Source organism: Streptantibioticus parmotrematis (assembly GCF_019890615.1).
Classification (GTDB): domain Bacteria; phylum Actinomycetota; class Actinomycetes; order Streptomycetales; family Streptomycetaceae; genus Streptantibioticus_D; species Streptantibioticus_D parmotrematis.
This window is the reverse complement of the sequence record NZ_JAINVZ010000019.1, coordinates 1-114,425: the sequence shown is the minus strand read 5'-3', so window position 1 is coordinate 114,425 and position 114,425 is coordinate 1. Positions and strand designations below refer to the sequence as shown.

Here is a 114,425-nt window from a genome sequence, read left to right as displayed (position 1 = left end):
GCCTGGTCTCCCGGTCAGGAGGCCGCCGTGACCTACCGGGTGATCAACGGGGTCGCGCTGGCCTCCGGCGACCCGGTGGGCGACCCGGCGGCCTGGCCCGCGGCGATCGGCGCCTGGCTGCACACCGCCCGCTCCCACGGCTGGGTGCCCGCGGTGACCGGGGCGAGCGAGCGGGCCGCCGGGCTGTTCGAACGCGCCGGGATGCGGGTGCTGGCGTTCGGCGACGAGGCGGTGACCGCCGTCGCGGACGCCGACCTGACCGCGCCCGAGGCCCGCCCGCTGCGCGAGGCCCGCGACGAACTGCTGGCGGCCGGCTACTCGGTGACGGTGCGGCGGCACCGGGAGGTGGCCCGGGAGGAGATGGACGGCCTGGTCCACCTGGCCGACGCCTGGCGCAACGGCGCGGTGGACCGCGGCTTCACCATGACGCTGGGCAGGATGGGCGACCCGGCCGACGGCGCCTGCGTGATCGTCGAGTGCCGCGACCCCAACGACCGCACCTGCGCCCTGCTGGACCTGGTGCCGTGGGACGGCGGCGCGGGGCTGTCGCTGGACCTGATGCGGCGTGAACGGGAGTCGCCGGACAGCGTCTTCGCGCTGATGCTGACCGAACTGCTGCTGCGGGCGCGGGCGGGCGCCGACCCGGTGGCGGACGTCGAGCGGATCGCGCTGAACTTCACCGTCTTCCACGCCCCCGTCACGTACGGCCAGGGCCTGGGCACCGGTTTCGTCTTCCGGGTCCACCGGCTCATCGTGCGGCTGCTGTCGCCGCGCCGCGGCCTCGAAGGGGTGCACCGGGACAACGCCGGGCTGCGCCCGCACTGGCAGCCGCGCTTCATGCTCTACGAGCGCCCCACCGAGCTGCCGCGCATCGCGGTCGCCAACGCGGGCGTGGAGGGCGTGCTGACGGCCCGCCGGATGCGCCGGTTCAGCCCCGCGCCCCCGGCCGGTCAGCGGGGGTAGGACGGCCGGGCGCGGCCTGCGGGGCGTCCGGCGCGGTGGCCGGGGCGTCCGGGGTCCCGGTGTCGTCGAGGTGCTCCGCGAGGCGGAAGAGGGCGGGCAGCGCGGAGCGGACGATCGCGCGGTCGTCGGTGTCCAGCGCGTCCAGGGCCGCGTCCAGGCGGCGTTCGTGGGCTTGCGCCCAGGCGGTGAGCTGGTCGCGGCCCGCGTCGGTCAGGGTGACGGCGGACGCCCTGCGGTCGGCGGGGTCGACGGCGCGGGCCACCAGGCCGGAGGTGATCATCTGGCCGATGAGCCCGCTGACGGTGCTGGTCGCCAGCCGCTGCCGGGCGGCCAGGTCGCCGATGCGGGCGGGCGAGTGCTCGGCGAGCACCTGGAGCAGCTCGACCTGGGCCATGGGCAGCGTCTCCCACGGGTAGTCGGTGCGGATCGAGGCGCGCAGCGCCCTGCGCAGCCGGGTGACGACCTCGGTCAGCAGCCGGGCGTCGGGCCCGCCGCGGCCGGGGGCCGCGGGGTTCGGGTCGTCGGGGTGGTGCGGGGTCGGCATGGCACGACCTTAGTCGGCGGGCCGCGCGGACCCGGTCGGCGTCCGGAAGGCGGACCGCGCGTGGCCGTTCAGTGTCCGGAACGCGGACCGAGCGCCGCGGCCGCCAGCGCCGCGCCGCCCGCCGCGAGCAGCACGACCAGCGCTCCGGTGGCGGAGGTCAGGTGCAGGGCCAGCGTCACCAGCGCGACGCCCAGCGCGGTGCCCAGGCCCCGGGCCATGTTGACCAGCCCGCCGCCGGTCCCGGAGGAGCCGGCCGGTATCGCGCTCATGATCAGGGTGTTGTTGGCCGGGGTGAACAGCCCGAGGCCGAGGCCCAGCACGGCCAGCGCCGGAGTCAGTGTGCCGAGGCCGGCCGGGCCCGCGGCGGCGAGCCGGCCGAGCGCGGCCACGCACACCCCCGCGCCCAGCAGGCAGCGGGTGCGGTCCGGCAGGCCGCGCGGCAGCACCCGGTCGGCGCCGGTGGCCGCGAGCGCGAACCCGGCGGGCAACGCGGTCAGCACCACTCCGGCGGTCAGTTCGCTGCGGCCCGCCGCGGTCAGCACGACCGGCACCAGCACCAGCGGCCCGAAGAGCACCAGGTAGCCGAAGAGCGCCCCCGCCAGCCCGGCGGAGACCGCCCGCAGCCGCAGCAGCGCGAGGTCGAGCAGGGGTGCGGCGGCCCGGCCCTGCCGTACGGCGAAGCCCCACCCGGCCGCCACCGCGACGGCGAACAGCGCGCCGACCGCCCAGCCCGGCACCCGCAGGCCCGAGGCGGCCGAGACGCCCAGCAGCCCGGCGGTGGTGGCCAGCGCCAGCAGGGCCAGGCCCGGCCAGTCGAAGCCGGGGACGCGGTTGCGGGTGCGGGTCCTGGGCAGCAGGTAGTGCCCGGCGACCAGGGCGACCACGCCGATCGGCACGTTGATGCCGAACACCCAGCGCCAGCCCAGGGTGGACACCAGCGCGCCGCCGACGGTCGGGCCGAGGGCGAGGCCGAGCGCCTGGGCGGCGGCCTGCACGCCGAGCGCGGTGCGCATCCGGTCCCTGGGGGCGCTGGTGGCGACCAGGGCGACGCTGTTGGCCTGCATCATCGCGGCACCGGCGGCCTGCACCACGCGGAAGACGACCAGTGCGGCCAGTGAGGGCGCGAGTCCGCAGGCCGCCGACGCGGCGGTGAAGACCACGAATCCGTACAGGTAGAACAGCTTGCGGCCGTGCGCGTCGGCCAGCCGCCCGACCGGGACCAGCAGCGCGACCAGGGTGATCAGGTAGGCCAGCGAGACCCATTCGACGGCGGCGGGCGAGGTGTGGAAGTCGCTGCCCAGGCTGCGGTAGGTCAGGGTGACGATGCTGGCGTCGAGCTGGCCCATGAAGGCGCCGAAGCAGACCGTGGCCACCGCCAGCCACCAGGCGCCGGGGCGCTCGCGTATGCGCGCGGGCCGGGGCCGTTCCCGGGAGAGCAGGGCGGTCAGCTGCCGTGCCGTGGCACTCGTCACCGGGTCACCCGTCTTCCTCGTCCCGCGGCGGCCCTGGGCGCGGCCGTCCGCTCGCCGAATGCTTCGGCTCCAGAATACATCGGTGCCCGAACTATTCGGTGTCCGATGCGAGAACCTCAGGGGTACGGACGCGGGGCCGGAGGCGTACAGCCGCCGGCCGTCAGGGGACCCGAGGCGCCGCGTGACGATCGTGCCGCGTGACGATCGTCACGGAACGCGACCAGGCACTTCGCTGTGGTGATCAGCCCGCCGATCTGCCGCGATACCGGCCAAATCCCGCACCCGACCGGGCAGTTGGCGATCACCCCCGGTCGCGTTCCGGTCGCCGGGCCCCGTAGGCTCCCGCCCGGACACGTGAACGAGCCACCGACCCGACGACCGACGCGCGTGGTACGCCACCGTCCCCGCACGCGTCCCGTCCCGAGGATCTGATGACACGAGACACACTCCAGGCGTGGCTGTGGTGCCTGGCGGCGGTCGCCCTGGTGGTGGTCGTCCTGCTGGTCCGCGAGCGGCTGGCGGTCGTACGACTGCGCCGCCGGATCACCGAGCTGGAGGGCCTGGCCCGCGACCGCGACGAGGCCCTGCGGGACCTGGCCGAGGTGCGGCTGCCCGCCCTGCTGGACGGCGGCCCCGCCGCCGCCGCGAACGTCCCGGTGCCGCCCTCGCTGGTCGGTTCCGGTTACGCGCTGAGCCTGGCCGCGGTGATCCGGTCGTTCACCACCTCCGTGGAGACCACCCGGGCCCGCGCCGACCGCACCGCGCGCAACGCGCTGAAGGCGTCGATGCGGGCACTGCAGGGCCTGGCCAACGAACAGCAGCTGTCGATCTCGGCGATGCAGGACCGGCACGACGACCCGGCCGTGCTCCAGGACCTGCTGGAGATCGACCACACCAACGCCCAGTTCGGCCGCCGCGCCCAGGCCATCGCCGTGCTGTGCGGATCGTGGCCGGGCCGCCAGCGGGCCGCCTCCACCCTGCTGGACGTGGTGCGCGGCGCCACCTCCCGCATCCGCGACTACCGCCGCGTCGAGGCACACTCGCAGGTCGGCTCCGGCGTGATCAGCCGCGCCGTGGAACCCGTGGTGCTCGCCGTCGCCGAGCTGCTGGACAACGCGGCACGGCACTCGCAGCCCAACACCACCGTGCAGGTCGGCATCCAGCCCGCGCACAACGGCGCCGCGATCGTCATCGACGACGCGGGCGTCGGACTGCTGGACCAGGAGGTGCGCCGGGCCGGGGAACTGCTGTCGGGACACCGGCAGGTGGAGATCGCCGACCTCGGCGACCCCCCGCAGTTCGGCTTCGCGGTCATCGGCGCGCTCGCGGCGCGGTACGGCTTCCGCGTCTCGGTCGACACCCAGTCGCCGTACGGCGGGGTGCGGGCGGTGCTGTTCCTGCCGGGTGAGCTGCTCACCCGGGTCGACGAGGAGCCCGCCCCCGCGCAGAGCGCCACCCCCGTGCGGTCCGCCGCCCGCCCGGCGCCCGCGGCCCCCGCGCCCGCCCCGGCCGCCGACGCCGCGCCGGCCGTGACCCCGCCGACCGCCCTGGCGACCACCGCCAACGGGCTGCCCCGGCGCCGCCGCAGGCAACTGGGCGCGCACGCCGCCCCGGTGGCCGCCGCGCCCGCCGCCCCGGCGCAGGAGTCCGCGGGCCGCTCGCCGGAGCAGGCCGCCGCGATGATCGGCGCGTTCGCCCGCGGCACCCGCTCGGGCCGCGCCGCGGGAGAACCGGCCCCCGCCGCCCGGCCGGAGCCCGCCGCGCCGCCCGCGCCCGCCGCTGAACCGCCCGCCGACGAGGAAACGCTGACCGTCCGCCGGCCCCCCGCCGCCGGGACGCCGTCCGCCGGCTCACGCCCGGACCACGAAGGGAACCCCGCGACATGACCGACGACCGCCTGGACTGGATGCTGGACGACGCGCTGGCCGTGCCCGGCGCCCGGCACGCGATCCTGCTGTCCGCCGACGGCATGCTGCGCGCCCACTCCCAGGGCATCGGCAGGGACGAGGCGGAGCGTCAGGCCGCCGCTCTGTCGGGTCTGCAGTCCATCAGCCGCAGCACGGCGGAGTTCTGCGACCGCCCGGACACCGTGTGGCGGCAGACCCTGATCGAGTTCGCCGACGGCTTCGTCTTCCTGGTCGCCGCGGGCCCCGGCGCCTACCTCGCGGTGTCCGCCGCCGCCGAGGTGGACATGGAAGCGGTGACGTTCCGCATGCACAAGCTGGTGGACCGCCTCGGCAAGGCGCTGACCAGCCCGCCGCGGCAGGGCGCGGGCACCGCCGGATGACCGCGCCGCGGCCCGGCAGGCGGGGGCTGGTGCGGCCGTACGTGATCACGGAAGGCCGCGCCCATCCGACCCGCGACACCTTCGACCTGGTGACGCTGGTGATCGCCACCGGCGCCGAACCGGGCGCCCTGAGCCCGGAGAAGGACCGCGTGCTGCGGCTGTGCCGGGGCGGCGCGCTGTCGGTCGCCGAGGTGGCCGGGCACCTGGGCATCCCGGTGAGCGTCACCAAGGTGCTGCTGGGGGATCTCGCCGACGACGGCCTGATCCTCACCCGTTCTCCTGTCCCGTCCGCCCGACCCACCGAACCCCGGATCCTCCAGGAGGTCCTTGATGGGCTCCGCGCTCGCCTGTGACGACGTCTACCTGCCCGCGACGGTCAGCACGGCCGTCAAGCTCCTGGTGGTGGGTCACTTCGCGGTGGGCAAGACCACGTTCGTCGGCACCCTCTCCGAGATCAGGCCGCTGCGCACCGAGGAGACGATGACGCAGGCGGGCGCGCTCACCGACGACCTGCGGGGGGTGCCGGACAAGACCACGACGACCGTCGCCCTGGACTTCGGCCGCCTCACCCTCAACGACCACCTGGTGCTCTACCTGTTCGGCGCCCCCGGCCAGCAGCGCTTCACCCGGCTGTGGGAGGACATGACCCGCGGCGCGCTCGGCGCGCTGGTCCTCGCCGACACCCGGCGCCTGGAGCACTCCTTCGACGTGATGGGCCTGCTGGAGGAGTACGGACTGCCGTACGCGGTGGCCGTCAACCGCTTCGACGACGCGCCGGAGTTCGCCGAGGAGGAGCTGCGCGAGGCGCTCGACCTGCTGCCCGAGACCCCGTTGGTGACCTGCGACGCCCGCGACCCGCGCTCGTCGACCGAAGCCCTCATCTCGCTCGTCCAGTACCTGTCCGCCCGCGAAGGCCAGGAGCCCGCGTGACCCACCCCGCATCCCCGGACGACCCGCGCCCCGGCACGCCCCCGCCCGGTTGCCCTGCGCACTCCCCCGCGAGCGCGACGCCCTTGTACGGGCCGGAGTTCGCCGCCGATCCCGGCGCGGTCTACGCGCGACTGCGCGCGTACGGGCCCGCCGCGCCGGTGCGTCTGGCGCCGGACGTCGACGCGATGCTCGTCACCTCCTACGCGGCGGCGCTGCAAGTGCTGCGCGGCACCGAGACGTTCGGCAAGGACGCCCGGCGCTGGCGCGCGCTGGCCGAGGGCACCGTGGCGCCCGACAACCCGGTCGTGCCGATGATGGCGTACCGGCCCAACGCGCTGTTCTCCGAGGGCGACGCGCACCGCAGGCTGCGCGGGGCGATCGACGACTGCCTGCGCGCGGTGGACCCCGACGCGCTGCGCGGCTACGTCGAGCACAGCGCCGACGCGCTGATCGACGCCTTCGGCCCGGTCGGCGAGGCGGACCTGCTGGACGACTACGCCAAGCACCTGCCGTTGCGGGTCCTGGGCCAGATGTTCGGCTGCCCCGCCGACCTCGGCGACCGGCTCTACACCGGTATGCGCGGGATCTTCGACGGCGTCGACGCGGAGAAGTGCGACGCGCTGATCACCGAGGCGCTGAGCGAGCTGATCGCGCTCAAGCGGCGGCGGCCGGGCGGCGACATGGTCTCGCGGCTGCTGGCGCACGAGGCGCGGCTGACCGACGAGGAGATGATCCACCAGCTGGTCGTGCTGATGGGCGCGAGCACCGAGCCGCAGCAGAACCTGATCGCCAACGGCCTGCGGCTGCTGCTGTCCGACGGCCGCTTCGCGGGCGACCTGGGCGTCGGCAGCCTGCCGGTCGAGGACGCGCTCGACGAGGTGCTGTGGACCGACCCGCCGATGGCCAACTACGGCGTCCACTACGCGTTCCACGACGTCGAGCTGGACGGTGTGCCGCTGCGCGAGGGTGTCCCGGTGGTGGTGAGCTTCGCGGCCGCCACCACCGACCCGGCGCTCGCCACCGACCGGCGCTCCGGCAACCGGGCCCACCTGGCGTGGAGCGCGGGACCGCACGGCTGCCCGGCGCAGCGCGAGGCGCGCATCATCGCCTCGGTGGCGCTGGAGCGGCTGCTGGACCGGCTGCCCGACCTCGAACTCGCCGTCCCGGCCGATGAGTTGACCTGGCGGCCGGGGCCCTTCCACCGGGCGCTGGCCGCGTTGCCGGTGCGCTTCCCGCCGGTGACCGGGCTGCGGGTGCCGCTGCCCGCGGAGGTCCCGGTGCCGGAGGCCGCCCCCCGTACCACCACCCCGCGTACCGCGCTGCCGAAGGAACCGCCCACCGCATCTCCCGCATCCCCCGAGACCCCCGGAGACGTCCCATGGACCAGCAGTCAGGCACGACCGAGCTCGCCCCTTACGTCATCGACCCCGCAGGCACCGACATCCCCGGCGAGGCCCGGCGGATCGCCGGGCGCGGGCCGGCGACGCGGGTGGAACTTCCTGGCCAGGTGGTGGCGTGGTCGGTAGGCGACGCCGAACTGCTCAAGCGGCTGCTGACCGATCCCCGGGTCTCCAAGGACCCCAAGCAGCACTGGCCGGCGTTCACAGCCGGTGAGATCCCGCAGGACTGGCAGCTGTTCACGTGGGTGGCGGTGACCAACATGTTCACCGCGTACGGCGACGACCACCGCAGACTGCGCAAGCTGGTGGCGCCCGCCTTCACCGCCCGTCGCACCGCCGCGCTGCGCCCGAGGATCGAGCGGATCGCCCAGGACCTGCTGGACGGACTCGCGCGGACCCCCGAGGGCACGGCCGTCGACCTGCGTGAGGGGTACGCGTACCCGATCCCGATCCAGGTCATCTGCGAGCTGTTCGGCGTGCCCGAAAGGCTGCGCGAGCCGCTGCGCACCGCCGTGGACGGCGTCTTCGCCACCTCCAGCACCCCGGAGGAGGCGCTCGCGACGTACCACGCGATCCACGCCCTGCTGACCGAACTGGTCGCCGTCAAGCGGCGCGAGCCCGCCGACGACATGACCAGCCTGCTGATCGCCACCCGCGAGGAGGACGGCGGCACGAAGCTGTCGGAGCAGGAACTGGTCGACACCCTGCTGCTGGTCATCAGCGCGGGCCACGAGACCACGGTCAACCTCATCGACAACGCCGTGCACGCCGTGCTGACCCACCCCGACCAGCGGGAACTGGTCCGCTCCGGCGCGGTGGGCTGGGACGACGTGATCGAGGAGTCGCTGCGCCACCGCGCCCCGGTCGCCCATCTGCCGTTGCGCTACGCGGTCGAGGACATCGAGCTGGACGGCGTGACCATCGGCAAGGGCGAGCCGATCCTCGCCGGCTACCAGGCCGCCGGGCACGACACCGCCCGGCACGGCGCCGACGCCGCCGACTTCGACGTGACCCGCGTCGACAAGGAGCACCTGGCCTTCGGTCACGGCGTGCACTTCTGCCTGGGCGCGCCGCTGGCCCGGCTGGAGGCGTCGATCGCGCTGCCCGCCCTCTTCGAGCGCTTCCCGCACGCCCGGCTGGCGGTCCCGGAGAGCGAGCTGCGCCCGGTCAGCTCGTTCATCTCCAACGGCCACCGCGAACTGCCGGTGCTGCTGGGCTGACGGCCGCCGGATCACGGGAGCCCGGCGCGGCCGTCCGCCGCGCCGGGCTCCGGCACGCGGCACACTGGAGGCATGTGCCGCAGCATCAAGACACTCAGGCCGCCGGTGACCGAGGCCGTGGGGGAGGCCGACATCCGGGCGGCGGCGCTCCAGTACGTGCGCAAGGTGTCCGGTTTCCGGGCGCCCGCCGCGCACAACCGGGAGGTGTTCGACCGGGCCGTCGAGGAGATCGCCGAGGCGACCGCGCGGCTGCTGGACGACCTGGTGGTACGGGGCGCGACACGCCCGTAGCGGGACCCCCTACGCTGTACCCCGCCGGTCATGGGGACCGAGGATTCCAGGGATTTCGAGGAACGGAGCGCGCGGGTGACCGAGGGGGACGGGTTCGGCGGCGAGCCGGCCGGCAGGGTGCTGGGCGGGCGCTACCGGGTGACGCGGACGCTGGGCCGCGGCGGCATGGGAGTCGTCGGCCGGGCGGTGGACGAGGTGCTGGGCCGCGAGGTGGCGGTCAAGATCCTGCGCGCGTACACCGACGCCTCCCCGCACGAACTGGCCGACCTGTGCGAGCGGATGCGGCGCGAGGCGCAGGCCGCCGCGCGCATCCGGCACGCGGGTGTCGTCACCGTGCACGACGTGATCGAGGACCAGGGCCTCCCGGTCATCGTGATGGAACTGGTCGACGGTCCCTCGCTCGACGACGTGCTGGCCGAACGCGGCACGCTGGACCCGCGGGAGGCGGCCGGGATCGGCGCCCGGTTGATGGACGCGCTCGCCGCGGCGCACCGCGCCGGTGTGCTGCACCGCGACGTCAAGCCGGGCAACGTGCTGCTGGAGCGCGGCGGCCGGGTCGTGCTCACCGACTTCGGCATCGCCAGCGTGGAGGCGGGCGGCGAGGAGGCGGTCTCCAAGCTGACCCGCAGCGGTGAACTCGTGGGCTCGCTCGACTACTTGCCCCCGGAGCGCGCCCAGGGCCACGAGCCGGGCCCCGCCTCCGACATCTGGTCGCTGGGCATGACGCTGTACGCGGCCGTGGAGGGCGCCTCGCCGTTCCGCCGTCCCTCGGTGCTCTCCACGCTCACCGCCATCGTGAGCGATCCGCTGCCGGAGCCCCGGCGGGCCGGGGCGCTGACACCGGTGCTGCGGGCGCTGATGGCGAAGGAGCCGCAGGACCGGCCGGACGCCGAGCGGGCACGTGAGCTGCTGGAGGCGGTGGCCGCAGGCGACACGATGGACCTGTCGCAGTACTCTTCCCCCGCCCCCGCCCCGGCGGGCGCCTTCGGGCCGCCTCCCGCGCGGACGCCACCGGCACCGCCCGCGCCGGGCGGGTACGCGGCACCCGCCGGGCTCCCCGCGCAGCCGTCCGGGCGGGCCGGGTACACCCCCGGCGGCCTGGAGACCACCGTCCCGCGTCCCGCCGCCGCCCGAGGTGGTGCGGACGCCGGGCGGAAGTCGTCGCCCGGCGCGGACCGGCGGGCCCGCAGGACCGTCGTCGCCGCCGCGGCGGCGGCCGTGGTGATCGCGGGCGGCGGCGTGGCGTACGCGCTCGTGGGCACGCACGGCTCGGCGGGCGACGGCACGGGTGGCTCGGGCCCGGCGGCGCTGCCCGCCATCAGCCTGCCCGTCGCCGACGGTTCGCCCAGCATGGGCAAGCCGGTCCACGGCATGACCTCGGCCGGCCCCTCGGCCTCGTCCGCGCCGTCCGGCGCCGGGGCCTCCGGTGCCGCCTCGCAGACGCCGGGCGGGCCCGGTGCCTCCGGCGGCCCCGCGCCCTCGTCCACCGCGGGCGGCGGCGCGCCCCCGGTGACCTCCGCGCCGTCCCCGAGCACCGCGTCCACGGGCTGCGGCGGCTGGACCCACCAGGACCCGAACCCCGGCACGTACGGCTACACCTCCGGCGGCAACTACAACCTGTTCTCCGGACCGTACGGGGACTGCTCGCACGTCACGCAGATCAAGACCGCCAAGACCAAGCTCTGGTACCACTGCTACGTCGACAACGCCTACGGCAACAAGTGGTACTACGTGCGGATCGCCGGGTCGGACACCGCGGGCTGGATCGTGTCGAACCACCTCACGGGACAGTCGGGCCCCGACACCCGCTGCTGAGCGGGCGCCCGGGTCACAGGGTGATGGCGCCCTTGGCCCAGCGCCGCACCCGGTAGGGCAGGAACCACGCCTGCCCGCCGACCGAGCCGACGAGGCGCTCCTGCTCCAGGTCGGCCAGGACGGCGGGCGGCACGGCCGAGCGCGGGGCGCCGCAGGACAGCAGGGCGATCGCCTCCTGGTACTCGGGCTCGTCGACGGTGAAGCGGTGCAGCGCGCCCCAGCGCCGGTCGCGGATCTGGACGAAGCCGGGGCCGCGCCGCCACAGGCACTTGCCCAGGTAGTAGCCGTGCCGCCACCGGCCGGGGACCTCGGTGTCGTCCGGGGTGCCGGTCGTGGCGCGCGGCGGCTGGAGGTGGGACAGGGTGCGCCAGTCGGTGCCCGGGGCGAGCCTCAGCCGCCAGTCCACGACGACGCCGAGCGCGGTCAGGTCGCGCACCAGGCACAGCGCCCACACGGTGGCGACCGGATCACGGGGGCCGGCCAGGTCCACCGTCCCGGGCAGCTCCACCCGGCGCGCGCCCGCGTCCCACAACCGCCGTGCGGCCTCGGCGGGTTCGCCGTCCACCTCGACGGTGCCCAGGCACATCCCGTCCAGCGTGCGGACGGCCGGGTCGTAGTCCCGCCAGGCGAGGACGCGCGCGCAGGAGGCGTCGGCATGGGCGGCGGTGGCGTGGGCGGCGGTGGTCACGGCGGAAGTCTCCTGTCGTCGGCGGCAGTTGGGGATGCGCGGGGGCGGGGCGAAGGGGTCAGACCGTCACCGGGGCGCGTTCCGCCGTCGCTTGCGGCTCGTCCCCGGTCGCGGCCACCGGCGCGCCGTCCGCGTCCAGGGCCCGCAGGAATCCCAGCCTGAGCAGGTCGTCGTTGACCGAGCGCGGGGCGAGGTGGATGTAGGAGCCCGCGTCGGTGAAGAGCAGGCCCAGGTCCAGCCAGCGGTCGAGGATTCCCAGCACCGCGGAGGCGTCGGGTGCCTCGCCGTCCACCCGGGCGGCGAGTTTGCGGGTGAGGGCGGCGAGGGTGTGCGGCTGGTCCAGCAGCCGGAACGCGGCGAGCTCGACCGGGTCGGTGATCTCGTGCGCGCGCCAGGCGAACGCGCGGCGCCTGCTGGCCAGCACGATGCGGTCGCCGAGGTCGACGTGGGTGAGCCTGCTGCCGGGGTGCCCCTCCTGCCAGACGCGCAGGGCCGCGTTGAGCCGGGCGGTGGTCGCCTCGCCGATGCCGCGCGGCGGGACGTCGAAGACGTAGGCCAGGTCAAGCAGTTCGGACTCCGGCAGGTCGTAGGTGACGCGGTACGGCAGGGCCGGGCGCAGCTCGGAGAAGCCGAGTTCGGGGCGGGTGAAGTAGGGGCTGAAGCGTTCGATGGCGATCCGCGCGGACTGGTCGACCGGGGGGTCGAGGTGTTCCAGCGCGGGGAGTTGGGCGATCACCGGGTCGTAGTCGGTGTCCTGTTCGCCGGGGAAGCCGTGCAGGTAGTTCCAGAAGACCGAGAGACCGGCGGCCTGGCCGTCGCGCAGCATGCGGATGTTCTGGCATCCGCTGACGCCCTTGTCCATCAGGTCGAGCACGCGGTCGCCCAGGCTCTCGATGCCCGGCTGGACGAAGACCAGGCCCGCGTCGGCGAGGGTGCGCAGCTGGGCGCTCTTGAGGTTGGCCTTGATCTCGACGTGCATGCGCAGGTCGTAGCCGCTGTCGATGATCCGGGGCAGCACGCTGGTGAGGTAGCCCATGTCGAGGATGTTGTCGACCAGGTACATGTCGAGGACCCGGTGTTCGCGGACCAGGTCGATGATCTCGTCGTGGAAGGTGTCCGGGCTCTTGCTGCGGAACTCCATGAACGAGCCGTTGAGCCCGCAGAAGGTGCAGTGGTGCTTCTCGCCCCACCAGCAGCCGCGGGCGCCCTCGACCACCAGCTTGGGTTCGACCCAGGAGCGCGCGGTGGACGCGGCGAGGCGCTCGAAGTAGCCGGAGTAGTCGGGCGGCAGGATCGCGGCGGGCGGCAGCGGCGCGGTGGCCATCGGGTTCGCCACCGACCGCTCGCCGTCGCGGCGGCACACCCCGGGGATGGCGTCGGTGCCGGTCCCGTCGCGCAACGCGGTCACCAGCGCGGGGAAGGACGCCTCGCCCTCGCCGCGCACCACGTAGTCCACGAACGGGAAGTTGCGGTGCGCGGCGGCGCCCTGTTCGCCGTCGCAGTTGGCGCCGCCCATCACCGTGACGATGTGCGGGGCGAGCCGTTTGAGGTGGCGGGCGGCGGCGAGGGCGGCGGTGTTCTGCTGGAACGTGGAGCTGAACCCGACGACGTCCGGCTGCCGTTGGATGATCTGGTCGACGACGCGGGCCACGAAGCGCGGCGCCTCGGCGTGCAGGCGCAGGGAGGTCTCCAGCCGCTCCTCGCCGATCTTCGCGCCCATGGCCGCGCTGAACTCGGCCACCCGCCACTCGGGGTCGTCGTAGAGGGCGGAGGAGAAGACCCAGTCGCCGCAGCCGAGGAAGTACGAGGACAGCGCGTAGTAGTCGTAGTCCGCGTACCCGAAGCCGGGGTCGGCGGCGGTGAGCCAGTCGACGTACTCCAGGTTGGCGTGCAGCACCTCCGCCTCGGCGCCGGGCACCCGCTCGTTGACGGCCCGTTTCAGGATGCCGAGCGCGAGCGACGGCAGGTCGACGGGCGACCACGGCATGTTGACCAGGAGTACGCGCACGGCTTGCCTCTGCTTCCTTCGCTGTCCTGTGCCTGTCCTGTTGCTTGTCCTGTGCTCGTGCTGTGCTCGTGCTGTGTGGGGCGGTCGGGGTCACCGGTGCCGCCGGACGCGCGCGGGAGCACGCGCGTCCGGCGGGACCATTGGTGACGATGCGTCAGATCTGCTCTTCGGTGGTCTCCGCCTCGCGGAACGGGATGCGGACGCCCACGATCACGCCGACGCTTCTCGACTCGTCGGCCTCGACGAGCGGGTCGTTGTCGATGATGTCCTTCTGCATGACGGTCAACTCCTTGTGGTCGCGGTTCGGTTGGGGTCGTTCCTTCCGGGCCCGGGACCGTTCAGGTGCCGGGACAGGAAGACCAGGGAGTGGCGCAGGACCTTCAGGTGGTCCCGGCCGTCCAGGCCGTCGTGGCCGGTGCCCAGCCACATCGACTCGTACGGGACGCCGTGGCCGCGCAGCGCGGCGAGGTACGACTCGACCTGCGCGGGCGGGCACTTGGCGTCCCGGCGCGCGGCGACCACCAGCAGCGGTGCGCGGACCCGCGCGGCGTAGGTCACCGGGGACGAACGCGCCCAGCGCTCCGGGGCCTGGAGCGGGGTGCCGCCGAACAGCCGCTCGTCGAGGGCGCGCAGCCGGGGGGTGCCGTCGCGGTGCGCCATCGGGTAGTCGGCCACCGGTTTGACGGCCACCCCCGCCTGCCACAGCTCCGGCCGGGTGCCGAGCGCCAGCAGCACGAGGTAGCCGCCCCAGGACGTGCCCCACAGGCCGGTGGCGCCGGGGTCGGCGAGGCCGTCGCGCACCAGGTGGTCGCGGGCCGCGGCGAGGTCGGCGACCTGGGTGAGGCCGACCCCTTCGCGCCAGGCGTCCCGCCACCGCGGCCCGTAGCCGGTGGAACCGCGGTAGTTGACGCGGGCGACGGCGAGCCCCGAGGCGACCAGCGAGTGCACGGCCGGGTCGTAGGCGTCGCGGTCGTGCTCGCCCGGGCCGCCGTGCACCAGGAAGACGGTGGGGTACGGCGCCCGCGCGCCTTCGGGAACGGTGAGCAGGGTGTGGGCGTCACCGTCGGGACCCGGCGTCCACACCTCCAGGGCGCGCCCGGGCACCCGGGGCGGGTCGGCCATCGGCTGCGGCAGCGGCGTGCCGCGCGACGACACCGCGACGGGCGGCGTGAGGGCGTCGGTCCACAGGTAGTGCACGTCGCCGTCCTCGCGCGGCACCGCGTCGAGCACCGCGCCCGGCGGTACGCGCAGCGGCTCCAGGACAGCCCGGTCGAGGTCGGCGCGGTACAGCTCGCTGCGTCCGCCGCGGTTGCGGCGTACGAGCGCCTGGCGGCGGCCCGGGTACCAGCGAGCGGTCATCTCGGTGTCGAACGCGCACCACGCGTGCCGGCGCAGTCCCCGCTCCGGGGTCCAGGTGGCCAGCCGGTAGCCGTCACCGGAGCGGACGACGAGGAGCAGTTCGGGGGCGGGGGCGGGGCCTGGAGTGCCTGGCGGGGCGCCGGCACCTGACGTGGTGCCTGGCGCGGTGCGGAAGCCCAGCGGCCACAGCGCCTCGTCGCACCCCGGCAGCGCGGCGACGACGTGCCCGTCGGGCCGCAGCAGCACGGCCGCGTGCGCGCTCCCGGACCCGCCGGTGACCGCCAGCAGGGCGCCGTTCGGGGCGATGTCGACGAGCGTGGCGGGATATCCGGTGCGGACCACGTGCTCCACGCGTCCGCCGGGCGGGCCGAGGTGGACGGCGAGGCCGGGCCCTTCTGCGGGAGCCCGGCCTTCGGCAGGACCCCCTTCTTCAGCAAGCCCCGGCCCCTCGGCCAGGCCGATCGCGGCGGTGCCGGAGTCGCTGATCGCGAGACCGCGCGGGTGTCCGGCGGGCAGGCCCGCCAGCGCCGGGGTGTCGGGGCCGCCGCCGAAGTCCTGGAGCATCCAGCGGCCCCGGCCGTCGCTGTCCTCGTCGAACCACCACACCGTGCCGTCGGCGCCGACCGCGCAGCGCAAGGTGCCGTGCGGACGGCTCGTCACCTGGCGTGCGGCGGCGGCGCGGCTGTCCCAGGTGAAGACCTCGCAACGGCCGTCCGCGTCGCCGGTGAAGACCATCCGGTGCGGTGCGCGGCGGGCGGCCTGCGGGAGGGCGGGGCGGAAGACCTGGAAGTCGCGGGCGGGGGCGGGGCGGGTCGCTTCCGTCGTGCGGACAGCGGGGCGGGCGGCGGTCATCCTCGCTCCAGGGCGCTCGGGTCGTCGGGGGCCGCCTCGACCGGGGTGGCCGGGGCGTCGAGGCGGGCGGCCGGGCCCGTCGCCGCGTACAGCGCCAGCAGGGCGAGACCGGCGGCGCAGGCGAGGTCGACGGTGGCCGGGCCCACGGTGTCCGTCAGCGCCCCGGCCAGCGCGGGCGCCGCCATGGCCACCGCCGCCGTCGCGGTCCCGGCCACCGTCGCGACCCGCGCCTGGAGGTGCTGCGGGACGACGCGTACCGCCCGGGCGTGCAACACCACGGCGACGGACGGGACCAGCAGCGCGACGAGGCCGAGCAGCGCGCCGCAGACCCAGGCGGGACCGGCGAGCGCGAGCCCGGCCGCGGCCGGCACGGTCAGCCAGGACAGCGCGACCACCAGCACGCCCCCGCGCACCCGGCGCACCGCCACCGGTGCGAGCAGCGAGCCGAGCAGCCCGGCCCCGGCCGCCGCGCCCAGCACGAGCCCGACCGACGCGCTGCCGTGCGCGGCGTGGACAACGAAGACGGTGGTGTAACTCAGCAGCGCCAGCAGGGCGTTGACGCCGCACGACCAGACCAGCAGGAAGCGCAGGAACGGGCTGGTGCGCACGAAGCCGACGCCCGCGACCGTCCGGCGCCCGAACCGCTGCCCCGGAACGGTCGCGGCGTCCGAGGCGGCGGGCGGCGCCAGATCGGTGCGGATCGCCCGTACGAGGAACGCGGCGGCCAGGTACGAGACCGTGTCGGCGAGGAACGGCAGGGCCCTGGCCTGCCGCAGCAGCAGCCCGGCCAGCGCCGGACCGGCGATCGCGCCGCCCTGCTCACCCCCCTGGAGGCGGGCCACCGCCCGCGGGTACCACTCGGGCGGTACGAGCCGCGCCACGCTGCCCGCGGCGGCCGCCTCGAAGCAGGACGCGGCGACCCGTTCCACCAGCAGGGCGCCGACCAGGCACGGCAGGCAGATCCGGTGGCCGAGCACGGTGAGGGTCGCCCACCCCATCGCGGTCGCGGCGGCCAGCGAGGACCACCGCATCATCGGCCCCCGCCACCGCCCGTCCGCCAGCGCCGCCGCGACCGGTCCGGCCGCCACGCCACCGGCCCCCGCGAGCGTGGCCATCAGCCCGGCCCGCGCCGCGGAGCCGCCCGCGTCCAGCAGGAGCAGCGGTAACGCGATCTGGGACATCTGCGTGCCGAGCCGGTCGACGGCGTCGGCACTCCAGTAGAGCCGGAAGTCCCGTGTTCCCGGAGCGCCGACCGTGACCGTTTCCGCCGCTCGCGCTGTCATAGGCGCGGGAATGTGCGACGTGCCGCGAAACCGCCATGACGCATGACGCGAACCCCCGGGACGGCCGATCAAGGTAATGCGTCACCAGAGGCACGCATTACCGAATGAACACGGAATATCCACGAAATCCCCGGAAGGCTAGCAGCGGCCCGAGGCATAGGACAAGGCCCGTCGGTACGTTTCCCGAACGACGCGAGAACAGCGCAGGTGGGCCCCGTATGCGCAGGTAGGAGCCGCCGGAATCGTCGGATCCACACCCCACGGGACGTACGCCCGCCCGGAATGCGTCATTTCCCGAACGGCCGGAAACCACGCCGCGAAGATCAGAAACCACCCGGCGAAGACCGTCCCACGAAGGTCACCGACAAGGCAGCCCGAAAAAGATCCAGGAATCCGGAACAGGGAATTCAGCCGACCGAATTCACTCGTCGCCGCCCCCGCCGCCCCCGCCGCGTACCCAGCGGCCGGAGACACGGTGGGGCTTGATGCGGAAGAACAGCCGGCGTTCACCGGGAGCCCACGGGCGCACGCCCGCCCCGGACAGCGCGTCGCGTTCCTGCTCGTCCACGACGTGGTAGGCGGGCCCGTGGACCAGCACGCTCCAGCCCTGCTCGGTGTCGGCGTCGAAGTCGTCCACCTGGAAGGCCACCTCGTACGCGGCGTCGGGGATGCCGCTGCGCAGGTCCTCGTCCATCGTGCTGCCCTCTTCGGTGCGGAACACGATGTCGCCTTCGTAGAGGCGGAAGTTGACCGGCAGGACGGTGAGGTCGTAGCGCCCGCTGTAGGCGACCCGCCCGATGCCGCCGGGCGCGATCAGCCGCAGGCACTCCTCCTCGCCCAGGGTCCGCGCGACGGGTCCGGATGCGCCGGGGGTCTGCTGCTCGCTCATGGACCGTCCCGTTCCACGTAGGCGGTCTCCCCGCAGGGAGTCGAATCAGGCCGCTGTTCCGCGCCCTCGCTTCCCATGATGCCGGGGGCGTTCCGGGCTCGCAGGTCGAAACACGTACATACCGACACGACTGGGACACCGGGCGACCGCAGCCACCGTGACCGCCCTCCGCCTCCCCATACGCCATCCGGGATCACGTCGCAACCAGTGGTGTCCTGGCGGTCTTCGGCTTCCTGGGTCTCTCGATCACCCGCGCAGCCGCCCTCCTCCGACAGCTCCCCGACTTGCTCTCGGCCTGGCGCGAAGCCCGTGCCGCTCTGCGACATCCCACGCGGGATGATGAAAACGACAACATTTCCTGGCCGTCCCAGCACTCCGGTCCGGTTCCGATCACGACACCGGACCGGGTTGTTCCGGCTCCGGAAACGAAGCGGGCCGCAAGCGCTCCATCCACAAGGAGCTCACGTACCGGCCGTTCTTCACCGCATACTCGTGGAAAGTCCCGATCCCGGCGAAGCCGAACTTGCGGTGCAATGCCACCGACGCGTCGTTCGGCAGGGCGATTCCGGCGAGGGCGACGTGAACCGGTTCGTCGGCCAGCAGGCCGAAGAGCGCGCGGTAAAGGGCGGTCCCGATCCCCTGTCCCCTACTGCCCTCGCGGAGCCCGATGCTCACCTCTACCGTTTCCCGGAAGGCTTCCTGATCGCGATAGCGCTGGCTGCACGCATAACCGAGGACCTGGTCACCACGGCGGGCGACGAGCATCCGATACGGACCTGTCTTCGCGAACTGCGCAAACCAGTCACGCTGCTGCTCCACACTGGACGGCTGGGTGGCGAACCGGGCATGTGAGGTCGCGGCCGTGAAGTTCTGAATTTCGACTACGCCGGCGAGATCGCCCGCAGCCGCGAGGGTGAGTTCGACAGTCGCTTCGTGGGTTTCGCGCACCGGAAAGACTCCTCAGACCAAGGGGAAATCACTTGCACGGGCACGCTATGGGTGCCGCACACCCCGCAGAACCCCTTGATCCGAGGCAGCTGGCCATAGGGTGTGCCTATGGCATTGGAGCTCGCTGATCTGCGCGTCTTCGTCACCGCTGCCTCCGTCGGCTCACTGTCAGCCGCGGCACGCGAGCTGAGGGTCACACAGCCGTCCATCAGCGAGCGACTGCGCCGGCTGGAACGGCTCGTCGGTCAGCCGCTGGTCCACCGGTCGAGCCGAGGAGTGTCACTGACCCCCGCGGGGCAACGGCTCCTGCCCCACGCGGAGCGATGCCTGGCTCTGGCGACGCACGCCCTGACCGTCGCCGGGGAGGACGACACCCAGGGGACCCTGCACCTGACCACCCACGCCAGCTATGCCCCGCTGGCCGTTCCGTTCGTCATCGGCGCCCTCCAGCCGCTCAGGTACGCCGTCGTGGTCGACGACCAACACAGCCGGAACGCGGTTCAGCGAGTCGCCGAGGGGACGACCGACATCGCCATCACACTGCCGGTCCCGCACGCCCACGAGGTGCGACTGAAGAAGTTCCGCAGCGAGCCGGTCATCGCTGTCTGCCGCCCGGACCACCCCCTCGCGCAACAGCCCTGCACCATCACCCAACTGAGTGGCCACCCCATCGCGGTGAACCTCTGGGGCAGCGGAGCGGCCCTCTTCCAGGAACGGCTCCTGGACGCCCCCATCCCGGCGCACCAGCTCTACCGCATCAGCTCCGCGGAAACCGCGGCCGATCTCGCGCGCTCCGGGCAGGCCGTCGCCGTACTCACCCGCGCCACCGTCGAACGCGACCTCGCTCAGCGCACCCTGGTCGAGCTCGGTGTGAGCGATATGCCCGAGTGGCACGTCGACCTCATGGCAGCCCACCACCGCGACCGCGCCGCCGAGCCCGCCATCGCAGCCGTGATCGACGCCTTGCCCTACTCGAAGTCCTGACGTCCGCGACCAGACGGCGTTCCAGCGGCCCGGTCCACCCGGTCGAGCGCGTCGAGCGTGATGCGGATGCGCGTGGACACCGTGAGCGGCACGCCCTCGGCTTCCTCACGTCGCCGGGTGACCTCGGATTCCGGGTCCCCGAGAAGGAACCGCACGCGGCAGCCGGATTCCACCTTGGTCCGCAGCCGGTCCCCCAGCCGCGGATGCTGCTGCCACAGGAAGTAGTTGGTGTAACCCGCGAAAGTGAGGCGGTGGTGGGCACCGTCGAGAAGGTGCTCCCACACCGAGGTGGGGCACGCGTTCCGAATCGTAACGCCGGCTTCCCGCATGGACCGTGAGCCTCCGTGACCGCTCTTCGCCCTTGCCGCTTTCGTGTGCCGGGAACGCTTCCCGCGTCCCCTCCGGCCGCGTTCCGCGTACCGTGGGAAACGAGTCCTCTGACCGGGGGGTGCGCATGGGCGCGGCATTCGAGACAGGCATGGGCGATCGCATCGCGGAGCTGAGGCGTCGTCGCGGTCTGACACAGGAGGGGCTGGCCGAAGCCGCCGGCCTGTCCGTCGACGTCGTCCGCAAACTGGAGCAAGGGCGGCGCAGAACCGCCCGGTTGACGACCATCAACGCCCTCGCTAGGGCCCTGGACACCGAGCCGAGTCACCTCGTCGGGCAGCCCACCACCTTCGAGACCCACCCGCTCGGGAGCGACGACCTGCCGTCGGTGCTGGCGCTGCGTCGAGCGGTCTCACCGGTGGCGGACCTGCTGGGCGGCGACGGCGATCCCGAAGAGCCGCCGAGTATCGCCGAGTTGCAGGAGGCACTGCGGTCGACGGAGGCCATCCGCCGGGAAGGGCGGATGGCGGAGATCGGCGCACTGCTGCCCCAACTCATCCGGGACGCACGGGCCGCCGTGCACGCGAACACGGGCTCGTCCGCCGCCGCGGCCAACTCCGTTCTGGCCGTGGCCTACCAGGTCGCCGCCACGACCTTGACGGCGCTCGGGAAGGAGGACGCGGCGTTCACGGCCATCGAGCGCTCCCTCACCGCGATCCGTGGTTGCGACGATCCAGGCCTGGAGACGCTGGCCGCTTCGACCCTCTCGTGGGTCTTCACCAAGCAGGGACGTCTAGGTGACGCCGAGCGGGTGGCGCTCGCCCGAGCCGAGCGGATCGAGCCGACGTTCCGCTCAGCGCCGGCCGACCTGGCGTTGTGGGGAGTGCTGCTCCTGCGGGGCGCGACGGCCGCGGTACGACAGGACAAGCGGGCGGACGTAAGGGAGTTGCTGAACCTGGCGTCCGGCGCCGCCGCGTCGATCGGCCAGGACCTGCTGGTGTACGCGACTCCGTTCGGGCCGACGAACGCCGGGATCGCGCGAGTGAACTTCCTGGTCGAGATGGAGGAGAGCGACGAGGCGGTCAGGGCGGCGCGGGCGGTCCCCGACGTGGGGTCGCTTCCGCCGACGTGGCGGGCGCGGTTCCACGTCGACCGGGCGTTGGCGTACAGCGACCTCGGCAACGACACCGCCGCGCAACGGGCGTTGCTGACGGCGGAGGCCGACGCCCCGGAGTGGATGCGGTACCACTCGACGTCCCGAAGGCTGGTCGAGGACTTGCGCGCCCGCGCCCGCCACCGCGACGCACCGGTCATCGGACTCGCCGACCGCTTGGGGCTGAACTAGGACGGCGTGCCCCAGCCCGGCTTCAAAGTGGGACCGACCGCCCCTGGGCGGCGAGCGGTCGCGTACTTAGCGTGATCGATGTGCCTCACGGCGCCGTCCAGCCAGCCCCTCGTGTGCGGTCGGTGCCGCCCCGCCCGATCACGCTGGAGCCCACCATGACAGCCGCCACCGTCGCGTACCTCTACGACCGTCACGCCACCACCGCCACCGGCATGCTGAACGCCCGCATGGACGCCTGCACCGCGTACTTGGAGGCCAAAGGCTGGGCCGGGGGCGGGCGTTGGCTCGACGTCGGCGACGACGCCCTCAGCGACGACCGGCGTCCCGCGTTCGACACGATGCTCAACGCGATCCACGCCGCCGGAACAGCCGTTGAACGCGTCGTCCTCGTGCCGGACTGGGACCGGCTCTCCCGCAACCCGGCAGCCTGCGGCCTGCTCACCCGCCGCGTGCTGCTGCTGGGCGCCTGGGTCGAGACGACTCTCGGCGAACAGCGGCGCCCCGGCGCATCGTCGATCCACCGCGCCCAGCTCAACGGCGCACCGATCACCGCGTGAACCTCCCCGCCCAGCGGCAGCACGACACGTGCCGACGCGAGCTGGACCGCACCGCACCCAGGTGACCGGAGACCGACCATGACCACACCCCCGTCCCCTGCTGGTACGGCGAACGCCACGGCACTCCCTTCCACCTCGCCACCGACCCCGTGCAGATCGCCCTCGTCCATGGCGACTCCGGCCCCGGCCGTGGCGTCCACGCCTGCCGCGCCTGCGTCGTCGCCGCCAACGGCCGCGCCCTCATCGAGGCGTTCCGGCCCGAAGACGTCGGCCCTTCACACGCCGGCCAGGACGGCCCTCCCGCACCCGGAAGCACTACGACTGGAAAGGCGTTCGATGAACACAGCTGTCCACACACGGACACGTGACCCGCGTGTTCTGCTCAACGGAGTCCAGCCGCGCATCAGGAACCTCAGCGTCAACGTCTTCGACAGCGGCATGACGATCTGGGACCGCGAGGTCGCCCTCCTGCTGCGGGACGAGGTCATGGTCCGTGACCTCGCGGAACGCATTCTCGGCAACGCGGTGATGTACCTGGTGGCGTCCATGGAACACCCCGAGGCACACCTCGGGGTGGGCAAGGTCGTCGACTTGGGCGTGCACCAGATCATCCTCGACACCCCGGTCTACTTCGCGTTCTGCGACACGTACAACAGGGGCGCCTACAAGCACCACGCGCCGTTCATCCAGCGACGCCGGGACGGCATCGTCCTCGACACGGCTGACTTCCTGCGCTCCGTCGGGTTCCGACCCGACGAGGAACTGTGGGCCCGGGACGGCGCCGAGTGCTCGCCGTGCGACAACAAGGTCCCGGACAGCCACTAGGGCGCACGGAAAGCTCTACGGTGGGGCTCCGCCCGGCGCGACCGGCGGAGCCTCTCCGCTGCCCGCACCCCCACCAACGAGGAGGCCGACTCCGTTGACCGCGCCCCACAACCACGACCACGAGCGCCAACTCTGGGACGCCTACGCCGAGTCGGCGTCCATCAGGGAATGCGTGGAAGTCGAGGAACCTGTCTTTCGCTGGACCCAGTACCACGACCACCCGAACGACCCGGGCCCCCAACTGCTGGGGGACCCCCGCAGCGTGCTGGAGATCGGCTGCGGCACCGGCCGTGCGCTCGCCCACTTCGCGCGGCAGGGGGTGCGGGCCACCGGCGTCGACCTGTCGCCCGTGATGGTGGAAAGGATCACCAAGCGCTGGGGGCCGCTGGGCGTCCAGTTCATCTGCGCCGAGGTCCTCGACCACCTCGCGACCACCACGGCCACGTACGACGCCGTCTACTCCGTCTTCGGAGCAGCCTGGTTCACCGCCCCCGAGAGGCTCTTCCCGCTCGTCGCCCGGCGGCTCAACCCCGGCGGTGTCCTGGTCTTCTCGCAGCCCCCGGCCATCCCGGGCGCCTACGGTCCGCAGGGCATGTACAAGGGCGGGTTCACGGGCCGGGCGATGTACACCTACCGCTACAGCTACACCCCGAGCCGCTGGTGCGACTTCCTGACGGAGGCAGGCTTCATCGACATCTCGGCGAACGTCCTCGACGCCCCGGAAGCGGGCCACATCGGCACCCTCGTCGTGCGCGCGAAGACGCCGGCATCCCCGTAGGGGGCGCTCCGGGAACTTCGCTGCCTTCGGCGGACGGATTCACCCGGACAGCCGTCGGCCGGGGTTCGAAGGACCGCCCGCACCACCGTTCAACGGCGTCCGACAGACCGTCTCGCGCGACACACGCCCAACCGGGTCGGTGCTTGGTCCGCCGCTTCCTCGCTGCTAGAAACGGTTCTGCACTGTCGCGCTCCGGTGGGGCGGGTGGGACTCGAACCCACGACCGACGGATTATGAGTCCGCTGCTCTAACCGGCTGAGCTACCGCCCCGTACGGTGTGTCGTGCACATCGTCTGCCGCAGCATAGCCGCTCATACGATCTGTCGCCCTCACGGGTCCCACACGCACATCCGTAAGGACTTCACCGGGCGCGGGACGGTTCCCGGCCGGGCGGACCAACATCAAAAAGGACCCCGGAGGGTCCTGGGGTCCGTCTCGTCCGCTGGTGTTCGTCGGTCGCGCTCCCCCGACTGGACTCGAACCAGTAACCTGCCGGTTAACAGCCGGCTGCTCTGCCAATTGAGCTACAGGGGATCGAAGCTCCCCCGACTGGACTCGAACCAGTAACCTGCCGGTTAACAGCCGGCTGCTCTGCCAATTGAGCTACAGGGGATCGCCTCGGTGCCTCGAATGCACCCACGCCCGGGGCTCCCGGACGGCGCGCGCTCGCTGCGCCACATACATTAGCGCAAGTGGGGGGGTGCTCCGCCAACTCGTATCGCCGGGGTTGTCACCCCGCTACGAGGGGTAGGCGCGAAGAGCCTGAGGACGAGAGGGAAGGTGGAGCCATGCGCTACCGGCTGACGTTCATTTCCGGGGCCGCCGTGGGGTACGTGCTCGGCGCTCGGGCCGGTCGTGACCGGTACGAGCAGCTCCGCAAGACCGCCCAGCGGTTCGCGCAGAACCCCGCGGTGCGCAACACCGTGGAGTCCGCGAGCACCAACGGCCGCGCGTTCGCCCGCAAGGCCGCGGGGTCGCTGGCCGACAAGGCGGGCGAGCGGCTGCCGGACTCGGTCACCGACCGCGTCCCCTACCTGCGCGAGCGTTCCGGCCCCGCGCAGGACGAGTGGGGCACCAGCAACACCTGAGTGGCCCGGCCGCCCGCCCGGCGGCGCCCGTGGACCGGCGGTAACCGGGACCGCGGGCGCCGCCGGGCGCATTCGTACGGCATGATCGGCCCATGGGGATAGTCGCCGGACTGGACAGTTCTACCGAAGGCACCACCGTCGTCGTCTGCGACACGGACACCGGCGCCGTGCTCAGGCAGGCCTACGCGCCGCATCCGGTCGACGAGTCCCTCCCGCGCAGCGAGACCGACCCGCAGGCGTGGCTGCTGTCGCTGGGCGAGGCGGCCAAGGACGGCCTGCTCGAAGGCGTACAGGCCATCGGGGTGTCCGGACAGCAGCACGGCCTGATCGCGCTGGACGCGGGCGGGGTGCTGGTCCGCCCCGCGCTGCTGTGGAACGACAAGCGGGCGCAGGTCGCCGCCGCCGACCTGACCGAGGCCCTGGGCGGGCCCGCGGGCTGGGCCGAGGCGGTCGGCTGCGTGCCGCAGGCCCCGTACCCGGTCGCCAAGCTGCGCTGGCTGGCCCAGCACGAACCGACCTCCGCGCAGCGTGCCGCCGAGGTGCTCTCGCCGCACGACTGGCTGGTGTGGCAACTGCTCGGACGGCCCGCCCGCCGCACCACCGACCGCGGCGACGCCTCCGGCACCGGCTACTGGTCGGCGGCGACCGGCGGGTACCGGATGGACCTGGTGGAACTGGCACTGGGCCACCGGGTGCGGCTGCCCGAGGTGCTGGGCCCGGCCGACCCCGCCGGGCAGACCCCGGAGGGCCTGCTGATCTCGGCCGGCACCGGCGACAACATGGCCGCCGCGCTCGGCCTGGGCCTGGCGCCCGGCGACGCGGTCGTGGCGCTGGGCGCGGCCGGCACGGTGTTCGCGGTGCACGACGCGCCGCTGACCGATCCGACCGGCGCCATCACCGCCTTCGCCGACGCCACCGGACGCCACCTGCCCGTCGTCCAGACCCGCAACGCGGTCCGCGTGCTGCGCGGCACCGCGGACCTGCTGGGCACCGACCTCGCGGGCCTGTCCGACCTCGCGTTGCGCTCCACGCCCGGCGCGTACGGCCTGGTGCTGCTGCCGTACCTGGAGGGTGAACGCGTTCCCCAACTGCCGCACACAGCGGGCACGTTGGCGGGCCTGCGCCGGGAGAGCATGAAGCCGGAACACCTGGCGAGGGCGGCGTTCGAGGGCATGCTGTGCGGGCTGGCGGACGCGCTGGACGTGCTGCGCGGCCGGGGCGTCCCGGTGCGCCGGGTCTTCCTGCTGGGCCAGGCGGGCGAGCTGCCCGCCGTCCAGGCGCTGGCGCCCGCGCTGTTCGGGACGCCGGTGGTGGTCCCGCCCCCGGCGGACTACGCGGCGCTGGGCGCGGCACGGCAGGCGGCCTGGGCGCTCGGCGCGCAGCAGGGGTCGGTCTCGCCGCAGGACCCTCCGCACTGGGAGTCCGCGGTGCTGTCCGGCAGCCGGGTGAGCGAACCGGGCGACGACCTGGCGGCGGGCTCCGCGGTGCGCCAGCAGTTCACGGCGGTGCGCGACCAGACCCATCCGGGGGCGTTCCCGGCGAGCTGAGGTCCGCGCGGTCAGTCGAGGTAGCCGCGCAGCTGGTCGGCGAAGGCGTGGTCGCGCAGCTTGGCCAGGGTCTTGGACTCGATCTGGCGGATCCGCTCGCGGGTGACGCCGAAGAGCCGCCCGATCTCCTCCAGGGTGCGCGGGCGGCCGTCGTCGAGCCCGTAGCGCAGCTGCACGACCTTGCGCTCCCGCTCCCCCAGCGTGGACAGCACCGCTTCCAGGTGCTCGCGCAGCAGCAGGAACGCGGCCGACTCCACGGGAGAGGCCGCGTCGCCGTCCTCGATGAGGTCGCCGAGCGCCACGTCCTCCTCGTCGCCGACCGGGGCGTGCAGCGAGACCGGCTCCAGGGCGAGGCGCAGCACCTCCAGCACGCGTTCCTCGCTCAGGCCCAGGCGTTCGCCGACGTCGGCCGCGGCGGGCTCGACGCCGTGCTCCTGGAGCAGGGTGCGCTGGACCCGTACGACCCGGTTGATCAGCTCGACGACGTGGACCGGCACGCGGATGGTGCGGGCCTGGTCGGCCAGCGCGCGGCTCATGGCCTGGCGTATCCACCAGGTCGCGTACGTGGAGAACTTGTAGCCGCGCGCGTAGTCGAACTTCTCCACCGCGCGGATCAGTCCGAGGTTGCCCTCCTGCACGAGGTCGAGCATGGTCAGGCCGCGGCCGATGTAGCGCTTGGCGACCGAGACGACGAGCCGCAGATTGGCCTCGATCAGGCGGCGCTTGGCCATCCGGCCGCGCACCACCAGCCGGTCGAGGTCGTTCGCGAGGCGGGAGTCGAGGTCGGGGGTGGTGCTCAGCTTCTCCTCGGCGAACAGCCCGGCCTCGACGCCGCGGGCGAGTTCGACCTCCTCGGCGGCGCTCAGCAGCGGGATGCGGCCTATCTCGCGCAGGTACTGGCGGAAGAGATCGGCGGACGGGCCGGAGGCGTCCTCGCGCACCGGCCGCCGCTCCCCGGCGCCTTCGCCGTCCACGGCACCCGCCCTGTCGTCGTCGGCACCCGCCCCGTCGTCGTCGGCCCTTGCCCCGGCTTCGGCGGTCGCGTCCGCCCCGGCCGTCGCGCGCGCCTCGGGGTGGCCCGACGGCAGTCCCTGCGACGGCACCCGGTCGAGCAGCGGCTCCGGCTCCGTGGGCACGACGTCGGCCGCCGCGTCGGACGCCGCGTCGGCTGTGACGTCGGCGTCGGCTTCGGCGGAATCGGCGGTCCCGGGGGCAAGGGTCTGCGTCTGCACGTGGTCAGCCTCCACACTGGGCGGGCGACCGGACGCGACCGGAGGTCCGCGCTTCGAGGACTCAGGCACCGGCAACCAGTGTGCGGTACGACACGCGCCGACTACGAGGGGTGTGCGCTCAGTTTCTCTGCGAAACCCCCCGTTGGGGTCGCGATCCCCCGGCGTCCGGCCCGAAACCCCCTCGTCGGGGTCAAAGTCCCGCCGCGCCCGACTCCCGCAGCCGCTGCCCGTACTGCTGGAGGGCCCACAACTCGCTCTGCACGGCGGCCGCCTTGGCCGGGTCGGGGCGCGGGCCGAGGCGGGCGAAGTCGGCGCGCAGCTCGGACTCGCGGCGCTTGACCGCGTACAGCCGCACCTCGACGAGGACCTGGCCCGCGTAGAGGTCGGGGGCCTTGTGCATGACCGGTTCGACGGCCAGTTCCGTGATCATCGCGCGGACCGCGTCGTCCGGCGCGAGGTCGCGGACCCGGGTCAGGTACGCGTCGTCGGCCTGCGTCACCCCGCCCGCGTCGCCGATGGCGCGGCGCACGGCGGCGTACGGCGGGCCGGTGAACTCGTCCTCGCCGTAGGCGTCGAAGGCGGGGGCGACCAACTGCGGGTACTGGAGGGCGAGTTTGAGCAGCTCGCGCTCGACGCGGTGGTGCGGGCTGCGCAGGTCGAGCCGGGGGCCGGAAGGGGTGCGGCGCGGCGGTGGGGCGGCCTGCTGCCCGCGGGCCTGGCCGCGCCGGGGGGCCGCCTCGACCGGGCCGCGTTCCGCACGGCTCCTGGCCAGCGCCCGCACCCGGCGCACGATGGCGTCCTCCTCCGTCTTGGAGGTGATGCCGACCATGCCGACGAGGCGGATCGCGTAACGGTCGCGCAGCGCGCGGTCCTTGATCGCCGCGACCACCGGCAGCGCGGCGTCCACGGCGGCGACCTGGCCCTCGTCGGTGTCGACGTGGTACCGGTCGACGATGGAGCGCAGCGCGAAGGCGAACAGCGGGGTGCGGCCCTCGACCAGCCGCTGCACCGCCGCGTCGCCCTCGGCGAGCCGCAGTTCGCACGGGTCCATGCCGCCGGGGGTGATGGCGATGGAGGTCTCGGCGGCGAACTTCTGGTCGTCCTCGAAGGCCCGCAGCGCCGCCTTCTGGCCCGCCGCGTCGCCGTCGAAGGTGAAGACGACCTCGGCGGTGGAGTTGTCCATCAGCAGCCGCCGCAGGATCTTCACGTGGTCCGCGCCGAAGGCCGTGCCGCAAGTGGCGATGGCGGTGGTGACACCGGCCAGGTGGCAGGCCATCACGTCGGTGTAGCCCTCGACCACGACCGCGCGGGTGGTGCGGCCGATCTCCTTCTTGGCCAGGTCGATCCCGTAGAGCACCTGGGACTTCTTGTACAGCGGCGTCTCGGGGGTGTTGAGGTACTTCGGCCCGTTGTCGTCCTCGCGCAGCTTGCGGGCGCCGAAGCCGATGACCTCGCCGGTGATGTCCCGGATCGGCCAGATCAGCCGCCCCCGGAAGCGGTCGATTGCGCCGCGGCGACCGTCGCTGGCCAGGCCCGAGGTCAGCAGTTCCTTGTCGGTGAACCCCTTGCCGCGCAGGTAGCGCACCAGGTGATCCCAGCCCGCGGGCGCGTAGCCGACGCCGAAGTGCTCGGCGGCGGCCTGGTCGAAGCCGCGCTGGGCGAGGAACGCGCGGGCGATCTCGGCCTCGGCGCCGCCGAGTTGCTCGACGTAGAACTGGGCCGCGACCTTGTGCGCCTCGATCAGGCGGATCCGCTCACCCTGCTGGCGGCCGGGGGTGTAGCCGCCCTCGTCGTAGCGCAGGGTGATGCCCGCCTGGGCGGCGAGCCGCTCGACCGTCTCGGAGAACGAGAGGTGGTCGAGCTTCATCACGAAGTCGAGGGTGTCGCCGCCTTCCTGGCAGCCGAAGCAGTAGTACAGGCCCTTGCTGGGGCTGACCTGGAACGACGGTGACTTCTCGTCGTGGAACGGGCACAGGCCCTTGAGGTTGCCGCCGCCCGCGGGCCGCAGCTGGAGGTACTCGGAGACCACGGCGTCGATCGGGACCGCGTCCCGTACCGCCTTGACATCCTCGTCCCTGATCCGACCCGCCACGTCTGGATTCTACGGCGACCGCGGGAGCGCCCCTCGCCCGGTGGCCCGTTCGCCGCCCGGCCGCCCCCGCGGTACGCGTCCCTCAGCCCAGCAACGACTCCAGCGGCACGCCCGGGTCGGACAGCCGCTCGGGGTCGACCGGGCGGCCGGTGCGGATCAGTTCCTGAAGGGGGCCGGTGACGTCCCACACGTTGACGTTCATCGCGGCCAGCACCTGGTGGCCCTCCTCGCCCGCGCGCAGCCAGAACGCGATGAACTGCCGCTTGCCGACGTCGCCGCGGCACACCACCTGGTCGTAGGTGCCGGGCGCGGCGTGGCCGGAGAACTCCATGCCCAGGTCGTACTGGTCGGTGAAGAAGTACGGCACCCGGTCGTAGCTGACGGACTCGCCCAGCATGGCGCGGGCGGCGGCCTGACCGGCGTTGAGGGCGTTGGCCCAGTGCTCGACCCGCAGCCGGGCGCCGATCAGCGGGTGCTCGGCTGCGGCGCAGTCACCGGCGGCGTAGATGTCGGGATCGGAGGTGCGCAGGGAGGCGTCGACCGCGATGCCGCCGCCGTCCGCACGGGCGGCCATGGTGAGCCCGGCGGCCTCGGCGAGCGCGGTGCGCGGGGCGGCGCCGATGGCGGCGAGCACGTCGTGGCAGGGGTGCTCCTCGCCGTCGTCGGTGCGCACCGCGAGCACCATGCCGTCCTGGCCGGTGATCTCGGTGAGCCGGGCGCCGAAGTGGAAGCGGACGCCGTGCTCGCGGTGCAGGTCGGCGAAGACCTCGCCCAGCTCGGGGCCGAGGGCGCTGTGCAGCGGGGTCGGCTCGGGCTCCACGACGGTGACCTCGGCGCCGTAGGAGCGGGCGGCGGCGGCCACCTCCAGGCCGATCCAGCCCCCGCCCGCGATCACGATGTGCCCGTTGTCGCGGCCCAGGGAGGACAGCACGCCGCGCAGCCGCTCGGCGTGGGCGAGGCGGCGCAGGTGGTGCACGCCGGCCAGGTCGGTACCGGGGACGTCCAGGCGGCGCGGCTCCGCGCCGGTGGCCAGCAGCAGCTTGTCGTAGCCGATGACGGCGCCGTCCCCGAGGGTGACGGTCTTGGCGGTGCGGTCGAGGTGGACGACGGGCTGGCCGAGGTGGAGCTCGATGTGGTGCTCGGCGTACCAGGCGAGCGGGTGGACGAAGACCGCGTCGCGCTCGTCCTTGCCGAGCAGGTAGCCCTTGGACAGCGGGGGGCGCTCGTAGGGCCGGTCGCGTTCGTCACCGACGAGGATCACCCGGCCGGTGAATCCCTGCTCCCGCAGCGCCTCGGCGGCCTTGGCCCCGGCCAGCCCCGCTCCGACGATGACGAACGTCTGATGTGCGTCGACCACTGTGCGCCTCCTCGCGCGGAATCCCCCGGCGATCCGTAACCCGGACTCGATACCCGTCTCGCGGCACCCGACACGCGATCGGTGCCCGGTGCGCGATCTCCTCACGATCCGTACGCGAGAGCGTCCCGCACCGCGCGGTCCGCGTGAAGGGCGCCGCGAGGTCCGCCGGGCCCGGGGCGCGTGTGCCCGCCGGGCCCGGCGCGTCGTACCGGGTGCCGGGATATGCCATGTCTTGTGTCATACGTCCGGACGCGGCCGGACGTTCCCGGCCGCTCCGCGGACGTCACCCGGCGCGGCGGCCCGGCGCGGTGATCCGGTGGTGCAGTTCGAGCGCTGCGGCGTCGGTCAGTGACGCGATCTGGTCGACCACGACGCGCAGCCGGGCGCGTTCGTCGGCCGCCGCCTCGAAGAAGCCGCGGAACTGCGGGTCGAGGCCGTCCGGCGCGCCGTCGGCCAGCGCGGCGGCCAACTCGGCGATGACGACGCGCTGGTCGGCACGGCGGCGGGCCTGGTCGGCGCGCTGTATGACGTACCGGTCGGCGACCGCCTTGAGCACCGCGCACTCCAGCCGCACGTCCCGGGGCACGACGAGCTGCGCCGCGTAACGGGTCAGGCGGCCGGGCCCGTAGGCGTCGCGGGTGGCGCTCTCGGCGGCGAGGCAGAAGCGGCCGATGAGCTGCGAGGTGGCGTCCTTCAGCCGGGCCTGGGCGACCGAGGAGCCGTCGTAGCCGTCCGGCCACCACTCCTGGGCCAGCAACCGGTCGAGCGCCTCGGCGAGTTCGGCGTCCTCGGCGCCCGGCGCGTAGCGCTGCGCGGCGACCGCGTAGATCTCCTGGCGTTCCGCAGCGGAGCGCAGCATGCCGGGGGTGACGTGGCCCGCGTGCAGGCCGTCCTCCACGTCGTGCACGGAGTACGCGACGTCGTCGGACCAGTCCATGACCTGCGCCTCGAAGCACTTCAGGCCCTCGGGAGCGTCTGCGCGCAGCCAGTGGAAGACCGGCAGGTCGTCCTCGTAGACGCCGAACTTGCGCGATCCCGGGTCGGTGGGGTGCCCGCCGCGCGGCCAGGGGTACTTGGTGGCGGCGTCCAGGGCGGCGCGGGTGAGGTTGAGGCCGACGCTGGCGACCCGGCCGGTGCGGTCGGTGGTGAAGCGCTTGGGCTCGATGCGGGTGAGCAGCCGCAGCGACTGCGCGTTGCCCTCGAAGCCGCCGCACGGTTGCGCGACCTCGGCGAGCGCCTCCTCGCCGTTGTGGCCGAACGGCGGGTGGCCCAGGTCGTGCGCGAGGCAGGCGGTCTCCACCAGGTCCGCGTCGCAACCGAGCGCGGCGCCCAACTCCCGTCCCACCTGGGCGCATTCGAGGGAGTGGGTGAGCCGGGTGCGCGGGCTGGTGTTGATCTCCGGCATCGCCACGCCCGGATCGACCACCTGGGTCTTGCCCGACAGCCTGCGCAGCGCGGCGGAGTGCAGCACCCGCGCCCGGTCGCGCTGGAACGCGGTGCGGCCCGGGCGTTTGTCGGGCTCCGGCACCCAGCGTTCGGTGGCGGCCTCGTCGTAGGGGGCGGGGGGCAGGTGGTTCCCGTTCATACCGCGACGGTAGCGGGCGCCGGCCGCAGCCGCGCTCGACCCCGGTGATCCTCCGCCACCGCTACCCGCCGCCCGCCGGCCAGTGCCCCGACGCGATCCGGCGGCCGTTCGCGCGCAGTGCCGCGGCGGTGACCGGCCCGGCCAGGTAGACCCAGGCGGGACGCAGCGCGCCGCCGCAGCGCACCTCGCGCGTCACGCGGTCGTAGAGGTTGCCGGGCGCGCCGGGCACGTACTCCTCCAGCCGGTCGAGATCGGCGAGCACCGCGTCGTACGCCCCGGGCAGCGCCTCGACCAGCTCCCCGCGCACGGTGTCGGCGGCGGCGCCGTCGAGGGCGTACGGGTAGCCCGGGCCGTCGAACAGGACCGCACCGGGCAACTCGGCGGGCCGGGGCGTGGCGACCCGCCCGCGCAGCACGCGGTCGTGGTTGGCCTGCCCGGCCCGCAGCGTGCCGTAGACGAAGAACGGCAGGACGGGCGCGGCCGCGTCGGGTGTCGTCGGGTCCCCCATGCCTCCATCATCGGGCGGAACCGGGGGCCGCCGCACGGCGTCCGTCGTTTCCGTACGCGCGTGCGAGGCTCTCGCAGGCGCACGGTCAGGGGGAACGTCATGAGACCGAGGCTTCCGGGACGCGCCGGGCTCGCGGGATCCGTACGGCTTCCGCGACGCCTAAGGCTCCGGCTTCGGCTGCCGCGCACCACGCGGGAACGGCGGCGGGCGGTGCGGGTGGTGGCCGCGCTGTGCGTGCTGGCGCTGGCGCCGATGACCTGGATGTACGTGACCGCCTCGGGCCGGGTGCGGGACGTCGCGGACGTGCCGGCCGAGCCGGTCGCGGTGGTGTTCGGCGCGGGCCTGGTGAACGGTGAGCCGTCCCCGTACCTGGCGCACCGCCTGGACGCCGCCGCCGAGCTGTACCGCGACCACAAGGTGAACGCCCTGCTGGTGACCGGCGACAACAGCCGCACGGACTACGACGAGCCGGGCGCGATGCGCGCGTACCTGACCCGGCACGGCGTGCCGTACCAGCAGATCGTGCTGGACTACGCGGGCTTCGACACCTGGGACTCGTGCGCGCGGGCCCGGCGCGTATTCGGTGTCACGCACGCGGTCCTGGTCAGCCAGGGCTTCCACATCCGCCGCGCGATCGCCCTGTGCGAGGCGGCGGGCATCACCTCCTACGGGGTCGCCGTGGCCGAGCCGCACGACGCGACCTGGTACTACGGCGGGACGCGTGAGGTGGGCGCGGCGGCGAAGGCGGCGCTGGACGCGGTGGTGCGGCCCGACCCGAGCCTGCTGGGGCGCAAGGAGACCGCGCTGACGGCGGCGGTGCACCGCGCCCGGCCTTGACCGCGACGAGGGCGGACGGCTCAGCGCAGCGACAGGATGGTGAAGACCAGCACGGCGGCGGCCATCGGCATGCCGATGATCAGCAGCGGGCCGAGCCACGGCCGGTCCGGCGGCTGCGGCACGGGCGGGGCGAACGGGGCGATGGTGATCAGCTGGTCCTCCGTCACTGGCGCGGGCTTGTCCGGCCGTTGACGGCCCGGGGCGCCGGGACCGAAGGGGTCCTCCATGCCGACCCGCCCCCTCCTGGTCCCGCTACCGGTCATACCGGAATCCTACTGGGGCCCTCGCGTCACGACGGGTTGACCGGCCATCCGGATTACTGAAGCGCGCGGCGGCGGTGCCCATTGATCCGGGAGAGTGAACGATAGGAACTTCTCCTTCCGGCGGGAGTTGTGCAGGCTGCTCCGGTAGCGGGGCGCTCAAGGATCGGAAGGAAAGACTCGCGTGATCAAGAAGATTCTCGCCACGGCTGCGGTTGTTGTTTCCGCGGTGGGTGTCACTGCCGCCCCGGCGATGGCCATCGGCAACAACCACGGCCCCAGCTCCGCCAACGGCAACGGCTCGGACCAGGTGTACGGCAACACCACGACCGGCGGCTACATGAGCCCGCAGATCGGTCTGGTCCAGGGCTCGCTGAACAAGCCCTGCATCGGCCTGCCGGTGAAGGGTGACGTCGGCTCGGTCGTCGGCCTGGTCCCGATCACGGTCCAGGACATCCTGACCCAGCCGCAGATCCAGCAGTGCACCGAGAACTCCAGCCAGGTCAAGGGCGACGACCCGCTGTCGCACATCCTGGACAACATCCCGGTTCTGTCCGGGAACGGCGCCAACCGCTGATTCCGCGCGACGCGTCCGCCTGACGGGCGGTCGTGTCCGGATCACCGCCGTGAATAGCGCGAGGGCCCGCACGCCGATGACGGTGTGCGGGCCCTTGGCATTTCTCCCACCGGATTTCCGGACCCTCGCGTATCCGAATCCTTATGTATGAGTATTCGGCGGCCGGGGGCGGGGAAGAGGCGGGGAATCAGGAATGCGGCTGCCCGGACGGGGAGTTCGCGCCGGGGGCGGCGTTCGGGGTGTGCGGCAGCTGCTGGTCTATCCAGCGGATGACGTCCGGGTACTCGGCCCGCCAGGTCTTGAAGTTGTGACCGCCCTCGTCACGTATCAGCTTGGTGACCTTGGTGGGCCACTTGGCGTCCGCGGCGAGCTGGAGGGTCTCCTTGTAGTTGCCCTCGCCCTTCTTGCTGCTGGAGACCAGCAGGGAGACCGGCGCGGGCGGCATGTGCGCCATCCGCCAGTTCAGGTCCTGCTCGTGCTTGTACTGCGCGTTGCCCGCGTACAGGTCGCCGGTCTGGCTGTCCTGGGCGGCGCCGTAGTCGGCGGACAGGCCCGCGGCGACGCCGTAGCGCGCCGGGTTGGTCATCGCGAACTTCAGCGCGCAGTAGCCGCCGGTCGAGTCGCCGACCGCGGCCCAGGAGCCGGGTCCCTCGGTGGTGCGGAACTGGGAGGCGACCGCGTACGGCAGGTCCTGGTTGAAGAAGGTCAGCGCCTGCGGACCGCCGGGCACGTCGGTGCAGTTGGTGTCGCGGCCGGGCACCACGGTGGGCCGGACCATGACGTAGATGACCGGGCGGATCCTCTTCGCCGCGATGTCGTCGGAGACGGTGCGCGGGACCTTCAGGCCGGTGATGAGGTTGGACGCCACGCCCGGGTAGCCGGTGAGCGCGACCACGACCGGGAAGCGGTCGGCCTGGTGCGCCTTCTGGAAGTACTGCGGAGGCAGGTAGACGTAGCCGTCGCTGCTCAGGCCGGAGGCGAGGCCCTGGAAGTGGACCGACTCGACCTCGCCGGCCTGCTCCTTGCCGCCCTTGAGGCCCGCCTGGATGACGCCTTCGACCTTGATGCCGGAGGGGCGGCCGCCCTTGGCGTCGCTGGCGTCCATGACCTGCTTGCCCACCGGGGCGCCGAGCAGGTCCTGCCAGGAGGAGTAGAAGCCGAAGGAGTTGTTCACCGCGACCAGCAGCACGCCCAGGACGGTCACCTGCACCGCCACCAGCAGGCCGATCCGGCCCAGCCAGGACGGCACGCTCGCGCGCGCCACGCGCGGCCACAGCCACAGCGCCAGGGCGGACGCCACCAGCGCGGCGATCACCAGCCCTGCGAAGAACATCTCGGACGTGAGTCCCACGGTTGTCGCTCTCTCTTCCGGCAGCCCCTTCACCAGGAGGGACGGAAATACGTTCGGTTCGGTTTACTCGACTTTACGGTGTGATTTGCCCGTCTTTTACGGGCACGGAGTGATATGGCGGCGGGACAGGGGCCCGTGAGCCCGCTGTGAGACGAAGATCACGCCGGTGGCGGTGGATCATGAGCGTGCGGGAGGGAACACGCGGATCGGCCCGGGCGGCGTCACGAGCTACGGACGCCGCGGCCGGACACCCGGTTCCCCGGAGCGGGAGGGATAGGGTGCTGATGGCCCGGCGAGTGGAGGTGGATCGTGCATATCGCGCACTCGATCGCGTTGCCGCTGTGGGACCCCGGCGCGGGCCAGGGCCTGCGGCAGATGGCCGAGATCGGTCTCGCGCTGGTGCTCTCCACCCTCGTCGGCATCGAGCGCGCGGTCCAGCAGAAGAGCGCGGGGCTGCGGACGCACACCCTGGTGGGCGTGGGCAGCGCGCTGTTCATGGAGGTCTCGCAGCACGGCTTCAACAGCGTCCTGGGCATGAACCACGTGGCCCTCGACCCGTCGCGGGTGGCGGCCCAGATCGTCTCCGGCATCGGCTTCATCGGCGGCGGCATCATCTTCGTGCGCCGGGACGCGGTGCGGGGCCTGACCACCGCCGCGGCCGTCTGGCTGACCTGTGCGATCGGCATGGCGTGCGGCGGAGGCCTGCCGCTGCTGGCGATCGCCGCCACCGTCGTGCACTTCCTGGTGACCCGGGGCTATCCGCTGGTCACCCGTCGCTTCCCGGCGATCTCGGCCGCCGAGCAGTGGCAGCTCCAACTGTCGTACCGGGTGGGCGGCGGCGTGCTGCCGCGGGTGCTGGAGCACTGCACCCGTGACGGCTTCCAGGTGCTGGACGTACGGGTGGACCGGGCGCCGTGGAAGGACGCCGAGGACGAACAACCGCCCAGCGGCGGCACGTCCGACGTCCAGCTGTCCTTGCAGGGCACCGGCAGCATCCACCGGCTGGTCGCCGAACTGGCCGAGCTGAACGACGTGCTGAGCGTCTGGTCCCCCTCCGCCGACCCGGCGGAGTAGTCCGCCCGCCTCACGCTCGCCGGTCCGTCCGCCGCACGCGCCAGACTCCGCCCGCCCCGCGCTCGCTCCGTCCTCACCAGGAAGTCACCGCATGCCGCCCGCGATCCACACCGTCCTGGGCCCGCTCGCGCCCGACCGGCTCGGCGTCTGCGACGCGCACGACCACCTGTTCTTCCGCAGCCGCCAGTTGCCCGGCCAGGAGCTGGACGACGTGGCCGCCGCCGAGGCCGAACTGCGCGCCTTCCGCGCGGCGGGCGGCGCGGCCGTCGTGCAGTGGTCGCCGTACGGCACCGGCCGCCGGGCGGACGCGCTGCCGGACCTGGCCCGCGGGACCGGCACGCACATCGTGGCGGCGACCGGGCTGCACCAGGCGGCGCACTACGACGCGGAACTGCTCGCGCGGGTCATGCCCCGGCTGGCCGAGGTGTTCGTCACCGAGCTGACCGAGGCCGTCCGCGGCACCGGGGAGCGGCCGGTCACCGCGGGCCTGATCAAGGTCGCGGGCGCCTTCCACGGCCTCGACGCGCACGCCCGGCACACCATGACCGCGGCGGCCGAGGCGCACCACGCCACCGGTGCGCCGATCGCCGTGCACCACGAGCTCGGCACCGGGGTGCTCGACGTGCTCGACCTGCTGTGCGGGAGGCTGGAGGTCGCGCCGGGCAGCGTGATCCTGGGCCACCTCAACCGGTCGCCGGACGAGTGGGGGCACCGGGAGGCCGCGAAGTCCGGCGCGTTCCTCGCCTTCGACGGCCCCTCGCGGGCCAACCACGCCACCGACTGGCGGATGCTGGACTGCGTGGCGGCGCTGGTGGAGGGCGGGTTCGGCGGCCAGGTGCTGCTGGGCGGCGACACGACGACCGCCGCCGCCCGTTCGGTGGACGGGGGCGGGCCGGGGATGCCGTACCTGACGCGGGTGCTGCGGCCGCGCCTCGTGGAACGGCTGGGCGAGGAGGCCGCCCACGCCGTCTTCACCGCCAACCCGGCCCGCGCGTTCGCCTGGTGAGCCCCGGCACGCGGTCGGCGGCGCGGACGTAGGGCTCTGCCGAGGCGCGGCCCAATCGTGCCAACGACCCCCGTACGGAGGCGACTTCACGCATACGCAATGCGTCCTACACGTATCCCGGCGATACTTCATGACCATGACCGAGCCGACGCGTGACACCACCGGATCGCATCCGACGTTACTCCCCCGGCGCCGTCTGCTCGCCGCGGCCGGCGGGGCGGCGCTCGCCGGGGCCCTGGCCGCCTGCGGGTCCAACAACGGTCGCGGAGGCGGGAGTTCGGGCAGCGGGCCCGCGCTGTCGCAGTGGTACCACCAGTACGGCGAGGCCGGCACCGAGCAGGCCGTCGAGCGCTACGCGGCCGCGTACCGGCAGGCGCGGGTCACCGTGCAGTGGCGGCCGGGCGACTACGACACGCAGACCGCCGCCGCGCTGCTCACCGCCGACGGCCCGGACGTCTTCGAGGTCAACGGCCCCACGCTGGACCAGATCCAGGGCGGCCAGGTGGTCGACCTGACGGACGGCATCAAGGACGTCGAGCACGACTTCAACCCCGCGGTCCTGGGCCCCAAGACCTACCGCGGCCGGGTCTACGGCATCCCGCAGACCATCGACACGCAGCTGCTCTACTACCGCAAGAGCCTGCTGGCCAAGGCGAAGATCTCCCCGCCGCAGACCCTGGACGAGCTGGTCGCCGCTGCGGCGAAGCTCACCACGAAGGACGTCAAGGGGCTCTTCCTCGGCAACGACGGCGGCGCCGGGGTGCTGGGCGGCACCCCGCTGTACGCCGCCGGGCTCCAACTCGTCACCCCGGACGGCACGGTGGGCTTCGACAGTCCGGCCGCGTACGCCGCGCTGGGCAAGCTGCACACCCTGTACGCGGAACGGTCGCTGCTGCTGGGCGCGCCCGCCGACTGGTCGGACCCGTCCGCGTTCACCCAGGGCCTGACCGCGATGCAGTGGAGCGGGCTGTGGGCGCTGCCGCAGATCTCCACGGCGCTCGGCGACGACTTCGGGGTGCTGCCGTTCCCCGCGGACGGCGCACACGGCACGCCCGCGGTGCCGGTCGGCGCGTACGCGTCGGCGGTCAGCGCCCGCAGCAAGCACGTGGCGGCGGCCAAGGAGTTCGCGACCTGGCTGTGGGTCGAACGCATCGACTACCAGGAGGACTTCGCGACCTCCTACGGTCTGCACATCCCGGCGCGGATCTCGCTGGCCGAGCGGGCGGCCAAGCTGCGCGACGGCGCCGCCGCCGACGCGGTGCGGTTCGCGACCCGCTACGGGCACGCCGACCCGCTGCTGTGGACACCCAAGTCGCGCAGCGCGCTCCAGGACGCGTACAGCAGGATCATCAAGGACGGCGCGGACCCGGCGGGGCAGGTGAAGGCGGCGGCCGGGGTGGTGGCGGCCGAGCTGGCACGCGTGCGGAAGAACGGCTGAGGCGGGCGTGCTCGCCCGCCTCCTCGGCCCGCAGCGGCGCTACCTGTGGTTCTGGGTCTTCACCGGCCCGTTCGTCGTCGGCCTGGTGGTCTTCGGCTACGTGCCGCTGGTGTGGAGCGTCGTGCTCAGCTTCTTCGACGCGCACGACACCGTCACCCCGCGGCACTTCGTGGGCCTGGCCAACTACGCGTCGATGCTGGGGGACGCGGCGTTCCGCTCCAGCCTGGCCACGTTCGCGGTCTTCACGCTGTTCATCGTGCCGACGACGTTCGCGGTGTCGCTGGGGCTCGCGCTGCTGGTGCACCGGCTGCGCCGGTGGCGGGCGTTCTTCCGCTCGGTGTTCTTCCTGCCCACCGCCTGCTCGTACGTGGTGGCCTCGCTGATCTGGAAGATGGCGGTCTTCAACGGCGTGCGCTTCGGGCTGGCCAACACGGTGCTGCGCTGGTTCGGCGCGGACCCGGTGGCGTGGCTGTCGACCACCCATCCGCCCTGGTACTGGCTGGTGATCGTCACCGTGCGGCTGTGGTTGCAGGCCGGGTTCTACATGATCCTCTTCCTCGCCGGGCTGCAACGCGTACCGCGCTCGCTGTACGAGGCGGCGGCGGTGGACGGCGCGCGGCCCGGCTGGCAGACCTTCCGGTACATCACCTTCCCGCAGCTGCGGGCGACCTCGGTGGCGGTGGTGCTGCTGCTGGTCATCAACGCGTTCCAGGCGTTCGACGAGTTCTACAACCTGCTGTCCACCAGCGCCGGTTACCCGCCCTACGCCCGGCCGCCGCTGGTCTACCTGTACTACGTGGCGCTGGGCCAGGGCCAGGACCTCGGGCTCGGCAGCGCGGGCGCGGTGATCCTCGCGCTGGTCATCGCGGTGGTCACGGTGGCACAGGCCCGATGGTTCGGGCTCGGCCGGAAGGAGGCGTGAGGTGGACTCCCACCTGCGCGGGCTGGCGCGGGCGTTGCGGCTGACGCTGCTGATCGCGCTCGCGGTGCTCTTCCTGATCCCGTTCTACCTGATGGTCCGCGACGGCCTGGCGAGCGAGTCGGACATCACCGCGCCCGGCTGGACCTTCTTCCCGCACACCCTGCACTTCTCCCACGTGCGCGAGCTGTTCGACGACCCGTCGGTGCCGATGGCGCACGCGCTGTGGAACTCCACCCGCATCGCGGTGCTGACGACCGCGGGCACGCTGCTGCTGGCGTCGATGTGCGGCTACGGTCTCGCGCGCATCCCGTACCCGCACGCCAACGCGGTCTTCTACGGCATCCTCGGCACGCTGATGATCCCCTCGGCGGTGACGTTCGTGCCGAGCTTCGTGCTGGTCTCGTCGCTGGGGTGGGTCTCCAGCCTGCGTGGCCTGGTGGTGCCGACGCTCTTCAGCGCGTTCGCCGCGTTCCTGTTCCGGCAGTACTTCCTGGGGTTCCCGGGTGAGCTGGAGGACGCGGCGCGGGTCGACGGGCTCGGGTACTGGCGCACGTACTGGCGGATCGTGGTGCCCAACTCGCAGCCGGTGTTCGCGGCGGTCGGGGCCATCGTCTTCATCGGCTCCTGGAACTCCTTCCTGTGGCCGCTGGTCATCGGCCAGGACCAGTCGGCGTGGACGGTGCAGGTGGCGCTGGCGTCGTTCGCCACCGCGCAGACGGTGAACCTGCACGAGCTCTTCACGGCGGCGGCGGTCTCGGTGCTGCCGCTGGTCGTGGTCTTCGTCGTGCTCCAGCGGCACATCGTGGCGGGCGTGGAGAGGTCCGGCATCGACGACTGAGCGGACGGTTCGGTGACCGGCGGCTGACCAGGGCTTAGGCTGCCGCTGCGACAACCGGGCAGGCGGTACGGGACGTGCCGCGACGACGGGCGAAAGGTGGCCGCCACGATGGGCTGGAGCGCGAAGGACATCCCCGACCAGACCGGCCGGGTCGCCGTGGTCACCGGTGCCAACAGCGGCATCGGCTTCCACACCGCGTGCGAACTCGCGCGGCGCGGCGCCCGGGTGCTGCTGGCCTGCCGCAGCGAGCGGCGCGGCCAGGAGGCGGCGACGCGGATGCGGGCCGAGGCCCCGGGCGCGCGGGTCGCGTTCCGCCGCCTGGACCTCGGCGACCTGGCCTCGGTACGGGCGTTCGCCGCGGACCTCTGCGACGAGGACCGGCTCGATCTGCTGATCAACAACGCGAACACAAGGGCGGCGCGAAGCGCCTCCGTTGAGGGCGGTGGTGGGAGACGGGCGGGCGTGATGGCGTTGCCGTACGCGCGGACGGCGGACGGCTTCGAGACCCAGTTCGGCGTCAACCACCTGGGCCATTTCGCGCTCACCGGGCTGCTGCTGCCCAAGCTGCTGGCGACGCCGGACGCCCGCGTGGTGACCGTCTCCAGCGGCATGCACGCGCTGGCCAACATCGACCCCGGCGACCTCAACAGCGAGCGCCGCTACCGCCGTTGGATCGCCTACGGGCGGTCGAAGACGGCGAACCTGCTGTTCGTCCACGAACTGGCCCGGCTGCTGGCCGCGGCCGGCTCACCGCTCGTCGTGGCGGCGTCGCACCCCGGCTACGCCGACACCAACCTCCAGACGGCGGGCCCGGCGATGGAGGGCCGCAGGCTCGCGGCGCGGCTGGCGAAGGCCGCCAACCGCGTCGTCGCCCAGCCGCCGTCCGGCGGCGCGCTGCCCACGCTGTACGCGGCGACCGCGCCCGGCGTCGCGCCGGACGACTTCTACGGCCCGCACTGGCCGGGCCTGCGCGGCAGCCCCGCGAAGTCCTGGCGGGCCTCCTGGACCCTCAACGACGCGGCGGCGGAACGCCTGTGGGCGGCCTCCGAGCAGCTGACCGGGGTCAGGTACGAGGGCCTCGGGGCCGCGTCGGCGTGAAGGTGCGGGGCCGCGACGGCATGAGGTGGGGGCGGCGCCTTCGCACGAGGCGCCGCCCCCGGTGAGGGTTTTCGCGATGGTCTGTGTCCTCAGCGGCCGGCCGGCAGCCGGTCAGCGGTGGTCGCTGCCCTCGCTGCGGCTGGCCGCGCGACCGGCCTCCAGGCGCGCCACCGGGATCCGGAACGGCGAGCAGGAGACGTAGTCGAGGCCGACCTCGTGGAAGAAGTGCACCGACTCCGGGTCGCCGCCGTGCTCGCCGCAGACGCCGAGCTTGAGGTCGGGGCGGGTGGCCCGCCCGGCCTTCGCGGCCAGCGCCACCAGCGAGCCGACGCCGTCACGGTCGATCGTCTCGAACGGGCTGACACCGAAGATGCCCTTCTCCAGGTAGGCGGTGAAGAAGCTGGCCTCCACGTCGTCCCGGGAGAAGCCCCACACCGTCTGGGTCAGGTCGTTGGTGCCGAACGAGAAGAACTGCGCGGCCTCGGCGATCTGGCCCGCGGTGAGCGCGGCGCGCGGCAGCTCGATCATCGTGCCGATCGCCAGCTTCAGTTCCACGCCGTGCTCGGCCTCGACGTCCGTGATGACCTTGTCGGCCTCCTCGCGGACCAGCTCCAGTTCCTGCACGGTGCCGACCAGCGGGATCATGATCTCGGCGCGCGGGTCGCCGCCCGCCGCGAGCCGCTCCGCCGCCGCCTCGGCGATGGCCCGCACCTGCATGGTGAACAGGCCGGGGATGACCAGGCCGAGGCGCACGCCGCGCAGGCCCAGCATCGGGTTCTGCTCGTGCAGCCGGTGCACCGCCTGGAGCAGCCGCAGGTCGTTCTCGTGCGGCTCCTTGCGGGACTCGGCCAGCGCCACCCGCACCGACAGGTCGGTGATGTCCGGCAGGAACTCGTGCAGCGGCGGGTCCAGCAGCCGCACCGTGACCGGCAGCCCGTCCATCGACTCGAACAGGTCCACGAAGTCCCGCTGCTGGAGCGGCAGCAGGGCCTTGAGGGCCTCGTCGCGCACGGCGTCGGTGTCGGCGAGGATCAGCCGCTCGACCATCTCGCGGCGCTCGCCGAGGAACATGTGCTCGGTGCGGCACAGCCCGATGCCCTGGGCGCCGAACCGGCGGGCGCGCGCGGCGTCCTCGGCGTTGTCGGCGTTGGCCCGCACCCGCAGCCGGCGCACCCGGTCCGCGTACGCCATGACCCGGTGCACGGCCTTGACCAGCTCGTCGGCGTCGTCGGCGCCCGCGTGCATGCGGCCCTCGAAGTACTCGACCACCGGGGACGGTACGACGGGTACCTCGCCGACGTAGACCTTGCCGGTCGAGCCGTCGACGGAGATGACGTCGCCCTCCTCGATGACCACGCCGCCGGGCGCGGTCAGGCAGCGGCGCTTGGTGTCGACCTCCAGGTCCTCCGCGCCGCACACACAGGTCTTGCCCATGCCGCGGGCGACCACGGCGGCGTGCGAGGTCTTGCCGCCGCGCGAGGTGAGGATGCCCTCGGCGGCGATCATGCCGTTGAGGTCGTCGGGGTTGGTCTCGCGGCGGATCAGGATGACCTTCTCGCCCGAGCGCGACCACTTCACGGCGGTGTACGAGTCGAACACCGCCTTGCCGACCGCCGCGCCCGGGGAGGCGGCGATGCCCCGGCCGAGCAGTTCGGCCTTGGCGCTCACGTCGAAGCGCGGGAACATCAGCTGGGCGAGCTGGGCGCCGTTGACCCGCTGGAGGGCCTCGGCCTCGTCGATCAGGCCCTGGTCGACCAGCTGGGTGGCGATCCGGAAGGCCGCGGCGGCGGTGCGCTTGCCGACCCGGGTCTGGAGCATCCACAGCTTGCCGCGCTCGATCGTGAACTCGATGTCGCACAGGTCCTTGTAGTGGTTCTCCAGGGTCTCCATGATGCGCATCAGCTCGTCGTACGACGGCTGGTCGATCCCGGCGAGGTCGGCGAGCGGCACGGTGTTGCGGATGCCCGCGACGACGTCCTCGCCCTGCGCGTTCTGCAGGTAGTCGCCGTAGACGCCCTGCTGGCCGCTGGCCGGGTCGCGGGTGAAGGCGACGCCGGTGCCGGAGTCGGGGCCGAGGTTGCCGAAGACCATCGAGCAGATGTTGACCGCGGTGCCCAGGTCGCCGGGGATGCGCTCCTGGCGGCGGTAGAGCTTGGCGCGCTCGCCGTTCCAGGAGTCGAACACGGCGCGCACGGCCAGGTCCATCTGCTCGCGCGGGTCCTGCGGGAAGTCGCGGCCGGCCTCCTTGGCGACGACGGCCTTGAACTCGTCCACCAGCGTGCGCAGGTCGGCCGCGTCCAGGTCGACGTCGGTCCTGACGCCCTTGGCCTGCTTGGCGTTCTCCAGCGCCTCCTCGAACAGGTCGCCGTCGACGCCCAGCACGGTCTTGCCGAACATCTGGATGAGGCGGCGGTAGGAGTCCCAGGCGAAGCGCTCGTCCCCGGCCTGCGCGGCCAGCCCCGCCACCGAGGCGTCGGACAGGCCGATGTTGAGGACGGTGTCCATCATGCCGGGCATGGAGAACTTCGCCCCGGAGCGGACCGAGACCAGCAGCGGGTCGTCCGCCTGGCCGAGTTTCTTGCCCATCTTCGTCTCGAGGGCGTCGAGGTGCGCACTCACCTCGTCGCGCAGCGCCGACGGCTCGCTGCCCGATTCCAGGTAGACCTTGCACGCCTCGGTGGTGATGGTGAAGCCCGGAGGGACGGGCAGACCGAGGTTGGTCATCTCGGCGAGGTTCGCGCCCTTGCCGCCCAGCAGGTCCTTGAGGTCCTTGTTGCCCTCAGTGAAGTCGTAGACGAACTTCTGGGGTGTTTGTGTTTCCGACACGGGACCGACTCCTCGCGCACGGGGCTTGCCCTGACGGCGGGGAGCGTACCCATCTCCAAGGCTGCGCAGTACGTGCACGGCCACGTCACATGGCCGTAACCACCCGTCTGCCAGGAGATCGAAAGCGTTTCTGGGCCATTCGCCTGTGATCCGGGATGCGAGACCCGCCGCCTCCTTGTGTTCACTTCTTGAACGATTATCCTCACATGAGCGGCGATCCTGGCAGGTGAGCGCCATGGATCGTGACGCAAGGTGATGACGTCTTGATGAACTGAAGCGCGGCGAGTGGCACCCGGTGCCATGCCTTGGAGAAGTAGCGACACTGGGTGCCGTTTTCGATCTCGCTCATATGAGCAGGGGTCGAATCAAACGTGGCGAGAATCACGCGGCGCAAAAGCGTCCCGTCTTACGATCCGGACGCCTGGATGGTCACCTTTTGGCCATCTTTCTTGAGCTTTCCCGCTCTTTCCCCGCACATGCCGGACTCAGGTGTCCCGCAAGCCGTGGGAGCGATCCGGGAAATCCCCCTCGGCCGCCCGGTTCGTCCCCCGTCAGCCGCCCGACGTGTCGGACTCCGCGTCGGCGTCGACGGCGACCGTGGTGTCGTACGGGTCCCCCAGCCAGCCGTCCGGCAGCACGACGCGCTTCGTGCCCGCGGTGCGGCCGCGCGGGCCCTCCGCGCCGTCCGGCCACGGCTGGTCGAGGTCGAGGGCGCCGAGGTGCTCGTCCAGCTCGGCCAGCGAGGAGGACAGCGCCAGCCGCTGGCGGGACTGGGCGCCCAGCGCGAAGCCCTTGGTGTACCAGGCGACGTGCTTGCGGAAGTCGATGACGCCGCGCCGCTCGTCGCCCAGCCACTCCCCCAGCAGTTCGGCGTGCCGGCGCATGACCGCGGTGACCTCGCGCAGCGTCGGCCTGGCCTGCCCGCCGCCGCCCTCGAACGCGTTCACCAGGTCGCCGAAGAGCCACGGCCTGCCCAGGCAGCCGCGGCCCACCACGACCCCGTCGCAGCCGGTCTCGCGCATCATCCGCACGGCGTCGTCGGCGCACCAGATGTCGCCGTTGCCCAGCACCGGGATCTCGGTGACCGCCTCCTTCAGCCGGGCGATGGCGTCCCAGTCGGCCGTGCCGCCGTAGTGCTGGGAGGCGGTGCGGCCGTGCAGCGCGACCGCCGTGACGCCCTCCTCGACCGCGATCCGGCCGGCGTCCAGGTAGGTCAGGTGGTCGTCGTCGATGCCCTTGCGCATCTTGATGGTCACCGGGAGGGAACCCGCGTTGCCGACCGCCTCGCGCAGGATGGCGCGCAGCAGGTGGCGCTTGTACGGCAGCGCGGAACCGCCGCCCTTACGGGTCACCTTGGGCACCGGGCAGCCGAAGTTGAGGTCGACGTGGTCGGCGAGGTCCTCGTCGGCGATCATCCGCACCGCCTTGCCGACGGTGGCCGGATCGACCCCGTACAGCTGGATGGAGCGCGGCTTCTCCGAGGCGTCGAAGTGGACGAGCTGCATGGTCTTCTCGTTGCGCTCGACCAGCGCCCGCGTGGTGATCATCTCGGAGACGAACAGCCCCTTGCCGCCGGAGAACTCCCGGCACAGCGTGCGGAACGGCGCGTTGGTGATCCCGGCCATCGGCGCGAGCACGACGGGCGGCGTCACGGTGTGCGGTCCGATCTGCAACGGCGTGGTCTGCGGGGGCGTCATCGCGGCGATTCCTCGGGGCGTACGGGGACGGGCGGAAGCTCCATTGTCCCGTATCCGGCCCGCGTCCGGTGCCCGTCCCCCGGCTGCCCCCGGGTGCCGCTCAGACCGCGACCGGGCGGCGGTCGGCCCCCGGCTCCGCCTCCTGCCGCAGGGTGCGGCGGCGGGCGTCCTCCTGGGCCAGGGCGAACGCCTGGAGGCGGTCGAGGCGCTCGCGGGTCTCCTCGTCCAGCGGGGTGTAGACCACCATCCGGCTGCCGCTGCGCTGGCCCAGCCACATGCTGCTGTGGACCATGTTGAGCAGGCCGAAGCGCTTGTTGAGGAACCGCTTGGTGGTGCTGGACGGCCGGACCACCTCGTGCTCGCTCCACACCTCGCGGAACTCCTCCGAGGCCTGCTGGAGCCGCTTGACCTGGAGCTTCCACACCGGCTCCGCGACGTGTTCGGCCATCGCCGCGCGGAACTGCGCCGTGCAGCGGCGGATCACCTGGTCGCGGTCGATCACCGCCTCGCGCCAGTCGGGGTCGGTGAAGACCAGCCACAGGATGTTGCGTTCCTCGGGCGGGAGCGCGTCGAGGTCCTCCACCAGCCACCCGTAGCTGCGGTTGTACGCGAGGATGTCGTACCGGCTGTTCATCACGCAGGCGGGCAGCGGTTCCAGTTGATCCAGCACCTCCAGCAGCGACGGGGTGAGGTACGGGCAGTCGCTGCCGGGGACCGGATCGGGCAGTCCGGCCAGCACGAACAGGTGGGCGCGCTCGGTCGGGTCGAGCATCAGGGTGCGCGCGACGGCGTCCAGCACCTGTGCCGAGACCTGGATGTCGCGGGCCTGTTCCAGCCACGTGTACCAGGTGACGCCCACCGCGGACAGCTGCGCCACCTCCTCGCGCCGCAGGCCGGGGGTGCGACGGCGGGCGCCGCGCGGCAGACCCACCTGCTCGGGGGTGATGCGCTCGCGGCGGCTGCGCAGGAAGTCGGCCAGTTCACGACGGCGGATGTCAGTGCTCGCGCTCATGCCACCAGGGTGCCGCACTGCTCATACGATTGCCAGGTTCCCCCAATACCTGGATAAGCACACTCTGGTACCCCCTTCCGCGAGGCCGGATCGTAAAGGGGTGACTTCACAGACCGCATCCAAGACCGCGCCCGCCGGGGTGCGCAGCCCGGGCCGCCACGCGGCGCCCGGCCGGCGGACCGCCGAGCCGTCGGCCCTGAGCCCGCTCGGCCTGCTGACGCTGCTCCTCGGCGCGGCGCTGCCCATGATCGACTTCTTCATCGTCAACGTCGCACTGCCGACCATCGACCGCGACCTGCACGCGGGCCCGGCGCTGCTGGAGATGGTCGCCGCCGGGTACGGCGTCGCGTACGCGGTGCTGCTGGTGCTGGGCGGACGGCTCGGCGACATGGTCGGGCGGCGCAGGCTGTTCCTGATCGGCACGGCGCTGTTCGCGCTGACCTCGCTGGCCTGCGGGCTCGCCCCGGACGCCTGGACGCTGGTGGGCGCCCGGGTGGCGCAGGGCGCGGCGTCCGCGATGATGCTGCCGCAGGTGCTGGCCACCATCCAGGCCACCACGACCGGATCGCGGCGCGGCCGGGCGCTCGGCCTGTACGGCGCCACCGGCGGCATCTCGGCGGTGCTGGGCCAGCTGCTGGGCGGCTGGCTGGTCGCGGCGAACGTCGCGGGCACCGGCTGGCGTTCCATCTTCCTGGTCAACGTGCCCGTCGCGCTGGCCGCGATCGTGCTCAGCCTGCGCAGCGTCCCGGAGACCCGGTCGGCGAACCCGGCGCGCATCGACACCCGCGGCACCCTGCTGCTGGGCGCGACGCTGCTGGCCCTGCTGGTGCCGCTGATGGAGGGCAGGGCGATCGGCTGGCCGCTGTGGACCTGGCTGCTGCTGGCCGCCTCGCCGTTCCTGGGCGTCGCGTTCTGGCGGGTCGAGCGGGCCGGTGAGCGCTCCGGCGGCGATCCGCTGCTGCCGCCCTCGCTGCTGGGCAACCACGGCATGCGCAGCGGCCTGCGGGTCGCGCTGCCGTTCTTCACCGGCTTCGGCGGCTTCATGTTCGTGATGGCGGTCGCGCTCCAGCAGGGCCTGGCGCTCGGCCCGGTCGCCGCGGGCACCGCGCTGGCGCCGATGGCGGTGGCGTTCTTCGCCGCGTCGCTGATCGCGCCGCGGCTGGTGACCCGGTACGGGCGGCACGTGGTCACCGTGGGCCTGACCGTGCAGGGCCTGGGCCTGCTGGTGGTGGTCGCGACCGCGCTGGCCGGGTGGCCGCACATCGGGCCGCTGGCGCTGACGCCGGGCATGGCGGTGCTCGGGTTCGGCCAGGGCATGGCGATGAGCACGCTCTTCCGGATCGTGCTGTCGGAGGTCCCGGCGGAGCGCGCGGGCGTGGGCAGCGGCGTCATGGTCACCACCCAGCAGTCCTCGCTGGCGCTCGGCGTGGCGACCCTCGGCACGCTCTTCCTGTCCCTGGCCTCGTCGGCCGGCATGCGGGACGCGCTGGTCACGGCGCTGCTGGTGCAGGTCGCGCTGGTCGCCGCCGCGGTGGTGCTGAGCCTGCGGCTGCCGCGCACGGTGCGGTGACCGGTCCGGCGACGGGGGTACCGGCAGGGCGTCGCAACGCGATGAACGCATACGCGATGACAGATATTGAAATCTGTCATCGCATATGCGACCCTTGTTGAGCACGTTCTCTCGAAGGAGTCATCCGCATGCGCACCCGCACCCTCGGCACCACCGGCCCGGCCACCTCCGCGATCGGTCTCGGCTGCATGGGCATGTCCGCCCTGTACGGCGAGGCCGACCGCGCCGAGTCCATCGCCACGGTCCACGCCGCCCTGGACGCCGGCGTCACCCTGCTGGACACCGGCGACTTCTACGGCATGGGCCACAACGAGCTGCTCATCCGCGACGCCCTCGCCGCCCGCCCCGGCAGTCGTGACAACGCCCTGATCAGCGTGAAGTTCGGCGCCCTGCGCGACGCCGAGGGCGGCTGGGGCGGCTACGACGGCCGCCCGGCCGCCGTCCGCAACTTCCTGGCCTACTCGCTCCAGCGCCTGGGCACCGACCACATCGACGTCTACCGGATCGCCCGCGTCGACCCCGACGTGCCCGTCGAGGAGACCGTGGGCGCGATCGCCGAGGCGGTCGAGAAGGGCTGGGTGCGGCACATCGGCCTGTCCGAGGTCGGCGCCGACACCCTGCGCCGCGCCGCCGCGGTCGCCCCGATCAGCGACGTCCAGATCGAGTACTCGCTCTTCTCCCGTGGCATCGAGGACGCGATCCTGCCCACCGCCCGCGAACTCGGCGTCGGCGTCACCGCGTACGGCGTGCTCTCCCGCGGTCTGCTCAGCGGCCACTGGACGCGTGACCGCAAGCCCGGCGAGGGCGACTTCCGCGCCTTCAGCCCGCGCTTCGCGGCCGGGAACGTGGAGCGCAACCTCGACCTGGTCGACGCCTTGCGCCGGATCGCCGAGACCAAGGGTGCTACGGTCGCCCAGATCGCCATCGCCTGGGTGCTCTCCCGGGGTGAGGACATCGTCCCGCTCGTGGGTGCCCGGCGCCGGGACCGCCTGACCGAGGCGCTGGGCGCGCTGGACGTCACGCTGGACGACGCCGACCTGGCGGCCATCGAGAAGGCCGTACCGGCCGGGGCCGCCGCGGGCGCCCGGTACCCCGACTCCCAGATGGCGCACCTCGACAGCGAGAAGTGACCCGCTCGACAGCGGGCAGCGGCCCGCCGCCCGGCCGGTCCGTGACCCCGCCCGCGACCCAGAAAGGCCGGACCGCATGCCGCCGGACGCGCTGACCCCCGACCGCATCCTCGAAGCCACCGAGGAGGTGCTGCGCCGCTACGGCCCGGCGAAGGCCACCGTGGTGGACGTGGCGCGGGCGCTCGGGGTCAGCCACGGCAGCGTCTACCGGCACTTCCCCAGCAAGGCGGCCCTGCGCGAGGCGGTGACCGCGCGCTGGCTGGAGCGCTCGGAGGTCGCGCTGGCCCAGGTCGCGGCCGGCGCGGGCCCGGCGCCGGAGCGGCTGGCGGCGTGGCTGGAGTCGCTGTTCGAGGCCAAGCGCCACAAGGCGGGCGACGACCCCGAGCTGTTCGCCACGTACATGGTGCTGGTCGGCGAGCACAGCCAGGTGGTGGAGCGTCATGTCACCACGCTGGTCGGCCAGTTGACCGAGGTGATCGAGGACGGTGTCGCCCGCGGCGAGTTCGCCGCGGGCGGCCCGGCCGCCGAGCCCGCGCGCGCCGCCCGCGCGGCGTGGGACGCCACCAACCGCTTCCACGACCCCGCGTACGCGGCGGACTGGGCGTCGGACGGGATCCGCCCGGCCTTCGAGGCGATCCGCGCCCTGGTCCTGACCGGCCTGGGCGCCTCCGCCTGACCGCGGGTCCGTTCACCGGGCTTCCCCGGGAATGAAGCACGCCCGCGTTTTAGTTGTACGGTATTAATAGTTCTATCCGTACAAGCACTCACGGGGAGTCGTACGTGCCCGAGCTGACCCGCAGGCGACGCCTGCTCGTCCTGGCGATCTGCTGCATGAGCCTGCTCATCGTCAGCCTGGACAACACCGTTCTCAACGTCGCGCTGCCCTCGATGCAGAGGGAACTGCACGCGGGCGTCTCCGGTCTCCAGTGGACGATCGACGCGTACACGCTGGTGCTGGCCAGCCTGCTGATGCTGTCCGGTTCGACCGCCGACCGAATAGGCCGCCGCCGGGTCTTCCAGGCGGGCCTGGCGATCTTCACCGCCGCGTCCCTGCTGTGCAGTCTGGCGCCCAGCCTGAGCTGGCTGATCGCGTTCCGGATGCTCCAGGCGATCGGCGGCTCCATGCTCAACCCGGTGGCGATGTCGATCATCACCAACACCTTCACCGACCCCAGGGAACGCGCCCGCGCCATCGGCGTGTGGGGCGGCGTGGTCGGCATCAGCATGTCGGCGGGCCCGATCGTCGGGGGCGCGCTGGTGGAGACGGTGGGCTGGCGGTCGATCTTCTGGATCAACGTGCCCATCGGCCTGGCCGCGCTGGTGCTGACCCGGCTGTTCGTCCCGGAGTCCCGGGCGCCCAAGGCCCGCAGGCCCGACCCGGTCGGCCAGGTGCTGATGATCGTGCTGCTCGCCTCGGTCACCTACGGCATCATCGAGTCCCCCGGCCGCGGCTGGACCTCGCCGCTGATCCTCGGCTGCGGCGCGCTCGCCGTACTCTCCCTCGTCGGCCTCGGACTGTACGAGCCCCGGCGTGAGGAACCCCTGATCGACCTGCGGTTCTTCCGCAGCGCGCCGTTCTCCGGCGCCACCGTGATCGCCATCAGCGGCTTCGCCGCGCTCGGCGGCTTCCTCTTCCTCAACACCCTCTACCTTCAGGACGTCCGCCACCTCGACGCGCTCCACGCCGGCCTGTACATGCTGCCGATGGCCGCGATGGCCCTGGTCTTCGCCCCGCTGTCCGGCCGCGTCGTCGGCAGCCGGGGCCCGCGCGTCCCGCTGGTGCTGGCCGGCTCCTGCATGCTGCTGAGCGGCGTGACGCTGGCGCTGGGCTACGCCACGAACATGCCGACGCTGCTGCTGATGCTCGGCTACGTGATCTTCGGCATCGGGTTCGGCCTGGTCAACGCGCCGATCACCAACACGGCGGTGTCCGGCATGCCGCGCTCCCAGGCGGGCGTCGCGGCCGCGGTCGCCTCCACCAGCCGCCAGATCGGCAGCTCGCTCGGCGTCGCCGTGATCGGCGCGGTCATGGCCGCCGGGGTCACCGGCGGCTACGGGCAGCAGTTCACCGACAGCAGCCGGACCGCGTGGTGGATCATCGCCGGGTGCGGCGCGGTCGTCCTGCTGGTCGGTACGATCACCTCCGGCCGCTGGGCGCGGGGCACCGCGGAGCGCACCGCGGACCGCCTCCAGACCGAAGAGATCAAGATGCCGGTGAACGCCTGATGGACGCGAGCCAAGTGACCTCCGAACCGACCGCGCCGGCCGCGCCGACCGCGGAACGGGTCTGGCGGAACCTGCACACGCTGCTGCACGAGACCCACGACCGCCGCAAGGAGGTCGGGACCGCGCTCGGGATGAGCTTCAACCGGGTCAAGGCGCTGCGGCGGATCGCCCGCGGGCCGATCACCTTGCGGGCGCTCGCGGACTGGATGGTCATCGACGCGCCGTACGCGACGCTCATCGTCGACGACCTCGCGCGGCGCGGGCTGGTCGAACGCACGGCGAACCCGGCGGACCGCCGCTCCAAGCTGGTCCGCCTGACGGAGGAGGGCGAGACGGAGGCCTCCCGAGCCGACGCCATCCTGGGCACGCCCCCGCAGGCGTTGCTGTCCTTGCCCGCGGAGGATCTGGCAGCACTGGACCGCATCGTGGGCAAGCTGCTGGGGTAGGGCTCGCGCCCTGTGTTTTTTGGGGGCGCGGGGAACTGCGCGCTCGAGTCCCACCGGCCGGTGGCCGGTCAACTGCCCCAGCCACGAAGGCGAGTGGCCACCCACCCACCGCCGTGGCTGATCGCGCAGTTCCCCGCGCCCCTAAAAGCACAGGCTGACCGCAGCCACCCCGTACCCTTGAAAAACGGGCTAGCAGCCCAGCAACCGGCTGGCCAGGTAGGCCTGGACCTGGTCCAGGGACACCCGTTCCTGCTTCATCGTGTCCCGCTCCCGCACCGTCACCGCGTTGTCCTCGAGCGTGTCGAAGTCGACCGTGACGCAGAACGGCGTGCCGATCTCGTCCTGGCGCCGGTAGCGGCGGCCGATCGCGCCCGCGTCGTCGAAGTCGATGTTCCAGTTCTTGCGCAGGTCCGCCGCCAGGCCCTTCGCCTTGGGCGACAGCTGCGGGTTGCGCGACAGCGGCAGCACCGCGACCTTGACCGGCGCGAGCCGGGGGTCGAGCCGCATGACGGTGCGCTTCTCCATGACGCCCTTCGCGTTGGGCGCCTCGTCCTCGTTGTACGCGTCGAGCATGAACGCCAGCATCGCGCGGTTGACGCCCGCCGCGGGCTCGATGACGTACGGGAACCAGCGCTCGCCGGCCTCCTGGTCGAAGTACGACAGGTCCTGGCCGGAGGCCTTGGAGTGCGCCGACAGGTCGTAGTCGGTGCGGTTGGCCACGCCCTCCAGCTCGGAGTACTCGGTGCCGCCGAAGTTGAAGCGGTACTCGATGTCAGCCGTGCGCTTGGAGTAGTGCGACAGCTTCTCCTTGGGGTGGTCGTACCAGCGGATGTTCTCCTCGCGGATGCCGAGGTCGCGGTACCAGTTCCAGCGCTGCTCCATCCAGTACTCGTGCCACGTCTCGTCCTCGCCCGGCTTGACGAAGAACTCCATCTCCATCTGCTCGAACTCACGCGTGCGGAAGATGAAGTTGCCCGGAGTGATCTCGTTCCGGAACGACTTGCCGATCTGCGCGATGCCGAACGGCGGCTTCTTGCGCGAGGTCTGCTGGACGGCGGCGAAGTTGGTGAAGATGCCCTGCGCGGTCTCGGGGCGCAGGTAGGCCACCGAACCGGAGTCCTGGGTGGGGCCGAGGTGGGTGGAGAGCAGGCCGGAGAACTGCTTGGGCTCGGTGAACGCGCCCTTGTTGCCGCAGTTGGGGCAGTTGACGTCGGCGAGGCCGTTCGCCGGCGCGTGGCCGTGCTTGGCCTCGTACGCCTCCTCCAGGTGGTCCGCGCGGAAACGCTTGTGGCAGGAGGTGCACTCGGTGAGCGGGTCGGTGAACGTGGCCACGTGACCGGAGGCCTCCCAGACCTCGCGGGCCAGGATCACCGACGAGTCGAGTCCGACCACGTCGTCGCGCGAGGTGACCATGGAACGCCACCACTGGCGCTTGATGTTCTCCTTGAGCTCCACGCCGAGCGGTCCGTAGTCCCAGGCGGCGCGCTGGCCACCGTAGATCTCGGAGCAGGGGTAGACGAAGCCACGGCGCTTGCTCAGGCTGACGATGGTGTCGATCTTGTCGGCGGCCACGGTGCTCTCTTCAGTACGACGAAGCGGTCAGTGTGGGATCCGCTCGGTACCCGCGCGTCGTGTTCAGGCGGCCCGCTGCGGCCCAGCGAATACCTCAGATTACCGGCGTCCGCACCCCCCGGATCAAATCGGTTCCCACATTTCCGCGCACCCGCCGCCTCGCCGGTGCCCCGGTGGACGCCGCCCGGTGCCCGGCGGGCGCTGGCACAATGGGGGCAGTACCGGCGACACGAGCCCGCGCGGCACCGAGGAGGACGATCGTGGCCACCGCAAACCCGCCCGTGCAGGGCCGCTCGACCCGGCAGCGGGCCGCGGTCTCGGCCGCCCTGTCCGAGGTCGACGAGTTCCGCAGCGCGCAGGAGCTGCACGACCTGCTGCGGCACCGCGGCGACTCGGTCGGGCTGACCACGGTCTACCGCACCCTCCAGTCGCTGGCCGACGCGGGCGAGGTGGACGTGCTGCGCACCAGCGAGGGCGAGGCGGTCTACCGGCGGTGCAGCAGCGGCCACCACCACCATCTGGTCTGCCGCGACTGCGGCAAGGCGGTCGAGGTGGAGGGCCCGGCGGTGGAGAAGTGGGCGGAGGCCCTGGCCGCCGAGCACGGCTACGTGAACGTGGACCACACGATCGAGATCTTCGGCACCTGCGAGAGCTGCGCCCGGGCGAAGGCGAAGGATTGACGGCCCGGGACTGAACGCGCGAGAGGGGCGGTGGCCCGCGCCACCGCCCCTCTCTCACGTCCCCGCGCACCACCGCACTACCGCGTCGGCACCCCCGTGGCCCGCTCGCCGTCCGCGGTGACCGCCGAGCCCTCCACGTCCAGGTTCGGCAGCACGCGCTCCAGCGGTCGCGGCAGCCACCACGCGGCCCGGCCGACCAGCGCCAGGACCGCCGGGACGAGGGTCATGCGCACCGCGAAGGCGTCCAGCAGCACGCCCACGCCGAGCGAGAACGCGATCGGCTTGATGAACGCGTCGTCCGTCGGGAAGAAGCCCGCGAAGACGGTGAACATGATGAGCGCGGCGGCGGTGACGACCCGGGTGTTGTGCCGGGCACCGTCCACCACGGCCTCCTCGGCCCGGCCGGTGCGCACCCATTCCTCGCGGATGCCGGAGACGAGGAAGACCTCGTAGTCCATGGCGAGCCCGAACAGCACGCCGATCAGGATGATGGGCAGGAAGCTGACGACCGGACCGGTCCTGGCCACCCCGAGCGCGTCCGCGAGCCAACCCCACTGGAAGAGCGCGACCACCAGGCCGAGCGAGGCCGCCACCGACAGCAGGAACCCGCCGGTCGCCTTGACCGGGACCACCAGCGACCGGAAGACGATCATCAGCAGGATCAGGCTGAGCCCGACGACGATGCCCAGGTACGGCAGGAGCGAGTCGCGCAGCCGGTTGGAGACGTCGATGTTGACGGCCGTGGTGCCGGTGACCGAGACCGTCTCGCCGGTGGCGGTGTGGAGGGCACCGGCCTTGTCGCGGATGGCGTTGACCAGGTCCGTGGTGCGCTGGTCCTCGGGACCGCCGGCCGGGACGACCTCGATGACCGACTGTCCGGCCGCCTTGGTCGGCTGCGGCGGCGCGACAGCGGCCACGCCCGGCAGGCCGTGCAGCTCCTTGGCGACGCCGAGCGCGGCCCGCTGGGCCGCGGGGCCGGTCGCCGGGCCGTCGGCCAGCACCAGCAGGGGGCCGTTGAAGCCGGGCCCGAAGCGGTCGCTGATGGTGTCGTAGGCGACGCGTTCGCCGGAGCCCTTGGCCGCGGAACCGTTGTCCGGCAGCCCCAGCCGCAGGTCCCCGGCGGGCAGCGCCGCGACCACCAGGGCGCCGACGACCGCGATCACGGTCAGCAGAGGCTTGGCGGTGGCGAACCGGATCCAGCGCGCGCCCATGGTGTCGCGCCCGCCGCCCTGCTTGTCCTCGTTGTCTCCGTCGCCCGCCGCCGCCCGGGCGCGCAGCGCGGCCCGCGAGCCCGCCTCGGGCACCAGCCGCTCCCCCGCGAATCCGGCGAGCGCGGGCAGCAGGGTGAGCGCCACCAGCACCGCGATCAGCACCGCGCCGGCCGCGCCGAGGCCCATCACGGTCAGGAACGGGATGCCGATCACGCTGAGCGCGGCCAGCGCGATGATCACCGTGCTGCCCGCGAAGACCACGGCGCTGCCCGCGGTGCTGTTGGCGAGCGCCGCCGACTCGCGCGGGGCCATGCCGCGGGCGAGCTGGGAGCGGTGCCGGGAGAGGATGAACAGCGCGTAGTCGATGCCGACCGCGAGCCCCAGCATCAGCGCGAGGGTGACCGCCGTCGAGGAGACCGACACCAGCGGGGTGAGCGCCATCAGCCCGACCAGCGCCACGCCCACCCCGAGCAGCGCCGAGACCAGCGGCATCCCGGCGGCGAGCAGCGAGCCGAAGGTGATCACCAGCACCGCGAGCGCGACCACCACGCCGATCATCTCGCCGGGCCCGACCTGCACGCCCCGGCTGCCGTAGGCGGTGCCGCCGACCGAGACGCTCAGCCCGTCGGCCTTCGCCGTCTTCGCGGCGGCCTCGACCGCGTCCAGCGAGGACTGCTTGACCTCGGCGCGTTGCAGCGGGTACTGCACCTGGGCCACGGCGGCCGAGTGGTCCGGGGAGACCGTGTGGGCCTGCTGCGGGGTGACGACCGCGTCCTGCTGCGGGGTCCTCGCGACCTTCGCCAGGCTGTCCGCGATGGCGGTGGCGTAGGGCGGCTTGGTGACGTCCTTGCCGCGCGGGACGGTGTAGACGATCTGGGCGTTGGTCCCGGAGGAGGCCGGGAGGGTCTTCTTCAGGGTGTTCAGCGCCTGCTGGGACTGGGCGCCGGGCACGCTGAAGGTGTCGTCGAGCCTGCCGCCGAAAGCGGCCACGCAGGCCACCAGCGCGGCGAGGATCACCAGCCACACCGCGACCACCGTCTTGCGGCGGTGGTACGCGGTGCGGCCTATTCGGTGCAGCAGAACGGACATGGTGTCCCCTTACGGCGTCAGGCGGTTGCGGGGTGGTCGAGACCCGCGACGAGCAGCGCGACGCCGTGCCGCAGCCGTCGCAGCGGGACGTCGGGGTCGGCGGAGCGCACTTCCAGGCCGCGGCCGAGCGCCATCAGCAGCTCGGCGAACTCCTCGGCGTCGGCGTCCGGCCGCTCGGCGTGCACGGCGGCGGTCAGCGCGTCGAGGGTGGTGGCGTGTGCCTCGAAGACCAGGTCGGCGGTGAGCTTGACGCCCTCGCCGAGCAGTTCCTCGGCGTGCGGGCTCTCCGACCAGACCTTGATCACCAGGCGGAGCTTGGCCGCGAGCGCCAGCGCCAGCCGCTCGGGGAACGGCGCGTCGGCGTCGAGGCCGGCCCGGAAGTCGGCCATCGCCTGCGAGAACAGCCGGGTCGCCAGCCGCCGGAAGGCGTCTTCCTTGTTGCGTACGTGCTGGTAGACGGCCGGTCGTGACATGCCCGCGTGGCGGGCGATGTCGTCCATGGTCGTCCGCCGCACGCCGTGCAGCCGGAAGCACTCGTAGGCGGCGCCCAGGATCGCTTCCAGCTTCTCGTCGTCGGACATGCTGACAATTATTGCACGTAATGTCAGAACGTTCGGCGAAGGGGCCGCAGCGCGTCCGGACACGCCGAAGGCCCCCGGTGTCCGAAGGGGACGACCGGGGGCCTTCGTACGGGAGGCCGTGCGGGCGGGCTAGCCCTTGCGCAGGCTCTCCACCATCTCGTTGGGGATCGCGCCGCCGAAGCGGCGGTCGCGGGAGGCGTACTCCAGGCAGGCCCGCCACAGGTCGCGGCGGTCGAAGTCCGGCCACAGCACGTCCTGGAAGACCATCTCGGCGTAGGCGGACTGCCAGATCAGGTAGTTGGAGGTGCGCTGCTCGCCGGAGGGCCGCACGAACAGGTCCACGTCGGGCATGTCCGGGTAGTACAGGTACTTGGCGAAGGTGCGCTCGGTGACCTTCGACGGGTCGAGCCGTCCGGCCTTCACGTCGGCCGCCATCGCCGCCGCCGCGTCGGCGATCTCCGCCCGGCCGCCGTAGTTGACGCAGAAGTACAGCGTCATCGCGTCGTTGTCGACGGTCTGCTCCTGGGCGACCTGGAGCTCCTGGACGACCGACTTCCACAGCTTGGGCATCCGCCCGGTCCAGCGGATGCGGATGCCGAGTTCGTCCATCTCGTCGCGGCGGCGGCGGATGACGTCGCGGTTGAAGTTCATCAGGAAGCGCACCTCCTCCGGCGAGCGCTTCCAGTTCTCGGTGGAGAAGGCGTACAGCGAGAGGTTCTTGACGCCCATCTCGATGCAGCCCTTGAGCACGTCCATCACGACGCCCTCGCCGACCCTGTGCCCCTCGGTGCGCGGCAGCCCCCGCTGCTTGGCCCAGCGGCCGTTGCCGTCCATGACCACGGCGACGTGGTTCGGCACCAGTTCGGCGGGGATCTTCGGCGGCCGGGCGCCGGACGGGTGCGGGTCGGGCACCCGGTACTCGCGGCGGTTGCGGCTGAGAATCCCACGACGTGCCATGTGCTCTTTTACCTTCTCCCGTGTACCCGTGTATCCGTGCCCCGCGCGGGGCCTACAGCCCGGCGGACTTCTCGACGAACCGCAGCGACCGCAGGCCCCGCTCCAGGTGCCATTGCAGGTAGGCGGCGACCAGCCCGCTGCCCTCCCGGGCGTGCCGCTCCTCGCAGGAGTCCACGATCCGCCAGTCGCCCGTCAGCAGCGCCCCCAGCAGTTCCATCGACTCCGGAGAGGGTACGACGCTGCCGGGGACCCGGCACTCCCCGCACACCACTCCTCCCGAGGCGACCGAGAAGAACCGGTTCGGCCCGGGCATGCCGCACTGGGCGCACGCCTCGAAGCTCGGCGCGTAGCCGTTGACGGCCAGCGACCGCAGCAGGAAGGCGTCCAGCACCAGCCGGGCGTCGTGTTCGGCGGAGGCGAGCGTGCGCAGCGCGCCCACCAGCAGGAGGTACTGCTGGACGGCCGGCTCCCCCTCGTGGTCGGTGAACCGCTCGGCGGTCTCCAGCATCGCGGTCCCGGCGGTGTAGCGGGCGTAGTCGTCGACGATGCCGCTGCCGTACGCGGCGATCGACTCGACCTGCGTGCACAACGGCAGCCCGCGGCCCACGAGTTCGCCGCCGCGCGCGAAGAACTGCACGTCGACGTGGGAGAACGGCTCCAGCCTGGCCCCGAACTTCGACTTGGTCCGCCGCACCCCCCGCGCGACCGCCCGCACCCTGCCGTGCCGCCGGGTGAGCACCGTGACGATCCGGTCGGCCTCGCCGAGCTTCTGCGTCCGCAGCACCAGGCCGTCGTCACGGAAGAGGGTCATGGGGTCATTGTCGCGCACGGCGGCCCGCGGCCGGGCGGCGAGGGCCGAGGACGGCGGGCCCGCGGATCGGGGCGGCGGGCCTCCCCGGATCAGGACAGCGTGCCGGCCGCCGCCTCCAGCAGGCGGTCGGTGTCCTCCTGGGGGAAGGCCAGCGAGTTCCCGACCGCGGTCAGCACCTCGCGTTCCGCCGCCTGGTACGGGCCGTCCGCCAGGGCGATGCGGGCCGCCTGGAGCAGGACGCGTTCGCGGCCCTGCGGTTCCATGTGCTCGGCCAGCGGGGCCAGCGCCTCGTGCAGCTCGATCGACAGCCAGGTGCCGCAGCCGTCCACCGCGTCGGCGAGCGAGTCGTAGGCGCCCGGCATCCGGCCCTCGTCGGCGGCGAGTGCGGCCAGCAGCCCGATCAGCTGGTCCTCGGTGCAGTCGCTGAACCCGGCGTCGCGCACCGCCTCCAGCGCCGTCTCGCGGGCCGCCCGCGACCCGGCGCCGCCCGCGGTGAGCACGGCGAGGGCGACGGTGTGCACGGCGTCGCGCAGCATGGCGGAGAACCGGCCGGTGGTGGGCGCCTGGAGCGCCTCCAGGCCGAAGCGCTCGCCGCACACCCCGCACTCGGCGACCGTTCCGGCGGAGCCGCGGCGCAGCAGTGGGATGTTGAGGAGCGTCAGGCGGCGGGTCCCGGTGCGACGGCGGTAGTTGCGGTCACCGCCGCAGCCCGGGCAGAAGAACTCGCCGTCACCCTCGGTGTGCCACGTCGTCCGGACGCCCCAGACGTACAGACCCCGGCAGCACAGTTCAAGCGATGACAGGCTCACGGCGCGACCTCCGGCGGCTCGTCCCGGCACGATCACGGACGGCGTGCCGGCGGAAGGGCGACGTGACGCTTACGCGTTCATGGCGAAACATGACGCGACGTGACGTAACGCTCCGGCAACGCTGCCGTGTTGGAGTGATGTTAGCCACACCGTGGGGCGCCGTCAGTACCGCGTACGGGTTCCGGTCGGAAAACGGCCCCGGCGCCCCGCTGCGGTACGGGGGCCGGGGCCGTCGGTGCGAGGGGGAAGTCCCGGGTCAGCCGCGCGTGGCGCGGTTGACCGCGGAGACCACCGCCTTGATCGAGGCGCGGGTGGTGTTGGGGTCGACGCCGATGCCCCACAGCACCTTCCCGTCGATGGCGCACTCGATGTACGAGGCGGCCTGGGCGCTGGCGCCCTCGCTCAGGGTGTGCTCGGAGTAGTCCAGCACCCGGGCGTCCACGCCGATGCCGCTCAGCGCGTCGACGAACGCGGAGATCGGGCCGTTGCCGGTGCCGGTCAGCACGGCTTCGGCGCCGTCCACCACGGCTTCCACGGTGAGCGCGTCGGTGCCGTCGCTGCTGGTGGAGGTCTGCGCGCTGCGCAGCGCGATCCGGCCCCAGGAGGCGCCGTCGACCGGCAGGTACTCGTCCTGGAAGACCGACCAGATCGCGCCCGGGGTGACCTCGCCGCCCTCGGAGTCGGTCTTGGCCTGAATGATCCTCGAGAACTCGATCTGCATCCGGCGGGGCAGGTCCAGCTTGTGCTCGTTCTTCAGGACGTAGGCGACACCGCCCTTGCCGGACTGGGAGTTGACGCGGATGACCGCCTCGTAGGAGCGGCCCACGTCCTTGGGGTCGATGGGCAGGTACGGCACCGCCCACTCGATCTCCTCCACGCCGCGGCCCTGGGCGGCCGCGTCGGCCTCCAGCGCCTCGAAGCCCTTCTTGATGGCGTCCTGGTGGGAGCCGGAGAAGGCGGTGTAGACCAGGTCGCCCGCGTAGGGGTGGCGCGGGTGGACCTCCATCTGGTTGCAGTACTCGGCGGTGCGGCGGATCTCGTCGATCTGCGAGAAGTCGATCATCGGGTCGACGCCCTGGCTGAACAGGTTCATGCCCAGGGTGACCAGGTCGACGTTGCCGGTGCGCTCGCCCTGGCCGAACAGGCAGCCCTCGACGCGGTCGGCGCCGGCCATCACGGCCAGCTCGGCGGCGGCCACCGCGGTGCCGCGGTCGTTGTGCGGGTGGACCGACAGGCACACGTGCTCGCGGCGCGACAGGTTGCGCGACATCCACTCGAAGCGGTCGGCGTGCGTGGAGGGGGTCGAACGCTCCACGGTGGCGGGCAGGTTGAGGATGATCTCGCGGCCGTCCTCCGGCTGCCAGACGTCCATCACGCCCTCGCAGATCTCCAGGGCGAAGTCCAGCTCGGTGTCGGTGAAGATCTCCGGACTGTACTGGTAGCCGAAGACCGTCTCGTCGCCCAGGATCTTGTCGGCGTACTCCATCACCAGACGGGTGCCGTCCACCGCGATCTGCTTGATCTCCTCGCGCCCGCAGCGGAAGACCACCCGGCGGAAGAGCGGCGCGGCCGCGTTGTACAGGTGGACGGTGGCGCGCGGGGCGCCGCGCAGCGACTCGACCGTGCGCTCGATCAGTTCCTCGCGGGCCTGGGTCAGGACGGAGATCGTCACGTCCTCGGGGATCGCGCCGTCCTCGACGATGGAGCGCACGAAGTCGAAATCGGTCTGGCCGGAGGAGGGGAAGCCGACCTCGATCTCCTTGTAGCCCAGGCGCACCAGCAGGTCGAACATGGCGCGCTTGCGGGCCGGGGACATCGGGTCGATCAGCGCCTGGTTGCCGTCCCGCAGGTCGGTGGAGAGCCAGCGCGGCGCCTTGGTGATCCGCCGGTCCGGCCAGGTGCGGTCCGGGATGTCGACGGCCTCGTACGGGCCGTAGCGGTGGATCGGCATGCCGGAGGGACGCTGCCGTACGGTGGCGGCGGTGACGGGCGTGGGGCGGCCGACGGAGGCGGGACTGCTCATGCGGAAGGCTCCTGGAGTCGTTGGGCTCGTAGGACGGCCGACGGCGGCGAGATCGCGCAGCACCGAACTCCGCGGGGAGGGGGTCGGCCTCTACTACAGGCCCTCACCGCGGCGGCTAAGGAGAAGCAGCCCGCATCGCATGATGGGGGAAGCCTAGCCGAGAGGTCCGGCCACGCACAGCGGAAGCCCGGTCCCTCTCAGTATGCAAGACACGAAAGCAACCCCAACCGCCCGGAATCCACTCCATTCCGTCAATCCTGACCACGGCTAGTGACAACTCGACTACAGGGTGCGACATTTCCCTTATGGACTCACTCACGGATCCCCCGCACGCGACCGGCCACGACGTCCGCTCCCGCTCGTTCTGCTCGATCGTCCCCCCGCACCTGCTGCACCGGCTCGCCCAGTCCGCCGACCCCGAACTCCACCTGCCCGCCCGCCTGTCGCTGGAGCTGGACGCCGCGCACCGCAGCCGCCGCCGGGTCACCGGTCACGCGACGGTGGCCCCGGAGGCGATCGCCGCGCGCGCCGACGACACGCCGAAGCGCACCATCTACGACGCCCACCACACCCAGACGCTTCCCGGCTCCGAGGTCCGCGCGGAGGGCGCCGCCGCCACCTCGGACCCCCCGGTCAACCGCGCCTACGACGGCCTCGGCGCCACCTACGACTTCTACCTCGCCGCCTACGGACGCCACTCCGTCGACGGCGCGGGCCTGCCGCTAAATGCCTCGGTGCACTACGGCAGGAAGTACGACAACGCCTTCTGGGACGGCAAGCAGATGGTGTTCGGCGACGGCGACGGCCGGATCTTCAACGACTTCACCATCGCGGTGGACGTCATCGGCCACGAACTCACCCACGGCGTCACGCAGTACACCGCCAATCTCGACTACCAGGGCCAGTCCGGGGCGCTCAACGAGTCGGTCTCCGACGTCTTCGGCTCGCTGATCAAGCAGCGCCACCTCGGCCAGACCGCCGACCGGGCCGACTGGCTGATCGGCGAGGGCCTGCTCGCCACGGGCGTGCACGGGGTCGCGCTGCGCTCGATGAAGGCGCCCGGCACCGCCTACGACGACCCGCGCCTCGGCAAGGACCCGCAGCCCGGCGACATGGCGCACTACGTCGACACCTACGACGACGACGGCGGCGTGCACATCAACTCCGGCATCCCCAACCACGCGTTCTACCTGCTGGCGGCCTCGCTGGGCGGTTTCGCGTGGGAACGCGCCGGCCGGATCTGGTACGACACGCTGACCGGCGGCCGGCTGGCGCACGACGCGGACTTCGCCGCCTTCGCCGCGGCCACCGCCGCCTCGGCGCTGCACCGGTACGGTGACGGTGAGGAGCACCGTGCCGTGCTGGCCGCGTGGCAGGGCGTCGGCGTCACGCCCGCGGCGACCGGCGGTGCGGTGCCGCGTCAGGCGGGCGTGCCCGCCCCCACCACGGAGTGAGGACGCGATGCGGATAGCGGTGACCAGGACGGGCGGCTTCGCGGGGCTGACCCGGCGCGGCGAGCTGGAGACCACCGGCCGGGCGGACGCGCCCCGGCTGAACTCGCTGGCCAGGGACGCCCTTTCGGACCGTACGACGACGAGCGGGGCACCGGACGGGTTCCGCTACGAGATCACGGTGGGCGACCGCACGGTGCGGGTGGACGACCCGCACCTGACCGAAGCCCAACGGGCGCTGATCCGGGCGGTCCTGGAATCCTGACCCGGGGCGGCTTCGGGGGCGGCCCCAACAGGGGCCGTCCTTCCGCCCGTTGGCGTGTCCCCGTGTCCCCGTGCCGCCGTGCCGCCGTGCCGCCGTCAGAAGCCGAGCCTGCGCAGCTGCTTCGGGTCGCGCTGCCAGTCCTTGGCGACCTTGACGTGCAGGTCGAGGAAGACCGGCGTGCCGAGCAGCGCCTCGATGTGCTTGCGGGACTTGCTGCCGACGTCCTTCAGGCGGGCACCCTTGGGGCCGATGACGATGCCCTTCTGGCTGGGGCGCTCGATGTAGATGATGGCGTGCACGTCCAGCAGCGGCCGGTCCGCGGGCCGGTCCTCGCGCGGCAGCATCTCCTCGACCACCACCGCGATGGAGTGCGGCAGTTCGTCCCGTACGCCTTCGAGCGCGGCCTCGCGGATCAGCTCGGCGACCATGACCTGCTCGGGCTCGTCGGTGAGGTCGCCCTCCGGGTAGAGCGCGGGGCCCTCGGGCAGCAGGGGCACGATGAGATCGGTCAGCAGCGACGTCTGCTTGGCGCCTACGGCCGACACCGGCACGATCTCGGCCCACTCGATGCCCAGTTCGCGGCCCAGCTGGTCCACCGCGATCAGCTGCTCGGCCAGCCGCTCGGAGTCCACCAGGTCGGTCTTGGTGACGATGGCGATCTTCGGCGTCTTCCTGATCCCCGCCAGCTCCTTGGCGATGTACTTGTCGCCGGGGCCGATCTTCTGGTCGGCGGGAAGGCAGAAGCCGATGACGTCCACCTCGGCCCACGTGGTGCGCACCACGTCGTTGAGCCGCTCGCCCAGCAGGGTGCGCGGCTTGTGCAGGCCGGGGGTGTCGACCAGCACCAGCTGGGCTTCGGGGCGGTGGACGATGCCGCGCACGGTGTGCCGGGTGGTCTGCGGCCGGTTGGAGGTGATCGCCACCTTCTGGCCGACCAGAGCGTTCGTGAGGGTGGACTTGCCCGCGTTGGGCCGTCCGACGAAGCAGACGAAACCGGACCGGTGCGGGGCATCGACGGAGTGTGTACGAGCGCTCATGCGCACCATTCTCCCCGATGGGCGGGCATGCGGTCGCCGCGTGCCCGCTGCGGCGGCCCGCTCAGACGGTCTCGACGGCGGCCACGGCGCCGTCCGGGCCCGCCCGGAAGACCTTGGTGCCCGGCCCGCCCAGGTCCCGTACGGCGGCCAGGTCCTCGGCGGGCAGCGACGCGGCCTCGGTGACGACGGCGGCGGCCTCCAGCGCCTTCGCGCCGCTGGCGAACGCCATCGCGACGGCGGTGCGCAGCGCGCTCAGCGGCAGCGACGGCAGCCGGACCGAACCGGCGACGTAGGTGCGGCCGGTCTCGTCCCGCACGGCCGCGCCCTCGGGCACGCCGTTCCTGGCCCGCGCGGAACGCGCCAGGGTGAGGATCTTGCGGTCTTCCGGGTCCAGGTCCACGGCTGCGCTGTCGCTCATGCGGGCGAGCATATCCGCGGCCCCGCGCCGCCCGCCCCGCGCCCGATCAGCCCTCGTGCCGTACGCCCTCGTGCCGGGCGTGCTCCGCCTCCTCCAGCGCCTCCTGGGCCTCGCCCGCGTCCACCGGGGCGACCAGCACCGTGCCGATGCGGTTGCGGCGGCCCGCCGGGGTCTCCGCGGTCAGCCGCAGCGCGGCGGGGGCGGGCCCGGGGCCGGACGGCTCGGGCAGCGGGACGACCGCGCTGGCGCCGGGGATCGGCACCCGGCCCAGCGCCTTGGCCAGCAGTCCGCCGACGGTCTCGACGTCCTCGTCGTCCAGCTCCACGCCGTACAGCTCGCCGAGGTCGCCGATGTCGAGGCGGGAGGTGACCCGGTAGCCGCCGCCGTCCAGTTCCTCGACGCCGGGCAGCTCGCGGTCGTACTCGTCGGTGATCTCGCCGACGATCTCCTCCAGGATGTCCTCGATGGTCACCAGCCCGGCCGTGCCGCCGTACTCGTCGACGACCACGGCGACGTGGTTGCGGTCGCGCTGCATCTCGCGCAGCAGGTCACCGGCGTTCTTGGTGTCCGGCACGAAGCTCGCCGGGCGGATCACCGTGGAGACCGGGTCGTTCTCCGTCTCGCGGTTGACGTGCACCCGGCGGGCGAGGTCCTTGAGGTAGACCATGCCGACGACGTCGTCCTCGTTCTCACCGGTCACCGGGATGCGGGAGAAGCCGCTGCGCAGGGCGAGGGTGAGGGCCTGGCGGATGGTCTTGACGCGTTCGATCATCACCAGGTCGGTGCGCGGCACCATCACCTCGCGCACGATGGTGTCGCCGAGTTCGAAGACCGAGTGCACCATGCGGCGCTCCTCGTCCTCGATCAGCGAGTCCTTCTCGGCGAGGTCCACCAGGGCCCGCAGCTCCGCCTCGGAGGCGAACGGGCCCTGCCGGAAGCCCTTGCCGGGGGTGAGCGCGTTGCCGACGAGGATCAGCAGCTTGGGCACCGGGCCCATGATCCCGGCCAGCGGCAGCAGCACGTACGCGGCGGCGGTGGCCGTGTTCAGCGGGTGCTGACGGCCGATGGTGCGCGGCGAGACGCCCACGGCGACGTAACTGACCAGCACCATCACGCCGATGGCGACGACCAGGACTTCCCAGGTGTGGGTGAAGGAGCGGTCCGCGACCACCGTGATGAGCACCGCGGCCGACGTCTCGCACGCCACCCGCACCAGCAGCGCCACGTTGAGGTAGCGCACCGGGTCGGAGGCGACGGCCAGCAGCCGGTCGCCGCCGCGCCGCCCGGTGCGGGCGGCCTCCTCGGCGCGGAACCGGGAGACGCGGGCGAGACCGGCCTCCGCGCAGGCGGCGAGCCAGGCGACGACGATCAGCAGGACGCTTGCGACGACCACGGCGGTCAGTGGGTCGTCGGGGCCGGGGAGGCCCCCTCGACACCGCGCTCGGCGCGCCAGTCGTCCAGGATCGTCTTCTGCAGCCCGAACATCTCGGCCTTCTCGCCCGGCTCCTCGTGGTCGTAGCCGAGCAGGTGCAAGACGCCGTGGACGGTGAGCAGTTGCAGCTCCTCGTCCATCGAGTGCTTCGTCGGCGCGGCCTCGCCCTGCGCCTTGGCCACCTCGGGGCACAGCACGATGTCGCCGAGCAGGCCCTGCGGGGGCTCCTCCTCGTCCTTGCCCGGCGGACGAAGCTCGTCCATCGGGAAGGACATCACGTCGGTGGGGCCCGGCAGGTCCATCCACTGGAGGTGCAGTTGTTCCATGGCGGCGGCGTCCACCACGATCACCGAGAGCTCGGAGAGCGGGTGGATGCGCATGCGCGCCAGGGCGTAACGGGCGGCGTCGAGCACCGACTCCTCGTCGATGTCCCAGCCGGACTCGTTGTTGACGTCGATCGCCATGGTGGCCGTTGTTTACTTTCCGTCGTTCTTGGCGCGGCCGGTGCGGCCGCGCTCTGCGCCGCGGCCGGCATCGGAGCCGCCCCGGTCGTCGTAGGCCTCGTAGGCGTCCACGATGCGTCCTACCAGCTTGTGGCGGACCACGTCGGTGCTGGTCAAGCGGGAGAAGTGGACGTCCTCGACGCCGTCGAGGATCTGCTGGACCTCGCGCAGGCCGCTCTTGGTGCCGCCGGGCAGGTCGATCTGGGTGACGTCACCGGTGACGACGATCTTGGAGTCGAAGCCGAGGCGGGTCAGGAACATCTTCATCTGCTCGGCCGAGGTGTTCTGCGCCTCGTCCAGGATGATGAACGCGTCGTTGAGCGTGCGACCGCGCATATAAGCCAGCGGGGCGACCTCGATGGTGCCCGCGGCCATCAGGCGCGGGATGGAGTCGGGGTCGATCATGTCGTGCAGCGCGTCGTAGAGCGGGCGCAGGTAGGGGTCGATCTTCTCGTAGAGCGTGCCGGGCAGGAAGCCGAGGCGCTCGCCGGCCTCGACCGCGGGGCGGGTCAGGATGATCCGGTTGACCTGCTTGGACTGGAGGGCCTGGACGGCCTTGGCCATGGCCAGGTAGGTCTTGCCGGTGCCGGCCGGGCCGATGCCGAAGACGACGGTGTGCTTGTCGATGGCGTCGACGTAGCGCTTCTGGTTGAGCGTCTTGGGGCGGATCGTGCGGCCCCGGTTGGACAGGATGTTCTGGGTGAGGACCTGGGCGGGGGTCTCGCCCTCGCCGTCGTCGCTCCTGCGGAGCATGGCGATCGACCGCTCCACCGCGTCCTCCGTCATCGGTTGGCCGGCGCGCAGCACCAGCATCATCTCGTCGAAGAGCCGCTGCACCAGGGCGACTTCGGCCGCGTCCCCGGTGGCGCTGACCTCGTTGCCGCGCACGTGGATGTCCACGGCGGGGAAGGCGGCCTCGATCACGCGCAGGAGGGAGTCACCGGATCCGAGGACGGTGACCATGGGGTGCTTGGCCGGTACGACGAAGTGGGCGCGGGCCTGCGTCTGCTGCTGCGTCGGTGTCTGTGTCATGGGCCGGCTCTATGGCCTTCTCGTCCCGCCTTCGTCTCTTCGTCGCGTCGCGTGGGCCTTGGGTACCAAGGGTACGACGGTACGGGGGTGGTGGCCGAGGGGTTTAGCCCCGCGAGGCCGCGCGCCGTCGGCCGCTCACGCCCGCCGGAAGCCGATCGTCGGCACCGCACGCCGCAGCGGCCACGGCCTCGCCCCGGCCGGCAGCAGGCGGTCGAGGAACGCGTAGCGCCGCAGCGCCTCGCGGTCCTGGTCGTCGTAGGCCTTGGCGTGCTGCCACCAGGCGGCGACCTCGACCCACCCGGGGGCGGACAGCGAGCCGCCGAACTCCTGCACCGACAGCGCGGCGGTCAGGCTCGCGAAGGCCAGCCGGTCGGCGAGCGGCCAGCCCGCGAGCGTGCCGGTGAGGAAGCCCGCCACGAAGACGTCCCCGGCGCCGGTCGGGTCGAGGGCGTCCACCGTCAGCGCGGGCACCGTCGCGGTCTCGCCGCGCGCGGAGTCCACCGCGTAAGCGCCCTCCGCGCCGAGCGTCACCACGGCCAGCGGCACCCGTTCGGCGAGCTTGGCGGCGGCACGCCGGGGGCAGTCGGTGCGGGTGTAGCGCATCGCCTCGGCCGCGTTGGGCAGGAAGGCGTCGCAGTGCGCGAGGTCGGCGAGGTCGTCGGGGTCCCAGCGGCCGGACTCGTCCCAGCCGACGTCGGCGAAGACCCGGCTGCCGCGCCGGGCGGCGGTGGCGATCCACTCCTGGCGGGTGCCGGGGGTGAGCGAGGCGACGCAGGCCCGGGCGGACGGCGGGACCTGCGGCGCGGGCTCCTCGGGCGGCGGCGCCTCGTGGCCGTGGCTGACCATGGTGCGTTCGCCCTCGTACGCCATCGAGACGGTCACCGGGGAGTGCCAGCCGGGCACCCGGCGCGAGAGCGCGAGGTCGATGCCCTCGTCGCGCTCCAGGCACTCCCAGCAGTGGTCGCCGTACATGTCGTCGCCGAAGGCGGCCGCCAGCGAGGTGCGCAGGCCGAGCCGGGCCAGCGCGGTGGCCATGTTGGCGATGCCGCCGGGGCCGGAGCCCATGCCGCGCGCCCACGACTCGGTGCCGCGCACCGGCGCGCTGTCCAGGCCGGTGAAGATGATGTCCAGGAACACGGTCCCGGTCAGGTAGACGTCCGTCGCGGGGTCGCCGGGGGCGCGCAGCGCGGCGAGCGGGTCGAGGGTGGACGGGACGGCCACGGCGGTGCTCCTTCCGGCGCGGTCCGGACGCCGGTCGGCGCCCGGGGCGGATGGCCTGGTGCTGGACACTGTGCCTGATGACGACGGTACGTAGGTGACGGCACGATGACAGCGGGCCCGGCGGTACCGGTGCCCGGCGTGCGCATCGTGGGGAAGGCGGTGTCGGAGTGAGGTTGACGATCCTGGGCGGCGGAGGTTTCCGGGTACCTCTGGTGTACCGCGCTCTGCTCGGCGGCGGATCCGTCTCGGAGGTGACGCTGTACGACGAGGACCGCACGCGGCTGTCGGTGATCGCCTCGGTGCTGGCCGCGCAGGCGGCGGGCGCGTCGCGGGCACCGGCGGTGCGGATCGCGACCGGCCTCGACGACGCGCTGCGCGGCGCGGACTTCGTCTTCTCGGCGATCCGGGTGGGCGGCATGGCGGGCCGGGCGTGCGACGAGCGGATCCCGTTGTCCGAAGGGGTGTTGGGGCAGGAGACGGTGGGCGCGGGCGGCGTGCTGTACGGGCTGCGCACGCTCCCGGTGGCGCACCGGATCGCCGAGCGGGTGGCGGCGGTGGCGCCGGACGCCTGGGTGATCAACTTCACCAATCCGGCGGGCATGGTGACCGAGGCGATGCGGGCGGTGCTGGGCGAGCGGGTGATCGGGATCTGCGACTCGCCGGTGGGCCTGGTGCGGCGGGCGACCCGGGCGGCGGGCGCGGACCCGGACGCGGTGTCGTACGACTACGTGGGGCTCAACCACCTCGGCTGGCTGCGGCGCCTGGAGGACGGATCGGGGCGGGACCTGCTGCCCGGGCTGCTGGCGGACGACGCGGCGCTGGGCGGCTTCGAGGAGGGCAGGCTCTTCGGCGCCGAGTGGCTGCGGACGCTGGGCGCGATCCCCAACGAGTACCTGCACTACTACTACTTCACCCGGGAGGCGCTGGCGGCGGCGCGGTCGGGGGAGACGACGCGCGGGGAGTTCCTGGCCGGGCAGCAGGCGCGGTTCTTCTCCGGTGCGGCGGCGGCCCCGGCGCGGGCGTACGGGCTGTGGGAGGGCACCCGGCTGGAGCGCGAGGAGACCTACATGGCCGAGAGCCGTGAGGCGTCCGGCGGCTGGCAGCGTGACGCGCTGGATCTGGAGGGCGGCGGCTACGACCAGGTGGCGCTGGCGCTGATGCGGGCGATCAGCCGGGACGAGCGCACCCGATTGATCCTCGACGTCCGCAACGGCGGCGCGGTCGGCGCGCTGGACGACGACGCGGTCGTGGAGGTGGTCTGCGAGGTCGGCGCGGACGGCGCCCGGCCGCTGCCGGTGGCGGCGCCGGACGAGCACCAGGCGGGGATGATGCTCGCGGTCAAGGCGGTCGAGCGGGCCACCATCGCGGCGGCGCGGACCGGTTCGCGCCGTGACGCGCTGCGCGCGCTGGCGCTGCACCCGCTGGTCGACTCGGCGGCGGTGGCGGCGCGCATCCTGGACCGGGCGGGCGCGTGGGCGTAGCCGGTGGCCCGCGCCGGGCCCCTGGGCGCCCGGCGCGGGGTCCGGCGGCTCAGCCGAACTCGTGGGCGGCCACCTGCTCCAGGTAGGACCGGCGCCGCGCGTCGTCCAGGAACGCGGCGCGGAAGGAGTTGGCGGCCAGGTCCCGCAGCGTCTCGTCGTCCAGCCCCAACGCGTCGCGCACGGCGGTGAAGTTGTCGTCCGCGTAGCCGCCGAAGTAGGCCGGGTCGTCGGAGTTGACGGTGACCAGCAGCCCGGCGGCGAGCATGCGCGGCAGCGGGTGGTCCTCCAGCCGGTCGACGGCGCGCAGCCGGACGTTGGACAGCGGGCACACGGTCAGCGGAATCCGGTCGCGCACCAGCCGCGCCACCAGCTCCGGGTCCTCCAGGGAGCGCAGGCCGTGGTCGACGCGCTCGACGCCGAGCAGGTCGAGCGCCTGCGTCACGTACTGCGGCGGGCCCTCCTCGCCCGCGTGCGCGACCCGGCGCAGGCCGAGGGCGGCGGCGCGGTCGTAGACCTCGCGGAACTTCTCCGGCGGGTTGCCGACCTCGGCGGAGTCCAGGCCGACACCGATGATGCGGTCGAGGTACGGGGTGGCGGCTTCGAGGGTCTCCAGGGCGGAGGCGGCGGACTCGTCGCGCAGGAAGCACATGATCAGGGCGGTGCTGACGCCGTACCGCTCCTCGCTGTCGTCCAGCGCCCGGGCCAGGCCGCCGATGACGGTGCCGATCGGCACGCCGCGCGAGGTGTGCGCCTGCGGGTCGAAGAAGATCTCGGCGTGCCGGACGCCCTGCGCGGCGGCGCGTTCCAGGTAGGCGCGGGCGAGGTCGGCGAAGTCGTCCTCCGTGCGCAGCACGGCCATCAGTTCGTAGTACAGGTCCAGGAAGGACTGGAGGTCGCAGAACGAGTAGGCGTCGCGCAGTTCCTCGGCCGAGGCGTACCGCAGCTCGACCCCGTTGCGTCCGGCGAGCCGGAAGGCGAGTTCGGGTTCGAGCGTCCCTTCGATGTGCAGGTGGAGCTCGGCCTTGGGGATCGGTGCACTAGCCATCTGATCATCGTACGCCCGGATTCGTCGGGTCACCGTCCGCCACGAACGCGGTCGCGGGGCTCGGCGGCGCTCGGCGGCACCCGGGAAGGACGACGCTCAGCGGCGCTTGGGGACCGGCACGCGGTCCAGGTCCCTGGCGATGGTCAGCCGTCCGGTGAAGCCCGCGTCCCTGGCCTCGCGCTCGAAGGCGGTCGCGTCGGGGTAGCGCTGCGAGAAGTGGGTGAGCACCAGGTGCCGCACGCCCGCCCCGGCCGCGACCTTCGCCGCCTGCTCGGCGGTGAGGTGGCCGTGCTCGCGGGCCAGTGCCGTGTCGGCGGCGAGGAAGGTGGACTCGACGACGAGCATGTCGCACCCGTCGGCCAGCGCGTGGACCCCGTCGCACAGCCGGGTGTCCATGACGAACGCGAAGCGCTGGCCGGGCCGGGGCGCGCTGACGTCGGCGAGGGTGACGCCGCCGACCACCCCGCCGCGCTGCAACTCCCCCACCGCCGGGCCCGAGATGCCGTGCTCGGCCAGCCGTTCCGGCAGCATCCGGCGGCCGTCCGGCTCGACGAGGCGGTAGCCGAAGGACTCCACCGGGTGCGACAGGCGGCGGGCTTCGAGGGTGAACGCCTCGGTGGTGGCGATGACGCCGTCCGCCGCGACCGGCGACCGGGTGAGCGCGACCGTCTCGCGGTAGGCGGTGGCGTACCGCAGCCGCTCGAAGAACCGCTCGCCGCTCGCCGGGTAGTGCGCGGTGATCTCGTGCGGCACCCGGTCGAGGTTGATGCGCTGGATCACCCCGGCCAGGCCCAGGCTGTGGTCGCCGTGGAAGTGGGTGACGCAGATCCGGGTCAGGTCGTGCGCGGCGACCCCGGCGTGCAGCATCTGACGCTGCGTGCCCTCGCCGGGGTCGAACATGATGCCCTCGCCGTCCCACCGCAGCACGTAGCCGTTGTGGTTGCGGTGCCGGGTGGGCACCTGACTGGCGGTGCCGAGCACCACGAGTTCGCGCACGGACATGACGACCTGTCAGTTTCCTTATCCGGGCGGCCAGTTGAGGCCGCGACCGCCCAGGACGTGGGCGTGCGCGTGGAAGACCGTCTGGCCGGCGCCGGAGCCGGTGTTGAACACCACGCGGTAGCCGGTGGCCTCCACCCCGTCGTGGACGGCGACCTCGCGCGCCTCGCGCAGCACGTCCGCGGCGGCCTGCGGGGCCTCGGCGGCCAGCGTGGCGGCGTCGCGGTGGTGCTCCTTGGGGATCACCAGCACATGGGTCGGCGCCTGGGGGTTGATGTCCCGGAAGGCGACCGTGGTCTCGGTCTCGCGGACGATGGTCGCCGGGACGTCCCCCGCGACGATCTTGCAGAACAAGCAGTCCGCCTGCGGCTCTCCCGCCACGGCAACGCCTCCCTTTCGAGGTCGCGGGCCCGGTGCGGGCCCGCGGTCGTGGTGTCCGGTCCGGGACGGGCCCCAAGCGTCCCGCCGCGGGGCCCGGCCGCCGTCCCGGCGCATGCTATCGCCATGATCGGACCGGGCCCGCACCGGCGCGGCACGGTGGGCCCGCCCCGGCGCTCCGCGGGCGGGCCCGGGCCCGGTCCTGGTGCCTACAGCTCGGGCAGCTCGGGCAGCTCGGGCGCCGACTTGGCCGGGGTGGCGGCCAGCGACTCCAGGGCGAGGCGGATCGCGGTGTCCAGCTGCGGATCGCGGCCGGCCGCCCAGTCCTGCGGGGTGTGCGGCACCTCGACGTCCGGGTCGACGCCGTGGTTCTCCACACCCCAGCCGTAACCCTCCATCCAGGTCGCGTACTTGGGCTGGGTGACGCCGGTGCCGTCGACCAGCCCGTAGCGCGAGTCGATGCCGATGACGCCGCCCCAGGTGCGGGTGCCGACGACCGGGCCGAGGCCGAGCGCCTTGATGGCCGCGTTGACGATGTCGCCGTCGGAACCGGCGAACTCGTTGGCGACCGCGACGATCGGGCCGCGCGGGGCGTCCGCCGGGTAGCTGGTCGGGCGCATGCCGCGCGGCACGTCCCAGCCGATGATCTTGCGGGCCAGCTTCTCCACCACGAGCTGCGAGGTGTGGCCGCCGCGGTTCTCCCGCAGGTCCACCACCAGGCCCTCACGGACGACCTCGACCCGCAGGTCGCGGTGGAGCTGGGCCCAGCCGGAGCCCACCATGTCGGGCACGTGCAGGTAGCCCAGGCGGCCGCCGGACTGGCGGTGCACGTGGGCGCGGCGGCCCGCGACCCAGTCGTGGTAGCGCAGCGCGTCCTCGTCGGCGAGCGGCACCACGACCACGGCCCGCGGCTCGCCGCCGGTCGCCGGGCGCACCGTCAGCTCCACCGGCTTGCCCGCGGTGCCGATCAGCAGCGGGCCGGGGCCGGTCAGCGGGTCGACCCGGCGGCCGTCGACCGCCACGACGGCGTCGCCCGCGCGCACCGCGACGCCCGGCGCGGCGAGCGGCGAGCGGGCCTGCGGGTCGGAGGTCTCGGACGGCAGCACGCGCTCCACCCGCCACACGCCGTCCGCGTCCCGGGCGATGTCGGCGCCCAGCAGACCCTGGCGGTGCAGCGCGTCGCCGTGTCCGCCGCGCGGCGAGACGTAGGCGTGCGAGGTGCCCAGTTCGCCCTGGAGCTCCCACAGCAGGTCGATCAGGTCGTCGTGGGTGGCCAGCCGGTCGACGACCGGGCGGTAGCGCTCCAGCACGCCGTCCCAGTCGACGCCGCCCATGTCGGCCCGCCAGAAGTTGTCCCGCATCAGGCGGCCGGTCTCGGCGAACATCTGGCGCCATTCGGCGGCCGGTTGGACGGTGACGCGCACCCGCGACAGGTCGACGGTGACGCTGTGGTCGTCGTCGTCATCGGACGTCTTGGAGTCGGCCGGGACCACTCGCAGTTTGCCGCCGGACGACAGCAGCAGCCGCTCGCCGTCGCCGGTGACCGCGAAGTCGTCGACGTCGTCGGCGATCTCGTCGGACCGCAGCCGGTCGAGGTCGTAGCGCTGGAGCGCGCTGACCGGCGGCTCGGCCTGCGGGGTGGCGAGCGCCGAGCCCAGCACACCGGCGAGCGGGTGCCGCAGCCACAGCACGCCGCCCTTGGCCACCTTCAGGTCGCTGTAGCGGGCCGCCTCGACCGGGAACGGCACGATGCGGTCGGCGAGTCCGTCGAGGTCGACCCGGGTGACCGGGGCGCGGCGCGGCTCGTCGCCGCCCGCCGACTGGCCCGAGGCGGTCTCGCCCTCGCCCGGCTTGTCGCCGCCGTCCGCCTTGTGGTCGTCGTCCCCGCCGCCGAACGCCCTGCCGTGCCGCTGCGGGCCGAACGGCGAGGGGGTGTCGGCGGCCAGCGTGATCAGGTGCGGGCGGCAGGCGTTGGGGAACGACAGGTCGAAGACGTGGGCGTCGTAGACCGGGTCGAAGGCCCGCTCGGACAGGAACGCCAGGTGCTTGCCGTCGGCGGTGAACGCGGGCGAGAAGTCGTTGAACCGCAGCGGTGTCGCGTCGGCGACGGCGAGCGTGGCGGTGCTGGCGACGCGCAGCTGCCGCAGCGGCTCGGGGCCGGGCTGCGACCAGGCCAGCCAGCCGGAGTCGGGCGAGAACGTCAGCCCGCTCGCGTCGCCGTCGTCGCAGGTGGAGACCGTGCGCACCTCACCGGTCTCCGGGGCGACCAGCAGCACGCGGCCGTCGTGCGAGGCGATCGCGATGTGCCGTCCGTCCGGGGAGACTTCGAGCTCCAGCACCCGGCCGAGCCGTCCGGCGGCCAGCCGCAGCGGCTCGGTGCCCTCGCGTACCCCGGTGGCGGGCGCGAACTCCAGCGCGTCCTCGCCCTCGGCGTCGGTGACCCACACGACCTGCGGTTCGCCGTCGCCGCCCTTGCGGTAGGCGCGCGGCAGCCTGGCGCGCACCCCGGGCTCGGCGGACAGCGCGCGGGCCGGGCCCTCGCGGTGGGTCAGCCAGTGGACGGTGCCGCGCACCTCGACGGCGCTGCCCCGGCCGCTGTGGTCGGGGCTGGCCTCGCCGAGGTGGTGGGCGGCGCGGACCGGGTAGGGCTGGACGTCGGTGCGCTGGCCGCCGAGCCGGATGTCCAGCGGGCGCGGCTCGGCGCCGTCGAGGTCGTCCAGCAGGTGCAGCACGCCCGCGGCGGTGTACGCGACGCGGGTGCCGTCGGTGGCCGCCTGGCGGGCGTAGAAGCCGCCGAGCGGGGAGTGCCGTCGCAGGTCGGAGCCGTCCGGCAGGCTGGAGTAGAGCGCGCCGGTGCCCTCGTGGTCGGAGAGGAAGGCGATGCGGTCGCCGACCCACATCGGGCACTCGATGTTGCCGTCGAGCCCGGCGTGCACCCGGTCGAACGTGCCGTCGCCGTCGCGGTCCAGCCACAGCTTGCCCGCGGTACCGCCCCGGTAGCGCTTCCAGTACGCGGCCTCCCGGCCCATCAGCGCGCCCACCAGCAGCACCGCGTCGCCCGGCCCGTACGCCAGGTCGCCGACGGGCCCGTAGGGCAGCAGCCGCGCCGGGCCGCCGTCCAGCGGCAGCGCGCGGGCCCAGGTGCGGCGCGGGGTGGCCTGCCCGGCCGGGCTGATCGCGACGACCTCGCCGTCCGCAGTCCAGCCGCTGACCTGCGTCTTGAGCGTCCCCCAGTACGTCAGGCGCCGCACCGGTCCGCCGTCGACCGGGGCGAGGTGGACCTCGGGGGCGCCGTCACGGGTCGAGGCGTAGGCGACGTGCGCGCCGTCCGGCGAGATGCGCGGGCGGGACACCGGCACGTTGTCCGCGCTGACTCGCCAGGCCCTGCCACCGCCGTCGATCGGCGCCAGCCAGACGTCGTCCTCTGCGGTGAAGGCGATCAGGTCGCCGTGCGGATGGGGATTGCGGAGGTAGGAAGGCTGCGTCACGCACGCAACCCTAGTGTCGTGCTTCCCCTCGCGACGACCCCTTTGCGGATCACGAACCCGCAAGTGTGCACGTGACGGGCCGGGTTCGGGCCCCGGTCGCGGTGCAGGTGGCCGGTGCGGGGTTCAGCTCCAGCGGCCGGTGCGGCCGAGCAGCAGGGCGGTCGCCGCGACGCCCGCGGTGGAGGTGCGCAGCACGGTCGGCCCCAGCCGGTACGCGCCCGCCCCGGCCGCCTCGAACGCCGCCAGCTCCTCGGGGGCCACGCCGCCCTCGGGGCCGACGACGAGCACGATCTCGCCGCGTTCCGGCAGCGGCGCGGAGGCCAGCGGCGCGCTGCCCTCCTCGTGCAGCACGCCGGCGAACGCCGCACCGGACAGGAGGTCCGCCACCTGACGGGTCGTCATGAGGTCGGCCACGTCGGGGAATCGCAGCCGTCTGGCCTGCTTGCCGGCCTCGCGGGCGGTGGCACGCCACTTGGCCAGCGCCTTGGCGCCGCGTTCCGCCTTCCACTGGGTCACGCAGCGCGAGGCGGCCCACGGCACGATCGCGTCCACGCCCGCCTCGGTCATCGTCTCCACCGCCAGTTCGCCGCGGTCGCCCTTGGGCAGCGCCTGGACGACGGTGATCCGGGGTGCGGGCGGCGGCTCCTCGACGCGGCGCGCCACGGTCACCTCCAGGCGGTCCTTGCCCTCGACCGCGGTGACCGTGCCGACGACGGCCGTCCCCTCGCCGTCCGTGAGGACGACCTCCTCACCCGCGTGCAGGCGGCGCACCGAGACGGCGTGGCGGCCCTCCGGTCCGGACAGGGTGACCCGCTCGCCGGGGGCGGCGGTCAGGTGTCCGGGGTCGGTGACGAAGACGGGGGCGGTCACGGGCGGGCCACCCCGGTGGGCGCGTGCGTCAACCCGGCGCGAACGGCGGCCAGTTCGGCGTCGAGTTCGGCGACGAGGCGGGCGGCGGGCAGGTCGCGGGCGAGCCGGTGGCCCTGGCCCGCCCACAGCGCCATCGCCTGCGGGTCGCCCGCGGCGGCGGCGGCCTTGCGCAGGCCCGCGGTCAGGTAGTGCACCCGCGGGTAGGCGGCGGGCGCGTACCGGCCGTGCTCGCGCATGAACCGGTTGACCAGGCCGCGCGCGGGGCGTCCGGAGAACGCCCGGGTCAGCTCGGTGCGGGTGAAGCGCGGGTCGGTCATCGCCCGCTTGTGCAGCGCGTTGGCTCCGGACTCGGGGCAGACCAGGAACGCGGTGCCCAACTGCGCGGCGCACGCGCCCGCCGCGAGCACCGCCGCGATCTGGGCGCCGCGCATGATCCCGCCGGCCGCGACGACCGGCAGGCCCGCCGCCTCGCGGACCTCGGTGACCAGCGCCAGCAGCCCGCTGCCCGCGCCGTCCAGCTCCGGGTCGTCGCGGTGGGTGCCCTGGTGGCCGCCCGCCTCCACGCCCTGCGCGCACACCGCGTCCGCCCCGGCGTCCCGCGCGGCCAGCGCCTCGGCGGGCGAGGTGACGGTGACCACGGTGTACGTGCCGACCCGGCGGAAGGCGTCGACCACCTCGCGGGTGGGACAGCCGAACGTGAAGCTGACGACCGGCACCGGTTCCGCGGTCAGCAGCGCGACCTTGGCGTCGAACGCGTCGTCGGTGCCGCCGTCGGTGGCGCCGAGCGCGGTCTCGTACCGGACGGCCTCACCGGCGAGCTGCCCGCGGTAGACCTCGACGGCGGCCGGGTCGGCGGTGTCGGGCTGCGGCATGAAGAGGTTGACGCCGAACGGGCGTGCGGTCAGCTCCCGCGTTCTGCGCGCCTCGTCCCGGACCGCCTCGGGCGTCTTGTAGCCGGCGGCCAGGAACCCCAGGCCTCCGGCCTCGCTCACCGCGGCGGCCAGCGCGGGGCAGGAGGCCCCGCCGGCCATGGGCGCCTGGATGACGGGCGTGCTCACAAGGTCGTTCAACGCGGCCATGGGGACATCGTGCCATGGCCGCACCCCGGTCCCGGGACGGGGGCGCACCTCCCGCCCCGGGACCGGACGCCGGGCGGCTACCGCCCGTTGAACGCGTCCTTCAGCCGCGAGAACAAGCCCTGCTGGCCCGGCTGGAAGTGGCCGGACGGCCGCTCCTCGCCGCGCAACACGGCCAGCCTGCGCAGCAGTTCCTCCTGCTCGGGGTCGAGCTTGGAGGGCGTCTGCACCTCGACGTGGACCACCAGGTCGCCGCGTCCGCCGCCGCGCAGGTGGGTGATGCCGCGCTGGTGCAGCGGGATCGACTGGCCGGACTGGGTGCCGGGGCGGATGTCCACCTCGTCGAGCCCGTCCAGCGTCTCCAGCGGCACCTTGGTGCCGAGCGCGGCGGCCGTCATCGGGATGGTCACCGTGCAGTGCAGGTCGTCGCCGCGACGCTGGAAGACCGTGTGCGGCAGCTCCCGGATCTCCACGTACAGGTCGCCCGCCGGGCCGCCGCCCGGGCCGACCTCGCCCTCGCCGGCGAGCTGGATGCGGGTGCCGTTGTCCACACCCGCCGGGATCTTGACGGTCAGCGTGCGGCGCGAGCGGACCCGGCCGTCACCGGCGCACTCCGGGCAGGGGGTGGGCACGACCGTGCCGAAGCCCTGGCACTGCGGGCAGGGGCGGGAGGTCATGACCTGGCCCAGGAAGGACCGGGTGACCTGGGAGACCTCGCCACGGCCGCGGCACATGTCGCAGGTCTGCGCCGAGGTGCCGGGGGCCGCGCCCTCGCCGTTGCAGGTGCCGCAGGTCACGGCGGTGTCGACCTGGATCTCCTTGGTCGTCCCGAAGGCCGCCTCGTCCAGTTCGATCTCCAGCCGGATCATCGCGTCCTGGCCGCGCCGGGTGCGCGACCGCGGTCCGCGCTGCGACGCCTGGCCGAAGAACGCGTCCATGATGTCGCTGAAGTTGCCGAACCCGGCGCCGAAGCCGCCCGCGCCCGCGCCGCCCCCGGCCGCCGACAGCGGGTCGCCGCCGAGGTCGTAGACCTGCTTCTTCTGCGGGTCGGAGAGGACCTCGTAGGCGGCGTTGATCTCCTTGAACCGCTCCTGGGTCTTCGGGTCGGGGTTGACGTCCGGGTGCAGCTCGCGTGCGAGACGGCGGAACGCCTTCTTGATCTCGTCCTGGCCCGCGTCGCGTCGTACGCCGAGGACCGCGTAATAGTCCGTCGCCACTTACGACTCCGCCAGGATCTGTCCGACGTACCTCGCCACTGCGCGTACCGCTCCCATCGTTCCGGGGTAGTCCATACGGGTCGGGCCGACCACGCCGAGCCTGGCGACCGCTTCGTCGCCCGAACCGTAGCCGACGGCGACGACCGACGTGGAGTTCAGTCCCTCGTGGGCGTTCTCGTGCCCGATGCGTACCGTCACACCCGCGTCCTTGACCTCGCCGAGGAGCTTGAGCAGCACGACCTGCTCCTCCAGCGCTTCCAGGACCGGGCGGATGGTGAGGGGGAAGTCGTGGTTGAACCGGGTCAGGTTGGCCGTGCCACCGAGCATGATGCGCTCCTCGGTCTCCTCGACCAGCGTCTCCAGCAGCGTGGCCAGGACGGTCGAGACCGAGGCTCGGTCGTCGGGCTCGAAGGAGTCCGGCAGGTCCTGCACCAGCGAGGGCACATCGGCGAACCGGCGTCCCACGACCCTGCTGTTGAGCCGCGCCCGCAGGTCCGCGAGCGACGTCTCGCCGAACGGCCCGGGGCAGTCCACGAGCCGCTGCTCCACCCGGCCGGTGTCGGTGATCAGCACCAGCATCACCCGTGCGGGGGCGAGCGAGAGCAGTTCGACGTGACGCACGGTCGAGCGGGTCAGCGACGGGTACTGCACGACCGCCACCTGGCGGGTGAGCTGCGCCAGCAGCCGCACGGTGCGCGCGACCACGTCGTCCAGGTCGACGGCGCCGTCCAGGAAGTTCTGGATCGCCCGGCGCTCGGCGGAGGTCAGCGGCTTGACGCCCGCGAGCCGGTCCACGAAGAGCCGGTAGCCCTTGTCGGTCGGGATGCGGCCCGCGCTGGTGTGCGGCTGGTGGATGAAGCCCTCCTCCTCCAGCACCGCCATGTCGTTGCGGACCGTCGCGGGGGAGACACCGAGCCGGTGCCGTTCGGTGAGCGCCTTGGAGCCGACCGGCTCCTCGGTGCCCACGTAGTCCTGGACGATGGCGCGCAGCACTTCGAGCCTGCGTTCGCTGAGCATTCGCGCGCACCTCCAAGCCGTAAGCGTCTGGCGAGCCGTGGGGCCCGGCTGCTGGCACTCATCGGTACCGAGTGCCAGATTCCCCTGAGCCAGTGTACGGCGCGGTGGCAAGACCCCGGCAAGGGCGGCCCTCCCCCGTCCGCGCAGCCACGGTACCGCGCGCGTGGCGGGGTGCCTGCGGATAGCGTCGTGCCTGTGGACAACAGTTGGGAAGACCAGGGAGGGTCCGGGGTCCCGGAGGGCCCGGGCGGCGGCCCCGACGGCTGGGAACGGCTGGCGCCGGGCGTCGCCCGGCGGCGGCTGCCGTTCCTCGACGTGACGATCGGGGTGGTGGTCGGCACGGACGGCGTGCTGGTGGTGGACACCGGCTCCACGGTGCGCGAGGGCGGGCTGCTGAGCCGCCAGGTGCGGGAGCTGACCGGCCGCGAGGTCACCGACGTCGTCCTCACCCACGCCCACTTCGACCACGTGCTGGGCACGGCGGGCTTCGGCCCTGGCGTACGGGTGCACGCCGCCCGGGGCCTCGTCGCGCTGCTGGAGCGGGAACGCGGCGCGCTGCGGGCGGACGCCGTGAAGTACGGGGTGGACCCCGACGAGGCGGCCGAGGCGGCGCAGGCCCTGCCCCTGCCCGGCGTACCGGTCGACACGGCCGCCGACCTCGACCTGGGCGGGCGCCGGGCGCGGCTGGTCGTGGCGGGCCCCGGCCACACCGGGCACGACCTGGCCGTGCTCGTCCCCGGCACCCCGGCGGTGGTCTTCTGCGGCGACCTGGTGGAGGAGTCCGGCGCCCCGCAGGCGGGTCCCGACGCCGTTCCGGGGGCCTGGCCCGCGGCGCTGGACCGGCTGCTGGAGCTGGGCGGCGAGACGGCGGTCTACGTGCCGGGGCACGGCGCCTGCGTGGACGCCCGGTTCGTCCGCGAGCAACGCGACGCGCTGGCCCGGCGGTTCGGCGTGGCGTAGGTAGCATCTGGCCCATGCGCAGCAGGAGTTACGGACCGGACCTGACCCCGCCGTGGAAGCGGACCGCGCCCGCACCCGAGGTGGCGGCCGAACGCGACCTGGTCGTGGAGGAGGTCACCACGGGCTTCTGCGGGGCGGTGACCGCGTGCGAGGCGGGCACCGTGACGCTGGAGGACCGCTTCGGCAAGCTGCGGGTCTTCCCGCTGGAGCCGCGCGGCTTCCTGCTGGACGGCAAGACCGTCACGCTGGTGCGCCCGGTGGCCGCGTCCGCGTCGCGCGGCCCGAGGCTGACCGCGTCCGGTTCGATCGCCGTCCAGGGCGCCAGGGCCCGGGTGGCCCGCGCCGGGCGCGTCTACGTCGAGGGGCGGCACGACGCCGAGCTGGTCGAACGCGTCTGGGGCGACGACCTGCGGATCGAGGGCGTGGTCGTGGAATACCTGGAGGGGGTGGACGACCTGCCCGCGATCGTCGCCGACTTCTCCCCCGCGCCGGACGCGCGCCTCGGCGTCCTGGTCGACCACTTGGTGCCCGGCAGCAAGGAGTCCCGTATCGCCGCCCAGGTGACCGGCGACGACGTGCTGGTCGTCGGCCACCCGTACATCGACATCTGGGAGGCGGTGAAGCCGTCCTCCGTCGGCATCCCCGCGTGGCCGAGGGTCCCGCGCGGCCAGGACTGGAAGACCGGCGTCTGCGCGGCTCTGGGCTGGCCCCAGGACACCCCCGCCGCCTGGCGCCGCATCCTGTCGAACGTCAACTCCTACAAGGACCTCCAGCCCGAACTCCTGGGGCGGGTGGAGGAGTTGATCGATTTCGTCACGGGATAGGCGGCTCAGTCCACCAGGTCCCTGACCACCGCGTCCGCGAGGAGGCGGCCCTTCAGGGTGAGGACGGCTCGGCCCTGGGCGTAGGGGGCCGGGGCCAGCAGGCCGTCGGTCAGCGCTCGGGCCGCGGCCCGGGCGCCGCGCTCGTGGAGGAGGGTGAGCGGGCAGCCGTCCGACAGGCGCAGCTCCAGCAGGATGCGCTCGACCCTGCGGTCCTCGTCCGACAGCAGTTCGCGGCCCGCCCCGGGGGTCCGGCCCTCCGCGAGCGCCGCCGCGTACGCGCCGGGGTGCTTCACGTTCCACCAGCGCACGCCGCCGACGTGGCTGTGCGCCCCCGGGCCCGCGCCCCACCAGTCCGCGCCGCGCCAGTACAGCTCGTTGTGGCGGCAGCGTCCGGCCTGAGTCGTCGCCCAGTTCGACACCTCGTACCAGCCGAAGCCCGCCCCCGACAGCGCCTCCTCCGCCATCAGGTAGCGGTCGGCGTGCACGTCGTCGTCGGTCGGCGGGATCTCGCCGCGGCGGATGCGGCGGGCCAGCTGGGTGCCCTCCTCGACGATCAGCGCGTACGCGGAGACGTGGTCGGGCCCGGCGGCGATCGCGGCCTCCAGCGACGCCCGCCAGTCGTCGTCGGACTCCCCGGGGGTGCCGTAGATCAGGTCCAGGTTGACGTGCGCGAACCCGGCGGCCCGCGCCTCGCCGACACAGGCCTCGGGACGGCCCGGGGTGTGGGTGCGGTCCAGCACCTTCAGCACGTGCTGCCGGGCGCTCTGCATGCCGAACGAGACCCGGTTGAAGCCGCCCTCCCGCAACCGCTCCAGGTAGCCGGGGTCGACGGACTCCGGGTTGGCCTCCGTGGTGACCTCGGCGCCCTCCGCGAGCCCGAACTCCTCCCGGATCGCGGCCAGCATCCGGCCGAGGTCCTGCGCGGGCAGCAGGGTGGGCGTGCCGCCGCCGACGAAGACCGTCTCGACCGCGCGCGGGTCGTCGCCGAGGACCTTGCGGGCGAGCCGGATCTCCTCGATCAGGGTGTCGGCGTAGTTCTCCCGCGAGGCCAGGACTCCTCCGGAGCCGCGCAGCTCGGTGGCGGTGTAGGTGTTGAAGTCGCAGTATCCGCAACGCGTTGCGCAGTACGGAACGTGCAGGTAGAAGCCGAGCGGGCGGGAGGCGGAACCGTCCAGCGCGGACGGCGGCAGCGAGCCGTCGGCGGGAACGGCTTCGCCGTCGGGGAGAGCGGAGGGCATGCGTCCATTGTCCGGCATCGGTGCGCCCCTCGGACCGGCCCGGGACCGGGACGGCGTACCCGGCCCCCGTCCCCGGCCCCGCGCGCCCCGGGACTACGCCTCCCGCGTGCCCTCGTACATCTCGTCGATCAGCGTCTGGAACTCCCGCTCCACCACCGGCCGCTTCAGCTTCAGGCTCGGCGTCAGCTCGCCGTGCTCGACGGTGAGGTCCCTCGGCAGCAGGCGGAACTTCTTGATCGTCTGCCAGCGCTGGAGGTCGGCGTTGATGCGGTCCACATAGCCCTGGATCAGCTCCCGCGCGCCCTCGCTCGCGACGACCTCCGCGTACGGCTTGCCCTCCTGGCCGTGCTCCTTGGCCCAGGTCTCGATCGTCGGCTCGTCGAGCGCGATCAGTGCCGTACAGAAGTTGCGGTTGGCACCGATGACCAGGACGTTGCTGACGAACGGGCAGACCGCCTTGAACTGGCCCTCGACCTCGGCGGGCGAGATGTACTTGCCGCCCGAGGTCTTGATCAGGTCCTTCTTGCGGTCGGTGATGCGCAGGAAGCCGTCCTCCGACAGCTCGCCGATGTCGCCGGTGTGGAACCAGCCGTCCGGCTCCAGCACCTCCTCGGTCTTCTCCGGCAGCCCGTGGTAGCCCTGCATGATGCCCGGGCCGCGCAGCAGGATCTCGCCGTCCTCCGCGATGCGCACCTCGGTGCCGGGCAGCGGCTTGCCCACCGTGCCGGTGCGGTACGCCTCGCCCGGGTTGACGAAGCTGGCGGCGGAGGACTCGGTCAGGCCGTAGCCCTCCAGGATGTGGATGCCGGCACCGGAGAAGAAGTAGCCGATCTCCGGCGCGAGCGCGGCCGAGCCGGAGACGCAGGCCCGCAGCCGTCCGCCGAACGCCTCGCGGATCTTGGCGTACACCAGCTTGTCGGCGACCGCGTGCTTGACGGACAGGCCGAACGGGACCGAGGGGTTGCCGCTCGCCCTGCGGTTCTCCTGGGAGACCTTGGCGTACTCCCGCGCGATCCCGGCGGCCCACTGGAAGATGCGGTACTTGGCCGCGCCGCCCTCGCGGGCCTTGGCGGCGACGCCGTTGTAGACCTTCTCGAAGATGCGGGGAACGGCGGCCATGTAGGTGGGCTGGACGACCGGCAGGTTCTCGATGATCTTGTCGACCCGGCCGTCGACCGCGGTGATGTGACCGATCTCGATCTGGCCGGCGGTGAGCACCTTGCCGAAGACGTGCGCGAGCGGCAGCCACAGGTACTGCACGTCCTCCGGGCCGAGCAGGCCGGTGGAGGCGATCGCCTTGGCCATGTACGACCAGCAGTCGTGCGGCAGCCGCACGCCCTTGGGGCGGCCGGTGGTGCCGGAGGTGTAGATGAGGGTGGCCAGCTGGTCGGCGGTGATGCCCGCCACCGTCTCCTTGATGGCCTGCGGGCGCGTCTCCAGATAGGTGGCGCCGCGCCGCTCCAGTTCCTCCAGCGACAGCACCCAGCCGTCGTCGGCCGTGCCGCCGGGCACCGCGGAGGCGTCGATCACCACGACGTGCGCCAGCTCGGGCAGCTCGGCACGGCGCTCGCGGGCCTTGGCCAGCTGCCCGGCGTCCTCCGCGAACAGCACCCGGCTGCCGGAGTCGGCGAGGATGAAGCTCGACTCGTCGGCGTTGGTGCTGGGGTAGATGGTGGTCGTGGCGGCGCCGGCGCACAGGATGCCGAGGTCGGTCAGGAGCCACTCCACACGGGTACCGGAAGCGATCGCGACGCGCTCCTCCGGCCGTACGCCCAGCTCCATCAGGCCTGCGGCGATCGCGTGGACGCGCTGCGCGGCCTGGCTCCAGTTCAGCGACCGCCACTGATCGGGACCGCCGCCCTGCGCGGGCACCGGGTACCGGTACGCCTCGTGATCGGGCGTCGCCTCGACCCGCTGGAGGAAGAGGTGGGCCACGGAGGGCGGCCGGTTCTCGATCATTGGCTGTGTCTGCGTCACGAAAACCTCCGGGGCCCGCTCATTGCTAGTGACTCGCCAGTAACCTTTAGGCAGCCATCAGGGTAGACGCCGATCTCGCGGCATGTAAGGCCTGAACGCCCGTTGGGCGGCGGTTGTTCAAACCGTGACGAGCGAGGTGCGTGCCGTATACATACTTCCTCCACATCCGCCGCCGGGCGTCCACGGAAGCGTTTCCGCGGGCCGCCGGGCGTCCACGGGGAGGCCCGGCGGCGCCCAGCGGCGCCCGGCGACGGTGACGGACGCGGGGCTCGACGGCGTCGGTGGCGTCCGTGGCGTCGGTGGCCTCAGTGGCGGCCGATCGGCAGACCGCCGAGGAGACCGGTGCCCTGGTGGGACTGGACCTGTCCGCCCCGCGGCACCGCGCCGTGGTGGGCGGCGGCGTGCGCGGGGGCGATGTGGGTGGGGCGCGGGGTCTGCTGGACCGCGTGGCACAGCTCCTTGACGCCGTCCACGCGCCCGGTGCCGTTGCCGACGTTGTTGAAGACCTTCGGCAGCGCCCCGGTGGCCACCACGTTGCGGCCCACGTCGCCGACGTCGCGCAGCGCGCACTCCGTACCCTGGTTGACGCTGAGGTGGCCGCCGTCGAAGTCGTCGGCGAGCGCCGGCGAGGCCGCCGACACCGCCGCGCCCAGCGCCAGCGCCGAGCCCGTCGCGACGAACAGCGCCCGCCTGGCGATCGAGGAGTCAGTCATACCGCGGATCCCTTCTGGCGCCGCGCCGGTCGCGCCGCTGCCACCGTGCGTAACGGTTCGGGCTCGCACCCGTTACGGCCGGAGGCGGTCCGACCCCAGTGATCACGCAAGGGCGCGGGGAACTGTCCGACCCCGGTGCCCACGCAGGGGCGCGGGGAACTGCGCGACCGGCCGACCACCGGCCTGCGGCCGACAGACGACGGGTGAATGCCGTTGCCCAACCGCCGGTCCGCTGTGGCTGATCGCGCAGTTCCCCGCGCCCCTAAATTTCCCCGCGCCCCTAAATGGTGACCGTCACGTGGTGACCGTCTTCACATGGTGACGGGCTACTTCTTGGCCTTGGCCGTGTCGCCGTCGTCCGTGGAGAGCGCGGCGATGAACGCCTCCTGCGGGACCTCGACGTTGCCGACCATCTTCATCCGCTTCTTGCCCTCCTTCTGCTTCTCCAGCAGCTTGCGCTTACGGGAGATGTCGCCGCCGTAGCACTTGGCCAGCACGTCCTTGCGGATCGCGCGGACCGTCTCACGGGCGATGACGCGGCTGCCGATGGCGGCCTGGATGGGCACCTCGAACTGCTGGCGCGGGATCAGTTCGCGCAGCTTCCCCGCCATGCGCACGCCGTACGCGTACGCCTTGTCCTTGTGCAGGATCGCGGAGAACGCGTCGACCTTGTCGCCGTGCAGCAGGATGTCGACCTTGACCAGCTCGGAGGTCTGCTCGCCGGTGGGCTCGTAGTCCAGCGAGGCGTAGCCGCGGGTCTTGGACTTCAGCTGGTCGAAGAAGTCGAAGACGATCTCGGCGAGCGGCAGCGTGTAGCGCAGCTCGACGCGGTCCTCGGACAGGTAGTCCATGCCCAGCAGCGCGCCGCGGCGGGTCTGGCACAGCTCCATGATCGCGCCGATGAACTCGCTGGGCGCCAGCACGGTGGCGCGCACCATGGGCTCGAAGACCTCGTTGATCTTGCCGACCGGGAACTCGCTCGGGTTGGTGACGGTGTGCTCGGAGCCGTCCTCCATGATCACGCGGTAGACCACGTTGGGCGCGGTCGCGATCAGGTCGAGGCCGAACTCGCGCTCCAGCCGCTCGCGGATCACGTCGAGGTGCAGCAGCCCGAGGAAGCCGACGCGGAAGCCGAAGCCGAGCGCGGCGGAGGTCTCCGGCTCGTAGACCAGGGCGGCGTCGTTGAGCTGGAGCTTGTCGAGCGCTTCGCGCAGCTCCGGATAGTCCGAGCCGTCCAGCGGGTACAGGCCGGAGAACACCATCGGCTTGGGGTCCTTGTAGCCGCCCAGCGGCACGGTGGCGCCCTTGTGCAGCTGCGTGACGGTGTCACCGACCTTCGACTGGCGCACGTCCTTGACGCCGGTGATCAGGTAGCCCACCTCGCCGACGCCGAGGCCGTCGGAGGCGGCCATCTCCGGCGCGGAGACGCCGATCTCCAGCAGCTCGTGGGCGGCGCCGGTGGACATCATCTGGATGCGCTCGCGCCGGGACAGCTTCCCGTCGACGACCTTCACGTAGGTGACGACACCGCGGTACGAGTCGTAGACCGAGTCGAAGATCATCGCGCGGGCGGGCGCGTTCGCGTCGCCGACCGGGGCCGGGACCTGCCGGACGACCTCGTCCAGCAGCTCGGCGACGCCGTCGCCGGTCTTGGCGCTCACCTTGAGCACGTCGGAGGTGTCGCAGCCGATGATGTGCGCCAGCTCGGCGGCGTACTTCTCGGGCTGGGCGGCCGGCAGGTCGATCTTGTTGAGCACCGGGATGATCGTCAGATCGTTCTCCAGCGCCAGGTACAGGTTGGCGAGGGTCTGCGCCTCAATGCCCTGGGCGGCGTCCACCAGCAGGATCGTGCCCTCGCAGGCGGCCAGCGAACGCGAGACCTCGTAGGTGAAGTCGACGTGGCCGGGGGTGTCGATCATGTTGAGGACGTGCGTGGTGGCCTGGCCGTCGCCGGTGGTCGGCGCCCACGGCAGCCGGACCGCCTGCGACTTGATCGTGATGCCGCGCTCACGCTCGATGTCCATGCGGTCCAGGTACTGAGCGCGCATCTGCCGCTGGTCGACCACACCGGTCAGCTGGAGCATCCGGTCGGCGAGCGTGGACTTGCCGTGGTCGATGTGCGCGATGATGCAGAAGTTGCGGATCAGCGCCGGGTCGGTACGGCTCGGCTCCGGCACGTGGGAAGGGGTCGCGGGCACGCAGGGTCCTGTTTCTCTAGGCACCTTGGTGGGGCGCCTGTCGCCTGTGGTCGGATCGATACGTAGCCTCCATAGTCCCATGACCACGGGGGCGCGCGGGGCGCCGGGCGGGCGGGAGACCGGTTTGGGCGTGCTGAGGGCCTGCTGGTAACCTGGGCCACTGTGCCTCGTGCCGTCTTCAGCGCGGGGCGCTCCTCACGAAACCATCGATCTACCAGAGGCTCTACGTGGCGAACATCAAGTCCCAGATCAAGCGGATCAAGACCAACGAGAAGGCCCGGCAGCGCAACAAGGCCGTCAAGTCCGAGCTGAAGACCGCCATCCGTCGCACCCGCGAGGCCGTCGAGTCCGGCGACGCCACCAAGGCCGCCGAGGCCGCGCGCACCGCTTCGCGCAAGCTGGACAAGGCTGTCAGCAAGGGCGTCATCCACAGCAACCAGGCCGCCAACAAGAAGTCGGCCCTGGCCAAGTCGGTCGCCTCCGTCCAGGCTTGATCCTTCCGCTTGACCCTGTTCGACCCAGGTACGGAACGGTCCCGCCGACCCACTGAGGACTCGCTCCGGCTCCTGAACTCCCGTCCCGCGACGGCTTCCTCCGCGAACTTCCGCGTGAAGCGACGCCCGGGACGATCCCGCCGGTACGGATTCAGCGGACCCTCTCAACCGCTCCGGCCCGGCACCACGTCGGGCGGCCCCGCCGCCCGGTCCCGCGCCGCACGCGGCCTGCGTTCGCCACGCGGGTGCGGCGCATTGGATGTACGACGAAGGCCCTTCTCCCGTCATTCCCCGACGGGAGGGGGCCTTCGGCGTTTTCCGGGGACGGGGTTTCTGGGGGGCGGGGCTTTTGGGGGACAGGGTTTCTGGGGGACGAGGTTTCTAGGGGACGGATGCTGGATGGCGGGTATCCGCTGGGGCAGCGGGCAGCGGGCAGCGGGCAGCGGGCAGCGGGCAGCGGGCAGCGGGCAGCGGGCAGCGGGCAGCGGGCAGCGGGCAGCGGGCAGCGGGGCGAACGGCGTCGGTGGTGGGTGGGCGACGGTGGATTTCGGCCAGCCTCGGCCCTCGCCAATCAACTGTTGATCAGCCATCAACCGTTGATCAATGGTTGATCAACCACGGGAGCGGGCCGCGCGGGCGATCGTGACGACCGCCTTTTCCAGCGCGTACGCGGGATCGGCGGCGGCGCCCTTGACCGCGGCGTCGGCCTCGGCGACCGCGCGCAACGCGGCGGCCACCCCGTCGCCCGACCACCCGCGCATCTGCTGCCGCACACGGTCGATCTTCCACGGCGGCATGCCCAGCTCCCGGGCCAGGTCGGCGGGACGGGCACCGCGCGGGGCGGTGGCGAGCTTGCCGATGGAACGGACCCCGGACGCCAGCGCGAACGTGATCCCCGGCAGCGGCTGGCCCACGGCGAGCGCCCAGCGCAACCGCTCCAGCGCCTCGACGGCCCGCCCGGTGACCGCGAGGTCGGCCACCTCGAAGCCGGTGGCCTCGGCGCGACCGGTGTAGTAGCGGGCGACCACCGCGTCGTCGATCGTGCCATCTACGTCGGCGGCGAGCTGGGAGCAGGCGGAGGCGAGTTCGCGCAGGTCGCTGCCGATCGCGTCGACCAGCGACTGGCACGCCTCCGGGGTCGCGGAGCGCCCCGCGGTACGGAACTCCTCCCGTACGAAGGCGAGTCGGTCCGCGGGCTTGGTCATCTTCGGGCAGGCCACCTCGCGCGCCCCGGCCTTGCGGGCCGCGTCCAGCAGGCCCTTGCCCTTGGCGCCGCCCGCGTGCAGCAGGACGAGGGTGATCTCCTCGGCGGGGGCGCCCAGGTACGCCTTGACGTCCTTGATGGTGTCCGCCGACAGATCCTGTGAGTTGCGCACGACGATGACCTTGCGCTCGGCGAAGAGCGAGGGGCTCACCAACTCGGCCAGCGTGCCGGGCTGGAGGGCCTCGGGCGCGAGGTCGCGCACGTCGGTGTCCGCGTCGGCCGCGCGTGCGGCGGCCACCACCTCGGCCACGGCGCGGTCGAGCAGCAGGTCTTCCTGGCCCACCGCCAGGGTGACGGGGGCCAGCAGGTCGTCGGTCGCAGTCTTCTTCGCCATCGCGCACCAGCATCCCACGGGGCACCGACAACCGGTGCCGGGACCGGCTGCCGGACGCTGAAGGGCATATCGCAGAATGTGCAGGTGAACGCTGTGAGACATCTGTTGGTACTGCCGGACCGGGACGCCGCGAGAGACGCGGCCGAGGCCGCCGCGGAACGGTTCGACCTGGAGGACGACCCGCAGGTCGTCCGTGAGGCCCTGGCGGGCGAGGACGACGCCGAGGACGCCCAGTGGCTGGTCGTCATCGAGGACCCGGGCGGCGCGCTGACCCGCACCGACCTGGACGCGCTGGCCTCCGAGTACGACGGCTGGCACGAGGAGGAATGACCGCCCCGCACCACCTGTCCGGCCCCTGTCCCAGCCGTCCTACGCCGCAGGCCCTGCGTCCGGCGCCCGAGGCGCGAGGCCGGTCACGTCGCTAACGTCGTGACGCATGACGCGAATCGAGAACGGGACTGGAGACGGCGGTGACGACAGGGCGCCGGACTCGGGTCGGGCGGGGTCGCGCCGCCCGGAGCAGCGCAAGCGGGAGGCGTTGGCGCGGCTTCGCCGGGACGTGGACACCTGGGTCGCCACGGCCGACCGCTCGGGAACGCCGTGCATGGTGCCGCTGTCGTACTGGTGGGACGGCGCCTCGGTGTGGCTGTGCACCCGCGAAACAAATCCGACCGGCCGCAACCTGATCGCCTCGGGCCGGGCGCGCCTCGCCTTCGGGCATCCCCGGGACGTCGTTCTCGTCGTGGGCGACGCGCGGGCGGTACACCGCGAGCGCCTTCCGCAGGCGGTCGGCGACGCCTTCGCGGCCCGGGTGGGCTGGGACCCCCGCGAGGACCACCCGTCGTACGTCTTCTTCCGAGTGACCCCGCGCGTCCTCCAGGCGTGGGGCACCGTCGCCGAACTCCCCACCCGCACCTTGATGCGCGACGGCGTCTGGCTGCTGTGAACGTCACGCGCCCCTCCCCTCCGTGACCACCCGCAGGTCCTCGGGGCGGTCGCCGGTTACTGCGATCGGGCCTTCGGTGTCGGTGCGCAGGACGACGGCGCCTTCGGAGCGCAGGGCGGTGACCGTGCGGGGAGCCGGGTGGCCGTAGGTATTGCCTGCGCCCACCGAGATCAGCGCCAGACGGGGGTGGAGCCTGCGCAGCAGACCGGGATCCTGGTACGCCGAGCCGTGATGGGCGACTTTCAGGACGTCCACCTGGGGCAGGTTAGGGTCGCGGGCCAGCAACTCCCGCTGGGCGTCCGGTTCCAGGTCGCCCAACAGCATGACGCTGAGCCCGCCGGTCCTGACCAGCATCGCGACGCTGGCGTCGTTGGGATCGTCCCCCGGCAGCTCGTCCACCGACGCCGGCGGCCACAGCACCTGCCACGACACATCACCGATCCGTCGCCGCTCTCCCGCGACCGCGCGCAGCAACGGCACGTGCGCGGCGCCCGCCAGTCGTCGTACGAACGCCGCCTCCGCGGCGGGACGTTCGAGGCCGGTCGTCTCGATCGCGCCGACCCGGCGGCCACTCAGCACGCCGGGCAGCCCGGCGACGTGGTCGGCGTGATAGTGCGTCAGCACGAGCAACGGGATCGTGCCGACGCCCAGGTCCCGCAGGCATCCGCCGACCGCCGCCGGGTCGGGGCCGCTGTCCACCACGACGGCGGAACCCGCGCCCGCGTTGAGCACCAGCGCGTCGCCCTGCCCGACGTCGCAGGCGGCGAGCCTCCAGTCCCGTGGCGGCCAGCCGGTGGTCAGCCGGGTGAGCGGCGCCGGACGCGCCACGGCGACCACCAGCAGTACCACGAGCGCCCCGCACGCCCACGGACGCCGCAGCGCCCGGCGGGCCAGTGGCAGCGCCGCGCAGGTGGCGGCCGCCAGCAGCAACCCGCCCGCCCAGCCGCCGGGCCAGTCCACACCGGCACCGGGCAGTTCGGCGCCCTGACGTGCCACCGCGGCCACCCACCCCGCGGGCCAGCCGGCCAGCCACGCCAGCGACCTGGCCGCCGCCATCGACAGCGGCGCGGCGGCCAGCGCCGCGAAACCCAGCACGGTGGCCGGTGCCACGGCCAGCTCCGCCAGCAGGTTGCACGGGATCGCGACCAGGCTGACGTGCGCGGCGATCACCACGACCAGCGGAGCGCAGCACACCTGCGCCGCCGCTGCCGCCGCCAGCGCCTCCGCCAGATGGTGCGGCACCCGGCGCCGGATCAGCGCCTCGCGCCATCCCGGTGCCACGACCAGCAGGGCGGCGGTGGCCAGCGCCGACAGCCCGAAACCGTAGGAGCGGGCCAGCCACGGGTCGTACAGGACGAGGCCGGTCACCGCCGCCGCCAGCGCGGGCAGCAGCGCCCTGCGGCGTCCCGTGCCGATCGCCAGCAGGGTGATCAGGCCGCAGGCGGCGGCCCTCAGCACACTCGGCTCGGGACGGCACAGCACCACGAACCCCACGGTCAGCAGGCCGCCCAGCACCGCCGTCGCCCGCAGCGGCAGCCCGAGCCTGGCCGCGACGCCCTTGCGCTCGGCCCGGGTGGCGAGTGCGGGCGGGCCGACCAGCAGGGCCAGCAGGATCGTCAGGTTCGATCCGCTCACCGCGAGGATGTGCGCCAGGTCGGTCGCCTCGAACGCCTCCTGGAGGTCGGGTGTCACGCGCGAGGTGTCGCCGACCACCAGGCCCGGCAGCAACCCCCTTGCGTCTTGCGGCAGTTGATCGGTGGCGGTCCGCAAGTCGGCGCGCAGCACCCCCGCGACGCGCTGGACGGCCGTCGGGGGCCGGGTCACCTTCGGCGGTCCGGTCGCGCGCAGGACGACAGCCAGGCGGTCACCCGGCTCGGTCACCGGGACGACGCGCACGGCCAGCGTGAGGCCGGTGGAGGGCAGCAGGCGCAGCCACCGGCCCGTGCTCGGACCGGAGTCCACCACGAGCAGGACCGGGGTGCGTACGGCGGTGGTCCGGCCCGCCTCGGTGACCCGGCCCGCCTCCGCCTCGATGACGACCGAGGGCGGCGCCTGGCTCGTGCCCAGCACCCGCGGGCGGCCCCGGCGCGGGTCACCGGTGAGCGTCAACTCCACGGTGGCATGGCCGTGTCGGGCGGCCAGCGCCGGTAGCGGACCGCGCCGCAACCCGGCCGCGTCCAGCCCGGCCACTCCCGCCGCCGCGCCCGCGCACAGCAACGTGGCCGCCACGACCCCGCACACTCCTCCGCGCGCCCCCGCCGCGAACCGGCCCGGAACCACGGCGGCCGAAGGGCCGGCACGCCCGCCGCGCACCCGCAGGAAGCACAGCACCAGACCCGCCGCGACGCAGCCCGCCGTCGCCAGTGCCACCGCACCGGCGGGGGCGGTCAGTGCCACGGCCGCCGCGAGCCAGGTGGCCAGCGCGGGCGCGACCAGGCGCAGGTCGGCCGGGGGCTCGGGAGGAGTGCCGTGCGGATCGGTCCTCGGGTGCGGCTCCTCACGTTCGTTCTTCGGGTCTGGGGGCCCGCTGCGGCGCGGTCCTTCCGGCGACCAGCGACCGCGCCGCGCACCTTCCGGCCACCGACGACCGCGCCGCGCACCTTCCCGCTGCCGGTGACCGGGCCGGGGCGGGCGGGGTCGCGTCGCGGCACTCATGGCCGTACCAATGGCTGGAGTTCCTGGAAGCGGCGTTCGCCGACCCCGGTCACCTGGCGCAACTGGTTGACGGAGGTGAATCCGCCGTGCTGGTTGCGGTAGTCGATGATGCGTTGCGCGAGCACCGGGCCGACGCCGGGCAACGCGTCCAACTGCGCCTCCGTCGCGCTGCCCAGGCTGACCGGGGCGCCGGGGGCGCCCGGCGCTCCCGCCGCTGCGGCACCGGCTGCCGTACCGGGCGGACCGCCTGCGGGCGCCGCCGCCTGCGGTGCGCCGACCACGATCTGCTCGCCGTCCACCAGCGGGCGGGCCAGGTTGACGGTGCCGGTGTCGACGCCGGGCAGGGCTCCGCCCGCCGCCGTGAGCGCGTCCAGCACCCGGGAGCCGGGCGGCAGTCGCAGGACGCCGGGCCTGCGGACCTTGCCGCTGACGTCCACGACCAGCACGGCAACGCTCGCCGAAGCGCTCGGCGTCGCGGCACGCGCGACGTCGGGCGGCGCACCGGACGGCCTGGACCTGGCGTCACCGGTGGACATGGCCGCCCGGGTGACGGGCGGGACCGCGATCGCCCGGGGGCGGCCGGTCCAGAAGTGGTGCACCGCGAGGGCGACCGCGATCACCAGCACCCCGGCCAGCGCGGCGACCGTGCACAGTTCCATGCCGCATCTCAACTGGAGCCACACCGGCAGCCGTTCGAACACGGCCTCCCGCCACCTCGCTCGCGCCCGCGCGTCCGCCGGCCCGCCCGAACCGCTGCCGCCACCGACGCCCACGCCGGAACCGATGCCCACGCCAACGGCACCACGGCCCGGTTCCGTCCACGCCACGCCCTCAGCCCGCTCCGGAGGCCGTTCCCGTACCCCTACCGGCGAACCGAACAACGCCTCCGCCCGCCGCGCGCCGCTCTCACCTCGCCCCGCGTGCTCGACCCGTCCCGCGTCCTCCCTTCGTCCCGTGCCGACGAAATGTCCCGTGTGATCCCCGGCCTGTCCCAGCCCCAGACCGGTAGCCCATTGCGTTCCCATGGCAACTGACCGTAGGCACGTTCGCGCCTTCCCAGGCCGGGCGGTGGATTTCCGTGGACGACGCGGGAGTTGTGGACAACTTCGTCACCCTTACGAGGGGGCAGCCGCCCTTCTACGGCGCCCCCGCCCCCCAAAGAAGCCCCGGCCCCCGCCCAAAAAAGAAAGCCGAGAGGCCGAGCCCCCTCACCGCCGCGAGACGACCGCCCCCAGCAACCCCGGCCCCGTGTGCGCGCCGATCACCGCGCCGACCTCGCTGACGTGCAGCTCCCCCAGCCCCTGGACGCGGTCGCGCAGCCGGTCCGCCAGGGTCCCGGCGCGTTCCGGTGCGGCGAGGTGGTGGACGGCGATGTCCACCTTGGCCGCGTCGCCCGGACCGCTCTCCCCCGCCCGTTCGGCGACGATCTCCTCCAGCCGCGCGACGGCCCGCGACGCGGTGCGCACCTTCTCCAGCAACTGGATCCGCCCGTCGGCGAGTTGGAGCAGCGGTTTGACCGCGAGCGCCGAACCCAGCAGCGCCTGCGCCGCCCCGATCCGGCCGCCGCGGCGCAGGTAGTCGAGGGTGTCGACGTAGAAGTAGGCGGAGGTGTCCGCCGCCCGCCGCTCGGCCGCGCCCACCACCTCGTCCACCGTCGCGCCCGCCTCCGCAGCCTCGGCCGCGGCCAGCACGGGGAAGCCCAGCGCCATCGCCACCATCCCGGTGTCCACCACACGGACCGGGACCTCGGCCCCGGCCGCCGCCGCGCACGCCGCGTCGTACGTGCCGGAGAACTCGGCGGACAGGTGCAGCGACACGATCGCCCCGGCGCCGGTCGCGGCGGCCGTGCGGTAGGCGGCGGCGAACTCCTCCGGGTTCGGGCGGGAGGTGCTGACCGGCTTCCTGCGCTGCAACGCGGTGGCGACCGAACGCGCCGAGACCTCGGTGCCCTCCTCCAGCGCCTCGTCGCCGATGATCACGGTGAGCGGGACGACCACGATGCGGTGGTGGGTCAGCGCCTCCTGCGGCAGATAGGCCGTGGAATCGGTCACGATCGCGACATGGGCGGACATGGGCGCGAGATTACCGGCCTACGGCCGGGGCCGACAGTAGTGCCCGCCCCCGAACGGACCGGTCCGCTCCGCCCGGACGGCTTCGGCGGTCACCCCGATCGCGGCGCGGGGCCGCGGCGCCGCCCACGAAAGCCCCCGCCCTTCACGCCCGCCCCCGCCGCTCCTTCGCGTCCGGCTTCCGCGCGTTCAGCCCTCCCGCGTTCAGCCCTCCCGCGTCCAGCCCCTCCCCGTCCAGCGCCCGCGTTCCCTCCGCCGGGACCCAGTGCCGCAGGGCACCCGCCTCCAGCTCGATCTGGCGGCCCAGCGCCGCGAGTTCGTCGTCCGCGAACTGCCGGGCGCGGTCCTGTGCCGCCCAGCGCAGCGAGTCCGCGGAGTGCGTGACGCGTTCGGTGCGCTCACGCAGCTCCGGCAGGCGGGCGGAGACCCGGGCGCGGTCCGGCTCACGTTCCAGCACCCGCAGCTCGTCGTCGAGCGCGTGGGCGTGCTCCCGCAGCCGCTCCAGCAGGCCCAGCGCCTCCTTCAGCGACGGGTCGCCCGCGACGGAGGCCTCCAGCGCCTCCCGGGTGCCGATGACCGACTGCCGCAGGCTCAGCCGCATCGAGGCCAGCTCGCCGAAGGCTCCCGGCTGGGCGCGCTTGGCCCGCAGGGTCGTCTCGGTGACCACGCGGCGGGCCTGGACACCGGTGCGTTCCACGCCGCGTCGCACCGCCCGCACGGTCTTGACCGTGGCGATCACCCCGAGCGTGAAGAGCGTCAGGAGGAACAGCACGATCACGGTGAGGACGGCTTCCATGGGCGCTCCCCTGGCGGCTGACGGCGTTCGGTCTGCGCGGCCCCGGAGGACCGCGTGCGGCGGCCACGGCGGTCTGACGGCCGGGACCCGTCCCTTCACCGTAAACGCAAAGGGCCGGCCGCGGGTTCCGTACGGACCCGCAGCCGGCCCCCAGCGACCCCCTAAGGGATCACGGAGCGATCCTCACGCCGGGACGATGTTCACCAGCTTCGGCGCCCGGACGATCACCTTGCGGATGCCCGCGCCGCCCAGTGCCGCGACGACCGCTTCGTCGGCCAGCGCCAGCGCCTCCAGCTCGGCGTCGGCGATGCCGGGCGGCACCTCCAGGCGGGCCTTGACCTTGCCCTTGACCTGCACGACGCAGGTGACCGTCTCGTCCTGGACCAGCGCCGGGTCGGCCACCGGGTAGTCCGCGTAGGTCAGCGAGCCGGTGTGGCCCAGCCGGGACCACAGCTCCTCGGCGACGTGCGGCGCCAGCGGGGCCACCAGCAGCACCATCGCCTCGGCGACCTGGCGCGGCACCCGCTCCAGCTTGGTGACGTGGTTGTTCAGCTCGGTGGCCTTGGCGATCGCGGTGTTGAAGCGCAGGTTCGCCATGTCCGTGCGGATGCCGTCGATCGCCTTGTGCAGCGCGCGCAGCGTCTCCTCGGCGGGCTCGTCGTCCACGACGGTGACCTCGCCGGTCTCCTCGTCGACGACGTTGCGCCACAGCCGTTGCAGGAAGCGGTAGGAGCCGACGACCGCGCGGGTGTCCCAGGGGCGGGAGACGTCCAGCGGGCCCATCGCCATCTCGTACAGCCGCAGTGTGTCGGCGCCGTACTCCGCGCAGATCTCGTCGGGGGTGACCGCGTTCTTCAGGGACTTGCCCATCTTGCCCAGCTCGCGCCGGACCCGCTCGCCCTCGAAGTAGTACTCCCCGTCGCGCTCGACGACCTCGGCGGCCGGCACCGGGAAGCCGCGGGCGTCACGGTAGACGTACGCCTGGATCATGCCCTGGTTGTACAGCTTGTGGAACGGCTCGTACGACGAGACGTGGCCCAGGTCGTGCAGCACCTTGTGCCAGAAGCGCGCGTACAGCAGGTGCAGCACGGCGTGCTCGGCGCCGCCGATGTACAGGTCGACACCGCCCGCCGGCTGGCCCTCGCGCGGACCCATCCAGTACGCCTCGACGGCCGGGTCGACCAATTCCTCGGTGTTGCGCGGGTCCAGGTAGCGCAGCTCGTACCAGCAGGAACCGGCCCAGTTGGGCATGGTGTTGGTCTCGCGGCGGTACCGCTTGGGGCCGTCGCCCAGGTCCAGGGTGACGTCGACCCAGTCCTCGTTGCGCGACAGCGGGGTCTCCGGCGAGGTGTCGGCGTCGTCGGGGTCGAAGGTGCGCGGGCTGTAGTCCTCGACCTCGGGCAGCTGCACCGGCAGCATCGACTCGGGCAGCGCGTGCGCCACGCCCTCCTCGTCGTAGACGACCGGGAACGGCTCGCCCCAGTAGCGCTGGCGGCTGAACAGCCAGTCGCGCAGGCGGTAGTTGACGGTGCCCTCGCCGATGCCGCGTTCGCCCAGCCACGCGGTCATGGCCACCTTGGCCTCGGGGACCGTCAGGCCGTCCAGCGAGATCGCGTCGGAGGCGGAGTCGACGATGCGCGCCTCGTACGAGTCGAAGGCGTCGGGCCACTCGGCGGTGTCCTGGCCGCGGCCGTCGGACGGCTCCACGACGCAGCGCATGGGCAGTTCGAAGGCGCGGGCGAAGGCGAAGTCGCGCGAGTCGTGCGCGGGGACGGCCATGATGGCGCCGGTGCCGTAGCCCATCAGCACGTAGTCGGCGATGAAGACCGGCACCAGCTCGCCGCTGACCGGGTTGACCGCGAACGCGCCGGTGAAGACACCGGTCTTCTCCTTGGCCTCGGCCTGCCGCTCGACGTCGGACTTGGCGGCGGCCTGCTTGCGGTAGGCGGCGACGGCCTCGGCGGGGGTGGCGTGGCCGCCGGTCCACACCGGGTGGGTGGCCTCCGGCCAGGCGTCGGGGACGATGCCGTCGACCAGGTCGTGTTCGGGGGCCAGCACCATGTAGGTGGCGCCGAACAGGGTGTCCTGGCGGGTGGTGAAGACGGTGATGGCCGCGTCGCCGTCGCCGGTGACGTGCACGGGGAAGTCGATGCGGGCGCCCTCGGAGCGGCCGATCCAGTTGCGCTGCTGCAACTTGATCGCCTCGGGCCAGTCCAGCGCGTCCAGGTCGTCCAGCAGCCGGTCCGCGTAGGCGGTGATGCGCATCATCCACTGGCGCAGCTTGGACTTGAAGACGGGGAAGTTGCCGCGCTCGGAGCGGCCGTCCGCGGTGACCTCCTCGTTGGCCAGCACGGTGCCCAGGCCGGGACACCAGTTGACCGGCGACTCGGAGGCGTAGGCCAGCCGGTACTCACCCAGGACGTCGGCGCGCTCAGGGGCGGTCAGCGCGTCCCAGGGGCGGCCGTCGGGGGTGGGCCGGGCGCCGGAGGCGAACTGCTCGACCAGCTCGGCGATCGGCCGGGCCCCGCGCGCCTCGGGGTCGTACCAGGAGTTGAAGATCTGCAGGAAGATCCACTGGGTCCACTTGTAGTACTCCGGGTCGATCGTGGCGATCGAGCGGCGCTTGTCGTGGGCCAGGCCCAGGCGGCGCAGTTGCGCGCGCATGGTGGTGATGTTGGCCTCGGTGGTGATCCGCGGGTGCGTGCCGGTCTGCACCGCGTACTGCTCGGCGGGCAGGCCGAACGCGTCGAAGCCCAGGGTGTGCAGGACGTTGTGGCCGGTCATGCGCTGGAAGCGGCCGAAGACGTCGGTGGCGATGTAGCCCAGCGGGTGACCGACGTGCAGTCCCGCGCCCGAGGGGTACGGGAACATGTCCATGATGAACTTCTTGGGGCGCGAGGTGACGTCCTCGGGGCCGCCCAGCTCGCCGCCGCCCGGGTTGGGTGCCTCGAAGGTGCCTTCCCGCTCCCAGCGGTCCTGCCAGCCGGCCTCGATGCGCGCGGCCAGCTGAGCGGTGTAGCGGTGGGGGGCGGTCGCCTCTGCGGCGGAGGTGGTCTCGCTCATGTCCCTCGAAGCTCCATCGATGTCATGACAGGCGCAGGCCGGTCGCGTCTGGTCCTACGGAAACGTCCGGAAACGAAAAATCCCCTCACGCAGGAGGGGACGCCGCGACTGACCTGGTGCTGGATACCTTGGGTCAGCGCGGCCCGGTAAGCAGAAGGCGTACGGCACGCATGGAGCACAGGGTACCCCAGCCGCGCAAGGGCCCGCACCGGAGTATCCGGTACGGGCCCCGTGCGACGTTCACCGCGTGCCGCCCGGGCGCTCGACGAGAGCCGTCACGACGTGCGGGTCACCGCTTCGCGGGTGGTGCTCAGTGCTTGCCCGGGACGTACGACTTCAGGTAGCCCGCACCCGGGGTGCCGACGCCGGTGACGTTGTCGTAGCCGACGGTCGCGTGCAGCGAGCTGTCGGTGCCGAGGGTACGCAGCGAGGTGATCAGGCCGCCGCTGGCGTCGATGCTGTTGGCGAAGTCGACGCGGACGTCGGCGATGCCCTTGCCCTGGCCCAGCGGGTGGTCGGTCACGTCGTGGAACGCGGGGGTGCCGTAGCGCTCGTAGATCGACGGGTTGGCGAAGCCGATCGGCACGCCGCCCTGGGCCTGCTGGGCCAGCGCCTGGATGGCGGCGGTCACCGGGCAGGCCAGCGAGGTGCCGCCGATGCGGTACTCGCTGTACTGGATCGACTTGTCCGGGAAGCTCTGCGACTGGCCGACCAGGAAGCCGGTGGTCGGGTCGGCGACCGCGGAGATGTCCGGGATGACGCGCATCGGCGACTTGGTGCCGTTGGCCTCGCTGAGCGAGGTCGGCACGACGCCGCGCTGGTAGAACGGCTGGCTGTAGAGGGTGCTGGTGCCGCCGCCCGCGCCGGAGCTGAAGGTGCCGGGGAAGCCGGTCCAGGTCTTGCCGTCGGCCGACAGCACCGACTTGTCGGTGCCCCAGCCGGTCTCCCACTCGTACTTGTTCCCCTTGCCGACGGCGAGCGAGGTGCCGCCGACCGCGGTGGCCCACGGGGAGTCGGAGGGGGAGCCGATGTCCTTCTTGCCGCTGGCCGCGACGTAGTCGCCGTCGTCACCGGAGGAGAAGTAGTAGCCGATGCCCTCGACCGCGCCCTGCTCGAAGACCTGGTCGTACGCGGCCGTCGAGTCGGGGGTGGCGTTGGACTCGACGTCGCTCCAGGAGTTGGAGACGACGTCGGCCAGGTGGTTGTCGACGACCTTGGACAGGGCGTCGAGCAGGTCCGGGTCGTTGCAGGAGGCCGCGCCGACGTAGGTGATGTCGGCGGCCGGGGCCACCGCGTGCACCGCCTCGACGTCGAGGGTCTCCTCGCCGTACCAGCCGGACGCGCCGCACTGGTTGGGCGCGGTGCTGTTGTAGCTGCTGGGCAGGACCTGGGTCAGCTGGCCCGGCTTGTACGCGGCGTCGCCGTTGCGCTTGGCGTACTCGGCGGCGTCCTGGGCGATGTACGGCGACGCGTACGCGTCGGTGATCGCCACCGTCACGCCCTTGCCGGTGTACTTGCCCGCGCCGTAGGCGGCACGCAGCTGCTTGCCGGTGTAGCCCTTGATCGCGTAGGGCGCCTTGGAGCCGAACGCGGACGGCAGCTTCTTGTCGGTGTTCGAGCCGTAGTACGTGGAGAACGGACCGGCGTTCTTGAACACCGCGGAGGGCGGCGGCAGCTGGTCGCCGGGAGCGGCCGCGCCCGGGGCCGAGCCGTTGGTGGCGGTGCCGACGGTGGCGTCGGTCTGGGCCTTGGCCGGGGCGTTGTTCAGACCGGTGACGGTCAGCACGGCGCCGTCCAGCGAGGCGGGCACCGTGGCCGAGGCGGACGGCGCGTGGTAGACGTGGCCGCCCACCGAGTAGTTGTGCAGCTGGACGCTGAACGCCTTCTCGACGGACGCCCGGTCGCCGGAGACCGACACGTAGTGCTGGTTGGAGCCGGTGACCTTCAGGCCCGACGACTTCAGCCAGGCGGTGACCTCGGCGATCTGCTGCTTGGTGGCGCCGAAGCGGGTCTGGGCCTGCTTGGCGGACAGGTACTTGTGGTAGCTCGCCGAGCTGGGGTCGGAGACCGCCTGCGCGTAGGCGGCGAGGCCCTTGGCGTCACCGGCCAGGTAGACGCGCAGGTCGACCTTGGTGGAGGCGGCGGCGGTGCCGTGGTCGGCGTTGGACGTGGCCCAGGACGGCTTGGTGTTGGCGATCACCTGGCGCCCGTGCGCCGTGTCGGCCTGGGCGTTGGGTATGCCCATCGCCAGTGCGCCGGCGACCAGCGGCAGGGTCGCCGCCACCGCCAGTCCGGCGCGAGTTCTAGAGCGGACAAGCTTCATGAAACCCCCAGCGAAACGGATCGTCGCGTAAATGCGTCGCGTCGCCTGGTCGAGATGCGTCGCGAACCGCGGAGCGGGTTCACCGGATACCGGTGAGGTACCTCCGCACAAAGCGAAACTCTGTCGCTGATCTGTCCACGTCAGGGACATGATCCGTTCAAGAAATGGTCAAGTGAAGGTAATGCCTGAGAAGTTGGCACAGACCTGTCCGTACTCAACGGTCCCTGGTAGGACGCTGCGGAAAGGTTCCATCACCCGGCTCGACGGACGTCAACTCCACTCCGTAGAGCAGCAATTGACATGACGTTAGCAGTGTGACGGCCCACACGAACGCAGTTGCGGCAAGCCTGGTGCCATACCTGCGGTAGCGGCTTAGCGTCAGCCATCGACTCCCCCGTATCCCCACACGGCTGCCGGAGAAAACCACTATGCGCATCAACCCTCAACACGGCGGCGGGGGCAGGCGGCGGCGCGCTTCGTCCGCATCCTCCCCCACATCCACCCCGCGGTCCGCTTTCGCGGTGTTCTCCTCGCTGTTCTCCTCGTTCGCGAAGTCCACGCGGTTCGCGAGGTCGTCCATGCCCATGAAGTCCCCGAAGTACCCGAAGTCCCCGAATTCCACGGCGTCCTCGCCCGCTTCGCGGTACTCCCCCACCGCACCCTTAAGAGCGTCGGCCCGGTACGCGCCGTCGATGGCACGGCTGCTCGGGTCGCCAGGAACGCCCGGCGCGAGCGGTCCGGCCGCCGCCTCCGCCTCCCGGACACGCGCCGGTGTACTGCTCACCGTCACCACGGCCGTCGTCGTGGTGCTCGCCCTCGTGCCGACGATGGGCCCGGGACCGCGGCGCTTCCTCGACTACGGCGCGGGCGTGTTCACCCTCGTCTCGCTGACCTCCACGGTCGTCTACGGGCTGATGTGCACCGGCACCTCGCTGCTCGGCCCACGCCACCGCATCGCGACCCAGGCACTCCACCGGGCCACCGCCGTGGCCGCGTTCGGCTTCCTGATCCTGCACGTGTCGGTGAAGGTCGGCGAGGCGCACGTCTCCCTGGTGGCGGCGCTCGTGCCGTTCAGCGGCGGGCGCGAACGGTTCCTGATCGGCCTCGGAGTGGTGGCCGGCTACCTGCTGGTGCTCTCCGTCGCCACCGGTGTGCTGCGCGGCGCGTTCGCGGGGCGCGGGCACGCCGGGCGCTGGCGGATGCTGCACGCGTGCGCCTACCCGGCGTGGTTCACCGGCCTGCTGCACGGGCTCAAGGCGGGCCGTTCCGCGGCGGGTTGGGTCAACGTCTCCTACATCCTGTGCGTCATCGGCGTGTGCGTGGCGCTGGTGGTCCGCTGGCGGATGCACGTGCGCGACGGCGGGGCGATGGACCGGCCGGCGGTCTGCCGCACCGCGGACGCGGGACGCTCGGCGGTCCCGTCCCGGCTCGGCGCACCGGGACGGGGGCTCGCGGCGGTACGCCATCGCGCGGGGGCAGGGGCACGCCGCGCGGCGGGCGGGGTGCGGCGCAGGGGGCGCGCGCACGGCGGGCGGACGGGGGGCGGTGCGGGGCTGTCCGGCGGGGCGGGGATCACGGGTGCAGGGCTCGGCGGTGCGGGGCTAAGCGGCGGCGGGCTGTCCGGCGGGGCCGGGCTCGGCGGCAGCGGGCTCGGCGGCAGCGGGCTCGGCGGCAGCGGGCTCGGCGGCAGCGCTGGGATACCCGGTGCCCGCACGCCCGTTGACGATCTGGCCGCTCCGGGCTCCGGCTACGGCGCGCACGGCCCGGAGAGCGTTCCCGGCACCGGACTGACGGAGGTCCCCGCCCCCGGCATCGGCGCCATCCCGCACCAGGCGCCCACCGCCGCCTCCGCGTACGCCGGGGATCCCCACGTCCCCGCCTCCGCGTACGTCCCGGACCCGTACGCCTCCCACCAGGCCCCGCACGGGACCCGGCACGCCTACGGCCTCGACGAGCCACAGGCGTTCGGCCACACCGCGGAACCGCAGGAGGCCCCCGACGCGCGCGCGGCCCACGCCCACGGCGACCCGTGGAGCGCCGGGCCCCGGCCGGGTGAGCCCTGGGGCGCCCCGACGGGCGGTGGTCCCCGCAGCGGCGAGCCCTGGGGCGACGCCACGCACGCCCCCTCCGCCGCCGCACCGGCGAGCGACCCCCTCCCCCACAGCGAAGGCCACCGGTGAACCTGCCCGCACGGACCTCCACCCCTCCGCCCGACGCCCCGCTCGCCGTCCACGCCCTCGGGGTGCCCCGGCTGACCGCGGGGTTCGACATCGCGTCGCGGCTCGACCTGGCCACCCACCACTGCGTGCACGGCACGTTGCCGCTGCTGTCGGCGGCCGAGGTCGAGGCGCTCGCCGAGTCGGTCGACCTGCGCGGCCGCGGCGGCGCCGCCTTCCCGTTCGCCCGCAAGCTGCGCGCGGTGGCCACCGCCGCCCGGGCGCGCTCGTGCCGCACGGCCGTCGTCATCAACGGCTGCGAGGGCGAACCCGCGTGCCGCAAGGACACCGCGCTGCTGACCCGGGCGCCGCACCTGGTGCTGGACGGCGCGCTGCTCGTCGCCGAGGCGCTCGGCGCGGACCGCCTGATCGTCGCGGTCACCCGCGATCCGCTGGAGGCGTCCGTACGGGCCGCGTTGGAGGAACGCGGCCTGGACGACCGGCGCGGCCGCAAGCTGCGGGCGCAGGTGCTGCGGATGCCGGAGCGCTTCGTCTCCGGCGAGGCCAGTTCCATCATCCGCGGCGCCAACGACGAGGTGCCGCTGCCCGCGGGCCGCCGCACGCATGCCAGCGAGTCCGGTGTCGACGGCCTGCCCACGCTGCTGTCCAACACCGAGACGTACGCCCAACTCGCCGTCGCCGCACGCCTGGGGGCCGACCGCTACGCCCACGCGGGCACGCCGGAGGAGCCGGGGACGGTGCTGCTGACGGTGACCGGTTCCGTGCCGCGTCCGATGCTGGTGGAGGTGCCCAGCGGGGTGCCGCTCAGCTACGTGCTGCACGCCTGCGGCTCGGGGATCGGGCAGGGCGTGCTGGTCGGCGGCTACCACGGCGGCTGGCTCGACCCCAGTTCGGCGTCGGTCGCCGCGGTCTCCCGGGCGGGGATGAACGCGCACGGCGCGACGCTCGGCGCGGGCGGCGTGGCGCCGCTCTCCCCCGAACTGTGCCCGCTGGGTGAGACGTTGCGGGTGGCCCAGTGGCTGGCGGCGGAGTCGGCCGCGCAGTGCGGACCGTGCCGCCTGGGCCTGCCGGGCGTCGCCGCCGCGCTGTCGGAGGTGCTCGGGGGCGGTGGCCAGGCCGCGTTGGAGGTGCTGCGCCGGGCCACCCAGACCGTCCGCAGGCGCGGCGCCTGCTCGCACCCGGACGGCACCTCCCGCTTCGTGCGCTCGGCGCTCGCCGTCTTCACCGACGACCTGGCGGCGCACGTGCTGGGCGGCGGCTGCGGGCGCCCGGTGACCGGGGTGCTGCCGCTGCCGCACGAGGAGCCGACCGAGCAGCTGATGGTCGACTGGACGCTCTGCGACGGGCACGGCCTGTGCGCGGACATCCTCCCGGAGGTGATCAGGCTCGACCCGGACGGTTACCCGGCGCTGGCCAACATGGCGCTGCCGTCCCACCTGAAGTCCCAGGCGCTGCGCGCGATCCGCCGCTGCCCGGCGCTGGCGCTGCGGCTGGAGGAGCACTGAGCGCGCTGAGCGCGTAAGGACTGAGCGCGTAAGGGGCGTGCGGCGACGCGGTGACGGGACGTGCGGCGCGCGACCCGTACGAGCGCTGGGCCATCCGGGCGAACCACCACAACCTCGGCCGAAGCACCTCGTTGAGGATGCGTTGTCCCAGGACGCCGTCTTGAGGACAACACCTCTCGTCCTGTTCCTCACCAGAGGAGGTCTTCTCGATGGCGTTCACTTCCAGCCGCCGCTTCGCGGCGGTCGCCGCGGCGACGGTGGCCCTGGCCGGTTCCCTGCTGACCGCGACCCCGGCGCTCGCCGCCCCGCCGCAGCCGTACGGCACGGTGATCAGCCCCAGCGGGGTCGTCGAGCGGGAGCTGCCCAGCACGAGCGCGGCCCGCCTCGGCGCCCTGCCCTACCGTGCCGAGGTCGGCCTGCGCTGCAAGGTCCACGGCCAGCGGGTCGACGGCAACGACCTGTGGTACCAGCTGCGCGACCGGGTCCGCGGTCACGTCGCCTGGGTCGCCGCGCGTTACGTGCGCAACACCGGCACGGTGCCGTTCTGCCCGTCCCGTCCCCGCCTGACCTGGCGGGAGATGACCTCGGTCGAGCAGGGCCCGCTGGGCTGACGGCGAGGGCCCGGGCGCACGAGCCCCACCCGGCACCCGGGCCCACCCGGCAGCCTGCTTTCCCCCACACACACCAGGCACCTCGGGAGACGTGAATGACCGACTCGCTGGATCCGGTCGTGGCGAAGTTCGTCGACGCTCTCAACTCCGGTGACCGGCAGGCGTTCTACGCCCTGCTCACCGACGACGCGACGATGAGCGACGACGGCAACGACCGCGACCTGCGGCAGTGGACCGAGAGCGAGGTCTTCGGCAGCGACGGGCGGATGGACGTCGAATCGGTGTCGGACGGCGGCCGTTCACTGGTGGCCAACTACACCAACAGCCGCTGGGGTTCGATGCGCACCGCCTGGCGCTTCACGGTCAGCGGCGACAGGATCTCCCGCTTCGAGACCGGCCAGGCCTGACCCACGCCGCCCGCCCGCTTCGGCGCCTGCCCGCGCCCGCTTCCGCGCCCCGCCGGGCCCCCTCACCCCTGTTCACCCCTGCCGCTCACCCCTGCCGCGGCACGAGCACGGTCCGGCGGAACGGGCCGGTGTCGGCGGCGGCGTGGGCCACGGCCTCGTTGACCTGATCCAGGCCGAAGGCGCGCACCCGCTCGCCGGCCAGGTCCAGTGCGCCGGATCCGATCAGGCGGACGATGCCGGGGTTCGCCGTCCGCGGATACATCCACTGGCCGCGTACGGTCACCGAGTTGCGCATGAGCCACGGGTAGGGGAACGCGAGGTCCGCCCCGCCGAGCATGCCGACGCCTCCCATCAGGATCACCCGGCCGTACTCCCGTACGGTCATGGCCGCGGTGCGGGTCACCGAGGCGGGCGCCGCGGGCGGGAGCAGGTCGATCACCATGTCGACCTGGCCCTCGGCCGCCGCGCGCATCGCCTCCTGGTCGGCCGCCTCGTCGCCGGTCAGCGGGACCGGTCGCACGCGCGCCCCGAACCGGTCGGCGAGCAGGTCGAGCACCGTACGGTCGCGCCCCGGCGCGACCACCCGTCCCGCCCCCATCGCCAGCGCCAGGGCGACCGCGCTGCTGCCCAGGTTGCCGGTGGCACCGCTGACGAGCAGCGTCTCGCCCGCCCGGAGATCGCCCGCCAGCAGCCCGCCGTACGCGATGACGTACACCCCGAGCGCGGACCAGCGCGCCGGGTCCTGTCCGGCCGACGCGGGCAGCGGGTGGACGTTCTCCGTGGGGACGCGCATCAGCTCGGCGAACGACCCGTCGTGCAGGTGCCGGGCGAGCCTCGCGCCGCCCTCGCCGCGTGAAGCCCACCCCTGCAACGCGATGTCGGGGGTCAGCGCGTCGTCGCGGGCGCGCACGGTCGGGTCGCACCACACCAGGTCGCAGGCTTTCAGCCCGGTGGCGTCGGGGCCCACCCGCACGATCCGCCCCACGCCACCGGGGCCGGGGATCACCGGGGGTTCGAGCGGGTATCTGCGTGCGCCGCCGAACACCTCGTCCGCGTACGGGGGCACGCAGGCCGCCAGGACCTCGACCACCACCTCTCCACCGCCCGCCTGGGGGTCGGGCACCTCCCGCACCGTGAGGGGCGCACCGAACCGGGTGAGGACTGCTGCTCGCATCGTCGGCCTCCTTCGCTGTCCGCTGTCGAGGCTAGGGAGGCGAAGGCCATGCGCCAAGCGAAGGTTCGGCATGTGTGCTATGCGTAGGACGCATGGACGTCTCCAGTACGGGCCTGCGGGTCCTGCGGCAGATCGCCGAGTCGGGCAGCTTCACGGCGGCCGCCGCCCGGCTCGGCTACACGCAGTCGGCGATCTCACGGCAGGCGGCGGCCCTCGAACGCAGCGCGGGCACCGCGTTGTTCGAGCGCAAGCCCGACGGGGTGCGGCTGACCGCGGCGGGCCTGAGCCTGCTGCGGCACGCCCGCACGATCCTGGACTCCCTCGCGGCGGCCGAGCGCGACCTGAACGGCTCGGCCGCGCGGGCGGAACTGGTGCGCGTCGGGCTGTTCGTGAGCGCGGGAGCGCTGCTCCTGCCGGACGCGCTCACCCGGCTCGCGCAGGACAGTCCGCAGGTGACCGTCACGACGCGGGAGGGCACCACGCCCGGCCTGATCCGGGCGCTGCGCGCGGGTTCGGTCGACGTCGCCGTCCTCACCTCCCGCCCGCCGCACCGGCCTTCGGACGGCGAATCACCCCCGCTGCGCGTCGAGACCGCCGGGGAGGTCGAGTTGCGCGTGGCGGCGTCGGCGACCGGCGTCTTCGCGGGGCGCACGTCGGCGCACGTCGACGAACTCGTCGGCCTGCCCTGGATCGCGGCTCCGTCGTCGAGCGCCGAGCCCCTGCTCGGCGTCTGGCCCGGCCTGCCGGGACGCCCCCGTGTCGCGCACACCGCTCGCGACTGGCTGACCAAACTCCGGCTGGTCGCGGGCGGTTTCGGCGTGACCACGGTCCCGTCGCGCATGGCACCGCTGCTGCCGCACGACGTGATCCTGCTGAGGGTGGAAGGGGCGCCCGACGAGGTCCGCCGCATCCTCGTGGCACGGCTGCCGGGCCGCCCGGCGCCCGGTGTCGCGGCGGTCACCAGGGCGCTCATCGCGTCGGCCTGACGACGTGGCATGCCCCTCGGGTTCGTGGCGTTCCGGCGGTGGTCAACTCCCCTACTGCTGCGGGGCGTTGACTCACCGGCGATCGGTAACGGGCCTCCGCGGCGGCCTTCAGGTCGGCCAGCCACGCGTCGAGCCCCGGGTAGAGGTATCTGCTCGCGGTGGCCGGATCGGCCTCGATCTGCCGACCGGTCCAGCTCTCCTCCGTACGCACGAGGACGCCGCCGTCGACCGCGGTGAAGTTCCATACGTGGGCGCCCCGGTCGATGCGCAGCCCCTGGCCGATCGCGGGCCCGGTCCAGCGGGTGCACCGCTCGTCGCGGATCTGCCGGACGGTGGAGGTGATGACCAGGGTGGTCGCGGGTGTCGACGGCGTGGCGGGCGCCGCGATGGTCCACCGGAACCGCGACCCCGCCCGCAGCGGCCCCGGGTCAAGCCGCTTCGCGCCGGTGACGGGCCGCTGCCACGAGGGCCAGTTCCCGATGTCGGTGTGCAGCTTCCAGACGGTGGCCAACGGCGCCTTGATGAAGGTCGCGGCCTCGTAGTGGAGTCGGGCCGTGGGGTCGATGCCCTGGCCCTGGCAGGTCAGCGAGCCGGAGGCGGCACTGACGGCGACCGCGGCGGCTCGGGCCGGGACGGTGGTGAGGCCACCGGAGACGCCGGCGACGAGGGCGAGGGCGAGCGCCGCCGTGCGGCGGCCGGAGCGGGGGCGGAGGCGGATGCGGGAGGCACGTACGGCGTCGGGCATGGCGGTTCTCCTCGTTCGCGGGGGGGGTGGGAGTGGGTCGGCGGAGCGGCGTTATCGCTAATCGCTTACGCTAGAAGCTATAACTCACATTCGTGACCGTCAACAGCGAACGTGAGAGGATCTAACGACATGGATGACCCGGGAAGCGAGCAACGGAGGCGGTCATGGCCGAGGCTGAGGCGACGACACCGCGGGCGCGTTACCGCGCGCGGGTGCGGGAGGAGATCAAGGAGCACGCCTGGGAGCAGATCGCCACCGCCGGGGCGTCGGCCCTCTCGCTCAACGCGATCGCCAAGGAGATGGGCATGAGCGGCCCGGCCCTCTACCGGTACTTCGCCAATCGCGACGAGCTGATCACCGCGCTCATCCGGGACGCCTACCGCGGTCTCGCCGACGCCTTCGCGGCACGCGCCGAGGGCGGTACCGATCCGGCCGGTCTGGCGGACACCCTGCGCGCGTGGGCGCTGGAGTCGCCTCACCGGTACCTGCTCGTGTACGGCACCCCCGTGCCCGGTTACGAGGCGCCCGCGGACACCGTGCGGATCACCTCCGAGATGATGTCGGTGCTGCTGGAGGCCTGCGCGGGCGCCGAGACGCCGGCCGATTCCGGTTCCGCCGACGTGCCGTCCTTCGACGCGTACCTGGCGGAGCACCGCTCCTGGGCGCCCTCGCCCGAGGCGCCGCCGTCGGCGCTGCGTCGCGCGCTCGTCTTCTGGACCCGGCTGCACGGCGTGCTGTCCCTCGAACTCGCGGGCCACTTCACGGGAATGGGATTCGACCCCGCGGTCCTGTACGCGGCCGAGGCGCGGGCGTTGACCGAGGGTCGTTAGCGGGCCTTCGGCACACCACCGTCAGCAGGCGTTCGCACGCCAAGGCGCCGGTGCCCCGAACGAGGCACCGGCGCCGGTCCGTTCCCCGAAGGCGGAACGAATCAGAAGGCGGAACGAACCCGTGGGTGAGCGAATCAGTGCGTGAACGCGAACCAGTTGACGTTCACGAAGTCCGAACTGCTGCCCGCGAACACCAGGTAGACGTCGTGGACTCCGGTGGCCGGGGCCACGATGTTGGCGGGCACGGTCTGCCAGGACTGCCAGCCGCCGTTGTTGGCGAAGTCGATCTCCGCGATCTTCGTGCCGGTGGTGCTGTCGAGGCGGACCTGTATCGCGCCGCTGACCCCCGAGCCCGCTCCGGAGGCGAGGCGGGCGGTGAACTGGTTCGGCGAGCTCGAACCGAAGTCCACCGACGCGTACTTGAGCCAGTCACCGGCCGATATCCAGCCGACGTCGCTGCCGCCGCCGGAGTCGGAGCAGGTCTCGGTGCCGGTGCCGCTCTGCGCGGCGTACGACTCGGCCTGGATGGTGCTGTAGGCGCTGGTCGTCTCGCCGCCCCCGCCACCGGTGGTGCCGCCCCCGGCGCCCGAGCCGAGCGCGATCGTCCAGGAGGTGGGCGCCGGGTCCTGGAGGTGACCGTCGACGGGCGCGGCACCGGTGGGGCCGACGTCGTCGTAGGGGAACGCGTAGCCGATGCTGGCGTACTGGTGGACCAGGCGCGCGTAGTGGTTGGTGGTCGCGTTCTGGTAGTACTGCGCGGGCGTGACCCCGTCGGGCTGGTTGTTGCCGCCGGAGACCAGCAGGGTGCTGCGGTTGAGCGCGGCGGCGAGGCGGGCGGCGACCGCGCCGCGGGCGTCCGGGCCGGAGTTGTACAGCGGTCCGCTGGCGCAGCCGAAGATGTCGGCGGCGCTGGGCTTGGTGAACGGCACCCCGTCGTCGTTCAGGCCGGAGAAGACGATGGCGTCGCCCTGGACGGTGCCGGAGTAGGAGCCGATGCTGCCCTGGCCGTTGACGGTCAGCGTGGTGCCCGCGTAGTGGCTCCAGACCTGGTCGAGGTAGTCGTCCCAGTAGCCGCCGAAGTCCACCGGCGAGTGGCTGGGCGCCAGGACGCGCAGCACCGCGCCGGAGGAGTCGGTGGCGACCAGCTGGTCCCAGGGGGCGCCGTCGGAGGCGTGCTGGGACTTCAGGCCGGAGGCGATGGAGGCGAGCGCGCCGTTCGGCAGCGGGCTGACCGACTGGTTGCCCGCGCTGCCGGTGCTGGCCATGGAGACCGGCAGGGTCACCATGTCGACGTAGGAGATGTTCGCGTAAAGGTTGGCGCTGTTGTACGTGAACTCGCAGAACGTCCAGTGCGTCTGCCAGTTGGGGTCGGAGCTGACGAAGCCGGGCTGCACCAGGCCGGGCGGGGAGCCGGGGTTGACGAAGAACTGGATCTTCTGGCCGACCGAGAACCAGACCCGGCCGCCGATGACGTAGTCCGTGAGCGTCACCTTGGTGGCGGCCGAGCCGGAGGCGCCGAGCGGTATGGAGTAGTCGGCGATGGGCGTCACCGTCGAGGAGGGATTCGGCAGCCGGTTGACCGTGCCGTCCGCGGAGACGAACACCGGCCAGCCGCTGCTGTCCGAGCCGCTGATGTAGGCGTAGACGGTGTCGCTGCCGGAGTTGTTCTCGAGCGACACCGGCAGCGAGACGCCCGCGGCGGTGGCGCCGCGCGTGAAGGGCGACAGCGGGGAGAAGGGCGAGAGAGCGGCAGCGGTCGCCGTGGCGCCGGCCGCCGTCAGGAAGGAACGTCGGGAAACCACGCAGTCCTCCAGAAGGGGGGATGGGAGGATCAGGACAGAACACAGTCAGGGGGGATGGGTTCTGCTGGCTTCTGTGCGGTCGCGACGTTAATTGGAGCAGACCAATCAGGGCAAGGCCTGAGTGGCGTTACGTCGGTCGGAACGCCGTCGCAACGTCAGCCGCCTGTGCGGTATTTGACGTCACCCGCG

The 114,425-nt window shown here is 73.0% G+C and carries 101 protein-coding genes and 3 tRNA genes (1 of these 104 running past the window's edge); 44 read left to right on the top strand and 60 right to left on the bottom strand.

Going from position 1 to position 114,425, the window contains the following annotated elements; genetic code table 11:
- A protein-coding gene (locus tag K7472_RS24125; protein WP_222980640.1) for a phosphatidylglycerol lysyltransferase domain-containing protein crosses the window boundary here: on the top strand, positions 1-963 show its end. 1,596 nt of this gene lie to the left of the window's left edge; only the last 963 of its 2,559 coding nucleotides appear in the window; its start codon lies beyond the left edge, outside the window; its stop codon occupies positions 961-963.
- Here K7472_RS24125 and K7472_RS24120 read toward each other — a convergent pair.
- Positions 929-1,507 (bottom strand): MarR family winged helix-turn-helix transcriptional regulator, encoded by a 579-nt coding sequence (locus K7472_RS24120; protein ID WP_222980639.1) that lies wholly within the window; start codon positions 1,505-1,507, stop codon positions 929-931. The genes K7472_RS24125 and K7472_RS24120 overlap by 35 nt on opposite strands.
- Before the next feature lie 68 nt (positions 1,508-1,575).
- Positions 1,576-2,946 carry an MFS transporter gene (locus tag K7472_RS24115; protein ID WP_222980670.1) on the bottom strand — a complete coding sequence of 457 codons (1,371 nt, stop codon included), beginning with the start codon at positions 2,944-2,946 and terminating at the stop codon, positions 1,576-1,578.
- Between the two features lie 464 nt (positions 2,947-3,410).
- On the opposite strand from K7472_RS24115, the gene K7472_RS24110 reads away from it, so the two are divergent.
- The 8 genes from K7472_RS24110 (at position 3,411) to K7472_RS24075 (ending at position 10,922) form a co-directional block, all read left to right on the top strand.
- Complete coding sequence (locus K7472_RS24110) at positions 3,411-4,865, top strand: ATP-binding protein (protein WP_252396132.1); 1,455 nt, start codon at positions 3,411-3,413, stop codon at positions 4,863-4,865.
- Positions 4,862-5,266 (top strand): roadblock/LC7 domain-containing protein, encoded by a 405-nt coding sequence (locus K7472_RS24105; RefSeq protein ID WP_109450180.1) that lies wholly within the window; start codon positions 4,862-4,864, stop codon positions 5,264-5,266. Before K7472_RS24110 ends, K7472_RS24105 begins: the two co-directional genes overlap by 4 nt.
- Positions 5,263-5,619 carry a DUF742 domain-containing protein gene (locus K7472_RS24100; protein WP_222980638.1) on the top strand — a complete coding sequence of 119 codons (357 nt, stop codon included), beginning with the start codon at positions 5,263-5,265 and terminating at the stop codon, positions 5,617-5,619. Before K7472_RS24105 ends, K7472_RS24100 begins: the two co-directional genes overlap by 4 nt.
- On the top strand, positions 5,597-6,196 hold the full coding sequence (locus tag K7472_RS24095; protein ID WP_222980637.1) for a GTP-binding protein: 600 nt from the start codon (positions 5,597-5,599) through the stop codon (positions 6,194-6,196). Before K7472_RS24100 ends, K7472_RS24095 begins: the two co-directional genes overlap by 23 nt.
- Positions 6,193-7,722 carry a cytochrome P450 gene (locus K7472_RS24090; RefSeq protein WP_308014058.1) on the top strand — a complete coding sequence of 510 codons (1,530 nt, stop codon included), beginning with the start codon at positions 6,193-6,195 and terminating at the stop codon, positions 7,720-7,722. Before K7472_RS24095 ends, K7472_RS24090 begins: the two co-directional genes overlap by 4 nt.
- A complete protein-coding gene (locus K7472_RS24085) occupies positions 7,704-8,816 on the top strand; it encodes a cytochrome P450 family protein (protein WP_308014063.1) in 1,113 nt (370 codons plus the stop codon). Before K7472_RS24090 ends, K7472_RS24085 begins: the two co-directional genes overlap by 19 nt.
- 72 nt (positions 8,817-8,888) lie before the next feature.
- On the top strand, positions 8,889-9,107 hold the full coding sequence (locus K7472_RS24080) for a DUF2277 domain-containing protein (RefSeq protein WP_222980635.1): 219 nt from the start codon (positions 8,889-8,891) through the stop codon (positions 9,105-9,107).
- A 30-nt stretch (positions 9,108-9,137) separates the two neighbouring features.
- On the top strand, positions 9,138-10,922 hold the full coding sequence (locus K7472_RS24075) for a serine/threonine-protein kinase (RefSeq protein WP_222980634.1): 1,785 nt from the start codon (positions 9,138-9,140) through the stop codon (positions 10,920-10,922).
- Between the two features lie 13 nt (positions 10,923-10,935).
- Here K7472_RS24075 and K7472_RS24070 read toward each other — a convergent pair whose 3' ends face one another.
- The 7 genes from K7472_RS24070 to K7472_RS24045 form a co-directional block, all read right to left on the bottom strand.
- A complete protein-coding gene (locus K7472_RS24070; protein WP_308014057.1) occupies positions 10,936-11,610 on the bottom strand; it encodes a DUF5825 family protein in 675 nt (224 codons plus the stop codon).
- Positions 11,611-11,668: 58 nt separating this feature from the next.
- Positions 11,669-13,618, bottom strand: a complete 1,950-nt coding sequence (locus K7472_RS24065; protein WP_222980633.1) for a RiPP maturation radical SAM C-methyltransferase — start codon at positions 13,616-13,618, stop codon at positions 11,669-11,671.
- Between the two features lie 154 nt (positions 13,619-13,772).
- Complete coding sequence (locus K7472_RS33270; RefSeq protein WP_275124616.1) at positions 13,773-13,895, bottom strand: hypothetical protein; 123 nt, start codon at positions 13,893-13,895, stop codon at positions 13,773-13,775.
- 5 nt (positions 13,896-13,900) lie between these two features.
- A complete protein-coding gene (locus K7472_RS24060) occupies positions 13,901-15,829 on the bottom strand; it encodes an alpha/beta hydrolase family protein (RefSeq protein WP_222980632.1) in 1,929 nt (642 codons plus the stop codon).
- Positions 15,826-17,112, bottom strand: coding sequence for an MFS transporter (locus K7472_RS24055; protein WP_222980631.1), 1,287 nt, complete (start codon positions 17,110-17,112; stop codon positions 15,826-15,828). The genes K7472_RS24060 and K7472_RS24055 overlap by 4 nt, the downstream gene beginning before the upstream one ends.
- 421 nt (positions 17,113-17,533) lie before the next feature.
- A complete protein-coding gene (locus K7472_RS24050; RefSeq protein WP_222980630.1) occupies positions 17,534-18,001 on the bottom strand; it encodes a pyridoxamine 5'-phosphate oxidase family protein in 468 nt (155 codons plus the stop codon).
- A gap of 390 nt (positions 18,002-18,391) precedes the next feature.
- Positions 18,392-18,949, bottom strand: a complete 558-nt coding sequence (locus K7472_RS24045) for a GNAT family N-acetyltransferase (RefSeq protein ID WP_222980629.1) — start codon at positions 18,947-18,949, stop codon at positions 18,392-18,394.
- A gap of 108 nt (positions 18,950-19,057) precedes the next feature.
- Here K7472_RS24045 and K7472_RS24040 point away from each other — a divergent pair, with 108 nt between their 5' ends.
- A complete protein-coding gene (locus tag K7472_RS24040; RefSeq protein ID WP_222980628.1) occupies positions 19,058-19,933 on the top strand; it encodes a LysR family transcriptional regulator in 876 nt (291 codons plus the stop codon).
- On the opposite strand, the gene K7472_RS24035 is transcribed toward K7472_RS24040, so the two are convergent.
- Positions 19,918-20,262, bottom strand: coding sequence for a DUF5919 domain-containing protein (locus tag K7472_RS24035; RefSeq protein WP_222980627.1), 345 nt, complete (start codon positions 20,260-20,262; stop codon positions 19,918-19,920). The two genes, K7472_RS24040 and K7472_RS24035, sit on opposite strands and share 16 nt — an antisense overlap.
- Before the next feature lie 149 nt (positions 20,263-20,411).
- On the opposite strand from K7472_RS24035, the gene K7472_RS24030 reads away from it, so the two are divergent.
- The 4 genes from K7472_RS24030 to K7472_RS24015 all read left to right on the top strand — a co-directional run bounded on the left by K7472_RS24030 (position 20,412) and on the right by K7472_RS24015 (position 23,765).
- Positions 20,412-21,605, top strand: a complete 1,194-nt coding sequence (locus tag K7472_RS24030; protein WP_252396131.1) for a helix-turn-helix domain-containing protein — start codon at positions 20,412-20,414, stop codon at positions 21,603-21,605.
- Between the two features lie 155 nt (positions 21,606-21,760).
- A complete protein-coding gene (locus K7472_RS24025) occupies positions 21,761-22,162 on the top strand; it encodes a recombinase family protein (RefSeq protein ID WP_222980625.1) in 402 nt (133 codons plus the stop codon).
- Positions 22,163-22,498: 336 nt separating this feature from the next.
- On the top strand, positions 22,499-22,987 hold the full coding sequence (locus K7472_RS24020) for a hypothetical protein (protein WP_222980624.1): 489 nt from the start codon (positions 22,499-22,501) through the stop codon (positions 22,985-22,987).
- A 94-nt stretch (positions 22,988-23,081) separates the two neighbouring features.
- Positions 23,082-23,765, top strand: a complete 684-nt coding sequence (locus tag K7472_RS24015) for a class I SAM-dependent methyltransferase (RefSeq protein ID WP_222980623.1) — start codon at positions 23,082-23,084, stop codon at positions 23,763-23,765.
- Positions 23,766-23,961: 196 nt separating this feature from the next.
- Here the strand turns inward: K7472_RS24015 and K7472_RS24010 are convergent.
- From K7472_RS24010 to K7472_RS24000, 3 genes are all read right to left on the bottom strand, one after another.
- Positions 23,962-24,035: transfer RNA gene (locus K7472_RS24010), tRNA-Ile, on the bottom strand.
- A gap of 191 nt (positions 24,036-24,226) precedes the next feature.
- A tRNA-Asn gene (locus K7472_RS24005) sits at positions 24,227-24,299 on the bottom strand.
- Positions 24,300-24,305: 6 nt separating this feature from the next.
- A tRNA-Asn gene (locus tag K7472_RS24000) sits at positions 24,306-24,378 on the bottom strand.
- 175 nt (positions 24,379-24,553) lie between these two features.
- Here K7472_RS24000 and K7472_RS23995 point away from each other — a divergent pair.
- On the top strand, positions 24,554-24,853 hold the full coding sequence (locus K7472_RS23995) for a YtxH domain-containing protein (protein ID WP_222980622.1): 300 nt from the start codon (positions 24,554-24,556) through the stop codon (positions 24,851-24,853).
- 92 nt (positions 24,854-24,945) lie between these two features.
- Positions 24,946-26,400 (top strand): FGGY family carbohydrate kinase, encoded by a 1,455-nt coding sequence (locus tag K7472_RS23990; protein ID WP_222980621.1) that lies wholly within the window; start codon positions 24,946-24,948, stop codon positions 26,398-26,400.
- 11 nt (positions 26,401-26,411) lie between these two features.
- Here the strand turns inward: K7472_RS23990 and K7472_RS23985 are convergent, their stop codons facing one another.
- From K7472_RS23985 to K7472_RS23965, 5 genes are all read right to left on the bottom strand, one after another.
- Positions 26,412-27,632, bottom strand: coding sequence for an RNA polymerase sigma factor (locus K7472_RS23985; protein WP_308014056.1), 1,221 nt, complete (start codon positions 27,630-27,632; stop codon positions 26,412-26,414).
- A gap of 190 nt (positions 27,633-27,822) precedes the next feature.
- Positions 27,823-29,724 (bottom strand): DNA primase, encoded by a 1,902-nt coding sequence (gene dnaG / locus K7472_RS23980; protein WP_222980620.1) that lies wholly within the window; start codon positions 29,722-29,724, stop codon positions 27,823-27,825.
- Between the two features lie 82 nt (positions 29,725-29,806).
- Entirely contained in the window at positions 29,807-31,081 is a 1,275-nt protein-coding gene (locus K7472_RS23975) for an NAD(P)/FAD-dependent oxidoreductase (protein ID WP_222980619.1), read from the bottom strand.
- 283 nt (positions 31,082-31,364) lie between these two features.
- Positions 31,365-32,666 (bottom strand): deoxyguanosinetriphosphate triphosphohydrolase, encoded by a 1,302-nt coding sequence (locus K7472_RS23970; RefSeq protein ID WP_222980618.1) that lies wholly within the window; start codon positions 32,664-32,666, stop codon positions 31,365-31,367.
- A 61-nt stretch (positions 32,667-32,727) separates the two neighbouring features.
- Positions 32,728-33,174, bottom strand: coding sequence for a gamma-glutamylcyclotransferase family protein (locus K7472_RS23965; protein WP_222980617.1), 447 nt, complete (start codon positions 33,172-33,174; stop codon positions 32,728-32,730).
- 99 nt (positions 33,175-33,273) lie between these two features.
- On the opposite strand from K7472_RS23965, the gene K7472_RS23960 reads away from it, so the two are divergent.
- Positions 33,274-34,011 (top strand): SanA/YdcF family protein, encoded by a 738-nt coding sequence (locus tag K7472_RS23960; RefSeq protein WP_222980616.1) that lies wholly within the window; start codon positions 33,274-33,276, stop codon positions 34,009-34,011.
- Between the two features lie 20 nt (positions 34,012-34,031).
- On the opposite strand, the gene K7472_RS23955 is transcribed toward K7472_RS23960, so the two are convergent.
- Complete coding sequence (locus K7472_RS23955) at positions 34,032-34,274, bottom strand: hypothetical protein (protein WP_252396129.1); 243 nt, start codon at positions 34,272-34,274, stop codon at positions 34,032-34,034.
- Positions 34,275-34,455: 181 nt separating this feature from the next.
- Between K7472_RS23955 and K7472_RS23950 the strand changes: the two genes are divergently transcribed.
- The gene (locus K7472_RS23950; RefSeq protein WP_222980615.1) at positions 34,456-34,848 is read left to right on the top strand and encodes a rodlin; all 393 of its coding nucleotides are present in this window, start codon (positions 34,456-34,458) and stop codon (positions 34,846-34,848) included.
- 187 nt (positions 34,849-35,035) lie between these two features.
- On the opposite strand, the gene K7472_RS23945 is transcribed toward K7472_RS23950, so the two are convergent.
- Positions 35,036-36,199, bottom strand: coding sequence for an alpha/beta hydrolase (locus K7472_RS23945; RefSeq protein WP_222980614.1), 1,164 nt, complete (start codon positions 36,197-36,199; stop codon positions 35,036-35,038).
- Between the two features lie 375 nt (positions 36,200-36,574).
- Here K7472_RS23945 and K7472_RS23940 point away from each other — a divergent pair, with 375 nt between their 5' ends.
- The 6 genes from K7472_RS23940 (at position 36,575) to K7472_RS23915 (ending at position 42,575) form a co-directional block, all read left to right on the top strand.
- Positions 36,575-37,273, top strand: coding sequence for an MgtC/SapB family protein (locus K7472_RS23940; RefSeq protein WP_222980666.1), 699 nt, complete (start codon positions 36,575-36,577; stop codon positions 37,271-37,273).
- 91 nt (positions 37,274-37,364) lie between these two features.
- Positions 37,365-38,279, top strand: a complete 915-nt coding sequence (locus tag K7472_RS23935) for a phosphotriesterase family protein (RefSeq protein ID WP_222980613.1) — start codon at positions 37,365-37,367, stop codon at positions 38,277-38,279.
- Between the two features lie 130 nt (positions 38,280-38,409).
- A complete protein-coding gene (locus K7472_RS23930; protein ID WP_222980612.1) occupies positions 38,410-39,717 on the top strand; it encodes an ABC transporter substrate-binding protein in 1,308 nt (435 codons plus the stop codon).
- Between the two features lie 7 nt (positions 39,718-39,724).
- Positions 39,725-40,639, top strand: coding sequence for a carbohydrate ABC transporter permease (locus K7472_RS23925; RefSeq protein ID WP_222980611.1), 915 nt, complete (start codon positions 39,725-39,727; stop codon positions 40,637-40,639).
- A gap of 1 nt (position 40,640) precedes the next feature.
- Positions 40,641-41,477 (top strand): carbohydrate ABC transporter permease, encoded by an 837-nt coding sequence (locus K7472_RS23920; RefSeq protein WP_222980610.1) that lies wholly within the window; start codon positions 40,641-40,643, stop codon positions 41,475-41,477.
- A gap of 108 nt (positions 41,478-41,585) precedes the next feature.
- Positions 41,586-42,575 (top strand): SDR family NAD(P)-dependent oxidoreductase, encoded by a 990-nt coding sequence (locus K7472_RS23915; RefSeq protein WP_222980609.1) that lies wholly within the window; start codon positions 41,586-41,588, stop codon positions 42,573-42,575.
- 111 nt (positions 42,576-42,686) lie between these two features.
- On the opposite strand, the gene ppdK is transcribed toward K7472_RS23915, so the two are convergent.
- The 4 genes from ppdK to K7472_RS23895 form a co-directional block, all read right to left on the bottom strand.
- On the bottom strand, positions 42,687-45,401 hold the full coding sequence (gene ppdK, locus K7472_RS23910; RefSeq protein ID WP_222980608.1) for a pyruvate, phosphate dikinase: 2,715 nt from the start codon (positions 45,399-45,401) through the stop codon (positions 42,687-42,689).
- Positions 45,402-45,603: 202 nt separating this feature from the next.
- Entirely contained in the window at positions 45,604-45,750 is a 147-nt protein-coding gene (locus K7472_RS23905) for a hypothetical protein (RefSeq protein ID WP_222980607.1), read from the bottom strand.
- Positions 45,751-45,952: 202 nt separating this feature from the next.
- The gene (dusB, locus tag K7472_RS23900; protein ID WP_222980606.1) at positions 45,953-47,098 is read right to left on the bottom strand and encodes a tRNA dihydrouridine synthase DusB; all 1,146 of its coding nucleotides are present in this window, start codon (positions 47,096-47,098) and stop codon (positions 45,953-45,955) included.
- 100 nt (positions 47,099-47,198) lie between these two features.
- Positions 47,199-48,110, bottom strand: a complete 912-nt coding sequence (locus K7472_RS23895; protein WP_222980605.1) for a helix-turn-helix transcriptional regulator — start codon at positions 48,108-48,110, stop codon at positions 47,199-47,201.
- Here K7472_RS23895 and K7472_RS23890 point away from each other — a divergent pair.
- From K7472_RS23890 to K7472_RS23870, 5 genes are all read left to right on the top strand, one after another.
- Complete coding sequence (locus tag K7472_RS23890; protein ID WP_222980665.1) at positions 48,109-49,680, top strand: MFS transporter; 1,572 nt, start codon at positions 48,109-48,111, stop codon at positions 49,678-49,680. The genes K7472_RS23895 and K7472_RS23890 overlap by 2 nt on opposite strands.
- Positions 49,681-49,808: 128 nt before the next feature.
- A complete protein-coding gene (locus tag K7472_RS23885) occupies positions 49,809-50,810 on the top strand; it encodes an aldo/keto reductase (RefSeq protein ID WP_222980604.1) in 1,002 nt (333 codons plus the stop codon).
- 76 nt (positions 50,811-50,886) lie between these two features.
- Positions 50,887-51,486: a TetR/AcrR family transcriptional regulator gene (locus K7472_RS23880; protein ID WP_222980603.1), complete on the top strand. Its 600-nt coding sequence runs from the start codon at positions 50,887-50,889 to the stop codon at positions 51,484-51,486.
- Between the two features lie 104 nt (positions 51,487-51,590).
- The gene (locus K7472_RS23875; protein WP_222980602.1) at positions 51,591-53,036 is read left to right on the top strand and encodes an MFS transporter; all 1,446 of its coding nucleotides are present in this window, start codon (positions 51,591-51,593) and stop codon (positions 53,034-53,036) included.
- A 14-nt stretch (positions 53,037-53,050) separates the two neighbouring features.
- Complete coding sequence (locus K7472_RS23870) at positions 53,051-53,482, top strand: MarR family winged helix-turn-helix transcriptional regulator (RefSeq protein ID WP_308014055.1); 432 nt, start codon at positions 53,051-53,053, stop codon at positions 53,480-53,482.
- 189 nt (positions 53,483-53,671) lie between these two features.
- Here the strand turns inward: K7472_RS23870 and K7472_RS23865 are convergent, their stop codons facing one another.
- Entirely contained in the window at positions 53,672-55,054 is a 1,383-nt protein-coding gene (locus tag K7472_RS23865; protein WP_222980600.1) for a glycine--tRNA ligase, read from the bottom strand.
- A gap of 260 nt (positions 55,055-55,314) precedes the next feature.
- On the opposite strand from K7472_RS23865, the gene K7472_RS23860 reads away from it, so the two are divergent.
- A complete protein-coding gene (locus K7472_RS23860) occupies positions 55,315-55,734 on the top strand; it encodes a Fur family transcriptional regulator (RefSeq protein WP_308014054.1) in 420 nt (139 codons plus the stop codon).
- 77 nt (positions 55,735-55,811) lie between these two features.
- On the opposite strand, the gene K7472_RS23855 is transcribed toward K7472_RS23860, so the two are convergent.
- From K7472_RS23855 to leuA, 6 genes are all read right to left on the bottom strand, one after another.
- A complete protein-coding gene (locus K7472_RS23855) occupies positions 55,812-58,034 on the bottom strand; it encodes an MMPL family transporter (protein WP_222980598.1) in 2,223 nt (740 codons plus the stop codon).
- A 17-nt stretch (positions 58,035-58,051) separates the two neighbouring features.
- Complete coding sequence (locus K7472_RS23850; RefSeq protein ID WP_222980597.1) at positions 58,052-58,615, bottom strand: TetR/AcrR family transcriptional regulator; 564 nt, start codon at positions 58,613-58,615, stop codon at positions 58,052-58,054.
- A 129-nt stretch (positions 58,616-58,744) separates the two neighbouring features.
- Positions 58,745-59,572, bottom strand: coding sequence for an isoprenyl transferase (locus K7472_RS23845; protein WP_222980596.1), 828 nt, complete (start codon positions 59,570-59,572; stop codon positions 58,745-58,747).
- 52 nt (positions 59,573-59,624) lie between these two features.
- Complete coding sequence (gene recO, locus K7472_RS23840; RefSeq protein ID WP_222980595.1) at positions 59,625-60,383, bottom strand: DNA repair protein RecO; 759 nt, start codon at positions 60,381-60,383, stop codon at positions 59,625-59,627.
- A gap of 89 nt (positions 60,384-60,472) precedes the next feature.
- Positions 60,473-61,225: a TerB family tellurite resistance protein gene (locus tag K7472_RS23835; RefSeq protein ID WP_222980664.1), complete on the bottom strand. Its 753-nt coding sequence runs from the start codon at positions 61,223-61,225 to the stop codon at positions 60,473-60,475.
- A 223-nt stretch (positions 61,226-61,448) separates the two neighbouring features.
- Positions 61,449-63,215 carry a 2-isopropylmalate synthase gene (gene leuA, locus K7472_RS23830; protein ID WP_222980594.1) on the bottom strand — a complete coding sequence of 589 codons (1,767 nt, stop codon included), beginning with the start codon at positions 63,213-63,215 and terminating at the stop codon, positions 61,449-61,451.
- A 305-nt stretch (positions 63,216-63,520) separates the two neighbouring features.
- Here leuA and K7472_RS23825 point away from each other — a divergent pair, with 305 nt between their 5' ends.
- Positions 63,521-64,669: a M4 family metallopeptidase gene (locus K7472_RS23825; protein WP_222980593.1), complete on the top strand. Its 1,149-nt coding sequence runs from the start codon at positions 63,521-63,523 to the stop codon at positions 64,667-64,669.
- A gap of 7 nt (positions 64,670-64,676) precedes the next feature.
- Positions 64,677-64,931: a protealysin inhibitor emfourin gene (locus tag K7472_RS23820; RefSeq protein ID WP_222980592.1), complete on the top strand. Its 255-nt coding sequence runs from the start codon at positions 64,677-64,679 to the stop codon at positions 64,929-64,931.
- Between the two features lie 95 nt (positions 64,932-65,026).
- Here K7472_RS23820 and era read toward each other — a convergent pair whose 3' ends face one another.
- The 6 genes from era to K7472_RS23790 form a co-directional block, all read right to left on the bottom strand.
- Positions 65,027-65,977 (bottom strand): GTPase Era, encoded by a 951-nt coding sequence (gene era / locus K7472_RS23815; RefSeq protein WP_372458034.1) that lies wholly within the window; start codon positions 65,975-65,977, stop codon positions 65,027-65,029.
- Positions 65,978-66,029: 52 nt separating this feature from the next.
- Positions 66,030-66,386 (bottom strand): cytidine deaminase-like protein, encoded by a 357-nt coding sequence (locus K7472_RS23810; protein ID WP_222980590.1) that lies wholly within the window; start codon positions 66,384-66,386, stop codon positions 66,030-66,032.
- Positions 66,387-66,432: 46 nt separating this feature from the next.
- Positions 66,433-67,779 carry a hemolysin family protein gene (locus K7472_RS23805; RefSeq protein WP_222980589.1) on the bottom strand — a complete coding sequence of 449 codons (1,347 nt, stop codon included), beginning with the start codon at positions 67,777-67,779 and terminating at the stop codon, positions 66,433-66,435.
- 5 nt (positions 67,780-67,784) lie between these two features.
- Positions 67,785-68,282 carry an rRNA maturation RNase YbeY gene (ybeY, locus tag K7472_RS23800; RefSeq protein WP_222980588.1) on the bottom strand — a complete coding sequence of 166 codons (498 nt, stop codon included), beginning with the start codon at positions 68,280-68,282 and terminating at the stop codon, positions 67,785-67,787.
- 12 nt (positions 68,283-68,294) lie between these two features.
- Positions 68,295-69,353 (bottom strand): PhoH family protein, encoded by a 1,059-nt coding sequence (locus K7472_RS23795; protein WP_222980587.1) that lies wholly within the window; start codon positions 69,351-69,353, stop codon positions 68,295-68,297.
- A gap of 135 nt (positions 69,354-69,488) precedes the next feature.
- A complete protein-coding gene (locus K7472_RS23790; RefSeq protein WP_222980586.1) occupies positions 69,489-70,574 on the bottom strand; it encodes a carbohydrate kinase family protein in 1,086 nt (361 codons plus the stop codon).
- A 167-nt stretch (positions 70,575-70,741) separates the two neighbouring features.
- On the opposite strand from K7472_RS23790, the gene K7472_RS23785 reads away from it, so the two are divergent.
- A complete protein-coding gene (locus tag K7472_RS23785) occupies positions 70,742-72,055 on the top strand; it encodes a 6-phospho-beta-glucosidase (RefSeq protein WP_222980585.1) in 1,314 nt (437 codons plus the stop codon).
- A gap of 49 nt (positions 72,056-72,104) precedes the next feature.
- On the opposite strand, the gene K7472_RS23780 is transcribed toward K7472_RS23785, so the two are convergent.
- From K7472_RS23780 to hrcA, 8 genes are all read right to left on the bottom strand, one after another.
- On the bottom strand, positions 72,105-73,100 hold the full coding sequence (locus K7472_RS23780) for an adenosine deaminase (protein ID WP_222980584.1): 996 nt from the start codon (positions 73,098-73,100) through the stop codon (positions 72,105-72,107).
- 96 nt (positions 73,101-73,196) lie between these two features.
- Positions 73,197-74,102, bottom strand: coding sequence for a ribonuclease Z (locus K7472_RS23775; RefSeq protein ID WP_222980583.1), 906 nt, complete (start codon positions 74,100-74,102; stop codon positions 73,197-73,199).
- 18 nt (positions 74,103-74,120) lie between these two features.
- Positions 74,121-74,480 carry a histidine triad nucleotide-binding protein gene (locus K7472_RS23770; protein WP_109450077.1) on the bottom strand — a complete coding sequence of 120 codons (360 nt, stop codon included), beginning with the start codon at positions 74,478-74,480 and terminating at the stop codon, positions 74,121-74,123.
- 206 nt (positions 74,481-74,686) lie between these two features.
- On the bottom strand, positions 74,687-77,965 hold the full coding sequence (locus K7472_RS23765; RefSeq protein WP_222980582.1) for a S41 family peptidase: 3,279 nt from the start codon (positions 77,963-77,965) through the stop codon (positions 74,687-74,689).
- A 123-nt stretch (positions 77,966-78,088) separates the two neighbouring features.
- Positions 78,089-78,835: a 16S rRNA (uracil(1498)-N(3))-methyltransferase gene (locus tag K7472_RS23760; RefSeq protein WP_222980581.1), complete on the bottom strand. Its 747-nt coding sequence runs from the start codon at positions 78,833-78,835 to the stop codon at positions 78,089-78,091.
- The gene (locus K7472_RS23755) at positions 78,832-79,914 is read right to left on the bottom strand and encodes a nitronate monooxygenase (protein ID WP_222980580.1); all 1,083 of its coding nucleotides are present in this window, start codon (positions 79,912-79,914) and stop codon (positions 78,832-78,834) included. The genes K7472_RS23760 and K7472_RS23755 overlap by 4 nt, the downstream gene beginning before the upstream one ends.
- A gap of 77 nt (positions 79,915-79,991) precedes the next feature.
- The gene (dnaJ, locus tag K7472_RS23750) at positions 79,992-81,128 is read right to left on the bottom strand and encodes a molecular chaperone DnaJ (protein ID WP_222980579.1); all 1,137 of its coding nucleotides are present in this window, start codon (positions 81,126-81,128) and stop codon (positions 79,992-79,994) included.
- On the bottom strand, positions 81,129-82,145 hold the full coding sequence (gene hrcA / locus K7472_RS23745; protein ID WP_222980578.1) for a heat-inducible transcriptional repressor HrcA: 1,017 nt from the start codon (positions 82,143-82,145) through the stop codon (positions 81,129-81,131).
- Between the two features lie 195 nt (positions 82,146-82,340).
- Between hrcA and K7472_RS23740 the strand changes: the two genes are divergently transcribed.
- Together K7472_RS23740 and K7472_RS23735 are read left to right on the top strand one after the other, a co-directional pair.
- Complete coding sequence (locus K7472_RS23740) at positions 82,341-83,105, top strand: MBL fold metallo-hydrolase (RefSeq protein ID WP_222980577.1); 765 nt, start codon at positions 82,341-82,343, stop codon at positions 83,103-83,105.
- Between the two features lie 14 nt (positions 83,106-83,119).
- A complete protein-coding gene (locus K7472_RS23735; RefSeq protein WP_222980576.1) occupies positions 83,120-83,929 on the top strand; it encodes a DUF3097 domain-containing protein in 810 nt (269 codons plus the stop codon).
- A 5-nt stretch (positions 83,930-83,934) separates the two neighbouring features.
- On the opposite strand, the gene hemW is transcribed toward K7472_RS23735, so the two are convergent.
- From hemW to lepA, 4 genes are all read right to left on the bottom strand, one after another.
- A complete protein-coding gene (hemW, locus tag K7472_RS23730) occupies positions 83,935-85,167 on the bottom strand; it encodes a radical SAM family heme chaperone HemW (protein ID WP_222980575.1) in 1,233 nt (410 codons plus the stop codon).
- Between the two features lie 93 nt (positions 85,168-85,260).
- A complete protein-coding gene (locus tag K7472_RS23725) occupies positions 85,261-87,126 on the bottom strand; it encodes an AMP-dependent synthetase/ligase (RefSeq protein WP_252396137.1) in 1,866 nt (621 codons plus the stop codon).
- A 323-nt stretch (positions 87,127-87,449) separates the two neighbouring features.
- Entirely contained in the window at positions 87,450-87,857 is a 408-nt protein-coding gene (locus K7472_RS23720; protein WP_222980573.1) for a hypothetical protein, read from the bottom strand.
- 326 nt (positions 87,858-88,183) lie between these two features.
- On the bottom strand, positions 88,184-90,055 hold the full coding sequence (gene lepA / locus K7472_RS23715) for a translation elongation factor 4 (RefSeq protein WP_222980572.1): 1,872 nt from the start codon (positions 90,053-90,055) through the stop codon (positions 88,184-88,186).
- Between the two features lie 227 nt (positions 90,056-90,282).
- Between lepA and rpsT the strand changes: the two genes are divergently transcribed.
- Positions 90,283-90,549 carry a 30S ribosomal protein S20 gene (gene rpsT, locus K7472_RS23710; RefSeq protein WP_222980571.1) on the top strand — a complete coding sequence of 89 codons (267 nt, stop codon included), beginning with the start codon at positions 90,283-90,285 and terminating at the stop codon, positions 90,547-90,549.
- Between the two features lie 611 nt (positions 90,550-91,160).
- Here the strand turns inward: rpsT and holA are convergent.
- The gene (gene holA, locus K7472_RS23705; RefSeq protein WP_222980570.1) at positions 91,161-92,147 is read right to left on the bottom strand and encodes a DNA polymerase III subunit delta; all 987 of its coding nucleotides are present in this window, start codon (positions 92,145-92,147) and stop codon (positions 91,161-91,163) included.
- An 84-nt stretch (positions 92,148-92,231) separates the two neighbouring features.
- Between holA and K7472_RS23700 the strand changes: the two genes are divergently transcribed.
- A complete protein-coding gene (locus K7472_RS23700) occupies positions 92,232-92,477 on the top strand; it encodes a hypothetical protein (protein WP_222980569.1) in 246 nt (81 codons plus the stop codon).
- Between the two features lie 106 nt (positions 92,478-92,583).
- The gene (locus tag K7472_RS23695) at positions 92,584-93,093 is read left to right on the top strand and encodes a pyridoxamine 5'-phosphate oxidase family protein (protein WP_222980568.1); all 510 of its coding nucleotides are present in this window, start codon (positions 92,584-92,586) and stop codon (positions 93,091-93,093) included.
- 3 nt (positions 93,094-93,096) lie between these two features.
- Here K7472_RS23695 and K7472_RS23690 read toward each other — a convergent pair whose 3' ends face one another.
- From K7472_RS23690 to K7472_RS23660, 7 genes are all read right to left on the bottom strand, one after another.
- Positions 93,097-95,748: a ComEC/Rec2 family competence protein gene (locus K7472_RS23690; protein ID WP_222980567.1), complete on the bottom strand. Its 2,652-nt coding sequence runs from the start codon at positions 95,746-95,748 to the stop codon at positions 93,097-93,099.
- Positions 95,745-96,449 carry a ComEA family DNA-binding protein gene (locus K7472_RS23685; RefSeq protein WP_308014053.1) on the bottom strand — a complete coding sequence of 235 codons (705 nt, stop codon included), beginning with the start codon at positions 96,447-96,449 and terminating at the stop codon, positions 95,745-95,747. The genes K7472_RS23690 and K7472_RS23685 overlap by 4 nt, the downstream gene beginning before the upstream one ends.
- 507 nt (positions 96,450-96,956) lie before the next feature.
- Positions 96,957-97,820 carry a DegV family protein gene (locus tag K7472_RS23680; protein WP_222980566.1) on the bottom strand — a complete coding sequence of 288 codons (864 nt, stop codon included), beginning with the start codon at positions 97,818-97,820 and terminating at the stop codon, positions 96,957-96,959.
- 142 nt (positions 97,821-97,962) lie between these two features.
- Complete coding sequence (locus tag K7472_RS23675; RefSeq protein WP_252396127.1) at positions 97,963-98,613, bottom strand: hypothetical protein; 651 nt, start codon at positions 98,611-98,613, stop codon at positions 97,963-97,965.
- A gap of 183 nt (positions 98,614-98,796) precedes the next feature.
- Positions 98,797-101,676: a leucine--tRNA ligase gene (gene leuS / locus K7472_RS23670; protein ID WP_222980565.1), complete on the bottom strand. Its 2,880-nt coding sequence runs from the start codon at positions 101,674-101,676 to the stop codon at positions 98,797-98,799.
- Positions 101,677-101,986: 310 nt separating this feature from the next.
- Positions 101,987-103,999, bottom strand: coding sequence for a S53 family peptidase (locus K7472_RS23665; protein WP_222980564.1), 2,013 nt, complete (start codon positions 103,997-103,999; stop codon positions 101,987-101,989).
- A gap of 442 nt (positions 104,000-104,441) precedes the next feature.
- Positions 104,442-104,654 (bottom strand): hypothetical protein, encoded by a 213-nt coding sequence (locus K7472_RS23660; RefSeq protein ID WP_222980563.1) that lies wholly within the window; start codon positions 104,652-104,654, stop codon positions 104,442-104,444.
- A 37-nt stretch (positions 104,655-104,691) separates the two neighbouring features.
- Between K7472_RS23660 and K7472_RS23655 the strand changes: the two genes are divergently transcribed.
- The 4 genes from K7472_RS23655 to K7472_RS23640 all read left to right on the top strand — a co-directional run bounded on the left by K7472_RS23655 (position 104,692) and on the right by K7472_RS23640 (position 108,699).
- Entirely contained in the window at positions 104,692-106,179 is a 1,488-nt protein-coding gene (locus K7472_RS23655; protein ID WP_222980562.1) for a ferric reductase-like transmembrane domain-containing protein, read from the top strand.
- Positions 106,176-107,681, top strand: a complete 1,506-nt coding sequence (locus K7472_RS23650) for an NADH-ubiquinone oxidoreductase-F iron-sulfur binding region domain-containing protein (protein WP_308014052.1) — start codon at positions 106,176-106,178, stop codon at positions 107,679-107,681. The genes K7472_RS23655 and K7472_RS23650 overlap by 4 nt, the downstream gene beginning before the upstream one ends.
- 209 nt (positions 107,682-107,890) lie before the next feature.
- Positions 107,891-108,292 (top strand): SH3 domain-containing protein, encoded by a 402-nt coding sequence (locus K7472_RS23645; RefSeq protein WP_222980561.1) that lies wholly within the window; start codon positions 107,891-107,893, stop codon positions 108,290-108,292.
- Between the two features lie 95 nt (positions 108,293-108,387).
- The gene (locus K7472_RS23640; protein ID WP_222980560.1) at positions 108,388-108,699 is read left to right on the top strand and encodes a nuclear transport factor 2-like protein; all 312 of its coding nucleotides are present in this window, start codon (positions 108,388-108,390) and stop codon (positions 108,697-108,699) included.
- Between the two features lie 85 nt (positions 108,700-108,784).
- Here the strand turns inward: K7472_RS23640 and K7472_RS23635 are convergent, their stop codons facing one another.
- Positions 108,785-109,873: a zinc-binding dehydrogenase gene (locus K7472_RS23635; RefSeq protein WP_222980559.1), complete on the bottom strand. Its 1,089-nt coding sequence runs from the start codon at positions 109,871-109,873 to the stop codon at positions 108,785-108,787.
- 92 nt (positions 109,874-109,965) lie between these two features.
- Between K7472_RS23635 and K7472_RS23630 the strand changes: the two genes are divergently transcribed.
- Positions 109,966-110,859, top strand: a complete 894-nt coding sequence (locus K7472_RS23630) for a LysR family transcriptional regulator (protein WP_222980558.1) — start codon at positions 109,966-109,968, stop codon at positions 110,857-110,859.
- Here K7472_RS23630 and K7472_RS23625 read toward each other — a convergent pair.
- Entirely contained in the window at positions 110,843-111,604 is a 762-nt protein-coding gene (locus K7472_RS23625) for an SRPBCC family protein (protein WP_222980557.1), read from the bottom strand. The two genes, K7472_RS23630 and K7472_RS23625, sit on opposite strands and share 17 nt — an antisense overlap.
- Positions 111,605-111,768: 164 nt before the next feature.
- Between K7472_RS23625 and K7472_RS23620 the strand changes: the two genes are divergently transcribed.
- A complete protein-coding gene (locus tag K7472_RS23620) occupies positions 111,769-112,434 on the top strand; it encodes a TetR/AcrR family transcriptional regulator (protein ID WP_222980556.1) in 666 nt (221 codons plus the stop codon).
- A 134-nt stretch (positions 112,435-112,568) separates the two neighbouring features.
- Here the strand turns inward: K7472_RS23620 and K7472_RS23615 are convergent, their stop codons facing one another.
- Positions 112,569-114,236 (bottom strand): beta-1,3-glucanase family protein, encoded by a 1,668-nt coding sequence (locus K7472_RS23615; RefSeq protein ID WP_222980555.1) that lies wholly within the window; start codon positions 114,234-114,236, stop codon positions 112,569-112,571.
- Positions 114,237-114,425: the final 189 nt, after the last annotated feature.

What these genes read in the sequence shown, in the direction of transcription:
- K7472_RS24120 (WP_222980639.1), bottom strand. Translation starts at nt 1,507, where the DNA reads ATGCCGACCCCGCACCACCCCGACGACCCGAACCCCGCGGCCCCCGGC.
- K7472_RS24110 (WP_252396132.1), top strand. Translation starts at nt 3,411, where the DNA reads ATGACACGAGACACACTCCAGGCGTGGCTGTGGTGCCTGGCGGCGGTC.
- K7472_RS24105 (WP_109450180.1), top strand. Translation starts at nt 4,862, where the DNA reads ATGACCGACGACCGCCTGGACTGGATGCTGGACGACGCGCTGGCCGTG.
- K7472_RS24100 (WP_222980638.1), top strand. Translation starts at nt 5,263, where the DNA reads ATGACCGCGCCGCGGCCCGGCAGGCGGGGGCTGGTGCGGCCGTACGTG.
- K7472_RS24095 (WP_222980637.1), top strand. Translation starts at nt 5,597, where the DNA reads ATGGGCTCCGCGCTCGCCTGTGACGACGTCTACCTGCCCGCGACGGTC.
- K7472_RS24080 (WP_222980635.1), top strand. Translation starts at nt 8,889, where the DNA reads ATGTGCCGCAGCATCAAGACACTCAGGCCGCCGGTGACCGAGGCCGTG.
- K7472_RS24075 (WP_222980634.1), top strand. Translation starts at nt 9,138, where the DNA reads ATGGGGACCGAGGATTCCAGGGATTTCGAGGAACGGAGCGCGCGGGTG.
- K7472_RS33270 (WP_275124616.1), bottom strand. Translation starts at nt 13,895, where the DNA reads ATGCAGAAGGACATCATCGACAACGACCCGCTCGTCGAGGCCGACGAG.
- K7472_RS24060 (WP_222980632.1), bottom strand. Translation starts at nt 15,829, where the DNA reads ATGACCGCCGCCCGCCCCGCTGTCCGCACGACGGAAGCGACCCGCCCC.
- K7472_RS24055 (WP_222980631.1), bottom strand. Translation starts at nt 17,112, where the DNA reads ATGACAGCGCGAGCGGCGGAAACGGTCACGGTCGGCGCTCCGGGAACA.
- K7472_RS24050 (WP_222980630.1), bottom strand. Translation starts at nt 18,001, where the DNA reads ATGAGCGAGCAGCAGACCCCCGGCGCATCCGGACCCGTCGCGCGGACC.
- K7472_RS24040 (WP_222980628.1), top strand. Translation starts at nt 19,058, where the DNA reads ATGGCATTGGAGCTCGCTGATCTGCGCGTCTTCGTCACCGCTGCCTCC.
- K7472_RS24035 (WP_222980627.1), bottom strand. Translation starts at nt 20,262, where the DNA reads ATGCGGGAAGCCGGCGTTACGATTCGGAACGCGTGCCCCACCTCGGTG.
- K7472_RS24030 (WP_252396131.1), top strand. Translation starts at nt 20,412, where the DNA reads ATGGGCGATCGCATCGCGGAGCTGAGGCGTCGTCGCGGTCTGACACAG.
- K7472_RS24025 (WP_222980625.1), top strand. Translation starts at nt 21,761, where the DNA reads ATGACAGCCGCCACCGTCGCGTACCTCTACGACCGTCACGCCACCACC.
- K7472_RS24020 (WP_222980624.1), top strand. Translation starts at nt 22,499, where the DNA reads ATGAACACAGCTGTCCACACACGGACACGTGACCCGCGTGTTCTGCTC.
- K7472_RS23995 (WP_222980622.1), top strand. Translation starts at nt 24,554, where the DNA reads ATGCGCTACCGGCTGACGTTCATTTCCGGGGCCGCCGTGGGGTACGTG.
- K7472_RS23990 (WP_222980621.1), top strand. Translation starts at nt 24,946, where the DNA reads ATGGGGATAGTCGCCGGACTGGACAGTTCTACCGAAGGCACCACCGTC.
- K7472_RS23970 (WP_222980618.1), bottom strand. Translation starts at nt 32,666, where the DNA reads ATGAACGGGAACCACCTGCCCCCCGCCCCCTACGACGAGGCCGCCACC.
- K7472_RS23965 (WP_222980617.1), bottom strand. Translation starts at nt 33,174, where the DNA reads ATGGGGGACCCGACGACACCCGACGCGGCCGCGCCCGTCCTGCCGTTC.
- K7472_RS23960 (WP_222980616.1), top strand. Translation starts at nt 33,274, where the DNA reads ATGAGACCGAGGCTTCCGGGACGCGCCGGGCTCGCGGGATCCGTACGG.
- K7472_RS23955 (WP_252396129.1), bottom strand. Translation starts at nt 34,274, where the DNA reads ATGACCGGTAGCGGGACCAGGAGGGGGCGGGTCGGCATGGAGGACCCC.
- K7472_RS23940 (WP_222980666.1), top strand. Translation starts at nt 36,575, where the DNA reads ATGGCCGAGATCGGTCTCGCGCTGGTGCTCTCCACCCTCGTCGGCATC.
- K7472_RS23935 (WP_222980613.1), top strand. Translation starts at nt 37,365, where the DNA reads ATGCCGCCCGCGATCCACACCGTCCTGGGCCCGCTCGCGCCCGACCGG.
- K7472_RS23930 (WP_222980612.1), top strand. Translation starts at nt 38,410, where the DNA reads ATGACCATGACCGAGCCGACGCGTGACACCACCGGATCGCATCCGACG.
- K7472_RS23915 (WP_222980609.1), top strand. Translation starts at nt 41,586, where the DNA reads ATGGGCTGGAGCGCGAAGGACATCCCCGACCAGACCGGCCGGGTCGCC.
- K7472_RS23905 (WP_222980607.1), bottom strand. Translation starts at nt 45,750, where the DNA reads ATGAGCGAGATCGAAAACGGCACCCAGTGTCGCTACTTCTCCAAGGCA.
- dusB (WP_222980606.1), bottom strand. Translation starts at nt 47,098, where the DNA reads ATGACGCCCCCGCAGACCACGCCGTTGCAGATCGGACCGCACACCGTG.
- K7472_RS23890 (WP_222980665.1), top strand. Translation starts at nt 48,109, where the DNA reads ATGCCACCAGGGTGCCGCACTGCTCATACGATTGCCAGGTTCCCCCAA.
- K7472_RS23895 (WP_222980605.1), bottom strand. Translation starts at nt 48,110, where the DNA reads ATGAGCGCGAGCACTGACATCCGCCGTCGTGAACTGGCCGACTTCCTG.
- K7472_RS23885 (WP_222980604.1), top strand. Translation starts at nt 49,809, where the DNA reads ATGCGCACCCGCACCCTCGGCACCACCGGCCCGGCCACCTCCGCGATC.
- K7472_RS23880 (WP_222980603.1), top strand. Translation starts at nt 50,887, where the DNA reads ATGCCGCCGGACGCGCTGACCCCCGACCGCATCCTCGAAGCCACCGAG.
- K7472_RS23855 (WP_222980598.1), bottom strand. Translation starts at nt 58,034, where the DNA reads ATGTCCGTTCTGCTGCACCGAATAGGCCGCACCGCGTACCACCGCCGC.
- K7472_RS23850 (WP_222980597.1), bottom strand. Translation starts at nt 58,615, where the DNA reads ATGTCCGACGACGAGAAGCTGGAAGCGATCCTGGGCGCCGCCTACGAG.
- K7472_RS23845 (WP_222980596.1), bottom strand. Translation starts at nt 59,572, where the DNA reads ATGGCACGTCGTGGGATTCTCAGCCGCAACCGCCGCGAGTACCGGGTG.
- recO (WP_222980595.1), bottom strand. Translation starts at nt 60,383, where the DNA reads ATGACCCTCTTCCGTGACGACGGCCTGGTGCTGCGGACGCAGAAGCTC.
- leuA (WP_222980594.1), bottom strand. Translation starts at nt 63,215, where the DNA reads ATGAGCAGTCCCGCCTCCGTCGGCCGCCCCACGCCCGTCACCGCCGCC.
- K7472_RS23825 (WP_222980593.1), top strand. Translation starts at nt 63,521, where the DNA reads ATGGACTCACTCACGGATCCCCCGCACGCGACCGGCCACGACGTCCGC.
- K7472_RS23820 (WP_222980592.1), top strand. Translation starts at nt 64,677, where the DNA reads ATGCGGATAGCGGTGACCAGGACGGGCGGCTTCGCGGGGCTGACCCGG.
- era (WP_372458034.1), bottom strand. Translation starts at nt 65,977, where the DNA reads ATGGTGCGCATGAGCGCTCGTACACACTCCGTCGATGCCCCGCACCGG.
- K7472_RS23810 (WP_222980590.1), bottom strand. Translation starts at nt 66,386, where the DNA reads ATGAGCGACAGCGCAGCCGTGGACCTGGACCCGGAAGACCGCAAGATC.
- ybeY (WP_222980588.1), bottom strand. Translation starts at nt 68,282, where the DNA reads ATGGCGATCGACGTCAACAACGAGTCCGGCTGGGACATCGACGAGGAG.
- K7472_RS23795 (WP_222980587.1), bottom strand. Translation starts at nt 69,353, where the DNA reads ATGACACAGACACCGACGCAGCAGCAGACGCAGGCCCGCGCCCACTTC.
- K7472_RS23780 (WP_222980584.1), bottom strand. Translation starts at nt 73,100, where the DNA reads ATGGCTAGTGCACCGATCCCCAAGGCCGAGCTCCACCTGCACATCGAA.
- K7472_RS23775 (WP_222980583.1), bottom strand. Translation starts at nt 74,102, where the DNA reads ATGTCCGTGCGCGAACTCGTGGTGCTCGGCACCGCCAGTCAGGTGCCC.
- K7472_RS23755 (WP_222980580.1), bottom strand. Translation starts at nt 79,914, where the DNA reads ATGGCCGCGTTGAACGACCTTGTGAGCACGCCCGTCATCCAGGCGCCC.
- hrcA (WP_222980578.1), bottom strand. Translation starts at nt 82,145, where the DNA reads ATGCTCAGCGAACGCAGGCTCGAAGTGCTGCGCGCCATCGTCCAGGAC.
- K7472_RS23735 (WP_222980576.1), top strand. Translation starts at nt 83,120, where the DNA reads ATGCGCAGCAGGAGTTACGGACCGGACCTGACCCCGCCGTGGAAGCGG.
- hemW (WP_222980575.1), bottom strand. Translation starts at nt 85,167, where the DNA reads ATGCCCTCCGCTCTCCCCGACGGCGAAGCCGTTCCCGCCGACGGCTCG.
- K7472_RS23725 (WP_252396137.1), bottom strand. Translation starts at nt 87,126, where the DNA reads ATGATCGAGAACCGGCCGCCCTCCGTGGCCCACCTCTTCCTCCAGCGG.
- K7472_RS23720 (WP_222980573.1), bottom strand. Translation starts at nt 87,857, where the DNA reads ATGACTGACTCCTCGATCGCCAGGCGGGCGCTGTTCGTCGCGACGGGC.
- holA (WP_222980570.1), bottom strand. Translation starts at nt 92,147, where the DNA reads ATGGCGAAGAAGACTGCGACCGACGACCTGCTGGCCCCCGTCACCCTG.
- K7472_RS23695 (WP_222980568.1), top strand. Translation starts at nt 92,584, where the DNA reads ATGACGCGAATCGAGAACGGGACTGGAGACGGCGGTGACGACAGGGCG.
- K7472_RS23690 (WP_222980567.1), bottom strand. Translation starts at nt 95,748, where the DNA reads ATGAGTGCCGCGACGCGACCCCGCCCGCCCCGGCCCGGTCACCGGCAG.
- K7472_RS23680 (WP_222980566.1), bottom strand. Translation starts at nt 97,820, where the DNA reads ATGTCCGCCCATGTCGCGATCGTGACCGATTCCACGGCCTATCTGCCG.
- K7472_RS23675 (WP_252396127.1), bottom strand. Translation starts at nt 98,613, where the DNA reads ATGGAAGCCGTCCTCACCGTGATCGTGCTGTTCCTCCTGACGCTCTTC.
- leuS (WP_222980565.1), bottom strand. Translation starts at nt 101,676, where the DNA reads ATGAGCGAGACCACCTCCGCCGCAGAGGCGACCGCCCCCCACCGCTAC.
- K7472_RS23665 (WP_222980564.1), bottom strand. Translation starts at nt 103,999, where the DNA reads ATGAAGCTTGTCCGCTCTAGAACTCGCGCCGGACTGGCGGTGGCGGCG.
- K7472_RS23655 (WP_222980562.1), top strand. Translation starts at nt 104,692, where the DNA reads ATGGCACGGCTGCTCGGGTCGCCAGGAACGCCCGGCGCGAGCGGTCCG.
- K7472_RS23645 (WP_222980561.1), top strand. Translation starts at nt 107,891, where the DNA reads ATGGCGTTCACTTCCAGCCGCCGCTTCGCGGCGGTCGCCGCGGCGACG.
- K7472_RS23640 (WP_222980560.1), top strand. Translation starts at nt 108,388, where the DNA reads ATGACCGACTCGCTGGATCCGGTCGTGGCGAAGTTCGTCGACGCTCTC.
- K7472_RS23635 (WP_222980559.1), bottom strand. Translation starts at nt 109,873, where the DNA reads ATGCGAGCAGCAGTCCTCACCCGGTTCGGTGCGCCCCTCACGGTGCGG.
- K7472_RS23630 (WP_222980558.1), top strand. Translation starts at nt 109,966, where the DNA reads ATGGACGTCTCCAGTACGGGCCTGCGGGTCCTGCGGCAGATCGCCGAG.
- K7472_RS23625 (WP_222980557.1), bottom strand. Translation starts at nt 111,604, where the DNA reads ATGCCCGACGCCGTACGTGCCTCCCGCATCCGCCTCCGCCCCCGCTCC.
- K7472_RS23620 (WP_222980556.1), top strand. Translation starts at nt 111,769, where the DNA reads ATGGCCGAGGCTGAGGCGACGACACCGCGGGCGCGTTACCGCGCGCGG.